Here is a 115,343-nt window from a genome sequence, read left to right on the forward strand (position 1 = left end):
GATGGGAGAATAAACTTGCAAAACACAAGGGATATTAGAACAGATTTTAATAGGCACATCAGTGGTAGGCAATAATCTGCCTTAGCCGCTCTTACATATCTTGAATGGGCAGAGGATATTTTGTCTGCTCATGGTAAATGCAGTTGTAGAGCAATAGAAAAGAGTAATTAAAAGGCTTTAATCAAAATTGATACTTGTGTTTTCAATCAAAGGTAGTAGTTGTGCAAGCCATTTATCCGTAATCTTCATATTCTGCAACATTGCAAGTTGCTGTAAATTGTGAACATCAGAGGCTACGAAATCAATTAATCCATCGTTCATTAACCTAACGGCCATTTTTTGTACATCCTTGCCGTAATAATCACTTAAAGACAACAGATTCATTTGGAATAGGATGCCCTGTTTTTTATATTTTTTATATTTTGAAAAGTTATTGTGCAAGTACACATAACGTTCTGGATGCGCCAATATGGGAAAAAAACTATGCTCCGCAATTTTTTGTATGGCATCCTTGAAATTTATCGAGGGCTGTAGGTAAGACATTTCTACTAACAAATAATTTTTGTTTATTGGCATTACGGAATCCTTTTCTAGGAGTGGCTCAAAATTAGCATCTATCATATGTTCCGCTGCTACATTCAGAGAGATATCTTTCATGCCTTCACTCAAAAGCTTGTTAAGTACTTTTCCATGTGCAGCATGGATGGTGTCATGATCATTGGGGTAATAATTATGCATGATATGAGGTGTGGCAATAAACTTTTTTACACCAATATCCGAGAACCCTTTTATGAGTTCAATGGATTCTTCTACAGTTTTGGCACCATCATCAATTCCTGGTAGAATGTGATTATGAATGTCTATAAAATTTTCAAGGGAGTCAACTAAGAATTTTTTCTTCTGAAAAAAATAAAACATGAATTTTAATTTCCGGCAAAGGTAGGATAATATTAATTATCATTAATGAATATCCATCATAGCAATTGTGTTTTTAACTACAAAACAGAAGCGATGCCTAGATTATTTTGGACGGTTTTCTTCATGAAATTTAATAGAAGGTTTCCACGTTCCTATTTAGGATAGGAACTAGCCTATTTAAGGTACTATTGCTAAGTTTTATATTTTTGAGTAATTCCAATTGTTGTACATTGTGTATATCCGTACCAGCAAAGTCTATATAATTGTCCAACAGAAGCTTTTCTGCAATTTTGGATACTTGCTTTCCATAATAGTTACTAAGTGAAAGTAAGTTCAATTGTAGAGATATCCCTTTGGATTTAAAGTCTTGATATTTTTTGTAGTTGCTATGTAGAAAAAAGTAGCGCTCTGGATGGGCCAATATTGGATAATAGCCCTTGGTTGCTATTTTAAAAGTGGCTTGGTCAAAGTTGATAGGGGTTTGTACAAAGGGCATTTCTATCAGCAAATATTTATTGCGAATCGGGGCCATAAGTTTTTGGTCCAATAAATTCTCGAAATTTGAATCTATCATATATTCTGAGGATGATTCCAAGGCAATATGCTTTAAACCTAAGTGCAATAATTGATTTTGTACCTTGTTGTGTGCGGTATGTATGCTTTCGGCTGTATTAGGATAGTAATTTTGATTTACATGGGGAGTGGTTATCATATGTGTAATGCCAATTTCATTAAAGCCCTTTATTATATCCATAGAGTCCGAAATATCTTTAGCCCCATCATCTATTCCAGGTAGAATATGACTATGGATATCTACGAATTGTCCTAGATAGTCTACCAGAAAGTTTTTCTTATTTAATATTTGGAACATCTATATTATTTGATATTTATGAAGTATATCAATAAGCTAAAGACAGGTGTTGGTCAAAACCAACTTATGGTCTTTGTACGACACATATGGGTTTAAAGTTGACTATAATTTTCTGCCCTTTATTTTTATTAGATATTTAATTTTCACATATATTTGTTTCAAATTTATTCACTATTGGGTACTAGCTTGGTATATTGAAACCTACACTCCAAATCGGGCATACCATGGTTATGCTATACGGTCCTAAACATTGGACGCCGAATTACATTAACGAATATTTATTAAAATTGTTTTGTTTTAGAAGGGAAATAGCTGGTTTTCAGTCTATTTTGCATTTAAAAACTTTACTTTGTGCAAAGTAGTCTCAAATAAATTTGGTAACTAATTCTTAAAAAAATAATATATCTCAATAAATTGAAAAAAGAGAAATTAAAAAATCAAATAGAAATTAAGCGAAATTTCTTGATTGTTTCCCGTTGGGGAGAAACCTTGGATATGGCGGTAGCCATACAAAGCGAAGGCCATGAGGTTAAAATGTACATTGAGGATAAACCCTCCAGGGAAATTGGATACGGCTTTGTTCAAAAGGTAAAAGATTGGAAAAGCCAGATCGATTGGGCCGATGTTCTAATTTTTGACTACACTGGATATGGTAAAATATGTTCAGAATTAAGGGCACAGGGTAAATTGGTAGTGGGAGGTACGGAATATTCCGATCTTTTGGAATTGGACCGTAATTTTGGACAGGCAGAATTAAAGAAACACGGTATAAAAATATTGCCATCCAAGGAGTTTTTTAACTTTCAGGATGCCATCGACTATGTTAAAGCCAACCCCAATGCCTATGTAATAAAACCATCTGGCGAAACCCAAGAATACAAACAATTGTTATTTGTGGGTAGTGATGATGAAGGGTTGGATGTAATTCGGGTTTTAAAGGCTTATGAGAAATCGTGGGGCAATGATTTTGGCAATTTTCAATTGCAGCGCAAGGTAAAAGGGGTGGAGGTCTCCGCTTCTGCCTATTTTAACGGGAAGGAATTTATATATCCTATAAATATTACTTTTGAGCATAAGAAACTTTTTCCAAAAGAATTGGGCGTGTCCACAGGGGAGATGGGATCCAGTATGTTCTGGACCAAGGATTCACCTATTTTTGAGGCGACCTTGAAAAAGTTTGAAAGTTCCTTGGCAAAGGGTGGTTTTATTGGTCAATTGGATATTAATTGTATTGTAAACGGCAATGGAATCTATCCTTTGGAATTCACTTCCAGATTTGGATACCCACAGATATTCATTCAACGTGCCGGAATTTTGGAACTTCTGGGAAACATGTTTTATAAGTTGGCCTCTGGAGAGAATTTTAGGATCAATGTTAGAAAAGGATTTCAGGTTGGGGCTTATATGGTTGTGCCCCCTTTTCCCTTCGAGGATAAAAAGACCTTTGAACTATTCTCCAAAGATTCTGTCATCGTATTCAAAAAGGATATGAAAGATGGGATACATCCCATGCATCTCAAGAAAATTAATGATGAATGGCTGATTACCGGAAATACAGGTATTGCTTTATTGGTCACCGGAACCGGACTCACTATGAAAGATGCTCAAAAAATGATGCAGAATAGGATAAGTAATATTATTATTAATAATGTTTACTACAGAACCGATATTGGTGATAGGTGGTCAGATGATTTTGACCGCTTGTGGTCTTGGGGATTGTTATAGGAACAGCCGGCAGTAGTACGAGTATAGAGCTAAATATGGAATTCATTAATTTAGGACTGGAAGGGCGTAATTTTTTTAAAATTCTTCCAGTAGATTGGCAAAATGTAATTGAATCTGTTTGGGACGATTACAAGAATAATGCAACTGTCTATGTATTTAAGGATGCCCTGGACATAACCGCAGGTGGAATTGTATTTAGGACCGCACCTCCAAATATGACCGATTTTGAAATAGAGGAGTGGCAAAAGTATGTGACCGCCAATTTTCATTATATTGGTTTTTTATTTGTTGACCCCAGATATCGTGATCAATCGTTGGGTTCAAAATGGCTTTCTGCCCTAAAGGAGCAATTTCCCGATCAATCTTATTGGCTTACGATAGAGGAGGAGGGATTAAGGTCCTTCTATGAGAAAAATGGATTTAAATGTGTTTCTAAAAGTAGGGATAATGATAATCCGGAATGGATTTTAATATATCAACCTGAAAATGACAATTAGTATTACTTCCTTTTAGAGAAAAATCATTCTGGGAGAATAGTTGTAAGTTTTATTAAACATCCCTTTCGTGTTCTTCCAAATCTTTCCTGAGATCCAGTTTTCTAAAAGTAGGGGAGATGGCACCAGTGAATATTACCGTAATTAAGGTCATACAACCGCCAAAAACGACTGCGGTGACCGTTCCCATCAACTTGGCCGTTAGTCCACTTTCAAATGCTCCAAGCTCATTGGAGGATCCAACGAACATGGAATTTACTGAAGCTACCCTACCGCGCATATGATCTGGCGTCCTTAATTGTAGGATAGTTTGTCTAATGATCATAGAAATTCCATCGGTAACACCACTAAAAAAAAGTACGATTACGGAAATCCAAAACGAAGTGGAAAGTCCAAAGACAATTATACAAAGGCCAAAACCAAAAATAGATCCTAGAAGTTTTAAACCTGCGTGTTTATTTAAAGGAAAATAGGCGGAGGTAAACATGATTATCAATGCTCCAACGGCTGGGGCAGCGCGTAAAATTCCAAATCCTTCCGGACCCACTTTAAGTATATCCTGGGCATATATGGGCAATAGGGCTATTGCTCCACCAAAAAGTACGGCAACCATATCCAGGGTAATAGCTCCCAAAATAATTTTGGTCCCAAATACAAATTTCACGCCTTCTTTTAAACTTTGTATTACAGGTTCCCCAATATTAGGGTTTAAAATGGGTTTCTTTTTAATTTTGGTTAAGATAAGGAGAGCCATTAAAGAAAAGGCAAAAATCAGGCACATGGACCAATGTACCCCGATTAAATTTATGCTAAATCCGGCCAAGGCAGGGCCCAGAACAGCTGCCATCTGCCAAACGGAACTACTCCATGTGGCGGCATTGGGATATACTTTTTTTGGGACGATCAATGCAAATAGGGAAAATATAGTCGGCCCTAAAAATGCCCTTACAATTCCACCTAGAAATACTAAAAAATAAATGGAATACAAAATGGTGTTTTTAGACCAATCCAGTACTATTTTGGGCCAAGTGAGCAAAAACAGTCCCAAGCTTATTACAGAAAAACCTAAAATGCATTTTAAGAGCAGTCCCTTTTTTTCTTTTTGATCAACAATATGACCTGCAAACAAAGCCAATGATACCGCTGGCATGACCTCCATAAGTCCGATCATCCCCAAAGAAAGTGGATTTTTGGTTAAAGAATATACTTCCCATTCTATAACCACAAATTGCATGGACCATGCAAAAACCATGGCAAAACGGACCAACAAAAAAACGTTGAATTCCTTATATCTTAGTGCAGCATAGGGGTCTCTATTTGCCATGGACTATTTATATTAGCCTAGATCTTAAAGTATATTCCTACGTTCTACTCGAAGGGATAATATTGCGATCTAGGATTCACAATTCATCTACAGGTAAACAGGAACTATATTTTCTTAACAAATTTTGTTAGGATAACAATTTGTTGGCCATCTACTTTACCTTCTATGTATTCCGCATTATCATGATCAAGTGAAACACGCCTTACAGCGGTACCTCTTTTAGCTACCATACTGGATCCTTTTACCGGTAGGTCCTTGATAAGGACAACACTATCGCCTGCTTCAATAACGGCACCATTACTGTCGCGATGTATTATTTGATTCTCTGCAGGGGCACCTTCACCAGTAGCTTTTGCCCATTCCAATGCGTCATCCTCCAAATAAAACATATCCAATAAATCCTGTGGCCATCCTTCCTTTCTTAACCTGCTCAACATACGCCAGGCCATTACCTTTACTGGTGTATGCTCACTCCACATACTATCATTTAAACAGCGCCAATGATTTGGATCTGTGTTATCAGGATTTTCAATTTGATCCCTACAGATTTCACAAATCAATAGATTGGCTTCCAAACCTCCATTTTTTGGCGGTTGAACTTCAAAAACACTTAATTTTTCCGTACTGGTACATAACTCACATTGGTGATTGCTTCTTTTGCCCAATTCCCTTTCAATATTCATTATAATAGATTTTATAGGGACAAATGTAAACGAATTGAATAAATGGTCGCTATGGAAATGTAAAAAATGGACTGAAGGATTTAGGTAAAAGCCAAATTAAGGAACTATTTCCAATCATTGTTTTTATTGGACATTGTTTATAAGTTATGGTAGCTATAGTTTATTTAAGAGGGATAGACCCTTATTTTTGTTTCCTTTTTAAAATGGAAGACTTAAAAGTAGGGGATAAATTATATAACGTAGGCCAAAACGGATTTGGCGATTTTTACAGGTATTCTTTTTCAGAAGTGGTTCGTCTTACCAAGACTTTGGCAGTCTTGGAAAATGGCGTAAGATTAAGAAATAAACCCGTAAGGTCTTTGATCAACGACGAGATTGGTTATGCGCTTGCCAAAAACAGATGGGTATATTGGCATATAGTATCCGATGAGATTTTGCGTAAAGCAAAAAAGGAGAATGAAATGATTGCCATACACGACTGGTTTAGGGATCGTTCCTTTAATTTTTTAGAAAAAACAATGATCTATAATATATTTAAGGAAAAGGGAATACTTTAGTCAATCTTAAATTTTAATTATTTGGTGGCTCCGTATAAAGGTAACACCCCTATAGGTTGTGAGGAATCATATTGCAATAATCCACTGTTGATAGAAGGGTAAACAAATCCTGATTTTGATAAGAAGTTATAACTAAAAGATGGGGTACTTTCAAGAAGCTGAACTCCTTGAACAGGGAATTCTTAACAGATTTAAGAATAGACTCCTAATCCCATAATTAAAATTCAATTATTTTCAATAATACCAGTTTATTGATTCGAAGATTAGACCTAATCCAATTTTCTTATCCCACCACCTGTTTTTCGGTCATAAAAGGCTGATTATAATACCGCTGGCCAGTTGCTTTGTAGAGGGCATTGGCCAAGGCTCCAATAGCAGGTGGTAGACCAGGTTCTCCTAATCCAGTTGGGTCTATTTCATTTTCAACAAAGAAAACCTCTATTTCCTTTGGCGCTTGTGAATGTCGGATCAACTGATATTTGTCGAAATTCATTTGGTTGGGAGCACCATTTTCAAAGGTCAGCTGGCTGTACATGGAATGACCAACACCATCGATTACACCACCTTGAATCATATTCTCTGCGGCATCCCTATTGACTACAATACCACAATCAACTGCACACCAGACTTTTTGGACTATAAGCTGCCCTTTATCCATAACTATATCAAACACTTCAGCAACATAGGTAGAATGACAAAAATAGGCAGCTACCCCACGATGAACATTGGGTTTTGTTGTTCCCCAATTCGCTTTTTCCTTAACCAGTTTCAATACTCCGGCATACCGCTCTGCTTCGTATTCATGTTTCTCACCAACAGGGTCTTTTATGGCGCGATCAAACAATTCCAAACGGAAATCAATCGGGTCTTTTCCCGCTGCTTCTGCAACCTCGTCAAGAAATGCTTGCTCGGCACCTGCTGTGAAATTAGATCTTGGTGCACGCCATGCACCTGTGGTAACATTGGTTGGCGCTTTAATTTTTTCAGCCAAATAATTTTCAACGGCGCCGGCCGGGAATCGATTTGGAAAAACAGGACCTTCGGGCAGTCCGGCTCCTTTTACGCTGAAAGAAATCAGATTATTATTCTCGTCGAGTCCCGCTTTATACACAGAACGATAGGTAGGGCGATAGGTTCCTTGGGTCATATCATCCTCACGGGAATATATAAGTTTGACGGGACCTCCGATTTTTTTTGAAATGGCGGCTGCTTCCACACCAAAATGTACATAGAGCCTTCTTCCAAAACCACCTCCGATTCTAGTCATATTTACAGTCACTTTTTCCAATGGTAGGTTTAATAATTTGGAAACCGAGCCTTCCAGTGCTTCGGGTGTTTGAGTGGGCCCAATAAGTTCTGCCGAATCCTCTGTGACATTGGCAAAGAAGTTCATAGGCTCCAATGTGTTATGGGCTATGAAAGGGGCGCTATAAGTTCTTTCGATGATTTTGGCTGCTTTTTTAAAGGCAGCCTCAGGGTTGCCATCCCTTCTACTTTCCTGTACCTCCCCGGACGCCAACGCTTTTTCCAGTCTTTTCACATGTAATTCGGAACTCTCTAATTCCCCGGTAGTTTCCCAGTTGGCTTTTAGTGCCTTTTTGGCTTGCATTAATTGCCAAGTAGATTCGCCAACGATGGCAATTAATTGTTTAAAACCTTTTTCGTCGAACCCACCGGGTTCTTCAACAGTAGTATCAACAATAAATGCATCCTTCACTCCAGGCATACTTTTTATCTCCGCTTCGTTAAAATCCTTTACCGTCATGCCAAAAGCAGGTGGATGTTGTATCATGGCCAGTTGCATGCCATCCCTATGGAAATCCAAACCAAATAAGGGTTTACCGGTAACTATTTTCTCGCCGTCTACATTCTTGACACTTGTACCTATCAATTTGAAATCCTTAATACTTTTCAGTTCAACTTCTTTAGGTACTTCGATTCCCACTGCCTTAGAAGCCACTTCACCATAAGTAATTGTTCGCTCGCCATTAATTTCCTTGATCACTCCTTCACTGGCTGTTAGATCCGACACCTTTAAACCCCATTCCTTCGCGGCCGCTTCCATTAGCATTCTTCTACCGGTAGCACCGGCCATCCGCAAGGCATTCCAGCTTAAACGAATGGATAGACTTCCACCTGCAAATTGGTTTTGGTACCAACCAGTATTTAGGGGCGCCTGTTCCACTAAAACGTTTTCCCAAGGTACATCCAGCTCCTCTGCCACAATCATGGGCATTGAGGTACGAACGTTTTGTCCAATTTCCGGATTGGGAGAGTATATGGTAACCATGCCCGTATCCCCAATTTTGATATAGCCGTTGATTTCGAACCATTCTTTTGGCACTGCTACTCCCGCTTCTGGTTCAGGTGTATTTGACTTACATCCGTTAAGCCAGCTAAACCCGATTAGCATGCCACCACCTGCAGCAGCTGAAACCTTTATAAATGAACGACGATTATAATGTGTAACTATCTTTGTCATGATGTTTCTTTTTTTGATGTACCTATCAATGTTTAAACGGTTTTGGTATTTGCTGCGGTTTTGATAGCCTTTTTGATTCGTATGTACGTACCACAGCGACAAATATTGCCGTTCATAGCTCCTTCGATTTCTTCATCGGTCGGATTGGGATTCTTTTTGAGAAATGCACTCGCGTTCATAATCTGGCCGGCCTGACAATATCCACACTGATACACATCTTCCTCCAACCATGCTTTCTGCACGGGATGATCTCCGTTTTCAGATAGCCCTTCGATGGTCGTAATATCCTGATTACCAACAGCTGATACAGGTAATTGGCAGGAACGTACGGCATTATCGCCAAGGTGTATGGTACAGGCACCGCATTGCGAAATACCACAACCGTATTTTGTGCCCACCAATTTTAGATGGTCCCTTAAGACCCAAAGAATGGGGGTAGTGGGATCTACATCCAATTGCTGAGTTTTTCCGTTGATTTTTAGATTGAAGTTTGCCATGATTCTAGTGTAAGTAAATGAACTTGATTAAGTTACAAAATTATTTGGATGTTAAATAGCCCAGGAACAAACTATTTATTAATAATGTCCCGTAGATTATCAGTGTATCCCAGATGCAGAATAATGAAAATCTTATGTTAATTGGGTTTTGTTGGAATTGAGATACGATATGGTAGGGAAAGTACACGGAAACTAATAATAGGGCAGAATGATAGTAGGTACGGTGGAATTTAATTAAACCATTCTATTAGTTTCGCTTCCTAACACAAGAAACATTATCATCTCATATTTTTTACCCAATTTTTCCCTAAGAATTCCAAAAGCCTTGGTGATTTGTCTCTCAACCGTCTTTTTAGAAACGTTAAGGTATTCCGATATTTCAATAATTACTTTAATTCCTTAGTTGTCATTGGACTATAAATTATAGCAACTTCCCCTTTTACTAGTCTATTCTCGTTGTCAATGCCGCTGAATACTCCATCATGGGTTTCACTGTCCTCTTTGAGGTAATAGGTTTTAAAATAAATATCTACGTGGTCAAAGGCAATAATGCCGGCAAAATCAAATCCAAAATGTACTACGGAACCTTTATTTAATAGGTCTAGACTATCTTTCTCGAAATAGACGTTTTCTGTCAATGGAACAATTTTGTAATTAGTCGCTAATATTTTAAATCTCAGTTTTTCCACAAATCCATCAGGGAATTTGAAGGAAAGTTCATAGGTGCCGGCCATACTTTCATAAATTGAAGAGTAGGGGCTGGCATCTGAAATTTCAAGATGGTGTTTGGGAACTATACTTCTGTTGACAATTCGTTTGTTCCTTATTTCCATTGCGATATATGGTGGAATATTAGGGCTTTTGGACCTGGTTTCCATATCTTCTTTGGATTCACATTTTTCTAAAATGGTCTGCCCGGCAACAGTGTTTGTATAGATGTCAAAAGTACAATAAGTTCCAATGAGGTAGTTGACATTTGAAGGGTCACTGTGTCCAATGTAGTATATTTCGCTTGCACCATCCACCAATTTTCCATCCAAAAGTGTTTTAGTAACGATATGGATGGTATCTTCTCTTCGACTAATGTTTCCAAAATTAAAATGCTCCTTGTAAGTACCATCTTCTTGTGGATAATAATAGGTATGCTTAATTTTCTTCCAATTATTTGAAATTACGCTTTCGCCTTTTAAAATAACATTGTCTTCGCCAAAGTAATAATTAAGATAGTAGTGGGTCTTATTGGCAATTTCATTGTACAATAAGGCCACCTGCCTTTTTTCCTTAAGCCCTTCAAGCCTGTTTTCATCTAGGAATGCCTCAACGTTTTCATATCCTAAATATAGCAGGACAACTGATTTATAATAGTTGTTGAGTTTAATAATAGGTTTGCCCTTTTGATAATCCCTGACCTTGTCGTAAAGATATTTCCCATTTATAAAATCGCTGCCGATACGTTCCAAATCACTTTTAAGGTTTGGTTTTTCAGGGTCATAGTTGCCATACCCATAGAATTGCATCGATTTTGGCAGTTGGCTTAGCGCATGCTTATTTTTGAAGGCATCCTGTAGTTCTTCCACCAAAAGTCCAAAATACTCCGTAGTCAATGGCAAAGAATCAATTTCCTGTTTTTTCATAAATTATGAATTTGTATTTAAAATTATTAAATAATTAATTAGTAATTATAATTAATCGAAAAAAATACGGGTCGACTAGATTTACCACATTAGAAATGGAATAGAAAGCATATCAAAATTAACGACCGATGAAAAAATTACTATTTATTTTAATGTTGATGCCAATAATAAGTTGGGGTCAGGAAAGAACAATAAGCGGTATTGTAGACTTTAACGGTGAACCTTTACCTGGAGTAAACATTATTGAGAAAGGAACTTCAAATGGAGTAACAACGGATTTTAATGGAAATTATGAAATTGCAGTTAAGGTCCAAGCGACATTAGTGTTTTCATATTTAGGGTTCAAGACCCAAGAAATTCTCGTAAGGGAAAGTAATACTCTAAATATTACACTTGAAGAGGACGCCCAGCAACTGGAAGGTGTTGAGGTACAAGGCTTCGCCGGTGTTATCGGTAGGGCACGTAAGCGAACTGAATCCGTACAGTCCATACCCGAATCGGTTACTGCCTTAAATGCCGAAGGCATTGAAAATAACGGAATTAGTAATGTCACAGATTTTGCCAAATTGGTACCTAATCTAAAATTGAACAGTTCCCAATCTGCGGGTATTAACTTCTTAACAGTTAGGGGTATTCCGCAGATTCGGAATGCGGATGCACCAGTGGCTTTCGTTATAGATGGTGTTACTATTCCGGACCCTAGTTTATTGAATCAAGAATTGTTTGATTTGGCCCTGATAGAAGTTGTAAAAGGTCCTCAAGGAGCACTTTATGGAAAGAATGCAATTGGCGGAGCCATTAATATTTACTCCAAAGAGCCTGTAAATACAACCAAAAATAATCTAACCTTGGGATATGGAAATGCCAACGCTTTATTGACCCAATTTGTCTCCTCTGGAGCAATAAAAAAGGACAAAGTCTTCTACCGTTTATCTACACAATTCAAAAATTTTGATGGTTTGTTGACCAATGAATTCAATGGGGAGAAAGTCGATTTTGAACGTAATTTCAATATCCGTGGACAATTAATAGCACGGATTACCGATAATTTTAAGGCTAGTGCAGCAATACAGTTTATTGATGTTGCCGCAGGAGCTGCACGTTATTCCGTAAACCCCAACGGCAATGTTTTTGTTGATGGATTTCCCGGGGGGCCACTTAGCCCTAACCCTAAGGAAGGCAATAATGTAATTAATCATGATGAAACCGGAAAATCGGATGTAAGTAATGCATTTGCCAACCTTAATTTAGAATACACTCCAGGGAAGATAAAAATTCAAAGTATTACTTCATACAATTATGTGGATAGGTCGCTGAGCGGAGATTTGGATTTTACTCCTTTTGATGATTTTACCCAAGGGGAAACCGCGGAGACCAAAACTTTCAACCAAGAATTACGCTTGAACAATGTTACTTCAGAAGGAAAGTTAAATTGGAGTGCAGGTGGTTTTTACCAAGACATTGAAAAACCTTTTTTTCAAGATGGCCTGAGTCGGGATTTTGACCTAAACCAATTGTTCTATGGCGTGGCTGCAGATGTAATAAATACCACTACAACCTACGCATTTTTTGGATTTATCGATTTTAAGCTAACTGATAAACTTACGGCCTCTGCAGGATTCCGTTACGACAATGATACGTTCAAACAACAAGATAATTTGTTCAATGAAACTTCGGAAAGATCAAATAATATATGGCAGCCAAAAGCTTCATTATCATACCAAGCATCCGAGAACGCTTTAATTTACGCCAATTATGGAAGAGGATATCGTACCGGTGGTTTTAACCCTGCAGTAACCGACCGCTTTAATAGGGACTTTGAAGATGAATTGACCGATAATTATGAACTCGGATTTAAAACCTCAATGTGGAACAACCGTTTTATATTGAACGGTTCGGTGTTTTACACAGACTTTACTAACCAGCAGCAGTATATCTTTGATTTGAACACCTTCTACGCAGGTAATTACAATTACAATAAAAGCAAAATCATCGGGTTTGAACTTGATGCGAAAGTAAGATTGTCAAAATTTCTTGATTTATTAGCAAACTATGGTTTCGTGGATTCTGAGATTACGGAAGGCGGAACCACTGGTGGTCCAAATAGAACGACTACGGATTTAAATATTTTTAATGGCAAGAAGACTCCATTTGTACCAATGGACAACTTTAATATTGGATTAGAATCGAATTTCGCACTTTCGGAAACCGTTGATTTTAATGGAAATATCAATTTAAACAACACTGGAAAAACCTATTGGGACGAGAACAACTCCGATGCTTTTACAACAAGTGCATATCAGCTGTTGGACGCTCGTGCTTCCTTGTCTTTTGACAATATAAAACTTACCATTTGGGGCAATAATATTCTAGATACCCAATACTATACCGAATACGTGCCTAGCTCTTTATTTGGTGCTTTTGATGACTTGGGATGGAGAGGAAGACCGGCTACCTATGGAGCTTCTATCGCAATCAGTTTTTAAAACGCAGTTTTATTAATAAAATAAAAAAAGGGAGCGGGTTAATCTAGTTCTCCCTTTTTAAAACACATAGAATTCTTGAATTTTAAAGATTATGAAAACTACAAATTATCATTTGGAGCGTACTAAGGTTGCCAAGGTAATCATGCAAGACATGTTTAAAGTGCAACCAGGAGAATCTGTTGCCATAACTGCAGATTCCGGCAATGACCCAGAACTTATGAATGCATTTGCCGCTGCAGTATATGCTGTAGGAGGCAAGCCTTTATTAATTTGGACGCCAAAAGCAGAACAAGACGGACAAGCAGGTATGAAAGATTGGCCTGTGGCCGCTTTAACTGGAGCATTGAGCAATGTTGATGTTTGGTTGGAATGCAATTCTACCATCCTTTTATATTCCGATATTTGGGAGAATGCCTTTAGAAATAACAAAAAGTTACGTTATTTGATTATAGCCGATTCTAGTGTACAATCACTTTTAAGAACTTTTACGGGTTATAATGTACCCGATTTAAGTAGGATGCTCAACAAAGTACGGGATATGGTTCTTAATTGTAAAACGGTTCGTATTACCAGTGCAAACGGCACAGATGTTTCCTATGATATTAACCTGGACTATGCTTTTGATTTGGACGATGGTGATTTTTCAATGCCAAAATTTGGCACAGCCCCTGGTTATGTAAATATTGTTCCCAAAACGGGAAGTATGAACGGAACTATTGTTTTTGATTTATTAATGAATGCCAATGTATATGGTAATGATAATACCATAGCATTTATAATGAAAGATGGTGTAATAGAAGATGTTACAGGTACGCCTAAAGAAGTGGAAAATTTTATAGACTATCTTGCCTCCTTTGATGACCCTAATATGTATAAAATATCACACAACATGTTTGGACTTAATCCTAGTATTAGAAAAATGATGGGTGAAGTTGTTGAGGACGAACGTGTTTGGGGTGGGGTGGATTTTGGTTTTGGACATACCAGTCCCATGGATATGCCGCCGTTAGGGCAGGTTGCCAAATCCCATTTTGATGGTATCGTAGATAAAGTAAGTATCTTTTTGGATAATGTTCAGATTGTTAAGGAAGGAGTTTACATACATCCCGAACTTAAACCATTGGCCGTAAAATTAATTGGAAATTATTAATGTTAAAGGAGGAAGCACAGATTGCCGATGATTATTCTAGGACCAAGGTCCCTGAAGATAAAACTGTCAACGGCTTAAGAATTGCTTCCATAATCATCGGCATAGGTGTAACGCTTCCCGTTTTCTTTGTGGGATCAGAGGTTACGTTGGCATTAGGACTTCAGAAGGCCTTTTGGGTTTTTATGGGTGTTTGTCTTATACTGAGTGTATTATGCAGTATCACGGCCATCATCGGTAATAGAACGCGATTGTCTACCTATATGCTTCTCCATTTTTCTTTTGGAAAAAAAGGAACATTACTTATTAATTTTCTGGTTGCCGTTACACTTTTGGGTTGGTATGCCGTTACTGTTGAAATATTTGGACAGGCACTTACCGATGCATTTTCACAGCTGTTAAACATTCGCCTTCCAATCTGGATAGGCATCACCTTGGGAAGTATTTTAATGACATTGACCTCAATTTATGGGTTTCGAATCATAGAACGTTTTTCATCTATTGCAGTTCCTTTTATGCTGTTGTTTGTAGTTTATGTGCTTTATGTAACTACTTCTGAAAACAATATGAACTTGTTATGGCAAATGGAAGGTAATGGTGCTATGACCAGTTCACAGGCAATTTCAGCTGTGGTAGGCATGATTATTTTAACCCCTGTATTGATGCCCGATTATTCCCGTTTTGCGAGAACGGATAAAGATAGTATCATCTCGGTTTTAGGTTTAACCGTTGGGTTTCCGCTCATATTATTGGCAGGAGGTATTCCAACTCTAATAACGGGTGAGGTAGATATCATGAAAATAATGATTAGCCTGAGTCTAACTCTGCCAGCGCTTTTTATTCTAATTTTCTCTACTTGGACCACCAATACAGCAAACCTCTATTCAACGCAACTTACCTTATCTACCGTTTTTGTTAGAACAAAAGATGCTAAACTGGGTATCTGGGCTAGTATTGTAGGAACCCTTTTGGCCTTATTGGGAGTGGCCACCTATTTTATAGATTTTCTCAATATTTCAAGCATATTTATTCCCCCCGTTTCGGCAATATTTATTGCTGACTTTTTCTTTGTACAAAAACAGAATTATGATTTGGCGCAATTTAGTCAACTGCCTGCTTTTGATGCTGCAGCATTAATAAGCTGGAGCGTTGCATGTATAGTGGCCTATTTAGGTGTTTATGATTTTATCACTTTTACTTCAATTTCATTTTTTGATTCGTTTATTATTGCATTTGCCTTATACCTAACTCTAAAGAAAATATTTAAATAAATGGCCATTACAGATTTAGAACCTAAAGTTATTTGGCAACATTTCGAGGCCATAAACGCCATACCTAGGGCGTCTACAAAAGAAGAAGAAATCATTGAATTTATGATAGCCTTCGGAAAGTCATTAGACCTTGAGACCTCGGTGGATGCAATCGGAAATGTAATCATCAAAAAACCGGCTACCAAAAGGAAAGAAAACTGTAGAACGGTTGTGCTACAAGGGCATTTGGATATGGTTCATCAAAAAGAGGCAACCTCAAATTTTGATTTCGCAACTCAGGGAATACAAATGTTTATTGATGGAGATTGGGTAAAAGCAAAAGAGACCACACTAGGAGCGGATAACGGTATTGGGGTCGCGGCTATTATGGCTATTCTGTCTTCCAGTGGATTGGAGCATCCTCCAATTGAAGCTTTGTTTACCGTTGATGAAGAAAAGGGGATGACCGGTGCAATGGGCTTGACCGAAAATCAATTACAAGGAGAAATATTATTGAATCTGGACTCTGAGGAAGACGACGAAATTACTATTGGCTGTGCTGGAGGAGTGGATGTGGAAATAGATGGAAGTTTTGACACTAAAATCTTGGATGGTACTGAATTTAAACTTTATGAAATTTCTGTAAGGGGATTAACAGGCGGTCATTCAGGGGTCGATATTCATTTGAACCGGGCAAATGCGATACTTGTACTAGTAGAATGCCTGAATGAGTTGATTACAAAATTAGATGCCAGATTGCATTCTGTTGGTGTAGGTGCCCTTACTAATGTAATTCCAAGAAACGGTACAGCGGTGATTGCTATTCGAGAGGATAATTTATTCGCTTTGCCTAGCGAATTGGAAAGTCTGCAGAGTAAACTTAAAAGGAAATATCTAACTACCGATCCGCACTTAAATATTACGTCTACACCAATCGGGAATTCAACAGGTGTATTGGATGTGGGGACCCAGAATGCATTACTTACCGGCCTGTCACAAATTCCAAATGGAGTAATTTCCATGACCGAGGGCATAGAAGGTTTGGTGCAGACCTCTAATAATATTGCGATAGCAAACATAGGAGAAGGCAAGTATCATTTGGCATGTCATACACGGAGTTCTGTAGATATAGAGCGCAATGAACTTGCAAATAAAATAAAATCCTGTTTTCCTTTTGCCAATGTATCGGAAATAGGTCCTTATCCGGGTTGGGAGCCAAGACCAGATAGTGAGCTATTGGCATTGGCCACAAATTGTTATAAAGAAATAAACGGAAATTTACCGGCCATAAAATCGATTCACGCAGGATTGGAATGCGGTATACTATCGGGTATTTTTCCACAGATGCAAATGATTTCTTTTGGCCCCAATATTCTTGGCGCCCATTCTACAGAAGAACGATTGCAGGTAAGCTCTGTTCAAAAATTCTGGAAATTTCTAACAACATTATTGCGAAAATTGAATTGAGAACAATTACCAATGGCCGAAAACAACCAATATACTAACAGCAAAGTACAACCTAAGGATTTCACCTCGGGTTGGCTCATAGCTATTATTATCGCAGGTACTGGCCTTACCCTTCCTATTCTCTTTCTAGGCTCCGAGGTTGCATTGGGTGTTGGGTTCAAAAATGCGCTTTGGGCCTTCGGTATATCTACCCTTGTATTGACGCTAATGTGCATGGCGACCACCAAAATCGGTAATCGGTCCCGCCTTTCTACCTATATGATCCTTCATTTTAGTTTCGGTAGACAAGGAGCTAAGATCATGAATTTTATTTTTGGGGTTACCCTTTTGGGTTGGTTTTCTGTAGCCTTGGAGTTACTCTCCATTGCCGTGGTCGACACCGCTTTCGACACTTTTTCAGTTTCCCTGCCCCAATGGCCTATTATAGTCGTCATGGGTGCCTTAATAACCGCTACGACAATTTTTGGAATCAAAAGTTTAGAAAAACTCGCCAATATTGCCGTACCCATATTAACCCTCTTTTTATGCTACGTTATTTATGTTTCTTTTGATGAGGGAATGTCCTTTCGGGCTATCTTGGATTATGTGCCTGAAAATCTGAGTATGACGCTATTTGAGGCTACTTCAATTTTAGTAGGCTCTTCCATTCTATTTCCAGTTATGATGGCCGATTTTTCAAGGTTCATTTATAATGACAAACAAAGTATGATCGCAGTACTGGGAATCGCTGTAGGATTTCCAGTGGCCCTATTATTCAGTGCCATACCCTCAATTCAGACCGGTGAAGTCGATATTATTAAAGTCATGCAGGAATTAGGTTTGGTTTTGCCGGCATTCGTTCTTTTGTTGGTGTCAACTTGGGTGGGCAATGCGAGTAACTTATACTCTACCGCCTTGACATTTTCGACCATAAAAACCAATTGGTCCTTTAAAAGAATAGTACTCCTTGCAAGTGTATTTGGAATTTCTTTGGCATTATTGGAATTTTCTCAATACCTCTTTGATTTTTTAAATTTTCTTGGCGTATTGGCACCTTCGATTTCCGCAATTTATATCATCCATTTTTACTGGGTTAAAAGACAACGCTATGAGTTGGATGAAATTCCGGAGTGGGAGCCAAAGGCATTAATCAGTTGGGTGGTAAGTTCCATCATTACGGTTTTCACCTATTTGGAAGTATTTCAATTGACCCATGCCTATTTTATAGATTCTTTTTTGCTGGGTGGAATCATATATATAGTTCTACAATGGAAGACATTAAACAAAACAAACTATGAAAACTTTAGCTAAAACAAATAATTTTATTGAAAGGGAAGAAAAGTATGGCGCTCATAATTACCATCCCTTACCCGTTGTACTGAACAGGGGAAAGGGGGTTTTTGTCTGGGATGTAGAAGGTAAGAAGTACTACGATTTCCTGTCTGCCTATTCCGCTGTAAATCAAGGGCATTGTCACCCTAAAATTATTGAGGCGATGATTGAGCAGGCGCAGACCCTTACCTTGACCTCAAGGGCGTTTCATAATGATAAGCTTGGCGAATTTGAGCAGTATGCCTCGGAAACATTCAATTTTGATAAATTGTTGCCCATGAATACGGGCGCGGAAGCCGTTGAAACCGCTATCAAAATATGTAGGAAATGGGGTTATGAGAAAAAGGGAATCCCTGAAAACGAAGCGCAGATAGTTGTTTGCAAGAACAATTTTCACGGACGTACCAGTACGATCATTTCATTTTCCAATGACCCAGTTGCACGTAAAAACTTTGGGCCTTATGCCCAGGGCTTCCTAAAAATTGAATACAATAATTCTGAAGCTCTTAGGGAGGTTTTGGAGAGAAATAAAAATATAGCCGGATTTTTAGTAGAACCTATACAGGGAGAGGCCGGGGTTTATGTTCCAAACGATGGATACCTTAAAGAATGTAAAGACTTATGTGAAAAACATAATGTGCTTTTCATTGCCGATGAAGTGCAAACTGGTATTGCAAGGACCGGTAGAATGCTCGCGGTAGACCATGAAAATGTAAAACCAGATATTTTAATATTGGGAAAAGCTATTTCTGGTGGGGTATATCCCGTTTCCGCAGTATTAGCAGATAATGATATAATGGAGGTCATTAAACCAGGAAGTCATGGCAGCACTTTTGGTGGTAACCCTATTGCAGCAGCAGTTGGAATGGCAGCGTTGAAGGTGGTACAGGACGAAAAATTGGCAGAGAACGCCATGGTGATGGGAGGGCTTTTCCGTGCCGAATTGAACAAGTTTATTCCCAATTGTAATTTGGTTGGTAGCGTCCGTGGCAAAGGACTATTGAATGCAATCTTAATTAATGATACTGAAGAAAGCTCTACCGCTTGGGACATTTGTATCAGATTAATGGAGAATGGATTGTTGGCAAAGCCAACGCATGGTAATATTATTCGTTTTGCGCCACCATTGACAATAACAAAAGATCAGTTATTGGAATGTGTTGCTATTATTCGAGAAACCATAAAATCAATGGCACAATGAAAAAGAACTTAAGAATAATTAAAAACCGGTCCGACATTGGTGCCGGTACAAGAGGGGCAGATATGGGTATAGATGCCATGGAAATTGCCGCCATAAATGCTGAAAACGATTTCTTTAATAGAGCTTCTCTTGTTGAGGTCAAAACCCACAATGAATCTATTTATAATATGGTTAAAAATTCTTTTGCAAAAAGAATATCGTTTGTGGTAGAGCAATGCAACAGAGTATCCAATACGGTAAAGGAAACACTGTTAAAAGATGAATTTCCATTGGTGCTTTCAGGCGATCACTCTTCTGCCTTGGGAACTATTTCAGGGATAAAGGCAGTTAATCCAGAGGGTAGGCTAGGTGTTGTTTGGATAGATGCACATGCCGATCTAAATACTCCCTATACTTCTCCTTCAGGAAATATACACGGTATGCCTTTGGCAGCTGCAATGCAAGAGGATAACACGGTTATGCAATCCAATGACCCGGATGAGGAAACAATTAAATCATGGGCGGAACTAAAAAATATAGGCACTAATATGCCAAAATTTTTTCCGGAGGATTTGATTTATTTTGGTGTTCGGGATACTGAAGAAGCGGAAGACAATTTGATTTTACGTAAAGGAATTAAAAATTATACCGTACCGGAGGTAAGGTTTAGAGGCCTTGAAAATTGCATGGAAGAGGCCATAGATAAACTGGGCCATTGTGACATTATTTATATAACATTTGATGTAGATAGCTTGGATTGTGATTTTGTTTCACGTGGTACGGGTACTCCTGTTCCATTTGGGTTTAGTCCGGAGGAGGCAAAAAGTTTGATTTCCGGATTTTTAAAGACGGACAAAGTAATCTGTATTGAATTTACGGAGGTTAACCCCTTATTGGACAATAAAGGTAACAGAATGGCTGAAACGGCTTTTGATATTCTAAGTTATTGTTTTGGTTGACCTATAAATTATGAAGTGCTAAGCGTATTTAATTACTGATATAATTTCGAATAATTTAATGAGATTGGGCTAAAGAAAAACAAGGTTTATATACGCCATGTTAGTAATAGAAAACCCTGTAATTTTTGGGTTAACCGATAATTGAGATACGATATGGTAGGGAAAGTACACGGAAACTAATAATAGGGCAGAATGATAGTAGGTACGGTGGAATTTAATTAAATCGATCTATTAGTTTCGCTTCCAAACACAAGAAACATTATCATCTCATATTTTTTACCCAATTTTTCCCTAAGAATTCCAAAAGCCTTGGTGATTTGACCCTCTACCGTCTTTTTGGATACGTTAAGGTATTCCGATATTTCCATATTGGTCAGGCCTTCTTTTTTACTCATTAGAAAAATCTGCTTGCATTTGGGAGGTAATTCCTGAATGGCATCGAAAAGTATGTTCAATATTTTCTGCTCCTGAATTTCATCCTTTTCTTCAACGGCCAATTCCAAAGCTGCAATATATTTTTTCTCCAAGGCCATTACGGCTTTGCCTTTGCGGTATTGGTCAATAAATTTATTATGAACTGATTTATACAAATAATTTTCCAAGGAAAAGTCATGTTTCAGTTTGTGTCGCTTTTCCCAAACTTGAACAAAGACATTTTGTACAATATCCTCGGCCATAAGATCATCCCTAATAAGACTGTTGGCATAAATGCATAGTCTATTATGGTAATGTTCCACCAAAAATCCATAAGCACCTTCATTGCCCTTTTTTAAGCCTTCAATAAGCCCATCTTGGTCTCTATAGTTCCATTTCATCTTGCGGTTAGGATGTGATTTGGTTCAAAATAATGGTAAATATGAAAAAAAAATGTGAAAAAAGTAAGGGTTTCTTAATATGGCTTCGTATAAATGTGAATTATATAACGAATGAAGCCCAAAAAACTACATAAACTAATTGTAAAATATATTACAGCTTCAATTTCAGCGAAGGAGTTGGACGAGTTGGAAGTTAGTCTGAAAGAGTCTTCCAATACTCAACTTTTTAATGATTACGTGAAAACTAATTATAGAATTGACCGTAAAATGAAAACCTACGATACAGAAAAATCAAAACGCCTTTTGCTGGATAAAATTAAAAAGGACAAAGGCAATCTTAATAAATTCCAGTACAGAAGTATTCTCAAATATGCAGCCATAATTATTTTTTCCATGACTCTGGGGTACTTTGTCAATGATAAGCTAACTAATGAGACCCCTGCAAAAGAATTCGCCCCAAAAGAGAATTTTATAACTCTAGAACGTGAGGATGGTAACATCCAAGTTATTTCGGAAGATGGCACTTCGGAAGTAATTGACTCGGAAGGAAATGTAGTTGGCTCCCAAGTGGGGAATCAACTTGTTTATACGAATGGGAAAATGACCGGTTCGGAAGAACCTATCTACAATACACTTCACGTACCATATGGGAAACATTTCGAATTGAAATTATCCGATGGTTCCTTAGCTTACTTGAACGCTGGTTCTTCCATTAAGTATCCGGTAGAATTTATAGAAGGAAAAGATCGTACTGTTTTCCTAACGGGGGAGGCATTTTTGGAAGTAGCCAAAGACGCGAAACATCCGTTTATTGTAAAGGCGGCTAATTTGGATATTAAGGTTTTCGGAACAAAGTTCAATGTATCGGCCTATCCAGAGGATATAGTTAAAGAAGTTGTGTTGGTAGAGGGATCTGTTGGGTTGTATTCAGAAACCGATATGAGCATAGGCAATGAAGGAACGGTGCTTACACCTGGCCTCAAGGGTAGCTTTGACAATACTAAAGGAAATATTACTACGGAACCGGTTGTTACAAGTGTTTACACTTCTTGGGTTAAGGGCGTATTAGTATTTAGAAATATGACGTTCGAAAACATTCTTAAAAAACTGGAACGGCATTACAATGTCAAGATCGTCAATAAAAATTCGAAACTGGCTACGGCCAAATTCAACGCCAGTTTTGGTGACATGCCGATCGCTAAAATTTTGGAATATTTTAAAGGGGAATACAATATTGATTACTCTATAATTAATGACAATGAAATAATTGTAAACTAAATAACTAAAACCTAAATAATATCTGCCAATGAAAAACTAAAAACAACCAAAAACTCACTTTGTATTTCCCTCAGAAGGGATTAAAAAAAATCGGAAAATGCGTCACCATTTCCCGATCGGTAGAAGTGATTAACTAAGTATAACCACAATCAAACATTATAAAAGTATGAAAAAAATTCTTGACCAAAAGAGAAGGTCGTACCCATTGCTTAAACTCAGTTTAAAGATGAAGATCAGTATGTTATTCATGTTTTTGGTACTGTTTACCATGCAGGCCAATTCATCCTATGCACAGCGTACAAAGATTACATTGGACCTTAACAACGTAACGGTAGAAAGGCTTATTGATGAAATTGAAAGTCAAACCGATTTTCATTTTGTATACCAAATAAAGGAAGTTGATCTAAACCGTGTAGTAAGTGTAAAAGCCAATAAAGAGCTCGTAACCAGTATTCTGAAAAGGATATTTGGAAACACGAGGACTACGCACAATGTGGTGGATAAACAAATATTCCTTAAAGAACGTGAAACTCAAAGTAAGACCCATAATCCAAAAGTTCAGCCCGGTCCAATTAAACTTCAGAGCTTAGTTTCCGGACTTATTACAGATAGCGACGGTATTCCTTTGGCAGGTGCCAATGTGGTAGAAAAAGGTACTACCAATGGGGTTACTGCCGATTTTGATGGTAATTTTTCCATTCAGGTCGCCAATGAAAGTGCCACTTTAGTGGTTTCCTATATAGGGTACTCTACCAAGGAAGTCCCTCTTAATGGACAGGCCAGTGTTAATATTGTTTTGGAAGAAAGCGCTGCGGGACTTGATGAAGTAGTTGTAGTAGGGTATGGTGTGCAAAAAAAGTCGGATATCACAGGAGCTGTGTCCAACATTTCCGAAGAAAAATTACAGAGCAGACCTACAGCAAATTTTTCAGATGCCTTACAAGGGCGCAGCAGTGGGGTTCAAATTAGACAATCCGGAGGAGATTTGGACGGAAAGTTTCAAATAGCTATCCGTGGTGTAGGATCCGTGACCGGTAGTAATGAGCCATTGATCGTTGTAGATGGTGTTCCATTGGTCAGCGCAAGTTTTTCTACAATAAACCCTAAGGATATTTCTTCCATAGATATTTTGAAAGATGCTTCTGCAACTGCTATTTATGGGGCAAGGGCCGCCAACGGTGTTGTAATTGTCACAACTAAAAAAGGAACGGTTGGCAAACCCCAATTAACATATAGTTCAGACTTGAGTATAGAACATATTTCTGAACGTTATGATGTTATGTCTACGGAGCAGCAGAGATTACTTTTTGTTGAAGCCTTTAAAAATTCAAATAGAAGTACTGCTGTCTACGACGATCCAAGTAACCCTATTTGGCAGGTAGATAACGATTGGCAAGATTTAGGTACGCGTGCCGGTATTCGTCAAATACATAATTTGAATTATTCAGGAGGTACCGAAAACACACAATATTCGGCCTCTGCCTCGTATCAGAACCGTACAGGTATTTTGTTGAATACAGATATTAAAACATATTCTTTACGAACCAATTTAAGCTCACAAGTTAACGATTGGCTTAAAATTAGTACTAATATTACCGGGAGCTTCCAGCCTCAAAACTATTCTGATGGTGATGACTGGGGAGCTACAGGTTATAGAGGTTTTGTTTACCATCATAGTTACACTCCAGCTTATGATGAGAATGGTGAACTTGCCAATATAGATACCGCATCGGCTCCTTATTTTGGGGCAAATTCCAATCCATTGGTCCCACTTTTATTACCTACCAAAGAATTGAATACTACAAGGTTACTGGGTAATTTCCAAGCGAATATCAGACTTATGGATGGCCTTTTCTTTAATACCAATTTAGGTGGCGATTTAGTCCGAGTTGAGGGTTACACCTATAATCCTATTTATTCTATTGGTAGAATGATCAACACCCAAGGTTCAGTAACAGTATCCAATAATAGTGATACCAACTGGGTGGCAGATGCCACTTTGGATTATACCAAGGAGTTTGATAAGCATGATTTAAAGTTATTGGTAGGGGTGTCTGCTCAGCAGTTTCTTTTGCGAAGAACTTCAGCATTTGGAACAGGGACAATTGATAATGCTTTGAATCAGTTATCAAATCAGACCAGTTTCAATAGCACTGGAAGTAATGTAGAAGGGGGACTGGCCTCTACCTTTGCAAGATTAAACTACGGGTTTGATGACCGATATTTATTAACCGCTACGGTTAGGAGAGATGGATCTTCACGTTTTGGACCGGATAAAAGATATGGTGTATTTCCTTCGGCCTCACTTGCCTGGAGGGTTTCGCAGGAAAACTTTTTGAAGAACAGCACTACTTTGAATGACTTGAAGTTTAGGGTGAGTTATGGTCTTACAGGAAATCAGAATATTGGTAATTTTGAGTTTATAACTAGAGCCGCCTCTACACCCTATGTATTTGGCAATTCTGTGGTGGTCGGTAACTCGGCATCCAATATAGGTAACCCTTCCTTACAGTGGGAAGCAAATAAGCAATTGGATATTGGAGTGGATTTTGCCCTATTCAAGAGCAGAATTAGCGGTACCATAGATTATTACGATAAGAAATCGGAAGACCTATTGATTCAGAATCCTATTCCTTTGACAGCGGGTGTACCCAATCCTCCTATTGTTAATATAGGTTCGGTACGAAATTCGGGAGTCGAATTTGCCATTTTCACAAGAAACCTGACAGGAAAATTTAAATGGTCTACAGATTTCAATATTTCTTACAATGAAAATGAAGTGTTGGACATAGGGAGCAATTCAGCGGGTGAGCCATTGGAAATACCAGGCCAGAATATACCGTTATCCAATGTTCCAACAAATTTAACTGTAGCTGGGCGACCAGTGGGCGCTTTTAATATGTACATATTTGATGGTATGTGGCAGTTGGGCGAAGAGGCAGAAGCAGCTACATGGTTTAATGCGGTTCCGGGAGATCCAAAATACAAAGATCTTAACAATAATGGACTTTTAGATGCTGGGGATAGAGCTTTTGTAGGTAACCCGCACCCAAAGTTTATAGGGGGAATGGACAATACCTTTTCTTATAAGAATCTTTCCTTATCTGTTTTTATGAATTTTGCAACAGGAAATAAGCTTTATAACACCGCTAGAAACCTATTCTCAAGAGGAGTTCCTTTTGTACAGAATTTTGCGGAAGCTGCAGATTTTTGGACACCTGATAATCCATCAGCTACCTCCCCAAGACCTTCCCAAGGAGGTACTACTACCACCTTGGCCACTTTAGCCTCTACCCGATTTTTGGAAGATGCAAGTTTTTTAAGGGTTAAGAACGTTGCCTTAACATATGACCTTCCTGGTAAAATATTTGAGACCTCTTTTATTAGTAGCGCTCAATTTACAATATCGGCTACAAATCTACTGACTTTTACAAAGTACACAGGTTTGGACCCTGAGGCATCAAGTAGGGAAAGCCTTTTGTCTGCTGGTATAGACTATACTCCTTATCCAAATACCAAGCAGTATAACTTAGGAGTGAAAATTGGTTTTTAACGTAAAAATGATAACATGAATAATTATATAAAATATATAGGCCTAATATTAATCGGAATATTATTCTACAATTGTAGTAAAATTTTGGAACCAGAACCTGAAGGGCAAGTTGCTCTTGATGCCCTTTTGGCCACAGAAGAAGGGCTAATTACAGGTGTCAATGGTATTTTTCAACCCTTGCATAACATTTATGCAGGTGGTACCATGGTGCAGATGGCAGGTAGGTCAAGTGACGATACTTGGACATGGCGAAAAGAAACGGAATCCGATATTTTTAATATTGACGAAGCATTCGGTCTTATAGAGACTACCTGGGAGAATCATTATCGTGGAATTACCCGGGCCAATACAGTGCTGGAGAGATTGCCGTTGGTTGAATCCTTTTCAAGTGAAGAAATGAGGCTCCTAATAGAGGGACAAAGCAAGTTTATGCGTGCTTATTACTATTTTAATTTAGTCAGGTTCTATGGAGGAGTTCCATTATTGGTAAACGAAATAAAAACACCTGCTGACGCTGAATTGCCGAGGTCTTCCATACAGGAGATTTATACCCAAATAAAATTGGATCTGGGAGATGCAATATCCCTTCTGCCTACGACCTATACTGGTGGCAGCGGAAAAGAAGTTGGTAGGCCGACAAAATATGCGGCCCTGGCGCTATTGGCTACTGTAAATCTTGAATTGGAAGAATGGGAAGGGGTAGTGTCAAATACCAACGAAATCATTGGAAAGGGGCGTCTATTGGACAATTATGCGGATAATTTTAACGGGTCCCAAGAAAATGGTCCAGGTTCCATTTTTGAAGTACAATATGGAGGTGAGACAGGGGCTACAACAATTAATACCCGTGATATTTTTGCGCCTCCCGCTTTGCAAGGTGGTTCAGCTAATTTACCCACCGATGATACTTGGAACGGTGAAGGGGGTAGTTTGTCATCCGGTAATGGTATTGTTCAAGAATATGAACCAGGCGATAAACGAAAAGATGTTACCCTGGCAAGCTATGACTTGGATAATTTCTTGTTTCCCGACCAACCAATAGGTAGCCTTTTATATATAAACAAGTATTTCAATGAGGTTGATCAGCCTATAAACCAAAGTACGTGGAACTTTCCTATTATAAGATATGCGGATGTGCTATTAATGCGGGCAGAAGCATTGAATGAAATTGGTTATGTGCCTAATGGGGAAGCCTTTGTGCTTTTGAATGAAATCAGGGTCAAGGCAGGTCTGGGAGCACATGATGCATTATCATTGACCACTCAACAAGAATTTAGGGAAGCCCTAAGAAAGGAGAGAAGAGTAGAACTGGCTTTTGAGAGCAAACGCTATTTTGATTTGAATAGATGGGGCATCTTAAAGGACAGAATCCAATTTCAAATGGATATTAAAGGGGAATTAACATTTCCAAGCAATAGATTAATTTCGCACCCTATTACAGGGAAGTCATATTTTCTATATCCAATTCCATTGGTGGAGTTTTCCAACAATGCCAACCTGCAAGAGCAGAATCCTGGGTATTAATTTAATATATCAGGTCTTTACATTACTAAATTTCAATGCCGACGAGGGTTTCTAGACATTCATAGAAACCCTTTAAAGGCATATTTTGTATGCACAAGCCAAGTTTTATAATGTCTTGAACGCAAAGGCGAAAATTTAGTATGTTAGAACAATCTATATGTAAATTTAAACAATAGAATTATGACATTAGATAATAAAAAATACGATTTTTTACGTCAATGGCCAGTTGTGGTGGCGTGCCTATCTATGGTAATTGTTTCTTGTGGTTCAAACACTTCCAAGAAATCATTGGAAGAGGAAAAGACGGAGGATAATCGTCCAAATATCGTCTATATCTTGGCCGATGACATGGGATATGGTGATTTGTCTTCCCTAAATCCGAATTCTGGAATTAAAACGCCATTTATGGATGGGATTGTGGAACAGGGCATGTACTTTACGGATGCACATTCCAATTCAGCAGTTTGTACACCTACCCGATATGGAATTCTTACAGGTCGCTATGCCTGGAGAAGCAGATTAAAGGAAGGGGTTTTGTGGGGCTATGACCAACCATTGATTGAAGCCGACCGAACTACGGTGGCCTCATTTTTACAAGATAATGGTTACAATACAGCATGTATTGGCAAATGGCATTTGGGGCTGGGTTGGCAGGCTAAGAATTCGGAAAAGCCCATTGCAAAATACGAATGGGACAAGGTCTTTGAAGAAGGAGCTGACAGCAATGTAGATTTTAGTAAAAAGGTTAGCGGCCCAAATACATTAGGCTTTAATTATTCTTATATCATTCCTTCTTCCTTGGATATGACACCATACCTATATTTGGAAAATGAAAAGGCAACCGAACTTCCTACAGCTTACACAAAAGGCAAAAGTCAGGCCAAGGATGGAAGAGGAGTATTTTGGAGACCAGGAGAAGTTGCTCCCAACTTCGACTTTAATCAGGTTATGGATCATCTAACTTTTAAGGCTACAAATTATATAACTGAACAAAAGAAGTCAAAGGAACCATTTTTCCTTTATTTCCCATTAACTGCACCACACACACCTTGGTTACCAACTGAAGAGGTGAATGGAAAATCGAATGCAGGACGTTATGGTGATTTTGTAACCCTGGTAGATAATACTGTTGGCGCTGTCTTAAAGGCTTTGGAAGAATCTGGCAAGGCCGAAAATACCTTAATTATTGTTACCTCGGACAACGGTTCTAATTGGACGGAGGAAGACAAAGCACAATATGAACATCGTGCAAATTATATTTATCGTGGTCAGAAAGCAGATATTTACGAAGGTGGACACCGTATCCCTTTTATTGCGCGGTGGCCGGGAAAAATTAAACCGGGAAGTGTTTCTGATCAAGTTCTTTGTACCACCGATCTATTGGCTACTCTATCGGGTATAGTCGGTAAAGATTTGCCCAAGGGTGCGGGGGAAGATAGTTATGATATGTTACCTGCCTTTACAGGAAAAGCACAAAAGCAGATTAGAGATTTTACTGTTCATCATTCCCTAAATGGATTTTTTGCGATTCGAAAAGATCAATGGAAACTTACCACATCTCTCGGTTCTGGAGGTTTTACCAAACCCGACGAAATAAAGCCGGAAAAAGGAAATCCAAACGCAACTTTGTATAATTTGAAGGAGGATCCAAAGGAAACCAAAAATGTTTATGGGGAACACCCTGATGTTGTAGAGGCACTTTTAACGCTTTTGGATGATGCCAAAAAAATGTAATCGACCTAAACATACAATTATAGAATCAAATGAATAAAATCCTTATACGTTCGGTGGCATGTTTTTTTATGGTTCTCATTACCTCTTGTGGAGATAATCAACAATCCAAGAAAGAGGGGGCAATTCAAAAAGAAAACTTGCCCAATATTGTTATAATTTATGCGGACGATATGGGCTACGGAGATCTTCATTATCAGAATCCGGACTCTAAAATACCTACACCTAATCTTGATCAACTGGCTTCGGAAGGTATGCGTTTTACGGATGCCCACAGTTCTTCTGGAATCTGTTCTCCTAGTCGTTTTGCTTTGTTAACTGGGACATACCATTGGCGAAATCAACATGGAATAGTAAATTCATTTGGCATACCCTTCTTCAAGGAATCCGATGTTACACTTCCACAGGTTTTACAAAAATCAGGCTACACTACGGCTTGTATTGGTAAGTGGCATTTGGGATGGGATTGGAAGTTTAAGAATGAGCCATCAGGAAAAACGGTGCAGGGGGAAAGAGAGGTAAACTACTACCTTCCCCAGGATATAGATTGGAGTGCTCCAATTTCAGGTGGACCTTTAGATCGGGGTTTTGATTACTATTTTGGTGATGGTACCATAAATTTCCCGCCCTATGCATGGATTGAAAACGATAAATTTGTAGAACTGCCGACAAAAGATCAAGACATTGTTAAGAGAGGTTTTGAGACCAAAGAAGGGAATTGGGAATTTCGTCCAGGACCAATGGTAGAAGGATGGGACCCTTATAAAGTATTACCTACCCTTACCCAAAAAGCAGTTGAATACGTAAATGGACAAGAGAAGGACAAACCCTTTTTTCTATATTTTGCACTTCCCTCGCCGCATGCACCTATAATTCCTAACGATGAGTTTATTGGAACGTCTGAAGCAGGGGGTTATGGAGATTTTATGGTACAGACGGACTGGGTTGCCGGACAGGTGTTAAAAGCCTTGAAAGAGAAAGGTTTAGATAAGAATACCATTGTTATATTCAGTGCCGATAATGGTCCCGAAAAATATGCGTTCGAACGGGCAGAAAAATATGGCCACTTTAGTATGGGTGATTTTCGGGGTTTAAAACGCGATGTATGGGAAGGAGGCCACCACGTACCATTTATTGTAAAATGGCCTGGAAAGGTCAGTGCCGGTTCTGTTTCCAAGGAGGTAATATCCCAGGTGGATATCATGGCCACACTGGCGGCTGCCACCAATACTCCCTTGGCAGAAGGAGCAGCTCCTGATAGCTATAATTTACTACCGATTTTTAAGGGGGAAAAATATACTTCACCCTTACGCGAAGCTACAGTTCACAACACTTTTGAAAAGGCATGGGGGTTGAGGCAGGGTAAGTGGCTTTATATCAATGCTCCTTCTGGCGAACATACCAAAATGCCGGACTCCTTTAAAAAGCTAAGGAATTACACTGACTTTGAAGGAGATGGTCTTTTGTTCGATATGGAGAAAGACCCCGAGCAACGCATCAATTTATTTGCTCAACATCCAGAGAAAATAGATACGATGGACCAGCTTTTACAAAAATATCGGGAACAAGGATATTCCGTAGAACGGACCCCTGTGGCTGCCAAATAAAAACTACACCGTAATGCATGGAATCAAAATTATCTTAGGAATGATGATCAATAAAACACTTAATACAGTATGTTTCTTTCTTGTCACTTTAATAACATTGAATTCGGTTTTCTCGCAGGAATTTAAAAGTGAAGAGAACCATAGGGAAGTCCTTAAACCTAATTTTATTCTTATCATGGCCGATGATTTGGGTTATGGTGACATCTCCTGTTATGGCAATACTTATATCAACACTCCAAATATTGATAGGTTGGCGACGGAAGGAATACGGTTTACGGACTTTCATTCCAATGGGGCAGTTTGCAGTCCCACACGGGCAGCTCTATTAACAGGTAAATATCAGCAGCGTACAGGGGTAGGGGGAGTTATTACGGCTGCCAGTCATCGGGAAGTAGGATTGTCAATCAATGAAATAACCATAGCAGATGAACTTAAGAAATATGGTTATAACACTGGTATTTTTGGTAAATGGCATTTAGGATATGACTCCAAATTCAATCCTTCCCTTCAAGGATTTGATCAATTTAGGGGTTTTGTGAGTGGGAATGTAGATTACCACGCACATATAGACCAGGAAGGATATTTTGATTGGTGGGACAACACGGAAATTAAGGATGATAAAGGCTATACGACCGACTTGATAACAGAATATGGTTTGGATTTTATAGATAGGAATAATCCTAAAAAAACTGAAAAACCGTTTTACTTATATCTCCCACATGAGTCCCCCCATTACCCATATCAGGGAAGAACTGATAAGGCGCTTCGCAGAGTTGGGGAAAGAGGCACCGATCCTGTACCGGAAGATAGTATAGCAGGTATTTACAAGGAAATGGTTGAGGTTTTGGATGAGGGTGTGGGCAAGATCATGCAAAAACTTAAAGAAACAGGGTTGGATAAAAATACAATTGTAATATTCTGCTCTGATAATGGAGCATCAAATAATGGTAACAACGGCAACTTAAGAGGATTTAAGGCCGGTTTGTATGAGGGTGGTCATCGTGTTCCAGCTATTGCTTGGTTTCCTTCAAAATTCGCAGCAGGGGCAGTAAGTGAACAGCCTGTACTCACTATGGATTTTCTTCCCACTTTTTTAGATTTTATTGGGGAAGAGCCAGAAAGTTCTGTGATAGATGGACTCAGTATTAAGAATCATCTCTTATCCAATGAAGCATTGCCAAAGCGGGATTTGTTTTGGAATTTTGGAAATAAAAATGCAGTCAGAAGTGATATTTGGAAACTAGTGACCATTAAATTGGACGACCAGGAAACCGTTGAGTTATTTGATTTGTCAAAAGATATTTCTGAAAAAAACAATGTTGCTGAATATTATCCTAGAATAGTAAAGCGGTTACGTAAAAAACTGAAAAATTGGGAAAAGGATGTTTTTAAAGGGGTAACGTTGGTGTCAGAATAATACATTATTGAGGTAAGTAGTTTTTAGAATATTAAGTTTTGAGTTAGTTTAGTTGCAAAAGGAACAATGGGAAACTGTTGTTCCTTTTTTTTTTGTAACCGTAAAGAAATATGAAAATCTTATGTTAATTGGGTAAGGTGGTAATTGAGATAGAAAAATGGAAGTAATGGTGGAGATCCATGGTTGAGATACCGTAACAATAAATCCTATCCGTTAAAAATCAATTTGAAATAAAAAGTATTCCGAGCAAATAAAGAAGGTTAGTATCCAAACTATTAAATTTTAATATTGGGACTAGGCTAAATTGTAGGAAGGAACCAATTGAACCCTTACTAAGGACTCAAATTTTAACTGGGGTAAAATTACTCAATCGGGGTAAAATTACCCAATATAATGTATTGACTTCATTCTTCGCAGGTAATGTTATTGATTGTATTTCAGGTGTTTATAATCTAGATTTTTAATGTGCCATTGTCCATGGCACAACCTTTGCGCTGGGCAGATAATTAGGCAATAAGCTTTTCACAATATTCTAAAAAAAACAAACGGATATTAGTGGAATTCCGCCGACCGTATACAAAAACAGAAAAATTGACAAACCCCCTTAAAAACACAGTTATGAAAAAAATAATTTTTGCAGTCTTATTCACGGTGGGAATCTTAAGCATTAACGCGCAAAGTGGCGGGCCCGAAGTTCTTAAAGAGGTAAAGGCAGGAGATATGCTTCAGATTGGGCGCCCGGACTCCCCTAGTTTTAAGCATATTGATTTTCCTAGGGCTAATACTATTATTAAAAATGGAGGTATTGCCAACTATAAAAAAATGGAAGGGGTCAAGGTGGTTGTTACAGCTGTAAAGGAAAAAAAGGACGGTACCTTACAGGTCAAGATCAAAAGGACTGATGGTGGGCGATTTTTTGGTATCCATAGTGTTGTATCCGCAGATTTAAAGGATGCACTTGTATCAGGTGAACTTAGAGGAATTTAATTTTTAAATGGTTGGTTTTATCCGTCCAGTTCTGTTGTTTTAGTTGCTAAAGTTGGTTATATACGGGCTGGACGGAATTTTCTATTCTATTGTATAAATAGACACGTTTTTAATAATTTGATGTAAACCCTAATAAAACAAAAAAATGGATAAAAAATTGACTCTAAAACAGCGTCTTAATACCGGTTTTATCTTGGCAATAGCATTTTTATTGGTGCTTACATCGAATGAATTGAACAGAAGAAACTTCTCTACCGCAGACCATACCGTGAACTCTGTTTTTGAAGATCGGGTGGTCGCCCTTGAATATATCTATAGACTTAACAACCTTTTTCACCAGAAAGAGTTGGAGTGGTCCTCTGCAAAGGGAATCATGGACCATAATGCCAATGGCGAAAGCATTAAAGAACTACTGGAGAATTTCTCTAAAACTAAATTAACACCTAATGAATCGGTCCATTTTACACTGTTGAAAGAGAACTATAGGGAATTACAAACCTTGGAAAATAGTTTTTCTAGAACACCAGCATCTACGGAAATCGGAAATACAAAAGAATTCAGTGCCCTATTTGAAAAAATCGGCGACAATCTGGATAAACTTTCCAAAGTGCAGCTTTCTGAAGGGCGTCAGTTGACCTATTTATCCAATAAGGCATTAAGTATGAACCTATTGCTATCTAAGCTTCAAGTTGCGTTTTTGATTATCATTGGTCTTCTTATGGTACTCATTATTTTTCACGGAGAAAAACCGTTTATAAGGATGATTGGGAAAGATGCTTAAATTATTCCAGTATCTCAATTCTTTCTAATATTCATTCTATCTATTTCAGTAGACCCTTTGCTGTTTGGTAAATTCTAATCCCTCAAAAGTTTTTTAAGCTTTGTTTGATACCCTTGAAGGTAATTTATTTTTGTCTTTTCATCAAGATATGAAAGTTCGATTAGGGATAGTACTTTAGCTTGGTTTGTCGTTAAACTTTTGAATGCCTTTTCATATTGTCTTTTAGAAATGCCAGCAAGTTCCGCTAGTTGAAAAAACTGCTCTGTAACCTTACCTCTTGATTTGTCTAGAGGTATAAGTCCATCTTCTAAGGCAAAATCCCTATCTTCAATATGAATTCTACTGTTTAATAGGTCATAAGCAGGACTCAATTTAAAATCTCCCAAAGCAGTTTCCATTAAAGAGAAATTTTTGAAATGGGCATCACCGTTAGATATTAAATAATTGAAAAGAAGTAACTTAAATAGTTTGATGGCCTCGATTGGATAGGCAGGAACATACTTTTTTAAAAGTTCAAAAAGTTGTAAATAATTTCCCGAATATTTAAAATCTGTTCCATGGGTTTGTGGTGTTCTGCCGGCTAGAGTAGCAAAGTCTTCAATTGCCAATTTAGTACCGTCTTCTTGCACATCAAAACGTTTGGTAATATATGCGGGGTCTCCGTTTTTAAAGAATACGAGGCCGTTTTCCGCAGTTTCGATTCCGAATACTTGACGTGCCAACTGCATGCTCAAATGTTCGTTGGCCGGCATTTGATCTTTACGGGTTCCCACATTGGGAATAGGTTTTAAAATATACTGCCCTTGTTCTCCTTCATTTATCAAACGTAGTTTGTTCTTCTCCAATAATACTGAGAACTTTTCTTGTACACCAGAAATGGATAAACGTATTTTGTTTTCTTTAAAGAGTTCTTCTGTAACTACATTAGTAACGGGCGATTCGTAGGGTAGGATAGGGCTTACCTTCCTACCATTGAATAAACGGTTTAATGCTGTTGTACTATAGGTATTTAATCCTTTCTTTAAAGTACCTGGACAGTTATTTATGTTTATCGGATTACTCATGCTTTTATTTCCTTAACCTGAATGGCTCCAATGGTATCATATTTCGCTGTGGTTAATAACAGACCAAAATAGTCATTGGGATCTATACGTAACTCAAAACAAATATTTTGTTTGTTCGATCCCTCAGGAAGCATATTATAAAAAAAAGGGAATAGATAATCCGAATGATACTCTTGTTGGTTTTTTGGTAATGTAAGGCTGATAGCAGGGGTGTCCTTTGATTCAAACCATTTGTCATGATAACGAAAGGTGAAACTTCCATCATCCGATTGGGTCAATATACCCGCTTCTTCCTTTTTGTACAAAATGACTGCTTGCCTCATTCTTCAGCTGTTGTCGTTTTTACTTGGAAAGTGAGTTCCAAACCTAGTGCATTGCCCAGTTTGTTTAATGTTTCTGCAGTAGGGTTGCCTTTACCACTTTCAAATTGTTTAAGGGTACGAAGTCCTACGCCTGATAGGTCTGCCAATGTTTCTTGGGTAACCTGTAGCATTTCTCTTCGCTCCTTTATACTACGTATTAAACTTTTAAAGTGCATTATATGGCTCTTTTGTAGGCTAAAGTAAATATTTATCATGAATAAACATAGCAAAAGTGCGTTTTATTGCACTAATCGACTTTTTTTTAATACATTTAACTCTATTTGATAAAATAGTGCGTTATAGTGCACTATTTAAATCAAATTTTTCTTCGGGTTAAATACATCTATGATTTTCCTTATTCCACTGGTGTATTTGTAAACACTGATTTTTTGAGTTTTTTTCCTCCATCCCCCAAATCCTTTAGATTAGCTTAATTAGATATATAAGCTAAAAAGGATAATGATGATGTTGAAAAGAGGAGGGATGACAGCAAAAAATATATATCCATCGCCAAAACTTCCAAGGCTACGGCCACCCGTGATTTACAGGATATGGTTGAAAAACAATGCTTACATCCTGTAGGTACTGGACGGGGTGTACATTATAATTTGAATTTAATATTTTGAACAGGAGATTTACTTACCGATTTATAAGTAAAAAATTGTGATAGTTGGTTATTTTGCCAATCCTTTAATTTCGCCACCGAAGATGAGGAACATTATCATCTCATATTTCTTTCCTAGTTTTTCTCTAAGGATTCCAAAAGCCTTGGTAATTTGGGCTTCTACTGTTTTTATAGAGACGTTTAGATGTTCCGATATTTCAATGTTGGTTAGGCCTTCTTTTTTACTTAGGATAAATATTCTCTGGCATTTTGGGGGAAGATTTTGGATTTCCTTGTTTACGATCGTAATCATTCTTTCTATAATGTTCTCGTCTATTTCCTCTACGACCTCACCTAGCGACTCTATATATTTTTGTTGTAATAACATCATCGCTTTATTTTTTTGATAATTGTTTATAAACTCATTGTAAACAGCTTTGTACAGAAAACTTTGAATGGAAAATTGTTTTTTTAATTTTTTTCTAGATTTCCAAGTTTTCAAGAATACGTTTTGCACTATGTCCTGAGCTTGGGCCTGATCGTGGACCAAGGTTAAGGCATAGGCATTTAATCTTCTATGATAGGTGTCCAAAAGAAACATATACGCTTTCTCATTCCCAATTATGAGGTTTTCTACCAGAGCATCATTATCGTTAAAATTCATAAAAAGATGTTTTTATCTCAATATTAGGCTAATTATAATGTGAATATATAAAAATATTTAATGAAAAAGTTAGGGTATAGTAATTCTGTCTTGTATTATATAAAAGAATGGTTTAAAAATGATTTCCAAAGAAATAGAAAATCTAATTGTTAAGTATTTATCCCAAGCTGCAAGCGCCGAGGATTTGGATGTTCTTAATAATTGGATTGCAGATGACAAAAATCATCAGGTCTATAAGGACTTTATTAAAACTCATTTTGCAATTACTTTGGCAATGAATGATTCAGATATAAATAAAATTAAGGAAGAACTTAGGAAGGAGATAAGGAAAGGAAAGAAGCAATACTATAGTCGAAGATTACTATCTGTAATGAAATATGCGGCTATTGCTATTTTTTTTATTGGAGTTGGAATCATTTGGCAACAGGGTGTTTTTGATAAAACCCAGAATGCAGTAATTGTTCCAAGAACTGATGCAATTACACTTGAATTGGAAAATGGGGATATTGAAATTATAACAGAAGCTGGAACTGCCCAGGTTCAGGATTCCAATGGAAAGGTGGTTGGAGTGCGGCAAGGTAATAAACTTGTTTACGACCAGAGTGAAGAATTGAAATTGGTTTATAATACATTGACAGTTCCAAATGGCAAACAATTTAATATTGTCCTTTCAGATGGTAGTAATGTGCACTTAAATTCAGGAAGTTCAATTAAGTACCCAATTAATTTTTTAAAAGGGCAAAGGCGTCAAGTGTTTTTAACAGGTGAAGCATTCTTTGAAGTTGCCCATGACCAGGAAAATGCTTTCATTGTTAATGCTCAAGATTTGGATATACAGGTATATGGGACAAAATTTAATGTTTCCAACTATCCAGAAGACAGGGATACTGAAGTGGTTTTGGTGGAGGGTTCTGTTGGCCTTAGGGAATCCAGTTTGGAAAACGGCAACAAGGCTGAGGTTTATCTTAAGCCTGGTTACATGGGTGTCTATAATAAGTCCGACAATAATATTTCTCAAGAAGAGGTGAACACCTCAATATACACTTCTTGGATGAATGGAAATTTAGTTTTTAGAAATAGTTCCTTTGAAAATATTATTCAAAAATTACAAAGACATTATAATGTGGTAATAATAAATAACAATGAAAAATTGGCAAACGAGACTTTTAATGCCACTATTGAAACGCAGCATGAGACCATTGAACAGGTATTTAATTATTTTAATAAAGTCTATCAAATCGAGTATAAAATAATAGAGAATAAAATCATCATCCATTAAACCAAAACAGAATATGCCTATGAAATAAATTAAGTAAGTAAATTCAATCACTTGACATATTCTGATTTTATATAAAATCAGAAAAAAAATCGGAAAATGCTGTAACATTTCCCGATTTCGTAAAGTGATTACAATTTTTAAAAAGTATAACCACCAGTAAACATTCAAAATTATGAAAAAACCACCAAAGTCTGGGGTAATTATCCCATGGCGTTTAAAATTTGATTTAAAAATGAAGTTGTCACTTCTTTTTTTAATAACCGTCTCCTTTGTAATGCAGGCCAATTCCTCCTATTCCCAGAAAACCAAAATATCCTTGGATTTTGGGAATGCCACTATGGAAGAGGTCATTGATGAAATAGAGGCCAATACCGAATTCAAGTTTATTTTTAGTACAAAGACAGTGGACTTAAAGCGCAAGGTGTCCATTAGGGTAAAAAAGGTTCCTATTAAACGGGTTTTAGATATCCTTTTTAGCAAGGAGGGTATTGGTTATGAAGTTGATGATCGTAAAATATTACTTACTAGGTCTAAAATGAAAGCTTCGGTAATGGAGGTTGAAAGTGCAGTGATTTCTGACTTACCTCAAATTTTAGTATCTGGTACAATCAGTGATCAAAATGGTGCTCCACTACCAGGGGCCAATATATTGGAAAAAGGTACTACAAATGGTACCCAGGCAGATTTTGATGGAAATTTTTCTATTTCTGTAGAAGACGAGAATACTGTTTTAGAAGTTTCCTATATTGGTTTTGCGGCCAAAGAGATAATTGTAAATGGTGAAACTTCACTGAACATAGTTTTGCAGGAAAGCGCCGAAGGTCTAGATGAAGTGGTCATTACTTCCTTTGGTATTCGCAAATCTAAGAAATCTGTAGTTTACGCTACTCAGGAAGTGGGCGGTGACGATCTTGCACAAGTTGGAAATCCCAATGTTTTGAATGGGCTTCAGGGTAAAGTTGCTGGAGTTTCGGTAAACCTTAGTAGCGGTATGCCAGGAAGGTCACCATCAATAAAAATAAGGGGGAGTAGATCACTTACAGGGAACAATCAGCCACTTTTTGTGATAGATGGAGCTCCAATAACTGGAAATATACAAGATATTAATCCAAGTAATATTGAATCTATTAACGTACTTAAGGGGCCTGCTGCATCCGCATTATACGGTCTTAGGGCATCAAACGGTGTAGTATTAATTTCCACTAAAAGTGGAAAATCACTGGATGGCAAGCCTACAGTAAATTTGGAAACCTATTATAGTGTAGATGATGTTGCATTTTTACCAGATTTACAGACAGAGTTTGGCCAAGGTGCAAATGGTGTTCTTAATGTCAATGGTCCATTCGCTTGGGGACCTAGAATTACTGAAATTGGAACCTACACGAATAATAGGGGAGAACAAGAGGAGGCAAGGTCTTATGATAATGACAAGGCTTTCTATAAATCTGGAAGTACTTCCAATACTAATTTGTCAATATCTAATGTTGGGACTATTGGGAGTTATTCATTAGGGTTAGGTCATAATTCTCAGGAAGGAATTATACCTGGAACAGATCTGGGTAGAACAAACTTAAACTTCAATGGGAAACTTAATATATCCGAAGCCTTAAGTGCTACAGTTTCCTTCAATTATTCCGATTTACAGTATAGTGATTTTCCTGATTTAACGGGTAATAACAACTATTTCAGAAGCTTAACTGATACTCCACCCTCCTATAATTTGGCAGGAAGTCCCATCGCCCTTGAAAATGACCCATACTTTCAACAATATTTCAGAAGTGGTCAAAATAATCCTTATTGGGTGGTTAAGAATAATTATAGAAATACGGAAAGGCCTAGAACTCTTGGGAATATATTGTTTGACTATAAAATTTCGGAAAACCTCTCTATTAATTATCGATTTGGAGTTGATAATTTTTCCTCACGAACAGAAGATTTTAGGGAATTGGGAACCGGTCAGGCCGGCCGTACAAATCCACCAAGTGGAGGGGCAATATCCATTTTAAATCAAAAGGAAAATCAAATTAATTCAAATTTATTTCTGACCTATAATAAGGAATTAGGTAAAGATTTCTTACTGGACTTGGTGGTTGGTAATGAAGTTTTTGATGAGAAAAGGAACTATGAAACATCAGGTGGGTCAAATTTTGTTACTGGCGGATGGGCAAATTTAGCCAATGCTACTATAATTACAGGCTCGAATTTTGAAAGCAGACAAAGGATAGTTGGTTTCTATGGCAATATGAATTTGGGATGGCAGGATATGATATTTCTTAATGCTTCTGGTAGGAATGATTATGTATCAAACATGCCAGTAGACAATAGATCTTTCTTTTATCCTTCTGTTGGAACTAGTTTTATATTAACAAATATAATTCCAAATCTGGAAGAGGTTATTTCCTTTGCTAAAATTAGAGCTACCTGGGCCGAGGTTGGGCAAGCAGGACCGTTGTTTGTAAACGGAACAGGTTTTGTTGCAAATAATCCAGGAGGATTCAATTTTCCGTACAATGGGATTGCATCGTTTTCACAACAAACCACTCGAATAAATCCAAATTTGGGGCCTGAGAATACGAAGTCCTATGAATTAGGATTTGATTTCCGTTTTTTCAATGATAGGCTCTCTATTGATTATACTTATTTTAACAGTATTTCAGAAGGACAGATTTTTGCGGTTCCCTTGCCTTTGTCCACCGGAGCACAAAATGAAATTAGAAATGCTGGAGAAATTTCTTCAAAAGGCCATGAAGTGATATTGAGTTTGATCCCTATAAGATCACCTTCTTTTTCCTGGAATTTGACTACAAACTTCAACGCATTTAGCAATAAGGTGGTTAGTTTGGCCGAAGGGGTTGAAAGGATTGATATAAATAGCGGGATAATTGTTGCCGAAGAGGGTTTTGATTACCCGTCCATTGCCGGCCTTTCTTATGCTAAGGACCCTGCTTCTGGGCAACCAGTAATACAGAGCGATTCCAATTCAGCTGGATATGGTTTTCCAATTATGGATAACGAAAGAAAAATCATAGGATCGGCCTTGCCGGATTTTGAAATGAACTTCATTAATAATTTTACCTATAAAGATTTGTCCTTGTCGTTTCAGATCGATTGGCGATCTGGTGGGCAGATATTTTCTCAATCCTTCGTAGAAACTAGATGGAGGGGTCTTGCAGGTGTTACAATGGATAGAGAGAAGGATGATATAATTCCAGGAGTAAAGGGTACACTTGTTAATGGCAGTCCTGAGGTCAATGGCGTAAATGACATTATTATAAAAAAGGATTATTCATATTACAATAGTATAGGTGCATTTAATCCTACTGAGCAGTCCTTGCAAGATGCATCATTTGTTCGGTTACGAGAAATAACTTTAAACTATGACCTTCCTGAAAAAGTATTGGGTAATTCGTTTGTTAAATCGGCATCTGTCTATGTTTCAGGAAGAAATCTTTTTCTCCTAACCGACTCATTTACCGACCCTGAAGTTAATTTTACCGATGGTAGAAGTGGAAATACGGCAGGTTTGGAATGGTCTCAGATACCACAGACAAAGAGTATAGGAGTTGGAGCAAGAATTAAGTTTTAATTTAAGAAATCATGAAAAAAATAATATATATCACTTTAGCAGTATTTTTGGTGGGAGTGTCTTTCTCTTGTAGTGAAGATACACTTACCGAGATCGATACCAATCCGAATATCGTTAATGACGCACCTTTAAATTCCTTGTTGCCACAATTAATCATTGCCTATAGCAATGAAATTGTTGGTGCCGCAGCAGCTGTTCAGGCTGGTTCCATTTCCGAGCAAACTAGCGGGGTATTGGGGTTTAATTCGTACACTGATTTGGAAGGAGCAAGTGCTCAAGCATGGGAAAATGGCTATTTAATGTTAAATGACCTTGAATTTATGAGAAACAAGGCGATGCAAAGCGAAGCCTGGACATATGCTGGGATAGCAGAAGTATTGAAAGCCTTTACTTTAACAACTCTGATCGATTTATATGGAGATATTCCTTATTACGAGGCGCTGCAATCGGAAATAAGAAATCCCAAATTTGATGCCCATGAAACACTTTATGCTGAGATACATTCAATTCTTGACAATGCAATCAGTAATCTTGGGAAAGTTGATACTGCCATGCCTTCACAAGATGATTTAGTTTTTAATGGTGATCAACAATTGTGGATGAAAACAGCTTATGGCCTCAAGGCTAGATTATATAATAAATTGAGCAAACTTGATAGTCCAGGATCTGCCCAAAATGCACTTACTGCCATCACTAATTCCCTTACCAATAGCGAGGAAAATTTTTCAATAAAAATTTATAATAGTTCGTTGGAAAATGGAAATCCTTATTCTGTGGCGCAGAATGGTCAGCCTCGATCAGCAGTAGGCAAAATTTTTGATGTAATGTTATCGTTTACCCCAAATACTGTTATTGAAGAAGATCCAAGGGCGGTTCCTTGGTTCTCCACTATCAATGGCAATCGCATTCCCGCACCTAGTGGAACGGCTGAGGCCGATTTTGGTGAACCCCGTTTAGACGGTGCTATTTATTCCAAACCTTTGTTTTTGAAATATATGGCAGCACCATTGCCAATCCTTACCTATAATGAGCTATTGTTTATTCAAGCCGAAGCTAATTTCCGATTGGGTAATACTTTGGAAGCTTATAATGCATATCAGGATGCTGTTCAATTGGCATTAGAGGAATCGGCGGATTTTAGTCCTGATGTTCAAATTGATCCTGCCGATATTGCGAACTATCTAAGTTTTCCTGGGGTTTCTCCTGGGGAAGGTAGCCTGACATTGGAAAATATAATATCTCAGAAGTATATATACTTGTTCAAGTTTCAATGGATAGAGGCATACAATGAAACTAGAAAATTCGATTTCTTCATGGCAACTAACCCAGAAGGCAGGGCAAATAGGATGTTATATCCGGTTTCAGAAGTTACTCGAAATCTCAATACGCCGTCCGATGTTAACTTTTCTACAATTTTTGACAGTAGTACAAAGTTGATTTGGGCCAATTAAGATTGTCTACTAGTCCGGTTAATGAAAGGGGGTTAAAAACTTTATATCCCCCCTTTTATTACCTCTAACGTAGATGAAAACTAAGGCAAGTGTTTGAAATAGCATTGCCGCTTATAAAATTTATAATTATTTATAAATGAATCCACTTTTTAGAAATATTGGGCAGATGGTTATTCTCGTACTTTTCTTGATTTGTTTTAATCCCGTTCAAGCCAGTCAAAAAGTAGATCTTAAGAATCAGTATGATCTAGTAATAATGGGAGCCACATTTTCTGGCATTTCGGCGGCACTCAATGCGGCAAAATATGGTCATTCTGTTGTGGTTGTTGAAGAATACTCCATGATTGGCGGTCTTATGACCGGGGGGTTGTCCTTTACCGATTTTATATCATATGAGGCACTAGGGGGTACTTTTAAAGATTATATGGGCCGTGTTGAAAAATACTATCTGGATAAATATGGAAAAGAGTCAGAACAATTGAAAGATTGTCATGGGGGCATTCATGCAGAACCACATGTTACCCTGCAAATTTTTAATGATATGCTTAGTGAATTTCCAAATATTCATATCCTAGTAAACCATCGACTAGAAAGTGTTTTAATGGATAAACCCGATAATACATTATTGACAATCAAAGGAGCAATATTTAAGGATAAAGAATCTGATATCTCAGTTACGCTAAATGGTAAAATGTTCATCGATGCGACTTATGAAGGGGATTTAGCGGCATATGCAGGTGCAGAATATCGTATAGGAAGGGAATCTCGCCAGGAATATGGGGAACCCCTGGCAGGTAAACTTTTTTATAGCAATAAACAAATTTTGGTAGGCAGTACTGGGGAAGGGGACCATAGGGTTCAGGCCTATAATTTTAGGTTGATTATGACCAATGATGCCAAGAACATATCCAAAATAGAGAGGCCTGAAAACTATCTTCGGGAAAATTATTTGTCAATAGCAGATGTTCTAAAGGAAGGTAAGGTATCACAGGTTTTTGTGGAAAAAAGTCGTGACGGTATTTTTAGATCACAGATGTTACCTAATAATAAGGCTGATGTAAATGATATCAAAAATGCACCGGTAAGGATGACAATGTTGGGAGAAAACTATGAATATCCAGATGGTGACTGGAAAACAAGGCATAGAATAATTGCTAAACATAAGGAACACCTTTTGGGTATGGTCTATTTTATCCAGAACGATCCTGCAATTCCTGCGAAATTCAGAAAAGAAGCGCAACAATGGGGCTTGGCTAAAGACGAGTTCACTGATAATGGTAATTTTCCGCCACGATTGTACATTAGGGAGGCAAGAAGGATTATGGGAGACTATGTGTTTACTCAAAACGATTTCAATACCATCGGAAATTCATTGATCGTCGAACTAAAGAAAGATGCCATTGCTATTGGAGACTATGCCCTTAACTGTCACGGGGTATCCCCAGCAACCTTATATCCATTTGTTGCTGAGGGGGATTTTAATTTTATCCCCCCCCCTTTTCAAATTCCATTTGGCGTAATTAAGCCTATTGGATTTTCTAATTTATTGGTATCGGTTGCAGTGTCGGCTAGTCATGTAGGTTTTAGCAGCCTACGACTGGAACCTGTATGGACAGCTTTGGGGCAAGCGTCAGGAATAGCGGCACATATAGCGCTCAGTGAAGAAGTCCCAATTTCAAAAGTGGCAGTTAAGGAAGTACAAAAGTTATTACATGAAAACAATGCCAAAACTGCTTATATCTCTGATATCGACGTCTATTCACCATATTTTGTTGCCGCGCAATATTTTGGGGTCCGTGGATTTCTTCATGACGCATACCTTATGGAGGAATCAAAAATGTCCGGTACCGATACTTATAAAAGTATAAGGGGGTCTCAATATGCATTTGCCTATCCTTTTCATGCATTAAGACCAAATGAACCTTTGGATAAAAAGTTGGCCGAGAAGTGGTTGGAACGCCTTGAATCTAAACGACTGAAAATCGAAGCTGAACACTATTATATGAATAATCGGGTATCCAAAGGAGAATTTTTGTTGAAATTATATGAACTATTAGGGGAAGAGAAATGACATTCCACTTTATATCATTCTATTGAATTTAATTACGTAAGCTTTAAAACATGGAAAATAACAGAAGAAAGTTTATTAAAACTGGTTTGCTGGCAGCTAGTGCCCTGCCTGTTCATGCATCCTTCGGTAATAGACAAAATATGATTTCGTACGACACAACTGGTTTTATGGAGCCTGCAAGGCAATTGCCAATTGTAAAAGAAACCGATGTTATTGTTTGCGGAGGAGGTCCGGCTGGGATTGCCGCGGCAATTGCGTCCGCCCGGAATGGTGCTAAAACAACCTTAATCGAAATGTATGGGTGTCTTGGGGGAATTTGGACTACTGGCTTGTTGAGCTATATTATCGATTATGAAAAGAAACCGGGTATTATGAAGGAACTGGTGCACAATCTCGAAAAAAGTGATGCACAACATTTTGCGAAAGTTTACGATGCGGAATTAATGAAATGGACATTGGATAAGATGTGTTTGGATGCCGGGGTAGATATCAGACTTCATACTAAAGTTACCGCAGCTTATAAAAATTCCAAAAATAATCTGGAATATATAACCACTGAGAGCTTTTCGGGCAGGGAAGCATGGAAAGCAAAAGTCTTTATTGATACCACAGGGAATGGCCAATTGGCTTCCCTAGCGGGATGTAATTTTGCTATAGGACACCCTGTATCAGGAAAGACTCAACCAATGTCTTTAATGGCCATGTTGACAGGGCTCAAAGAAAGCGAACTGAATAATGGCGGTTTAACGGGAAAAATTGGATATCCCACTAAAGAGGAAAAGAATTTTTTATATAGTGAAATTGAACGTGCTGGATTAAAGGCCAGCTACACAAAACCTACTTTATTTAATGTTAGGGAAGGTTTAGTAGCAATGATGGCCAATCATCAATATGGGGTTTCAATTTTGGATGCCAACCAGGTTAGCAAGGCTACTATTGAGGCGCGTGCAGAAATCAATAATATGGTAAATGGACTCCGGTCGTTGGGAGGAGTGTGGTCGAACGTGAGACTTGTTTCAACAGGTGCGCAAATCGGAGTTAGGGAAGGTAGGAGAATAGTTGGGTTATATACTATTACAAAGGAGGACCTTATTAACGGGGCACAGTTTGATGATGGAGTTTGTAAAGTTGATTTTGGTGTAGATGTTCATTCACTGGAAAGAGATTCAGGAGGAGGGTATAGTAATCACGGGGTGCCATCTAAGCCTTATGAAATTCCATTAAGAGCATTAATAGCCAAAGATGTAAACGGATTAATGATGGCCGGAAGGTGTATCAGTGGAGATTTTTTTGCACATGCCAGCTATAGAGTAACGGGAAATGCTGTTGCTATGGGAGAGGCGGCAGGTCAGGTTGCAGCCCAGGCCTCCTTGGAGAATAAACTACCACAAGAAATCAAGTATAGGAAAGCGTAATGATAAAAGAGTTATAAAAAATTAAGGATGATTTCATTTATAGTTTCTATAGCAGTTTTAATCTTAGGCTATTTCACTTATGGAAAATTCGTGGAGAAAATATTTGGTGTGGATAAGGATCGTCCTACTCCGGCCATAAGATTACAGGACGATGTGGATTTTATGCCCTTGCCTGCATGGCGAATTTTTCTCATTCAATTCCTGAACATTGCGGGGCTTGGCCCGATTTTTGGAGCAATAGCCGGTGCCATGTTCGGACCTTCCGCCTTTCTATGGATCGTACTGGGAAGCATATTTGCGGGGGCTGTCCACGACTATTTTTCAGGCATGCTTTCTATACGCCACGACGGACTTAGTATTAGTGAGGTAGTCGGTATATACCTTGGCCCAAAGATGAAGCATTTTATGCGCTACTTCACTATTATACTTTTGATTTTTGTGGGCACCGTATTTTTGATGGGGCCGGCCAAGATCATTGACGGCATGACCGGGAATATATGGAACCTATGGGTTTGGGTGGCCATTATTTTGGTCTATTATATTCTTTCCACCTTATTGCCCATAGATAAAATGATAAGTAAGCTCTATCCCGTTTTTGGTATGGCCATGCTTTTGATGGCCATTGGGCTACTTTTTGCACTATTATTTGGGGCCTACCACATCCCGGAAATTGTGCCGGCCAATTTGAGGAATATGACCACGAGTCCAACAGAAACACCATTATTCCCAATACTGTTCGTAACCATTGCATGCGGAGCCATATCAGGATTCCATGCCACACAATCCCCCTTGATGGCACGTTGTATGAAAAATGAAACCTTGGGACGAAAGATTTTTTATGGAACGATGATCACCGAAGGAATTGTGGCCTTGATCTGGGCCGCAGCGGCGATGACCTTTTTCGGCAATGTGGAATCGCTCAACGGTGCAATGTTGGCCAATAACAATAATGCAGCTTGGGCTGCCAATGAAATATCGCTAAACATGTTGGGTAGCGTAGGAGGGGTGTTGGCCTTGTTGGGTATCGTAGCGGCACCTATTACTTCTGGAGATACTGCTTTTAGATCGGCGAGATTGATTCTCGCAGACGTATTTAAAACAGATCAAAAGAAGATCAAAAACAGGCTTTACCTGAGCTTACCGTTGTTTGTTATTGCCTTTGCGCTTACACAGATCGATTTCGGCATTATATGGCGTTATTTCGCTTGGAGCAACCAGACCTTGGCCACTGTGGTGCTTTGGACCATTACAGCCTATCTTATGTATAACAATAAGGCCATTTGGGTAACCCTGTTGCCTGCAATTTTTATGACCATGGTCTGTAGTACCTACATTTTAATTGCTCCTGAAGGGTTTGAATTGGCCAATACTATTGCGTATATAGGGGGTGCATTCATTACTCTTAGTGTAACAATTCTATTTTGGGTCTATACAGCTAAACGACAAAAATATTTAAGGGCATTGCCAAACATATAAAATTTGAGTTGAGTTAGATTAGTTGAAAGGGAACAATGGGAAACCGTTGTTCCTTTTTTTTTAAACCATTAATTGAACAAGTGTATTTAAATACCACACATGCACCACACCCACACCATCAATTTAAATAATCTTATAATCGTGTAGTTATTTGTTAATGATTATGTTACTATGATTTTGCTATTTTGGAATATTAGATTAACCACAACTAGTTCAGTGAAATTCACCACAGTTGCAACACACCATCACCATTGAAGAACCTTCTAATGGCGTGTGACTTTATATTTATAATCTGATATGAATATTATTTCACTCTGTGGTGTATTACGGTACACCCTATGGTGTTTTACGGTTCTATATATGGTGAAGGTATGGTGAAGTATTACGGATGAACTGGGGATTATATTTTCATATTGCATTTTTGACTTTTAATGTAGTTAGTTAAATAAAAAGGTTTAATAATTTCTTTTACTGCTAATTCCTACTTTTACAAAAACATTGACCCATGCTCCATTTAAAATTAGCAACAGACCCACGTTGGGTTAATATTGTTGAAAAAAACATAGAAGAAATACTAACAGACCATGCATGGTGTGAACAAAAGGCAGCTACTAATGCGATTACCATTATTACACTTAATTCTGAATACCCCGATCTGGTTACCGATTTACTCCTTTTGGCCCAAGAAGAATTAGAACATTTTCAAATGGTACATGATATCATTAAAAAGCGCGGTTACACCTTAGGGAGAGAGCGTAAAGACAGCTATGTAAACGAGCTTTATAAGTTTATGAACAAAGGTGGCAGTAGACTTGAATCTATGGTAGATCGACTCTTATTTTCCGCTATGATCGAAGCGCGAAGCTGCGAACGTTTTAAACTACTTTCTAGAGAAATAAAAGACCCGGAACTTTCTAAATTCTACCATGATTTAATGATTAGCGAAGCAGGCCATTACACTACTTTTATTGGTTTTGCTCGTAAATACGGCCAAAATATAGATGTAGACAAACGCTGGCAAGAGCTTGTGGAATTTGAAGCTGAAGTGATAAAAAACTACGGAAAAGAAGAAACGATACACGGGTAAAAATATGCTGTGCTGCGAAGTTTTCAACTCCATAGCGTGTGGTCTATTGTTGTGGGTCACTCGTCAGAGCCGTTAACTAGATGGAGGGACTATTGTTCCTTTTTTTATTTCCCAATACAAAAATTAGCAAATATATTTCCCAACAACTCATCATTGGTTACTTGTCCAGTAATTTCCCCTAAATGATAGAGTGCTTCGCGGACATCTATGGCCAAGAGATCGCTGGGGGTATCCTCATCCATTCCAAATTGCACTTTTTCTATCTCTTCCAAGGCCTTTAACAGGGAACTGTAATGTCTGGTGTTGGTTACTATGGTCTCGCTATTGCGCAGGGCTCCCGTATTTACAAAATCCAATAAGCGCGACTTCAGTGTTTCCACCCCTTGTCCGGTTTTGGCGGACAGCAAATGCAGTCCTGAAATTTGGGATTGTAGATCTTTGATTTGTTCCTTATCCAACCTATCCACCTTATTGGCAATTACCAATAAAGGTTTTTGAGGATATTTAGTTTTTATTTTTTCCAGTTCCTTTATGCTGTTCTTTAACTTATCTGCATGGGTAGCCATTTGCCAAGCATCTACCAATAGTACAACCACCTGGGCCTGTTCTATTTTCTCAAAAGTCTTTTTTATGCCAATACTTTCCACCACATCCTTGGTATCCCTAATTCCAGCGGTGTCTATAAACCGAAAACCTATACCTTCTATTACGATCTCATCCTCTATGGTATCCCTAGTGGTTCCCGCGATGTCGCTTACAATGGCCCGCTCCTCATTTAATAGGGCATTTAATAGTGTAGATTTGCCTACATTGGGCTCCCCAACAATGGCAATGGGAATCCCGTTCTTGATCACATTTCCTACGGCAAAGGAATCTATTAATCGCTTTAAGATCCTTTGTATCTTGGTAAGTAGTATTTTAAACTGGGTTCGGTCCGCAAACTCTACATCCTCCTCTGCAAAGTCGAGCTCCAGTTCCATAAGGGAAGCGAAGTTCAGAAGCTGGTCCCTCAATTTTTTTATTTCGTTACTAAATCCACCCCGCATTTGCTGTATGGCTATCTGGTGGCTGGCCTCATTATCGGATGCTATAAGATCGGCCACAGCTTCGGCCTGACTCAAGTCCATTTTGCCATTTAAAAAGGCACGAAGGGTAAATTCCCCCGCAGTAGCCATTCGGCAGCCGTTTCGCAGAAACAACTGAATTATTTGTTGTTGTATATAAGGCGAACCGTGGCAGGAAATTTCCACAACATCTTCACCAGTATAGGAATGTGGACCTTTAAAAAGAGATAATAAGACTTCATCCAACACCTTATCGTTCTCCGTAATATGTCCCAAATGAATGGTATGGCTCTTCTGTTTATTTAAATCCTTTCCTCTTATCGATGTAAAGAAAGGATTGGCCAGGGCAATGGCATCTTTCCCGGAAATACGGATTACAGCTATGGCACCGGCCCCTGAGGGCGTAGCTAAGGCAATGATGTTGTCGTTGGTAATCATTAGTATTATAATTGACCGTAAAAATACGATATAAAATTTTCAAAATGGTTTCACCATTCAATTGACAAATACAATAATCTAATTATTTGAAACAATGTACGTTAACCTTTAACACTTTGTAAAACGATTGAAAAGCGCTGTTACAATAATGATTTGGAACTTTTATTTGGGAATTGCAAAGTTTAACACAATGATTTTAGTCATAATTAATGCAGGATATATTGTGTAATTTTGATAGTGTTCCAATATAACATAAAAGAGTTCAATTAAGCTTTGGAATCTAGGTGTATCGGAACATTCAATTTAAAATTACTATATGAAAATGATTAGAATTATTACTTTATTGGCAGTGGGTTTATTCTGCCAAATCACTTTGGCTCAGGAAACTCCGGATCCAGTTACTCCTGTGGAAAATACCGAACAAATGGAGCAGGAGAGAATTTTGCAGGAAGAAAAGGAAGCCAAGGAAATTCAAAAAAGGATAGACAAAGCGGAAAGGGATACCAAGAAGGCTGAAAAAGCGCAAAAGAAGGCTGAGAAGGAATTGAAAAAGCGCGAAAAACTTTCGTCCGAAATAGATTCCAAAAGAAGGTCTATAGCCAAAGACACAAGAAAAGTAGAAAAGCTACAGGAGAAAATGATCAAGGATCAAAAAAAGGGAAAATTATCCCCTATGGCAATAGAGAAACTGAACCAGAAAATTGACAAACTGGAGAAGGGTATTGAAAAAGATAAGGACAAATTGGAAAAATTGGAACGCAAACAGTAGTGGGCCCGGCAGAATTTCGAAATAAGGTAAACTAATGCATGTAACAAATGGTGAATTTATTCGTCCTATAATTATTACAACTAATTTATAGGACTTAGATCAAGTGTCGGAGCTATACTTTTTCAGCCTATAACAACTTAATAAAAGCAACCGATGAAGGCAGAAAACAGACAACTATTGGTGTTGACCCATTTGAGTCAATTATTGGATATAGTTACAGGGTTTGGAGGATTTATAGTTCCTTTGGTCTTGTGGCTAACCCAAAGGGATACCATAATGAATATGGATGAAAATGGAAAATCGATTATTAACTTCCAGATCAGTATGTTCTTATATATACTAATTTGCATCCCGTTGATCTTACTTCTTGGTGTTGGAATATTAGGGATTATTGCGATAGCAGTGCTCTGTTTCGTATTTCCTATTGTCAATGCCATAAAGGTGTCCAATGGCGAAAAACCTCATTATCCCCTGAGCATAAAGTTTGTGTAGTTAGTAAACATTTTTGTTTAGGACAAAAAAGCCGTATTTCAAATGAGATACGGCTTTTTTTATAATGAAAGAGTGGGGTGTATTTTGAATTCAACCCTTGGGTTGAATTTGTATTTCTAACTGTTCAACATTACCGGCATTACCAACATGGTGACATTTTCGCCTTCGTCCAAACCGTCAATTGGGGTAAGGATACCGGCCCTATTGGGAAGGCTCATTTCCAATTGCACGTCATCCGAAGTAAGGTTGTTCAACATTTCCACCAGGAACCTTGAGTTAAACCCTATCTGCATATCGTCACCTTGGTAAGAACAGGTCAATCTTTCTTCCGCCTTATTGCTGTAATCTATGTCCTCAGCGGATATATTAAGTTCCGCACCTGCAATTTTTAATCGAATTTGGTGGGTGGTCTTATTGGAAAATATGGAAACCCTTCTTACCGAACTTAAAAGTTGTGTTCTGGCAATGGAAAGTTTATTTGGGTTTTCCTTAGGAATTACCGCTTCGTAATTCGGGTATTTACCATCTATCAATCTACAGATCAGGATAGTGTTTTCAAAACTGAATTTGGCGTTGCTTTCATTGTATTCAATGAGTACTTCCGTTTCGCTGCCCGATAAAATCCCCTTTAATAAATTAAGAGGTTTTTTAGGCATTATAAATTCGGCCACCTTGGAAGCAGTAACATCGGTACGTTGATATTTTACCAATTTATGGGCATCAGTAGCTACGAAGGTTAAACTTTCTGGGGAAAATTGAAAGAAGACACCGCTCATTACAGGTCTCAGATCATCATTTCCGGCAGCAAAAATAGTTTTATTGATGGCTGTTGCCAAAATATCCCCGAGTACTGTGGTAGAGGATGGATTTGACAATTCAACCGATTTTGGAAATTCAGCTCCATCTGCATAGGCCAAAGCATATTTACCGTGGTTAGAGCTGATTTCTACCGTATTGTTATCCTCTACAACAAAAGTTAATGGCTGTTCAGGAAAGGTTTTTAAAATTTCCAATAACAGTTTTGCAGGAACGGCAATGGTACCCTCATTGTCAGAATCGACCTCTAATACAGAACTCATTGTGGTTTCCAAATCGGAAGCGGAAACAGTGAGTTCCTTTTGATTTAAATCGAAGAGAAAATTGTCTAGAATAGGTAGGGTATTGCTGTTATTGATAACCCCACCTAAAACTTGGAGTTGTTTTAGTAAATAAGTGCTAGATACTATAAATTTCATTGGTTTATTTTTTTTTAAGGAATCTACATTATTGTACAACCAAAAACAGTGTTTAAATATCTGTTTGAATCCGCAATATTCCTTCAATCACGGCCAAAACAAAGATATTTTAAATGTCCTTTTTAAGGAAACAAACTTATCAACACTTATACCCCATATTTTTTCTTTCGAACGGCGTGAATTAGGAATCCAAAAATAAAGGTCAAACACAGGGGTAGGCCAATATTAATCAACTGCCATTTGGTTTTCTGGTCATTAATTTTTTCAGCATCCAAGAAAGGGATAGTTACTTTCTTGTTCCGAATGTTTATAAGTCCGGTATCGTCCAATAGGTAATTAAGGCAATTTATGAGGAATTCCTTGTTGCCAAAAAAGTTGTTTGTCCATTTATCATAACCTAATTCCAAAGGTCTGCCATTTCGGACCTGGTTTCTTATTAGATCCCCGTCCGAAAGCACTATCATTTTGTTTTCAGGGCCTTGATCCACTATTTTGTCCAGCTTAAGTGGTTTTACCCGGTTTAGGAAGGATGATTTGAAGGCACCTTCGACCAATACCCCTAAAATCTTATTTCCGTCGTTATATAGGTCTTTATCCGGTGGTGTATTAATAATGTCCAGCTGAATTGGCTTGGGCACTCCCTCGGTTTTTGATAAGGGCGAGCTACTGAGTAGGATCTGCTTTTTATAATCACTGCCAAGGGTATCCAAACTACCTGTAAACTGGAACCTGACGGCTTCCAAGTTGTTGTTTATGGGATGGTCGTTCTTGGAAAAGACCATAGGGTTGTAGTACCAGGGAACAGGGTTGTATTGGGAACTGTTGCCCTCTCCTGTCGCCAAAACTATTTGTGTAAAATAAAGGTCGTTCACCAAATCCGTATTTAAACGAACCCCATATTTAAAGAAAAAATCGTTTAGGTTAAGATTGCGTGGCAGGGCCATGGCGGTACCTTCTTCGTTGAAGAGGCTATCCAGTTCCATAGCCACCTGATCTATGAGCCAGAGCGACTTGCCTCCTCCGGTAATATATTGGTCTAAAATAAATTTCTCTTCATCGGTAAAGGCCTCTGTAGGTTTTGCAATGAGGGCAAGATCAAATCCTTTTAATTGTTCCAGGACCTTTTTTGGATTGGTTGACACCGAGTCCAAGGTAATGGCACCAATGTTGTAATAATCTTTTATGGTGGTCAAATAATCTGCCATATAAATATCGCCCAACTCTCCATTGCCCTTAATGATGGCTATTTTTTTCTTTTCCTTGATGTTCAATTTTGTAAAGGCATCTGCAAAGGCATATTCCAAATGTTGAACGGAATTATTTACCCGCTCTTCCGTGGTGGCACCTAGTTTATTTTTTAATAGGGGTACCTTTACCGTACTGTTGTTATAATTTACCATGGCCCATGGAAAAATAATCTCTTGGGAAACTTTTCCATTCTGTTCAACCGTAACGTTGGTGGGCGTAAGGCCCAAGGCCTGTAGATCTGTGATAACGCCTTCAATTTGAGAAGCTCCCTCAAGTGGATTTACGAAATTGAACTTTATATTATTGTTTTCCGATGCAAATTCCTCTAATAGCTGCCTAGTTTCCACCCTCAATTTTATAAATTCGGGAGGAAGATTTCCATCCAGTAGAATATCGATTATTACCGGTGCACTAAACACCCCAACAGAATTTAATGCCGCCTTGGAAAGTGTATATCTACCGTCTTCGGTAAGATCTATTCTTGCGTAGAAAAAACTGGCCAGAATATTTACGACCAGCAATAGTAGAACAGCCCTGATTATAGATAATAAACTTTTCTTCATTACCTATTTTGATTTTTTAGTTGATTAATGGTCAGGTAGAGAAAGAATAGGGTAAGACTTGTGAAATAAACAATATCCCTAGTATCCAAGATACCCCTGGCAATACTTTCAAAATGGGCCTTCATTCCTACTTGTTCCACAAAAAGTACCATGGGGCCAGTGGGCAATATTGTGGCCAGACTTTCAAATCCGTACAACATAATAAAGCATAGAACCATACCTATTATAAAGGCCACTATTTGGTTTTCGGATAGGGTCGAAGCAAATAGACCAATGGCGGTATAGCTTGCAATTAAAAAGAAAAGCCCAAAATAAGAGCCTAGCACCATGCCCATATCCAGATTACCTATGGTTACACCCAATTGGGAAATGGTATATACATAAAGTATTGTAGGCAATATGGCGATCAAGGCCAGACAAAAGGTACCCAAAAACTTTCCCATAACCGTTTCCCATAAGGAGATGGGCTTTATAAAAAGAAGCTCCAAAGTGCCTAGTTTTTTTTCCTCAGAAAAACTTTTCATGGTAATGGCAGGAATCAGAAAAAGAAACACCCAAGGTGCAAGAAGAAAGAAATTGCCCAGATCGGCAAAGCCGTATTCAAAAATATTAAATGGTCCCTTAAATACCCACAGAAACAATCCGTTGAGTACTAAAAATAATCCTATGACCAGATAACCTATAGGTGAGGTAAAAAATGATTGTATTTCTCTTTTAAATATGGCAATCATGTATGTTAGTTAATCGTTTCCTTCTTTGTTAGGCTCCAAGCTTCTGGTTTGTCCTCGAATAATAGTTTGGTCTTCTGCCAGACGCTCTTGAAAAATTCCGAATTTTTATAGTTGTCCAAATCGGTAGCGCTATTCCAATAACTGTAGGTGAAAAATATATTTTTATCTTCCTCGCTCTGTAACAGTTCTAAAAAGGTGCAGCCGTCAGCTTGTCGAATTTTCTTTTTATTGTTTTCAAAGATGGCTTCAAAACTAGCAATATTTTCCTTTTTGAAGGTTAATTTTACAATTCTTACCAACATTTGTTCATTGTCTTTAAGTAAAATTAATAATTACAGTGTCCCTATAATCAAGACCCAATAGGGTAGAGGCTCCCCCTACGGTATTTAGATCGCTTTTATAAATGGCGATTTCTACATAGCCTGAGGAGTTAAATAGGGCCAGTAATTCTCCTGGGGATTTACGCTGACTTTTGTCTAGGTCGTAATTTATGATGTCGCTGTATTTTTTATGTATCTCCCTTATTTTTTTGTTTCGGGCATGTAGTTCAAAAGGTCTGCCCTTGCCAATGGATTTGAAGGTATTTTGTTGAATGTTGGTTACCACATTCCCGTAGTTGTCTATATAAATGACACTTCCGGATATGGTCTTGCCGTCATCGGAAATTCTTGGGTTGAACTCCCGAAGGTCCTTAAGGTCTTTAAAGGGCCTGCCTATTACTTCCAATTTTCCACCTCTTGCAATATGGCTTGCGGCCTTAACAAAAACATCCATTTCCGGAAACGAGCTGTCTATGGTATTGGGTAATTGAATTTCTACCACTTTTTCAGGAACTATTTCAGAAATTATGAGCCCTATCACCCCGTTGTTGGCCATTATAAAATAGTGGTTGTCCACCAAGACCGCAATATGTTGGTTTTCCGGTGTTAATTCAGAATCCACGCCTACGATATGGATACTGCCATCAGGAAAATTTTTGTATGAATTTTTGAGGATGTAGGCGCATTCCTGAATATTAAAAGGTGCTATGGAATGAGAAATATCAACAATTTTTGCATCTGACAATTCCTTGTAAATTGTCCCTTTTATGGCGCCTACAAAATGGTCCTTGTGTCCAAAATCAGTAGTTAAAGTAATTATAGCCATATAGGACTGTTGATATGTTTTTGGTTTGGTAAGTTGTTTTTTTACTTAAGTTTGTTAAACAAAATTACACAAAAAATTAGCGAAGCAAAATATATATTTCATATCTAATCCTTTATAACACCTCTCTTCTTTGAACGAACTTATAATAGAACTTACAGACATTAGCCCAAGGGAATTTTTTGGACAGAATAATGAGAACATAGATTTACTGAAAAAACATTTCCCCAAGCTTAAAATTGTTGCACGAGGCAACAAAATTAAGGTCTATGGTGATGAAGACCTATTGGACGAATTCGACAGAAGGTTCGACCTGCTTACCGCCCACTATGCCAAGTACAATAAGTTGGATGAAAACAGTATTGAGCGACTCTTGGCCAGCAATGGACAGGAAGTATTGGAGTCTTCGGAAATAAGTGGTGAAGTTTTGGTCCATGGTGTAAGTGGTAGGCTTATCAAGGCACAAACGGTAAATCAGCGAAGATTGGTCGATGCCGCTAGGAACAATGATATGGTATTTGCCGTAGGACCGGCGGGAACCGGAAAAACATATACGGGAGTGGCATTGGCTGTAAAAGCCTTAAAGGAGAAACAGGTTAAACGAATTATATTGACAAGACCAGCTGTTGAGGCCGGAGAGAATTTGGGCTTTTTGCCAGGAGATCTTAAGGAAAAGCTGGATCCTTATATGCAACCTTTGTACGATGCCTTACGGGACATGATTGCGCCGGAAAAATTGGCCCATTATATTGAGAATGGTACCATACAGATAGCCCCTATGGCTTTCATGCGCGGTAGGACATTGGACAATGCCTTTGTGATTTTGGACGAGGCCCAGAACACAACCCATGCCCAAATGAAAATGTTCCTGACCAGAATGGGGAAAAATGCCAAATTTTTAATCAACGGGGATCCTGGGCAAATTGATTTGCCAAGACGTTTGATTTCGGGATTAAAAGAAGCCTTATTGGTTCTTCAGAACATTGAGGGGATAGAAGTTATTTACTTGGACGATAAGGATGTGATAAGGCATAAATTGGTTAAAAAGGTTATAGAGGCCTACAAAGGAATAGAGCATAACAATTGATAGTTGCAGTATGGGTAATACGATAATTGATACGAATTTTCATTTTCCAGGGCAAAAGAGCCTTTATAAGGGAAAGGTTAGGGAGGTATATCATCTTGAAAATAATATATTGGTAATGGTTGCCACGGATAGGCTTTCAGCCTTTGATGTGGTTATGCCAAAAGGAATTCCGTACAAAGGACAAATACTGAATCAGATCGCCACTAAGATGATGGCGGATACGGCCGATATAGTTCCCAACTGGTTAATGGCCACTCCGGATCCCAATGTTGCCGTAGGGTTTGCCTGCGAGCCATTTAAGGTGGAAATGGTGATTAGGGGTTATTTATCCGGACATGCCGCAAGGGAATACAAGCTGGGAAAAAGAATGCTGTGCGGTGTCGCCATGCCCCAAGGGATGTCGGAAAACGATAAGTTTCCTACTCCCATTATAACCCCTGCTACCAAGGCCGAAATGGGAGACCATGATGAGGATATTTCAAGGGAAGCCATTTTAGAAAGGGGAATAGTAAGCGAGGAAGATTACCTAGTTCTGGAAAAGTATACCAAGGCACTCTTTCAAAGAGGTACCGAAATTGCCGCAAAAAGGGGATTGATCTTGGTAGATACCAAATACGAATTTGGGAAAACCAAGGATGGAAAGATTGTACTTATTGATGAAATCCATACACCTGATTCTTCCCGGTATTTTTATGCCGAAGGCTATGGGGAACGACAAAACAGGGGAGAGGCCCAGAAGCAATTGTCCAAGGAATTTGTTCGCCAATGGTTGATAAGCAATAACTTTCAGGGTCTAAAAGGACAGGTTGTACCAGAAATGACCGATGACTATATACAAACTGTCTCGGAACGATACATAGAGCTCTACGAAAATATTACCGGAGAAAAGTTTATTAAGGCCGACATTTCGGATATACAGTCCAGAATTGAGAAAAATGTTTTGGGGTATCTGTCATCCTTAAAATAGTTATCCCATTTTCAACAGGTCTTTTAACCGTAGTTGTCCCTTGCCCTTCAATCGACTCCTAATTTTAAGGAATGCTATGGCTGTAATATAGGCATCTCCCAATGCGGTGTGCCTATCTTTCTTGGAAATGTCGAACTTTTCGGCCAATTCGTCCAAGGAATAGTGCTCCTTCTTTTTAAAAACATTGGAGTTTAAAAGTGTCTTTTTGTAAAGATGTGAAGTGTCGAGTACTTTATTTTTTAACCTCGGAAGGCCGTTTCTTTCCAAGGCCCTGTTGATCATTGTAATGTCAAAAATGGCATGGTGTGCTACAATTACAGCATTCTTTAGGAACCCCAATAATTCTTCCATGGCGACACTTTCATTTATGCAGGAGGCCCCTCCATTTTTAAGGATTCCATGAATTTTTGCGGTTTCCGCATTGTAGTGATCCTGTTTTAAAAACAATTCCAGACTTTGGTTTAAGGCGATGTTCTTGTCGACCAAACTTAAGGCACCAATGCAGAGTATCCTGTCGTTTAAATAGTCGAAACCTGTAGTTTCGGTATCCAATACTACAAACCTTACCTGGCTGAGGTCCTCAATTGGTTTTTTATTGAAACTATTCTCGTATTCCAGCCAATAATCCGGATAGTTGTTTACTTTTTTTTTGAAGAAATCTATCATCGCAACAAGTTTGAAACCTTGAATCTAATACTTACCAACTCCTGTATTTCCTTTATGGTCTTAAATGTTCTTTTTAATTTAATTTTTTCCTCCTTGGTCAATTTGTCTATGGCAATATACCTGCCCGAATCATTGTGAAGCAGGCCATGTTTGGTCCTGAACTTTAAAAGGGCCCTGGTTGCAAAGGAACAGGCCATAAAGATTTCCTCGTTGTTGGGTTCCAGCTCCGCCAATTTTTCAAATCGCTCAGCGGTACTGTTGATGGACTTAACCGAATGCGATAAAATTAGTACTCTTGCTGCATCGGTCAGGGGCATTAATGCCCGTCTTTTTAGATCGAAGGAATCTTTATGTTCCCCGTCTTCCTCAACCAACAGCTGTCTGAAAAAGCCTGTTGGGGAAGGGTTTTGTAGTGCCCCACTCGCCAAGTGTAAATAGAAAATGGGATATTTTTTAGTGGTTTCAAAAATATGTTCCGATAATTCGTTTACCAAATTTACATCCCCATAGGTAATATTGTAATCGAAAAATATGGAGGAAAGCAATACTTCATCTGTTCCTGGATTTATAATCCAATGGGAAATGGTTTTTTTCCATTCATCCAGGCTTAAGCACCAATTGGGATTGGAAGCCATCATTTCTGCAGGGCAATAATCGTAACCAATATCAAACAATCCTTTGTTTATTAGTTTGGACAATTCCAAAAAATAGGCCGTTGTTTCTATTAGTTTGTCCTCAGGAACATTTTCAAAGACCATGGCGTTGTCCTGATCGGTCTGTAGGAGCTGTTCACTTCGTCCTTGGCTGCCAAGTGCCAGCCATGCAAATTTAACGGGAGGCCTTGTTGGCATTTCCGCCAAGGAAAGTTTAATAATTTGCTTTACACAGGCATCGTTAAGTTCGGATATTATTTTGGTAGTCAATTTAATGGGGATATTTTGATCCAAATAGTCCTGAAGAAGATGCGTAATACTCTTTCTTATTTGTTTTATCGATTTTATTTTCTTGGCCCTATTTATAGCCTTGATCAATACTGCCGGGTTATTCCCCAAAGCCACCATAACATCATGTTTGGATAGTATTCCGATAGCCTTGGAGTTGGGTGTGCCGTCCTTAGTAATACATAAATGGCTGATATTGCTTTTCATCATGGCCATCTGTGCCTGGGTTATCGTGAGGTGTTTGTTATAGGTGATTACCGGGGAAACCATTATTTCCTTAGCCTTGGTGGTAATGGGATATTTACCGGTTACAATATTGTTCCGCAGGTCTTTGTCCGTAATGATGCCGATGGGCATCTTATCCTTGACCACTAGCATAGCTCCAACTTTTTTTTCGGTCATTCTCTTGGCTATAGTTTTGGCCGAGGTGGTCGGGGTACAGGTCACTAATTTTTTGGAATACTGCACAGATTGTAAGTCCAATACATGGGTATCGGGCGCCACAGGATTTGTGTCGGGCACTTCGTCATACAATTTACCGCGATGACTTTTTGAATAAGGATTTCTAGTATTGGAGGCGAAACTTTCTATTAAGAAATTTCCAACCGCTATATTTTTTTGGGCGTAGGGTTTAAAAATGTTGATGGGAATGGCGTATAGAATACTTTCTTCATGTGCTTTTGCACTCATTTTATAATTCTCTTGGGCCATTAAGGGTCTAAGTCCAAAGATATCACCTTCATCACACATGTCCATGATACTCTTGTCCGATCCTTTTTTGAGGGCAACAGCACCCTTGTTCACTACATAGAAATAGGGATGCGGTTCGTCGTTTTCCGCAAAAATAACACTATCCTTTTCCTTGTAGACAATGGTAATTTCTTCGGCAAGGGTTTCAAGGTCGGTCTGGCCTAGGACATTGAAGGGTGGAAAATTTTTCAAAAAATCGGCTACTCTATGTGAAATGGTATTTTTCATTGAATATTATATGTTGTCCTTGGCTTTTAAAAAGTCCATTGTTCTCTTCCCATTTGTGGGTAATACGAACAATAGCTATTTCGATATCTACTTTGCTATAAATTAATATGGGTTAAAGTTAATTTATAAACTGCATCATTAAAAGAAAAGATGATACGATTTGTTTTGCTTGCCCAGATACTTTAATTACCAATAACGTTCACATAATATCCAATTGAGCTATTGGATTAATTTGGGTTGAATTAATTTTAGATGTAACCATAAATAGTAATGCTATGGAATCACCTTATTTGGATTGTATAGAAGCCTGTCGTAAATGTATAGCCGATTGTCAATATTGTCTACTTCATATGTCAGGAATGGAAAGTAAAAATGACTGCCCCCTGTGTTGTATCCTATGTATTGAATCTTGTTCGGCAGCACTGCAATTTTTAATGGCAGCTAGCCCATATGCCAAGGATTACTGTAACCTCTGCGCTAAAGTATGTCAATGGTGTGCAGAACAGTGCGCGCAACATGATCATAAACACTGTGAGGATTGTGCAAATTCTTGTGTTAAATGTATGGAGGAATGTCAAAAAGTAGTTATGACCTTATCCAATGAAATTTAAATTTCATCAATCTTACACCATCTTGGGAATATCTTTTTTGTAAGAGAACAGAGCTGTTATTTTAGGTATGTATTTATTGTTAAATGTTGTTTACAGTAAGGTTATGGGCATCTGCCAAAAAGAGATGGCAGAATATTTTGAAGTTATTTGCCATTAGATTTTAAGGGGTTCGAAATATAATAGTTGTAGGATGACATTGGAAATGGGATTGGTGTTTTTGGTTTTGTTCATTACAATAATTTTGTTTGCACTGGAGGTTTTTCCGGTAGATAAAATTGCCTTTTTTATCATTGTTTCATTAACCTTGTTGGGGCTTGTGAAACCGGAAGAGGCCGTTAGCGGTTTTTCCAATAGTGCCACTATAGCGGTTTTGGCTTTGATGATTCTAGCCATAGCTATGGAGGAAAATGGGGTTATTACATGGTTGACCTCCGGATTGGGTAAAATTAAAGCCCTCCCGTTGTTTGCAATAGCTCCTATTTTTATGATTGTAACCGCAAGTATTTCTGCTTTCATTAGTACTACGGCTGTAGTCATTGTTTTTATTAAAATTATCAACCAACTCTCAGATCGATTCAATATTTCCAAATCTAAATTATTGTTGCCTATTTCATTTGCAGGCATATTGGGGGGGTCTTGTACATTAATGGGTACCTCCACGAACCTTATTGTAAACTCTGTGGCACAAAATCTGGGGGCACCTGCCCTGAGTTTTTTCGAATTTACTACTATAGGATTAATTTTTCTAGCCGTGGCCATTGTCTACCTCACCATAATGTTAAAATGGCTGCCTTGGGGCGGGAAAAAGGAATTGGGGAACGATTATAGCGTTACGGATTATATTACAAGTGTCCGGATAAAATCCGGCTCGCAATTGGTAAATAAAAGATTGGAGGAAACATTTTTGTACAACAACCCGGAAATATCAATACTGAAATTGATAAGGGACAATAGGATTCACAATTCACCTGGAAAATATATCACCCTAAAGGAAAATGATCAGTTACTATTAATGTGTAACATATTAAACCTCACTAAATTGAACGATTCTCAAAATTTGGGCCTTAACGAACAAATTTATTGGATGGGGGCCGATCATCAATCCACTTGGGAAGACAAGGTTCCTAAATTGGAAGAACGGGTGTTTGTAGAACTATTGATGCTTCCCGGCGCAGCACTCTTGGGCAAGACTTTGGGGAATCTAAGAGGTTATATGCAACAGGATATTGTACCTGTTGCTATTAAGAAGCGCAAGACCTTGACAAATATTAAGGAACGATTGGTGAGGAGCAGTTCGGATAAATTAGTGCTGAAAGCAGGTGATCGTCTACTAGTAGATGTAAGTAGGCAAAACATAAGATCTTTGGAGGCTATTGAAAATATAGTGCTTTTACAGGAGTTTGATTCGCTTAAGACCCATTCGCGATTCGGAAGAATTTTATCCCTGGCTGTTCTTGGTTTAGTGGTCGTTCTAGCTGCTACAGGTGTTCTATCCATCATGGTTAGTGCTCTGGCCGGGGTTTCTGTATTATTACTCACCAATAACTTAAATTTGGACAGTGTATATAAAAAGGTAAATTGGCAAATTTTCTTTTTGTTGGCAGGGATGATACCTTTGGGTATAGCCATGCACAATACGGGAGCAGATATGTGGATTTCGGAAAAATTATTGGGTCTGTTGGTAGGCCAGTCAAAAATAATAATTATTGGGAGTCTATTTTTCGTCACCATGGTTATGAGCGGGGTGGTAAGTAATAATGCCACGGCAATTATTATGACCCCAATATCGATGGCATTGGCAAGCGGACTAAATATGGATTTTAAGCCATTTGTCCTAGCTGTAATGTTTGCGGCCAATTTTAGCTTTTTTACTCCGGTAGGCTATCAGACCAATACCTTGATTTATGGAATAGGCAACTACAAATTCAAACATTTTTTCATTATAGGGGGCATTTTAAGCCTTGTCCTATGGATTTTGGCAACCTTTCTTTTGGTGCGGATGGCGTAGTTATTATTATTGTACAATGAGTTTCCTTTTTTTAAATATGCTCTTTTAGTAATCATTGTAAATCGGTTATTTATGGCATACTTGAAAATTCGGCAGTATCTTCGTAGATTAGGCCCTATCAGGAGGAAATTTTTTATCGAATTCCTTTATTTATATAATATTGCATGAAGAATTTTTTTTCGCTGACCCTCCTTTTAGGATTGCTATTCTCCTGTTCCGGAAACAAAAAGGAATTGCAAGAGTCGGAATTCAAGGAAATACCCGCCACTAATCTCTCGGGAAACCAATTGGCAGAAATTCATTGTGCCAGTTGCCATCTCTTTGTTAAACCGGATCTGTTGCCGAAGTCCAGTTGGCAAAACGACGTACTTCCTGCAATGGGGCATCGATTGGGAATTTATAAAGGAAATGTACGACCAGATAGTCTCTTTGACAATGGAAGGAGCGGAGAAGTGGTTAAAAAAGCAAATATATTTCCGGAAAGACCTCTTATCGCCCAAGCGGACTGGAATAAAATAGTGGATTATTACCTTAACAATGCACCGGATACCATTTTGGCCCCCAAACGGGCCAATAAAATTAAAATGGGCCTTAAGCATTTTAAATACAGGGAGTCTGCTTTTTCCCAAACTCCGGCCCTAACTTCCATGGTTAAAATTCTTCCCGAAAATAGGGGAGTGGTATTTGCGGATAGTAAACGAAATATAAATAGCTTAACGTTCCTCACCAAAGATCTTGAAAAGGATTTTGTACTTGGTCTAAAAATGGCACCTGTCCATTATTACGAAAGGTACGATACTATTTATTTGACAACTGCAGGGAAAAATATTTTTCCCAATGACGTGTCGGATGGGGCTTTACAAAAAATATTTACCAAGGGAACAACGGATTCATACACTTCCAATGAGGTGATCCCCAATTTGCAAAGGCCGGTTAATATGGCTTATGGGGATTTAAATAACGATGGATTGGAAGATGTAGTTGCCTGTGAATATGGCAATGAAACCGGAAAATTGGTTTGGTATGAGAATAATGGGGGTGATAAATACACGATGAGGATGTTGGACAACAGGTCGGGTGCCATTACCGCGGTGATAAAGGATGCCAATGGGGATGGTCTCCAAGATATTTTTGTGCTTATGGCCCAAGGGGATGAAGGAGTTGTGTACTATCAAAACCAGGGAGATGGCACGTTTTCCTCCAAAAGATTGCTTTCTTTTCTTCCTCTTAATGGTTCCCAATATATAGAGTTGGTAGATTTTAATGGAGATGGCTTCGATGATATTTTATATGTCTGTGGGGATAACGCAGATAAAACCCCCATATTAAAGGACTATCACGGTATTTATGTATTTCTGAACGATGGGAATTTAAATTTTGAGCAATCTTTTTTCTACCATTTAAACGGGGCTTATAAAGCTATGCCAAGAGATTATGATTTGGATGGAGATCTGGATATTGCAGCAATTTCATTTTTTCCTGATTATATGGGTTCTCCGGAGGAGAGTTTTGTCTACCTGGAAAATAAAGGTGATATGAAGTTTGAGGATTACTCCTTTCCGGAGTCGTTCAGAGGACGTTGGATCGTAATGGATGCGGAGGATATGGATGCAGATGGGGATATTGACTTGGCTCTAGGATCTTTTGTGTATTTTCTTCCATTAGGGGATACGACCGGTCTGGGCCAAAAATGGCTATCCAACGGACCGTCAATAATAGTATTGGAAAATACCACGAAATAAATCAATTACCTCAGGACAGAATTGGAATATCCAATTCCATTTATTTTTTTGACTACTGACTACTGACTACTGACTACTGACTACTGACTACCCTTTCCTATATTTATCGTGCAGCCCCAAACCTTTTTCCAAAAGGGAAATACATTTCTCTAGGCGGGACTCCTTGGTCTTTTCCTGTTTGGCTTCAGAAATATACTCGCAATATTCCCTTTGTTTATATGGGGTTAGACTTTCATAATTAAGTTTTAAGGCCTGATTATTGTTAAGTGCTTTTTTTAACAAGGGAGGCATCAAAATTGGCTTGTTTTTTTCAGACGCAAGGGTAAGTCCCTTCTTTTGGTTGCTGATGGCTTCATGAAAATAGGATAAAACCGCGGCTTCATCAATATCCTCCTTAGTGCTGAATTTCCAGTGCCTCATGGCCTTTGTTTTGCCCTCTTGTGCATTTTCCAGCACTTTTTTTGGGTCTTTTAAAAAGACACCATTATAGAACCATATTCCGAAATGATGTTTAAAGGCCAAAATACCAAGAACATTCTTATTGTCTATAGTGTATACTGGGATACCCCATTTGTAAGTTTCAATAAATTCAGTTTTAAGGGCCAATTCCCGCAAAAGTCCAATACCATCCTTAAAGGGCTGTTCCTTTGCATAATAGGCTTCGATCTTTTTTTGTGGATTCATTTTTTCCTGCCAAATGAAATGTATATCGTTGCCCTTGAATGGGCTTATAACTTTTAGGGCTATCTTTTAGCTGTAAGTTCGCAAATTTTTACGATAACATCAACCGCTTTCTCCATGCTTTCTACAGGTACATACTCATATTTTCCATGAAAATTATGTCCGCCTGCAAAAATATTGGGACAAGGCAAGCCCATATAACTTAATTGCGAACCGTCGGTGCCGCCGCGTATGGGTTTAATTAATGGTTTAATATTTAAGCTCTCCATGGCCTCTTTGGCGATATCAACAATATGCATTACAGGTTCAATTTTTTCGCGCATATTAAAATATTGGTCTTTGATATCAAGCTTTACGAAATCCCCGTATTCCGCATTCAAATTCTCCGTGATATATTGTAAAAGCTCTTTGCGCTGTTCGAATTTTTTTAGGTCATGATCCCTTATGATCAGTTCAATTTCGGCAAGCTCAATTTCCCCTTTAATATGGTGCACGTGAAAGAAACCTTCCCGGCCCGTAGTTTTTTGCGGGACTTCATGTCCTGGTAATTGGGAAATAAAATCGTTGGCAATCAAAATGGCATTTACCATTTTACCTTTGGCATAACCGGGATGTACACTTTTTCCTTTTATCGTTATTTTGGCACCTGCCGCATTAAAGTTTTCATACTCCAATTCCCCAATTTGGCTGCCGTCCATAGTGTAGGCCCAATCAGCACCAAATGCAGCAACATCAAAATGGTGTGCCCCGCGGCCAATTTCTTCATCTGGGGTAAAACCTACCCTAATTTTACCATGTTTAATTTCCGGATGTTGTATTAAATACTCCATGGCCGTAATAATCTCTGTTATTCCGGCCTTATCATCTGCACCTAACAAAGTGGTGCCATCTGTAGTGATAAGGGTATTGCCCTTGTATTGCAATAGGTCATCAAAATAACTGGGAGAGAGAATAATATTTTCCGCTTTGTTCAGGACAATATCCCCACCATCATAATTTTTGATTATTTGGGGCTTTACCTCGGTGGCGGTAAAATCTGGAGAAGTATCAAAATGGGATATAAATCCAATAGTAGGCACTTGCTTTTCCAAATTACTGGGCAAAGTCGCCATAATGTAAGCTTTGTCATCGATAACTACATCCTGCATTCCTATTTGCTTAAGTTCCTCCACTAATTTATGGGCAAGTGTCCATTGCTTTTCAGTACTGGGGGTAGTGGCGGAGTTAGGATCGCTTTGGGTATCTACGGTAATATAACTTATAAACCGGTCTATTATGTGTTGCATAAAACTAAATTTTAATCAAAAATACAGTTTATTATTTTTTATTTGGGCCTGTTGTGTCAACTGTATTGTATAGTATTGGCAGCCGTGGCTCTGGAGGTAATGTGACGTAGCCCGAGAACCTAGTGTATAATGTGAATTTTAATATACTATTGATGGATTAATGTGGAAAGATAACTTTTGGTGAGAAGCAAGTGGTTATATTATTACTTTATATTTGTATTTTAAATTAGCACAAAAACCTATGTGTAAAAAAGTTTTTTCCACCTTGATCTTTATTGTCGGATTTGTGATATCCGTACAGGCACAACAAGAATGTAGTTTGGCCATTGGCGCAACGGAATCGGATACTATTATACAAATATTTCAGCTAAAAGAAGAGCAGATAACCAATTTGGAGGAGTTTAAGGCGGCACTGGAAATAGAAACCCGCTTGTTGGATGAAGAGCGGAAAAATCTATTTGAAAATCACCCGCAAAGTACCCCTGAGGATTTAACGGCATTGGGAGCGAAGTATAAGGTTCTGGAGGAGCGAATGAAGCAGGTTTTTAAAAAATACGACCTTAAACTTTTAGCACTTTTTAATGAAAAGCAATACCAAAGGTATGTTACACTTTGTCAGGAAGTATCGCGGCAACCTTTGGTGGTGGTAAGGGAATAAGTTGTAGTAAATGTTAATAAAAAGAGCGTGTTTAGGATAGTTTAGCACGGGTAGTTTGTATTTTTGCGGAAAATAGTTTAAATGTATAAGCAGCTAATCCGCCCCATCCTTTTTCAATTCGATCCAGAAAGAGTTCACCATTTTACTTTTAGAACAATTCGTTTTTTATCCAGTATAGGATTTGCTGGGATATTTAGGGCCATGTATTCGGTCAACGACCCTCGTTTGGAACGTGAATTGTTTGGGTTGAAATTTAAAAATCCGGTGGGATTGGCGGCAGGCTTTGACAAGGATGCCAAGTTGTACAATGAATTATCCGATTTTGGATTTGGATTTATTGAAATAGGAACCTTGACTCCCAAACCTCAGGATGGAAATCCGAAAAAGCGCTTGTTTCGCTTAAAGAAAGATCAGGCCATCGTCAATAGAATGGGGTTTAATAATAAGGGGGTGTTCGATGCTGTTGAAAATCTTAAAAAAAGTCATAGGGTATTGATTGGGGGCAATATAGGGAAGAACAAGGTGACGCCCAACGAACTTGCAGCAAAGGATTATTTAATATGTTTTGATGCGCTTTTCGATCATGTGGATTATTTTGTTGTAAATGTTAGCTCACCAAATACTCCCGGCCTAAGGGAACTTCAGGATAGGCAACCTTTGACGGCCTTGCTGAAGGAATTGAAAAAGGAAAATAGCAAATTGGCAAAAGAAAAGGCTGGGAAGGAAAAACCCATTCTTTTGAAAATTGCCCCAGATCTAACGGATGACCAGTTGCTGGACATTATAGGCATTGTCAAGGATACGAACATAGATGGGGTAATTGCGACCAACACGACTATTGCCCGCGATAATTTGAAATCCGATGTTTTGTTAAAAGAAGAAACAGGTGGTTTAAGCGGTAGACCTCTTACCAAAAGAAGTACGGAAGTAATCCGGTTTTTGGCACAAAAAAGCAATAAGGCGTTTCCTATTATCGGTGTCGGTGGAATCCATTCTGCCGAAGATGCCCTTGAAAAATTGGACGCCGGGGCCGATTTGGTCCAATTATATACCGGGTTTATCTATGAAGGCCCGTCACTTATAAAGAGAATCAACAAGGCTATTGTGAGTAGAATTAAGAACTGAAAGGGATAAACAGTTTTATTTTGCAAATAAAAAGCAGGCTTGTCCCAATGCTGGGTAAGCCTGCTTTTTCTTAGGCAAGGTTGATAATTCTTATCCCTTAAAACCTTTAATTATTTAGTCCAATAATCCACTACGGTAACATCTTCCAAATGTGGGGTCAATACCGCTCCAAAAGCCTTATGATCCGGATGTGGAAGATATATGGCCCTATCCTCTTCGCTATTGAAAGTGAGGAAAAAACAATGTGTTAATCCTTTGTTCAATCCTTCAGGACTGTTGTTAATTCCCCATTCGTAACCCACTATTTGTGGTATTTTGGAAGGTAAGGCGCTAAAAGCGGCCTCTACTTTTGCAATGTCCTCTTTGGAGGTATTGGCTTTAAACTTAAAAAGTACTACATGGCGCAATACGCTGTCCTGTTTTTTGGAATTTTCCATTGTTAAATCCTTGTTCAAATTATTAGTGTTTGGGATGTTGTAACTCATCAATAGTATTGCGGCCAAAAGGCTTACGGTATAAAAAACTGGTTTCATATATAAATTTTTGTGGAAGATATAAAAAAGATGGATAAGGGTTGTTCGTTGATATAATATTTATCAAGCTTTATTCGTCAAACCTATTTCAGAAGCCTTAGGCCAAATGCAATACAATAGCCCTACGAATGTGCCCTTGGTATCGGTGCCTAGAAGGGAGCTAAGACCTGCACTTTTGTTTAATGCCATTATTTATAGAAAAAGCGACAATTAATTGCTAATTTCCGACCTTTGTTCACCATACAAATTACCGGGATTTGAATTACGATATATTATTGACATTCGTATTGGCCACGGCCGCATTGGCCATTTCTCCAGGGCCGGACAATATTTTTGTGCTTATCCAGAGTATTACCAATGGAAAGAAATACGGCATAGCAACCGTTGCGGGATTAATGACCGGTTGTTTGGTACATGCAACCTTATTGGCATTTGGCGTTTCCGCTATAATTAAGCAAAACCCAAATTTGTTTTTTGTAATAAAATTGTTTGGAGCCATTTATCTTGTCTATTTGGCCTATAAGGTTTTCAAGAGTAGCGATCATCTGGAAGTATCGAATAGTGGGGTAAATAAGAAATCATTGGGTGCCCTATATAAGCAAGGATTTATAATGAATGTTCTTAATCCTAAGGTTACTATTTTTTTCTTGGCCTTCTTTCCCGGGTTTTTGTTTAGTAATTATATAAATATTGTTGTTCAATTCTATGTACTTGCAGGGATATTTATATTGGTCTCTTTTACTATTTTTAGTGCTATAGCCATCCTTTCTGGAACCATTTCGAAATATATAAATGAGCACGGGCAATTGGGAAAAGTCTTGAAATGGCTTCAGATTTTTGTTTTTGTTGGTATTGCTGTTTATCTGTTAATATCTGATAAATAATATTAATTTTGATAAAGCTTAAGCAGGGGAATGTCCAATACCATTAAAATAATAGAATGTCCAAGAGATGCCATGCAAGGTATCAAAACCTTTATTCCCACAGAAAATAAGGTAAGGTACATTCAATCCCTTTTGAATTGTGGTTTCGATACCATAGATTTTGGGAGTTTTGTTTCGCCCAGGGCTATTCCACAAATGGTGGATACGGCTGAGGTTCTTTCCCAATTGGACCTGTCCAAGACTACTAGTAAGTTATTGGCTATTGTTGCCAATGTCAGAGGGGCAATGGATGCCTCCCAACATGGTTCCATTGATTATTTGGGATATCCTTTTTCCATATCGGAGAATTTTCAAATGCGGAATACCCATAAAACAATTGCTGAATCAGTAGCTACTTTGGAAGAGATTTTGAGAATAGCGAATGACTCAGGCAAGGAAGTAGTGACCTATATCTCTATGGGGTTCGGTAACCCATATGGGGATCCTTGGAATGTTGAGATAGTAGGTGAATGGACAACAAGACTGGCAGGGATGGGAGTAAAAATATTGTCGCTTTCCGATACCGTGGGTTCTTCCACCCCGGAAGTAATCGACTACTTATTTTCTAACCTGATTCCAAAATTCCCTGAAATTGAATTTGGTGCCCATCTTCATACCACTCCATCTAAATGGCACGAAAAAGTTGATGCTGCCTATAAGGCTGGCTGTCGTAGGTTTGATGGTGCGGTGCAAGGTTTCGGGGGGTGTCCTATGGCAAAGGATGAGCTAACTGGAAATATGCCCACAGAAAAGATGCTATCCTATTTTACCGCTGTAAAGGCCGACACCAATGTTAATTGGATGGCTTTTGAAGCTGCATTCAATAAGGCATCGGATCTGTTTTCTTCATATCATTGAAATAATTAGGCTGGTCGATTTCAATATTACTTCGCGTTTTGTTAAATTTTTAAGTTTATTTAGATTTAGTTTAAATTAAGTTTGCCGGTTTGGTTCTTGATATTATATTTGCACCCGAAAATTATATTTATCCAATCTAAATAAGAACAATAAAATAATGAAAAGAATTTCGTTACTATTCGGTTTACTCGTTGCAACAGGAGTATTCGCGCAGACTGCCAATGATTCCATTACCTTGGATCCACAAAAACAATTGAATGCCGCCCAGCGTTTGCTTTCAGGTAATTATGCGTCCGCCGTTACTGTAGGTGCCTATGGGGAAATGCTTTACAATCAGCCAGAAGGTGACAATGGAGAGATAGACGTTCAAAGGTTGGTATTGCTTTTGGGATATAGATTCAATGATAGGGCCCAGTTTGTTACTGAAATTGAATTTGAGCATGTTGAGGAGGTATACATTGAGCAGGCTTTTGTTAACTACAACCTTGGAAATAGTGTTAATCTAAGAGGTGGATTAATGTTGGTGCCGATGGGAATCGTTAATGAATACCATGAACCCACAACTTTTAATGGAACAGAGCGTCCGGCCATGGACAATGTTATAGTGCCCACTACCTGGAGGGAACTTGGAGTTGGTGTCTTTGGTAGGGTGAATGATCTATCCTTAGGCTATCAAGCGTATTTATTCAACGGATTTAAATCTACGGAGGCCGATGGCGAAGGTGGAATCAATGGATTTTTGCAAGGTTCCAGTGGATTAAGGGGTGGAAGACAAAAAGGTATCAAATCTACTATTGATAGCCCAACCCTTTCAGCTAAATTGGATTATTACGGAGTCCCTGGTCTGCGTTTGGGACTTTCTGGGTATTTCGGAAAAACACAGGCAGCCGATGATGTAGAGGAGCTTACCGGAGCAAACATTGGAATTTCAATGGTTGGTTTGGATGCAAGATATGCTTATGGGAATTTTACCGCAAGAGGGCAATTTATATATGCTTCCCTTTCCGATACTGAGGATTACAACGCCTTAACCGGTAGTAATTTAGGTAGCGCGCTACAGGGATGGTATGTGGAAGGTGCCTATAATCTTTTGCCAGCTGGTAATGAGCAAAAATTGTTTGCCTTTGCCAGATACGAGAAATATGATACCCATGCCGATACAGCGGGTGCCTTGGTAAGGAACAATGCATACAACAAAACCGATGTAACAACAGGTCTTACCTATCATTTAGCTCCTGGGGTGGTATTGAAAGGGGATTATCAATTTAAGTCGGACGCAGTGGACAATAGTGATCTGCAAAATGTATTGAATTTTGGAATAGGGGTTTGGTTCTAATCCAGAAAAATGGAAATTACTAATTCATGGCCCTAAATATCTTAATTATTATTAAAAATGATTCTAAATTAGTATATTTGGGGCATGAATTTTAGAAAACGGATAACGGTTGTTTTAGTTATATTTTCTATGGTATTTTTTGGGTTTGGAATCCCGAAAAATGTTCAAAAGAAAATGGATAAGGAAGTAGAAAAGGTATTTGATACCACGAATTATTCCTTTGTGCCAATTACTGTTTCAAAAGCAGTAAACGAAAAGCTTCCAACCAAGATTACCACTGATAATTTCTTTCAAATAAAAGAGGGCAATAACCTGTTAGGGTACGCCTTTGTAGATCAGGCAGCCAGTAAAACGGCTCAGTTCGACTATTTGGTCATCTTTAATCCCAATCTGGAAATCATCCACTCCAAGGTCTTGATATATCGTGAGGAATATGGTGGAGAAATTGGAAGTAAAAGGTGGTTGGAACAGTTTATTGGAAAAACGGGAAAAGATAGGGTTAGCCATGAAACCAACATAGATGGTATTTCTGGGGCAACGATTTCGGTAAGATCCATGACTACCTCCATGGACAACCTATTGCAAACGGTTGGAATTCTTCAAGAAAAAAAGATGCTTTAATGGGGTATGATGGTCTATTATTGGCACTGCCCAAGGGAATAAAATGGTTTGTTGCCACCTTTGTTCTTGTATTGAGTATTGGCTTTTATACAGGTCTCTTGTTTGTTTCGGAAACCAGTACTTCCTCGCCCGAAGGAATTGTGGAAAATTATATGGGAAATGAGGACGATGAAGAGGCCGAGGTAATGAAGTTTAAAAAAGGGGAACGGGAGATGCTTACCATAATACATACCCATATACTTTCCATGTCGCTCATTTTTTTTCTACTTGGTGGTCTGGTATGGCTTGCCAAACTTCCTCACAAGCTTAAAATGTTCCTGACCATTGAACCTTTTTTATCCGTGATTTTAACTTTTGGGGGCATTTATTTAATGTGGTCGGGGCTACTTTGGATGAAATATGTGGTTATCCTTTCCGGAATTTTAATGACCTTGACCTATAGTATTGCTGCGCTCTTGGTGATTTATCAATTGTGTAAGAAAACGGTAACAGTCAATTAACACAATAACTATTCATCAGTTCCTTTAAATGTAGTATATTTGCACGCAATTAATCTTTAATTGCTATGCAAGCTCACCTAAATAAAATTGTTGGAGAAGGTCTTACGTACGATGACGTACTTTTGGTTCCAGCTTTTTCAGAAGTACTTCCTAGGGAAGTCAATATTCAAACAAAATTTACTAGAAACATTACGATCAATGTTCCCATCGTTTCTGCAGCTATGGATACCGTAACGGAATCCCGTATGGCCATTGCCATTGCCCAGGAAGGTGGAATAGGTGTTTTGCATAAGAACATGACCATAGAACAGCAAGCGCTGAAGGTACGCAAGGTAAAACGAGCCGAAAGTGGTATGATCATAGACCCTGTTACCCTGCCTTTAAATTCTAAGGTAAGGGATGCAAAAGCGAACATGAAGGAATTTAGCATTGGTGGAATACCCATTGTAGATGATGAAGGCAAATTGATAGGAATCGTGACCAATAGGGATCTTCGTTTTGAAAAAAATAATGATCGTCCCATTTCCGAGGTTATGACCTCCAAAAATCTAGTTACTGTAAGCGAGGGGACTTCCTTGGAGCAGGCGGAGGATATTTTGCAGGAGAATAAAATTGAAAAATTACCAGTTGTCGACAAGGACTACAAGCTTGTTGGGTTGATTACCTTTAGGGATATTACAAAACTAACCCAAAAGCCTATAGCCAATAAGGATCAGTACGGAAGATTACGGGTTGCCGCAGCTTTAGGGGTTACCGGTGATGCTGTGGATAGGGCAGAAGCTTTGGTCAATGCAGGGGTAGATGCTGTGGTAATCGATACTGCACATGGGCATACCAAAGGTGTAGTGACTGTTTTAAAGGAAGTTAAAAAGAGATTCCCAGATTTGGAAGTTATTGTAGGTAATATAGCTACTGCAGAAGCTGCGAAGTATTTGGTAGATGCGGGAGCCGATGCTGTGAAAGTCGGAATAGGTCCCGGTTCTATCTGTACCACCCGTGTGGTTGCAGGGGTTGGTTTTCCTCAATTTTCAGCGGTATTGGAAGTGGCTGCGGCTATTAAGGGCAGTGGGGTACCAGTTATCGCCGATGGTGGAATCCGTTATACGGGGGATATTCCCAAGGCCATTGCCGCAGGGGCCGATACGGTAATGTTGGGCTCTTTGTTAGCTGGAACAAAAGAATCACCAGGCGAAACGATTATCTACGAAGGACGTAAATTTAAATCCTATAGAGGGATGGGTTCTGTAGAGGCCATGAAACAAGGTAGTAAGGATAGATATTTCCAGGATGTGGAAGATGATATCAAAAAATTGGTACCGGAAGGAATCGTAGGTCGTGTACCCTATAAAGGCGATCTTTATGAGAGTATCCATCAGTTTATTGGTGGTCTTCGTGCCGGGATGGGATATTGCGGTGCCAAGGATATAGAAACGCTAAAAGAGACTGGGAAATTTGTTAAGATTACTGCAAGTGGAATCAATGAGAGCCATCCACATGACGTAACCATTACCAAGGAATCACCTAACTATAGTAGATAAGCAGGTATTGTAATGATACATTTAGATAAATAAAAAAGCCGGTTTACCGGCTTTTTTTATTCTTCATTATGTCTTATAAATATAATGTCAATTCTACTATTTGCTTTCGCTATCGTAGGTATTCCAATCTTTCTCCTTGTGAATATTGTCACCAAAATATTTGGCTATTTTCAGGAAAGGTTCCGGTTTTTGATACCCCGGAACGGGAGAAAGCATATTCATCTTTTCATCCAAGAATATTGTCGTGGGATAACTCATTTTACCCTGCATCAGTGCTGCCGCAAATTCGTGATAGCCATTTCTGCCTGAAGGAACAAATTTGAAGGTTTTGCCTTTGAAAACAATGGGTTCCTTGCCTTCTCCATCCAACTTCACCATATAATAGTTTTTGGACATGTATTCGGCAACTTCTTCATTCTGAAAGGTATCCTTGTCCATTTTTTTGCACCATCCACACCAATCGGTATAGACATCAATAAAAATTTTCTTTGGATTTTTCTCCGTTTCAGCCAATTTGGCCGCTTCATCCCAACTTAGCCATTTAACTTCCTGTGCCATGCTACCAAAGGGTAAAATGGCTAGACAAAAAAGAACAGCTATTTTGTAAAATGATTTGGAAACTAATTTCACGACCATATTTTAAGGGATTAGTCCTACAACAACATCAAAACTAACGAAAATTCAGCAATTTTATTTTGCTATTGCCTTTTCTTTAACAGTCGTGAATAAGTCCTGGACATCGATCTGGTTTTTGATAAGATCGTCAAAAGTTTCCCTTTCCCTTATTAGAATTGCTTTTCCTTTATGCCATAAAACCTCTGGAGGTCTAAATCTTGAGTTATAATTGCTGGCCATTGTGAAACAGTAGGCACCTGCATTTTTAAAGCATAGAATGTCGCCTTCTGAAATCTCGCTGATGCGCTTGTTGCTTGCAAAAGTATCGGTCTCACAAATATAACCTACCACGGAATAATAGCGTTCACGTCCTTCCGGATTGGAGATATTCTCAATGCTGTGGATGGCGCCATAAAACATGGGGCGTATAAGATGGTTGAATCCAGAATCGACACTGGCAAAAACGGTTGAAGTGGTTTGTTTTACCACATTAACTTTTGCTAGGAAGAAACCGGCTTCACTTACCAAAAATTTGCCTGGCTCAAAAGCCAAGGTCAATTCCCTGCCATATTCTTTGCAAAAAGAGTTGAAACGTTGTCCTAATTTTTTGCCCAATTCCTCAATATTGGTTTCAATGTCCCCTTCTTTGTAAGGAACTTTAAATCCACTTCCGAAGTCTATAAACTCAAGATCTTGGAAATTCTTGGCAGTTTCAAAAAGAATTTCGGAAGCGTAAAGGAATACATCTATATCCAAAATATCACTTCCCGTATGCATGTGTATCCCATTTACCTTCATGTTCGTAAGATTAACGATGCGCAGTAAATGAGGTATTTGGTGTATGCTGATGCCAAACTTTGAATCAATATGACCTACAGAGATTTTAGAATTTCCTCCGGCCATTACGTGTGGATTTATTCTAATACAAACAGGAATATCCGGATGCTTGCTGCCAAACTGTTCCAAAATGGATAGGTTGTCAATGTTGATTCGTACTCCTAATTTCGCTGCCTCTTCAATCTCTTCCAAGGACACCCCATTTGGAGTAAATATAATGGAGCTAGGTTCAAAACCAGCCATGAGCCCCAATTGAACTTCTTGTATGGAAACCGTATCCAGGCCGCTTCCCAAACTGTTCATCAATTTTAATATTGCAATATTTGAAAGTGCCTTTGTGGCGTAATTTAATTGTAATTTCTTTACGTCTTTAAATGCATTGGTCAATCTATGAAACTGGGATATTATTTTTTCAGAATCATATACATAGACTGGGTCACCATAAGTTTTTGCTATCTTTAATAAGTCAGTGTTTCGCATTGTTCAAAATTTTATGCAAATTTAGACTACTTATTGATTTTGAGCAAAAATATATAGCAATAGTTGAAAAATGTAACATATTGTTATTTATGTAACAATAGTAGGATTGTCCGGGTTTGAGTTTTAATGAGTCCGTTGTAATTTTAAACAAGAAATTTATGTTGCTACCCCTGTTTCCTTTACCGTCCGTTTTTTTTCCTGGCGAAATGGTTGCCCTTCATATTTTTGAAGAACGCTACAAACAATTGATAATGGATGTCAGGGAATCAGCTATTAATTTTGGGGTTCCTGCTTATGTTGATGGGGAAATAGCTTATGGAGCAGAATTGGAATTGAAGGAAATAATAAAAACTTATGACTCTGGAGAAATGGATATTGTTTGTGTTGGCCAGCGTACCTTTAAAATAAATACTTTCCAAAAAGTCATGGACGGCAAATTGTACGCGGCGGGCGAGGTGGAGTTTTTGCCCTATTACGATGACAGTGTTACAACCTTAAAAGAAAATGTCCTTAGCCTTATCGTTGAGCTTTATGGTCTAATGGATGTATCCATTCTGGGGCTTACGGCAGAGAATTTTGATATTTATCAACTGATACATAAAATAGGTCTTTCTCTTTCACAGGAATACAAACTCCTGAAAATGACCTATAAAAGTGAGCGCTTATTGTTTGTTAAAGCTCATTTAACAAATACTATACAAGTATTAAAACAGGTAAACCAATCTAAGGAAATGATAGGGATGAACGGACATTTTAAAAATTTCGACCCTATAGATTTTAAGGATTTCAAAATTTAGAATGAAACCGAAAGGTTTGGCTTACTATATGGTGTTATCTTCCAAAAAACCTAGTTTTGATAGTTTGTTGATTTTGATCTAAAAGCTTATCTAATTTCTTTGTCCATGGCACTAAGTATTTTTCTGTTTTATTTAATTAGGGTAAATCCGCTGTGTTTCCTATTTTTGCAACTGAACAAATAGAACCTTCAATTTATGAACCTTCACGAATATCAAGGAAAAGAGATTTTAGCGAGCTTTGGAGTACGCATTCAACGCGGTTTAGTGGCTTATAATGCCAAGGAAGCAGTAGATGCTGCCAAACAATTGACTCAGGAAACCGGGACCGGTTGGCATGTAATTAAAGCCCAGGTGCACGCAGGTGGACGAGGAAAAGGAGGAGGAGTTAAATTGGCGAAGAATTTGCGCGAGGTAGAAGATATTGCTGGATCTATCATTGGTATGAATTTAGTTACTCCGCAAACTTCGGCGGAAGGTAAAAAAGTGCATAAAGTTTTGGTTGCCGAGGATGTTTATTATCCTGGAGACAGTGAAACCAGCGAATTCTATATGTCCGTTTTATTGAACAGGGCAGCTGGAAGAAATATGATCATGTATTCTACCGAAGGTGGAATGGATATAGAGGAGGTTGCGGAGAAAACGCCTCACCTTATTTTTACCGAGGAAATAAACCCGGCCACTGGGCTATTGCCTTTTCAGGCAAGGAAAATAGCTTTTAACCTAGGGTTGTCGGGAACGGCTTTTAAGGAAATGACCAAGTTTGTCACTAGTTTATACAAGGCTTATGTGGAGAGCGATGCAAGTCTATTCGAAATAAATCCAGTTCTTAAGACTTCTGACGATAAGATTATGGCAGTGGATGCCAAGGTGTCCATTGATGACAATGCACTTTATAGAAGAAAGCAATATGCTGAAATGCGAGATTTGCTAGAGGAGAATCCAATAGAGGTAGAAGCAAGGGCAGTAGGTCTTAACTACGTTGATCTGGATGGAAATGTTGGTTGTATGGTGAACGGTGCTGGATTGGCAATGGCTACAATGGATCTTATTAAAATGGCCGGTGGTGAGCCAGCCAACTTTTTGGATGTAGGGGGAACTGCTGATGCCAAAAGGGTAGAAGAAGCCTTCAGGATTATATTGAAGGATCCTGCTGTTAAATGTATCCTTATAAATATTTTTGGTGGTATTGTTCGTTGCGATCGTGTAGCGCAAGGAGTAGTGGATGCCTATAAAAATATGGGAGATGCCATAAAGGTGCCTATTATTGTAAGGTTACAGGGTACCAATGCTGAATTGGCCAAGGAAATTATTGATAATTCTGGTTTGGCCGTACATTCCGCAGTTCAGTTTCAAGAAGCTGCAGATAAGGTGAAGGAAGTATTGGCATAGTACCAATTAAGTATAAAAAAGGAAAAGGCAGTGCTGTAATAGTACTGCCTTTTTTTGTTGTTGAAGGTGTTTTATATTGTAGGAAATTGAAACAAACCCGAAAGTTATCTTGAAAAGTTCTAAAGGATCAGGACTTTTTTTTGTTTTTGTATTTTACAGGACTAATGTCGTGGTCCATTTTCTTTTTTTGTTGCTCCTTGAATCCTGGTTTTTGATGTCCTTTGAAAATGGGTTCCTTTTTTGGTTTGGGCAACGATAGTTTTGGGTCTTTTGGATTCTCCCTTGTGCCACGATAATGGATTACCAAGCCATTTAAAAAATTACGTAAAATTTGGTCGCCACATTCCACATAGTTGGGGTGATCTTCCTTTCTGAAAAAAGCGCCCAACTCGCTTTTGGTAATTTTAAAATCGACTAATTTTAAAATATCTACAATTTCATCATCCCGCAATTTTAAGGCAACCCTTAATTTTTTAAGAACATCATTATTGGTCATATAATAAATTTTTTCACAAGATATTACAAAAAATAGGATGTGGAGCTAGTTTGGAATTACTTTCCTGCATCCGAAGACAAGAAATCAATGCTATTTAATGTAACTTAGTGTTAAACTGTAATTTATGAGTACGTATTTGGAGAAGTTGGGTATTCTTGCCCAAATGATTTCATTCGCAAAAGTAGATAATGAAATTAAGGATTCGGAGTATGATTTTTTGCTAGGTGTGGCAAAACAATTGGAGGTCGATAAAGAAACCTTCGATTCTCTTTTTCATAAGAAAGTCGAGAAGGTATTGCTTAAATCCGAGGCGGAGCGCATCCTTCAGTTTCATCGCCTGGTACTGCTTATGAATGTGGATCGGGAACAGCGCCTGGTTGAAATTGAACAGCTTCATAATATAGGGCTCGGATTTGGACTTCCCCAGGCGGCTATAGAGCAAGTTCTTACCATTATGCACAATTATCCTGACAAGGTAGTCCCTCCTGCCGTGCTGATAAATATATTTAAAGCTTATAATAATTAATTAAAAATGACATAATGGCTTGCTTTTAATCCAAATAAGCGACATAATGACATAGAAATACATTCGGTATAACATTTGCCTTTTAGCTCATGAGAATTTAAAGTATAACTTAAAATATAAAAGTCATGAGTCTAGTAAAAAGAAATAATGTTATGTTTCCATCATTAATGAATGAAATTTTAAGACCAGATTGGTTTGGTGGTGTAGATAACTTCAAGCAGAGTGTTCCGGCCGCCAATGTAAAGGAAACTGAAAGTGAATATGTATTGGAATTGGCAATACCTGGTAGGAAAAAAGAAGATTTCAATGTTGAAATCGATAATGATATCCTAACAATTTCCTCCGAAGTAAAAAATGAGGAAAACAAAGAGGATGAAGGATATACCAGAAGGGAATTTACTTTTTCTTCCTTTAAAAGAGTGTTTAGTCTGCCGGAAACAATTTCCTTGGATAAAATTAACGCTACCTACGAAGATGGAATCCTAAAGTTTGTTCTTCCCAAAAAAGAAGAGGCATTACCAAAGCCTAAAAGATTAATTGAAATAGCGTAAGCTTAAAAGTAGTTGTGTATCCTGTAGGATACATTATAGATTGGTTGGTTGATTGGAAAAGCGCTTCGGGAAATCGAAGCGCTTTTTTGTTTTGCTAAATCTCCCTGAAACCATTCTTAATAAAATGTAGCGGGTTTGTATTTTATTCCTGTTCCTGAAGCGATTTAATTTCGTCCCTTAACTTAGCGGCTTGCATAAAATCCAAGTCCTTGGCCGCTTTTTCCATAGCCTTTCTTTTATCCCTTATCATTTTTTCCTTTTGTTCGTTGGTGAGATACAATAGGTCGGGCTCTGCAGCTTTCATTTCTTCTTTCTCAAAATGATAGGTGGAAACAGAATTTTTGGCTAAAACACTGTCCAAACTTTTGTTAAGCGCGGTGGGGGTAATATTATTTTCAAGATTATAAGTGCTTTGTTTTTCGCGTCTATAGTTGGTCTCATCTATTGTTTTTTGCATGCTGTTGGTTATTTTATCCGCATACATAATGGCTTTTCCATTTAGATTCCTGGCTGCACGGCCCACTGTCTGGGTGAGTGACCTTGCACTTCTAAGAAAGCCCTCCTTGTCAGCATCCAGTATGGCCACAAGGGAAACTTCTGGTAGATCCAGACCTTCCCTTAATAAATTCACCCCTATAAGTACGTCAAAAACACCTTTGCGCAGATCCTGCATAATTTCAACGCGTTCCAAGGTATCCACATCACTATGTATATAGCGACAGCGAACATTTATCCTGGTCAAATATTTGGCCAATTCTTCCGCCATTCGTTTGGTTAAAGTAGTGACCAATGTCCGTTCATCCTTTTCCACCCTCACTTGGATTTCCTCGATGAGATCATCAATTTGGTTCAAGCTGGGACGGACTTCAATTATAGGGTCCAATAGCCCTGTTGGCCTGATTACCTGCTCTACATAAACGCCTTGGCTCAATTCCAATTCGTAGTCTGCAGGAGTGGCGCTTACATAAATAACTTGATTTTGAAGCGCTTCAAATTCCTCAAATTTTAACGGTCTGTTGTCCATCGCTGCAGGCAGCCTAAAGCCATATTCCACTAAATTTTCCTTTCTCGATCTATCGCCGCCATACATGGCGTGTACCTGTGGAATGGTAACATGGCTCTCATCAACAACCATTAAATAATCTTTTGGGAAATAGTCCAACAAACAGAATGGACGGGTTCCAGGTTCCCTACCGTCCAAATACCTGGAATAATTTTCGATTCCTGAGCAATATCCAAGTTCCCGTATCATCTCCAAATCAAAATTAGTACGTTCTTCCAAGCGTTTTGCTTCCAGGTGTTTCCCTATTTCCTTGAAATAATTTACCTGCAGCACCATATCCTCCTGAATAAGGTGAATGGCATTCTGCAGTACATCCGGTGAGGTCACGAACATATTGGCAGGGTAAATGTTGAGCTGTTGGTACTTTTCCAATATTTTATTCTTGTAGGGATCAAAGGCCTCTATTTCCTCAATTTCATCCCCAAAAAAATGAATTCTGAAGGCATGGTCGGCATAACTCGGAAAAACGTCCACTACATCGCCCTTTACCCTAAAATTTCCGTTTCTAAAATCGGCTGTCGTTCTCGAGTACAGGCTTTGTACCAATTGATGAAGGAATTTGGTCCTCGGAATAACTTGGTCTTTCTCTATCCCAATAACATTTTTCTGAAATTCCACTGGATTTCCAATACCGTATAAACAAGAAACCGATGCCACAACCAAAATGTCCCGTCTACCCGATAATAGGGAAGAAGTGGCGCTCAACCGCAGTTTTTCAATATCCTCATTAATGGAAAGGTCCTTTTCTATATAGGTGCCACTTGAAGGTATATAAGCTTCGGGTTGATAGTAATCGTAATAGGATACAAAATATTCTACCGCGTTCTCAGGAAAAAACTGCTTAAACTCCGAGTATAATTGTGCAGCAAGGGTTTTATTATGTGCCAATACCAAAGTTGGTCGCTGAACCTGCTCTATGACATTGGCAACGGTAAAGGTTTTTCCGGACCCTGTTACCCCTAAAAGGGTCTGGTAGCGTTCATCGGCCTCAAGGCCCTCTTTTAATTGTTTAATAGCTTGGGGCTGATCACCAGTAGGTTTAAATTCGGAAACAACTTTAAATTTCATGTGCAATGCATTGAGGAACTCCTATAATTTTGTCTAATCTTTTACTTTAGGACCTATGATAAAAAAAATCATATTCGTTTTATGACCTAAAATTAACAAATAGCGGGCAATACTGCGGTGCTTCGGCCACTATTTATGACCATTTTGGCACTCTACAGTGTATCGTATATGTTGCAGGTGCCAAGGGGTATAAGCTTTTGGAAATTAGCTTTACAAATCCCGTTTTTTCAAAAGGGCGTATGAAAGGTAAATGAAAATTGCAGTCCAACATCCCACTATCAAAATTTCATAAAAATGTACGGTATAGTCCTTATTGAATTGTTCCCCCACTTGTTCTACCATGCTTTGTACTGCTTTAAATCTGGAAGCCGGCTCTTTGATAAGGTTGCTCATAGACTCTAAGGGGAGGAATTTCATAACGTTGGCCGAAGCTTCCTTGCCGGCAAGCCACCATACCAAAAAGCGGATACCCAAATTTTCAATGGCAAACCATATAATTAAAAAGCCCAGGGCAAAGGCCGATCGCTTAACCAATATTCCAAGGAAAAGACAAAAGGAGAAGAAACCCAACAACTTAATGAAATAAGCCAATAAGTATTCCAAATCCGAAAATATGATGGATATCTCCGTGAAATCGGAATAAAAAAGCCCTAAAACCAATGAAACTGTAAAAACAAAAAGGGTAGAAATTACCGAAAATGCAAAAACGGTCAAGAATTTAGAGGCGATAAATTCCTTCTTGCTCAAGCCATCTATTAAATTTTGTTTCAGGGTCTTATTGCTGTATTCGTTTGCCATCATGGATACAATGACTATAGCAAAAAATAGCTTCAGGCCACTTGCAATCCAGGTATTCAAGTGCCATATGTAGGGAAAATTGAAAATACCCTGTTCGGCCACATGGAACTGAATGGGGCCAATATCAAATTTTATTGCGGCCAACAATGCCATGCAGAGGATAAGGACGAAATAGGAAATGATAAGGACCTTACTCGCATTATTGTTCCATAATTTAATAAATTCTATCTGTAATAAACGTAACATATTTTTATGCGTTTAAGGGTAGTATTGCGGTTAATCCTTATGGTTGGTCAAGCTAAGGAATTGTTCCTCAAGACTTTCTTTGCGTTTTACCAAATGCGATAGCACTATGCCATTGTTAAATAAGTCCTGATTTAGGGTGCTCGCCTCCATTTCTTCTTTTAAAATTGCGGTTATTAAACCATTTTCCTGCTTAATAGGGCCAAAACTGGCATGTTTGTTCAGGAACGTTAGCAGGGCCGCATCATCGATTGCCCTAAGTTCAAAGAAACCATAACTGGTCAACATTTCGTCAACTGGGCCCGAATAGAGCATTTCGCCTTTTCTTAGGATAATCACATGGCTACAGACTTTTTCTACCTCGTCCAATAAATGTGAGGCCAGTAGAATGGTGGTGCCCTGTGAGGCAATTTTTTTTATGATCTCCCTTATTTGATGAATTCCCTGAGGATCCAAACCATTGGTAGGTTCGTCCAAAATTAATATTTCTGGATCGTTGAGAAGTGCCGAGGCAATGGCCAATCGCTGTTTCATGCCCAAGGAGTAGGTGCTGAACTTACTGTTTTTTCGTTCCAGAAGTCCGACCATTTCCAATTTTTCTTCAATTTTATCTTGGGAAACTTCTTTGATTTTGCAGACCAATTTCAGATTTTGAATGGCCGTCATATAGGGGTAGAAATTGGGGCGTTCAATAATGGCGCCTACTTTTTTAAGGGCGGCGTGGGTGGAAATGGTTCCCCCGAACCATGAAAAATCACCAGCTGTTCTATTCACTACGTTCAATACAATTCCCAGGGTGGTCGATTTTCCGCTACCATTTGGCCCTAAGATGCCATAAACATTGCCTTTTTCAATACTAAAGGAAAGGTCTTTTACCGCAGTTAGATATCCAAATTTCTTGGTAAGGTGGTTTACGGTCAGTATAGTTTCCAAAATGGGATAGATTTTTTGATTCTTTGTACTTACTTGACGAAGAAATCGTTATTTTGTTACAAATTAAAGTTTTTTCCATGTCCGAAAGATTAATGTCCAAGAAAAAGCCTGCATTTCCAGTCAATAGTAAATTGGATGCTTATTTGGAGCACTATAGCAGAAAAATTGAAATTCCAATTTTTTATGAGGATCTGTTGCGTTTTTCTGGGTCTATTGTTGTCTATGACTCCAATGAGGAGGACACTCTTTGGGTGCGTGTGTATTACAGTGAGTTCGATAGGGTCGAAATCGATATTAGTTTAAAGAAAGTATATTCCATTTTGCATTCCGATGGTAGTGATAGCATATTTCCATTTTTAAATGTAGATGCGGTGGACTATTGTACTTTTGGCAACTCCAAGCCCTTTAGGATAAAGGTAAGGAATATACTGAATGACAATTTCACTTATTTCTATGTAAAAAGAACCGATGCCTCCAGAATTTACGGACTGGAACTTGAGCATATGTTATCGCCCTATAACCTTAACTTCTTAGTCTATGGGGATACTTTGATTGAGGAGCATATTGCCGGTATTCCGGGAGATGTGTTTATCAAGGATTTTTTGCCGAAATGTACGGAATCGGAAAAATCGCAGTTGGCCAAAGAATTTGTCAAGTTTAATGAACGTTGTATGATCCGCCTTTTGGGGGATATGCGATCCTATAACTACGTTATTGTTCCTACCCACGATTTTGATCACGTGGTATATAAAATAAGGGCAATAGATTTTGATCAACAGTGTTATGAGGGAAAATTAAAAGTGTACAGGCCCCAGTTTTTTAAGGAAAATTATAAAATGGTCATGTTGGTTAAGGAGAAGTTGCAGCGTAATTCTGTTGATCAATATAAAATAGAGGAACGCTCCATTGTGGCAAAAAGAATTCTGAGTTCTGGGAACCGTATTAAGCGACTCATTTCCATAGTCAAGACAGATGATATATCCAATGACGATAATATTGCGGCCCTTTCACAGCATATTTATGATCTTACAGGTGATATCGACTTTAAAAAATGTAAGACCATGGGGGAAGTGTTGGCGCTTGCGTTGGATTTTGTGAAAAGAAATTATGAGGATGTTAGTATGAAACAGATTATAGAGAACAGGATCAATTTATAAGGTTGTCATATTCGATATTCTGGCGTAAACCCTATAACAATATTAAAATAAACAAGGCCGAAGCATATAACTTCGGCCTTGTTTGTTTTATAACCCTAGGTACTTTTTTAATCTATGTTTCAGGGTAGCTTGTATATATTTCTAACTTTTCTGTTCCTTGTTAAAGTAGACCAGGTAGTAGTACATTTGGCGCTCTTCGTCCCAGCCTTTTTCTACAAATTTTTGGGCTGATTCCGGATTTATAAAATCGAGCTTTATCTGGATATTAGTGTCCAGGTTAATGACGTTTTTTATTTTTTTTCTGGCGTCGGAAACCGCCTTGTTGGCAATGTCGAAAGTAGAGACATCCTCGATACTGTATTTAGGACCTTTTTCTACTTTGTAGTGCTTAAATTCAGGTATCAATTCCGGATTTTCCATAACCTCGTTCAAGAAATTGGTCTCTTCAAAAGCGTCATTTTTGGCAAAATGATTCACCGCCCTGTTCATGAACAACACCTCTTGCTGTTTGTCCTCAGCAGGTAAAACCACATCTTTGGCGAAGTTCTGGCAGAATTTCAAGTAGTTTTTTGTCTTAAAATTGTCATCGGACAAGGCATCCACCCCTAGAAAATTTTCCAACCAGTATTTGGTATCGTAGCGATTGCTGTCAACTGAAAGTACTTTATAGCCTTCTTCCTTATCGGTATTGAAAATAAGGCAGCCCTTGTCCAATTTATTAATGTTGATCCCCTGTTGCACCAAAATATCCAAGCTATTTCCTTTTTCCTGAAATTGCAGGAAATCGTGTTTGAGTTCGCTTTTGAATATACCCACGGCATTCACTTTTACATTATCCAACATTAGATCTGTAAGATAGGCAACATAAACTTCACCGCTTTTGATATGAGGATGGTTCGACTGGTCGAATAATTGGGTCGCTATTCTTTTTGAATTGGCATGGAGGCTACTGGGCTCCTCAAAAATATCGGAAACAATTTTGTAGACTTCATTAAATTCAACGTCGGATTCATGGGAAAAATAATAGTAATTTTCCTCCTTTTCCCTAAAAGGTTTAAAGAAATATTCCTTTAACAGTCCGGTAGTTTCGTCGTTAAGTGAAAATGGTTCCTCAGAGAGAAAGATACCTTCACTCTTATTTTTGTTTCCCACACGGTGTATGGAAATAGTTTCAATTTGGGTAGGGTATAAGTTGATCATGGATAATGGAAAATATTTAAGGGTTATTTTGTGCTTAAAGCCCTTTTGAGGCTTTTTTTTTGGATCACTTTTTGTAATTAGTCGATCCTAATGTGCTACAGCATTAATCTACAGCTACAGGAATTATCAGTTCCAGTTTTCATCAAAATCCAAATCTTCGTAATTGTCAAGGGTATTGTCAAAATCGAATTCACTTTCATCCGCTTCAAACTTTTTTTCAGGTGGTGAGTCGGGCAATTCACCAAAACTGAAAAGAGTATTTGGATAGGTCTTTGCGTCTTCTTTTTCCACAATGTCGGCCAATTCAACGAAGAAGGTCCACATACTTAAAAAGTCATATACGTAGATTAGCTTTGGAGAATGTTCCGTAAGAATGTCCTCTAACAGAATCTCATTCATTAAACGAACATCGGAGCCATTTTCACTCATGTCAAATAAGGCAATTTCCTCATCTTGTCTCCACTCTTCGTCACAGGTATAAAAAGAGGCCATTTCATTTCCCAAAAAGCCAAAAGCCTGGGTAATGGCATTGTGAAGGTCTTCCATAGAATTGCTTTCCTCTATTTCAATATCCCTAAAAATATCTTCCTCTGCATCTAGAATAATCCTTATTTTGTAAATCATCAGGTCCTTTTTTTGTGGTGGCAAAGTTACAAAGTTTTCATGGTTTTAAAAGCATTTATAGCTTCCAATACCAAATAGAATTGAAAACCGAATAAAACTGATGCAAGCACAAGATGTAATGGCTGGGAAGCAAAAGGAAAATCCAGATAGTACATGGCCATTCCGGAAATAACCTCTAGAAGTAAAAGCGCCAATACCCAGTTTATTTTAGAATAACCTAGGTTTAATTTATAGATTCTAATGGCTAGGGCCAAGTTCAAAAGGACTACGATTATGGAAAAGGAACGGTGGATGTAAAATGATATGGTTGCACTATTCAGCCATAAGTTAGGGGCGTCTTCACCATAAAGGTCGGTTTGCACATCTACAAACTGTCTTACTTGGGTCCCCAATACTACTTGTACCAAGGTGGTGAAAAGAACAAAGATTATTAGGTTTCTTGTTATTTTATCTGGTTGTAAAGACTTAATCTTATTGTTGGTGGCATGAATCAAGTATAGGATAAGAGCTACTATGAACAGGGCCATGACCATATGGATGGTTATTTTGGCCGGAGCTAAAACGGAATACACTACCGTGGCACCAAGCCATGCTTGGATACCCATGGCGAATACTACGACCCAAGAAAGTATAGTGATGGATTTCTGTTTTTTCCAGTAAGTAAAAGAAGCTATGGCCATTATTAAGGTTCCCAGCCCGGCGAGGGCACCGAATAGCCTGTTAATAAACTCGGTCCATGTATGGAAGGGATTAAAAATAGCGTAGTCATGCTTTGTGTAAGGTGCCCAATTATTGGCATTATATGTAGAGGAGGTACTAAAACTTTCCTTGGCTACCCATAGGGCTTCGTCTACAATAATGACCTGGCCTTTTTTGAATTCCCTTTCCGGTTGCCATTGTAATTCCGCAATATCCGTAGGGGGAATATAATAACCGAAACATTTGGGCCAATCCGGGCATCCCATGCCGCTACCCGTCATTCTTACCACTGCACCGGCCACAATTACCAAGTAGACCAAAACTAGACTGATCTTGGCGATTTTTGTAAAATTTTTTTGCATTTGGATGTTTGAAAGAGTCCTGCAAAATTACCATTCTTTTCTTAAAAAAAGGGCTAAGGTTAAGGGGAATTTATTAGTAGGACCCGTATTCCAAAAGCTGCAGGGGCATTAATTTACAATGCTAGAACGAACCCCTCATTATTTTCGGGATCTCTAGTGGAATACCCCGACCCTTGGTTGGGGAATCTAGGACTTGTCCTGACGTTTATATCCGTATACTTAGGGGAATAGGATTCTTGTTATCGTACCAAAAGCAGAGTAGGTTTATTCCAATTTGAGCCCCATTTCCTTTCCTTTTTGTAACATTAGGGTGTAGGCGGCATTGTATTCGTTGGGAATATCACCTTCCAGAATAGCTTCCTTAATGGCTTCTTTGATCATGCCTATTTCCTTGGATGGTTTTAGGTTGAAAGTTTTCATGATTTCTTCCCCACTAATTGGCGGTTGAAAATTTCTTATATGGTCCCTTTCTTCGACCTCTTCAATTTTTTGACGGACAATTTTAAAATTGTTCCTATACCTTTTTTGTTTTTTAGGATTCTTGGTAGTAATATCCGCCTCACATAGGGTCATTAAATCTTCTACATGTTCACCCGAATCAAAAATGAGCCTTCGAACGGCCGAGTCGGTTACAAAATCCTCGGAAAGGACAATGGGCCTAGAGCTCATAAGTACCATTTTTTGTACGAATTTCATTTTTTCGTTCAAAGGAAGCCTAAGTCGCTTAAATAGTTTGTAGACCATTTTGGATCCTACAAATTCGTGTGCATGGAACGTCCACCCAATTTTTTTATCGAATTTTTTGGTAGGGGCCTTGCCAATATCATGCAATAGGGCGGCCCAACGCAGCCATACATTATCCGTATTTTTGGAAATGTTGTCAACTACTTCCAGAGTATGCCAAAAATTGTCCTTGTGCCTTTGTCCTTCTATTTCTTCAATGCCCTCCAGGGCAACCAGTTCCGGCATTATAAAGGGTAAAAGTCCTGTTTCGTGCAGCAAGGAGAATCCGATCGAGGGTTTGCTACTGGCCAAAATTTTATGTAATTCGTCCACGATGCGCTCATTGGAAATAATTTTAATTCTTTCCTTGTTGTCCACAATGGCCTGTAATGATTCAGGATGAATAATAAAGTTCAACTGTGTTGCAAACCTTATGGCTCGCATCATTCGCAAAGGATCATCGGAATAAGTAATATCAGGGTCTAAAGGGGTTCTGATCAATTGTCTGTTTAAATCCCCAATGCCGTCAAAGGGGTCTAGAAGTTGTCCGTAGTCCTTAGGATTAAGTGAAATGGCCAAGGCATTTATGGTGAAATCCCGCCTTTTTTGGTCATCTTCCAAACTCCCATTTTCAACAACAGGTTTTCTACTGTCCCTATGGTAACTTTCTTTTCTTGCTCCTACAAATTCAATTTCAATGTCTTGAAATTTGATCATTGCGGTTCCAAAATTTTTAAAGATACTAACCTCTGAACTCCCCGGTAATTTCTTGGCGACCAATTTGGCCAATTCTATTCCGCTGCCAATAGCAACAATGTCTATGTCTTTTGGGGTCCCCCTTTGTAACAAATAGTCCCTTACAAAGCCTCCAATTACGTAAGAATCTAATGAAAGTTCTTTGGCTGCATCGGAAATGGTAGAAAATACTGGATTGTTTAGGGCCTCTTCGTGCTGTCTATTCGTCATTCTTACTCTCGGATCACTTTTACGGTACCATCATTACCGAGCATAATAATGGAAGATGGGGTACTGTTAATTTTATCGCGGTCCAAATTTACTATATAGTCCACACCTTTTAAAATCTCATCGGATATTTCTTTGAAAGAATTGGGGGTCGGTTGTCCTGCTATATTTGCAGAGGTGGATACGATTGGTTTTTTAAATTTCTTTATCAGGTATTGGCAAAATTGATCAGTAGCTACCCTAATAGCCAAAGTGTTGTCATTGGCGATTAAATTTGCGGCCACCCCTTTTGGGGATTCATATACAATGGTGGTTGGTTTGGTAGCAAGATCTATAATATCATAGGCCAGCTCCGGTACTTTTTCAACATGCTGTTCCAGCATAAAATCGTTGGCCACCAAACAGATCATAGTCTTGGAATTGGATCTTTGCTTTAGGGTGTAGATTTTTTCTACGGCAGCCGCATTTGTGGCATCACAGCCAATACCCCAAACGGTATCCGTAGGGTACAATATTAGACCTCCTTTAGTAAGGATATCATAGCATTGGTTTACCTCGGAAAGCAAATCTTTCATAATTGTTTATGATCTTAAATTTCTTAATCTTTTTAATTCCTTGTATCGGGAATATACTCCCAATGCGTTGAGATAGCATATGATTGCCCCCTTTTTTCCGTCCAGTATTCCAAATCTTAGAATATAATGATTGAAAAATTTGTAAAATGGGCGGAATACAAAGTGGTAAAAGTTGGGGTCGTAATCCTTTTTAAGTTCCTCTACCGCCTTCATTTGTCCATACTTTATCATTTTACCCTTGTAGTCTTCATAATTCTTGTAAGAGTAATGAACAAGCCTGTTTTTGAGCACTTCAGACTGTCCGTCCACTACCAATGTTTCGTGTACTATCCTATCCTGAGTAAAGTGTACTTTACTTTTTTTGAAGAGACGGTAATTTTTATCCCTTTGCCAGCCACTAAAGCGTAAAACCTTATTTTTGAACATAAATGTTCGGTAAAAGTAATAGGCATCTGCAGTTGGTTTGGAGGAATTAACGGTTTCCAAGATTTCATTTCTAAGTTGATCCGGAACCCGTTCATCTGCATCCAGGAAAAGTACCCAATCATTGGTTGCCTGCTCCAAGGCATAGGATTTTTGGTCTGTATAGTTTACAAATGGCCGCTGGATCAATTTTACCTCAGGATGCTCCTTTATTTTTTCAATGGTGCCATCCGTACTAAAGGAATCCACAACGATAATCTCGTCGGCGAACTTTACATTTTCCAAAACAGCATTGATATGGATATCCTCGTTATAGGTAATGAGAATGGCAGAAATTTTATTTGTTTTTTTACCAACAAAGGGGTTCTTTATTGGTTTTCCAAACATGGAATTAATTTTAAACCTTCTTGCTAAGGATAGTTTCCTTTCTACAGGTACTCCATGGATTTCTATATATTCTTTGACCGCCTCTACCATTCGAAGTGCCGACTTTCCATCCTGATAAGGGTGAAATTGCATGTTTATGTATGCTCTTTCAGCAGCGTGGGGGTCCAAGTGAAAATTATCCAAAACTTTCTCTGTTAGACCAGTGTAAGATTTTGAATTGTCCCACAACACCTTCTCGGCAATATTCTTGTAGGATATTACCGGTTTGTTCAAGAGAATGAATTCATAAATTACAGATGAGGTGTCGCTAACCAATATATCTGCCTGTATAAGTGATTTTATAATGTTTTTGTCCTCTTTGAAAAGTACATTGTGTATTTCATTGGACATTCTTTTGTATTCCTTGATCCATTTTTGGTCCATAAGGTCATGGAACTTTATGAGGATCACATATCCAGTGGTCTCGGCAAGGTTTCTTATTTCCTTTAATAGATATGGGGCAGAGGTAAGGCTAGGGGAGAAGGTAGGGGCATAGAGCACAATTTTATCCGTGTTAAATTGTTGCAATATGGCCTTCTTTTCAAAATCGTATTTGTTTTTTTCCGTGCTGTAAACATCCAATTTTGGCCAGCCTGTCTCAATGACATCGAAATTTTTGTGTCGTTTTTTTAACTCATTGAATTTATCCGTGAAATACGGGCCTTGGGTAAGATAAAGATCAAAGTAGTGCCGTATCCTGAAATGTCCTTTTTTTTCACCAGCAAGTCCATGAAAAACTTGGACTTTTAGACCCCTGATATAATAAGGTACTTCATTACCGGGCACGAAAATGGCATCACTTTTATAGAGTTGTAAATCTAAAGTGCTAACCGTATAATTTTCATTTTTATACGGAAAATTGTCCAGAAGTTTCCCAGAAATATACCAAAGAAAGTCGTGTCCCTGTTCCTGAAGTACATCACGAATGGGGGCAAGGATGCCAAAGGCATATGCGTTTTGGCAAAATAAAATTACTTTCATTTTCGAAATAGGGTATTGGCATTTTCCAAATCTTCCTTAAAATCAACTTCCATACAATTGTAATCGGAAATGTCCACGGCACTAATTTTAAGGTCGTCTTTTTCTATGGCCAGCTCCAGACCTCTTTCAAAATAATCATTGTCATCACATTCCTCAAGTCTGGTAATAAAACTTTTTATGTCCTTGGCAGCAATGAAATTAATGCCTACAGCTTCACCAAGTCCATTTTTCACCGTCTTGGACAATTTATCAATAAAATTATCCTTTAATGTGTACTTAACCTCTTCATCTGCTACTTTGCTGGTGTTTACGGCTACAAATGATTGATTTTTATTAATATAGGGTATTAGGACGGATAGGAGTTTTACGTCAAAAACTACATCGCCATTAAGCCAAAGCACGGATTTGTCCCTGTTTTTTCTTAGGGCTTTTAAAAGGCTTTTGGAGGTATTGGTCTGATCAAAAAATGGGTTGTATATATAGGTGAGTTCCGGAAAGCGTTCCATTATTAGATCTTTTTTAAAACCAACCACAACGTTAATGTCGTCTATGTCGAAGGTTTCTTCCAAATTGTTGACCTGCATCTCCATGATACATTTTCCATTTTTTAAAGGTGTTAGAGGTTTAGGAAATGGGTTTCCAAGTCTTGATCCAATACCCGCTGCTAAAATGACAATTTTCATGTGTTTTGTAATTTATTTAGTGACCAGCCCAGAACTGGACAGGTCCTATATTTTTTTTCCTAACCTAATGCAAAGTTAAGGGAGCGGGCAAAGATATGTAAATAATGGTTTATAATTTTTTAGGAGGAAGAGCAGGAAGTCTTCATTAGCTTTAATACTTGGTACCTATTCTTTGCAAGAATGATAGATTTAGGTACTATCATGATTTCGATAATCCAAACATTTAATATGGAACTAAGGCCTTAACAGGTAATGTATACTAGTGAGTAATGTGAATGTGGACCTAGGGAAAGATTAAAAGGAGGAAAATCAAATACAATTATGATTTGACCAAATAATAAGCCATTTTTTCTTTCTTACCCAAACGCTGTAGTTCCTTGTACCTTTCAAAATCGCCCAAGGCATTCAAATAGCAAATGGTAATCCCTTTTTTGCCATCAAGTATTCCCAATCTAATTATATAGTGGTTAAAAAATTTCCAAAATGGCTTGAATATTAAAAGAAGGTAATTGAACTTCTTTTCTTTTTTATGGGCTTCCTTGGCCTTTAGTCGCCCGTATTTTAGCATTTTGAATTTATAATCCTCATAGTTCTTATAGCAAAAGTGCACTAATTTTTGCTGTAAAATCCCAGAGGTGCCATCGACTATAAGGGTTTCATGAACTATTTTCTCTTTGGCAAATTGAGCTTTACTTTTTCTGAAAAGCCGGTAGTTTTTATCGGTTTGCCATCCACTAAAGCGTAGAGGTCTATTTTGGAACATGAATTTTCTGTAAAACCAGTAAGCACAATGTTCAGACTCCTTCTTTGCCTTACAAATGATCTCTTTCCTTAATTTGTCGGTAACCACTTCATCCGCATCCAAGAATAGGACCCAATCATGTGAAGCCTGTTTTAGGGCAAAGGATTTTTGGGCCGTATAATTTTCAAACTCGTGCTGGATAACCTTAACCTTAGGGTGATTGTTTAGATACTCGAATGTGCCATCCGTGCTATACGAATCCACCACTATAATTTCATCTGTAAACGCTATGGAATCGATACATTTCTCAATATATCCCATTTCATTATAAGTGATTATTAGGGCCGATATTTTTTCTTTTTGATCTAGCATGCAATCGAGATTTTTACCGCTTATTAGATAGTATTAATAGAAATAGTTGCGTCGAAATCACTAAAATCTATATTGATGTTACGTAATACATAACAATTAAAAAACAATAATAGTATATCAAATTACAAGTAGTTTATGCAAGAAGGTACCACAAAAGGTTGATTAAGATTGTATATTTCTTGAGGTTATATGGCTTTTCAAGAAGGGTTTGGGAAAATAAATGGCTGAATGGGTCTAGTGGGGTCAATAATTTATTAAGGCTATTTTTAAGATAACCTCATAAATAAGGGGGCTGGTTAAGGCGATATGTAATAATTGGGTTATAATAAATTTTGTCTGTTACCGTTTACTACCTTTACACATTATATACTCACAATAGGATTATTTACATATGACTGAGGCTTATCTGTATCTTTTATCTTCAAAATATCCAAATTGGAATTTTAACAGCTATCCGGATGAAAACGTAAAATTGTCTATAAGCTGCAAGTCTGAATTTGAGGGTGCTTTGATAGAGATGTTGGAGATCGTTAAAAACATCAGTGTTTTTTACGATAATAAAGATCATGTCATTAAACTAAAAAAAGGAAGTACTCTTGGTATAAAAGTGAAACGTAGTAAAAGTGCCAAAAAGTATAAAAAAATGTATACTTCGGGTTGTTTTGATATATTTCATTACGGGCATCTCAACATTCTGAAAAAGTCTAAAGGCATGTGCGACCATTTGATCGTGGGTGTTTCCACAGATGAACTAATATTAAAGGAAAAAGGCAGGCTACCTGTAATACCATTCGAAGAAAGAATAAAATTGGTAAAGGCTATTAGTTATGTTGATGAGGTTATTCCTCAGGTAGATAAAAATAAGCAGCGTATTGTGGACGAATATAATATAGATGCCATTTCCGTTGGAGACGATTGGAAAGGTAGATTCCCAAAAACGACTTGCCCTGTAGAGTATGTTGCCTATACTGCCAATGTTAGCAGTACTATTTTAAAAGAAACATTGCAATTGCAGGCTGTAGAGTCTTAGGCTATCGCATTATCGTCCTTGGAGGTGTTCCAATCTTTCACCGGGGTTTGCCAATCTCCATACCTATAGGTAAGATACTCATCAGTTAGTGCAGGAATTTTGTACACAAAACCTTTAAATTCAATATTTCCAAAAGTTTGGTAGAACTTGCTGGGTACAAATTTAGTTTTGTTGTCAATTTCCCAATAACTGTTCTCCCCATGTTGATATTTTATAAAAACATCCAGGCAAACGGCCCCTTTGATCAATCCAAAAAATCGTTTTTCCCTTATTTTTATCATTCTAATGGCATCCTTCGCGAAAAACTCATTGGTGCTATCAAAGTGTCTCGTTCTTACTCTATATCCCGCTTTCTTCAATTCGGAATAAAAATCGTCCAACTTTTCCAATTGGTCGTGATTCATAGAAACATCAATGTCGTTATCCCAAGGCAACAGTCGGTTCTCCCTTCTAATACCCAGTAAAGTGCCTCCTTCTATCCAATAATCAATATTACAATGGTCAAATATGGTCGCCACATTTTTGAGCATTCTTTCGGCTATAACTTTATTTTTTCCTTCGAGGGTTATGTTATACGCCATGATGCACGAATGTTTAATCCAAATTATTTTTCAGGAAAATACCGAGTCCATCCAGACCGTCTTCCATTTTGTAAGGAAAGGTTTTTATACCAACGGAGGAGGCAGAATTTACGGCTTCTGCATTATGTTCAAAATAAACAACCTCAGTAGGTTTTAAATTAAAACGGCTCAACATTTTTAGGTAATATGCCTTATTGGTCTTGTTGGGATTATGTTCCAAACTAAAGACCTCATAAGGCATATTTACAATTCCATAGGTAATACATTCTTGTTTACTGGCATTTGTTAGGATGATTTTGGGATTGGGAAAAGTGTCCAATAATTTTTTTAGATCGTAATCCGTTCCCTTTTCAGTAACAAAGGTGTTCCAAGCATCTACAAGAATAGTTTTCATTTTTTAGCTTTTAAACCGCTACGTCGTATTCCCTTAGGGCATCATTTAGGGAAGTTTTTTTGTTGGTACTCTCCTTTCGGGTACCAATGATCAAGGCACAGGGAACCTGATAATCGCCAGCTGGGAATTTTTTGGTATAACTTCCTGGTATAACTACCGATCTTGCAGGTACCAATCCTTTACGCTCTATAGGTTTGTCGCCAGTAACATCTATAATTTTAGTTGAGCCGGTAAGCACCACATTTGCTCCCAAAACAGCCTCTTTTTCAACGCGTACGCCTTCAACAACAATACATCTAGATCCAATAAAGGCATTGTCCTCTATTATAACCGGAGCGGCTTGTAATGGTTCCAACACCCCACCGATTCCAACACCACCACTAAGATGGACATTTTTGCCAATTTGGGCACAACTACCAACGGTGGCCCAGGTATCTACCATTGTCCCTTCGTCAACGTAGGCACCAATATTTACATAACTTGGCATTAAAATAGTACCTGCGGAAATATAAGCTCCATGTCTGGCAACCGCATTGGGAACAACGCGTATTCCTTTTTCGGCATAGCCTCTTTTTAGGGGCATTTTATCGTGATATTCAAAGATACCGGCTTCCAAGGTTTCCATTTTTTGTATCGGAAAATATAGTACCACAGCCTTTTTAACCCATTCATTTATTTGCCATCCATCTGTGGTAGGTTCTGCACAGCGCAATTTACCGTTATCCAAAAGATCAATGACTTCCCTTATTGCGGTTTGAGTTGGAATTTCTTTAAGTAGGTCTCTATTTTCCCAGGCTGTTTCTATTGTTTTTCTTAGTTCTTTCATCTTTAATAGTTCAAATTTTAGCAAATATAAGGGCTAGTAGGTAATTAACCTTTTGTTTTTGCACATATAACAATTTATCCCTTATTTTTGCAAAAAATTTGTGTGGGAAGGATTGTAGCATTGGATTATGGAAAGGTTCGAACGGGAATTGCCGTTACGGACGAGTTGCAAATAATAGCTTCTGGCCTAACTACCGTTGATACAAAAGAACTTTTGAATTTTCTAAGGAAGTATGTTCAGGAGGAGAAGGTAGAAAAATTTGTGATCGGTGAACCAAAGCAAATGAACAACCTTCCATCCGAATCCGAGGAATTGATCAAACCTTTTTTGAGAACTTTGGAAGGTGTTTTTCCAAAGATACCTGTAGAGCGCCAAGATGAGCGTTTTACTTCTAAAATGGCATTTCAGACCATGATAGATAGTGGCCTTAATAAAAAACAAAGAAGGGATAAGGCCTTAGTCGATGAAATTAGCGCCACTATAATCCTTCAGGCGTATTTAAATAGAAAACAGTAGTATGATATTACCTATAGTTGCTTATGGAGACCCGGTACTTAGAAAAGTAGCGGATGATATAGACAAGGATTTTCCAAGATTTGAAGAATTGGTGGCCAATATGTGGGACACTATGTATAATGCCAGTGGAGTTGGTTTGGCCGCACCCCAAATTGGGCTGCCCATTAGGCTGTTCCTTGTGGATACCACGCCATTTGCGGATGACGAAGAGCTTACGGAAGAAGAGCAAAACGCATTAAAAGGGTTTAGGAAAGTTTTTATCAATGCACGTATAGAGGAGGAAACTGGCACGGAATGGGCATTTAATGAAGGGTGTCTTAGTATTCCCGATGTTCGGGAAGACGTTTCCAGAAAAGATACCATCACTATATCCTATATGGATGAGAATTTTAAATCCAATAAGGAAACCTATGATGGTCTTTTGGCCAGGGTAATTCAACATGAATATGACCATATAGAGGGAATTTTGTTTACCGATAAATTATCGTCCTTAAAAAAACGCCTTTTAAAGGGGAGGTTGACCAATATTTCCAAGGGGAAGGTAAAGGTAGAATATAGAATGCGCTTTCCCAACATTAAAAAAGCACGTTAAAACTATTTCTATTATAAACAAAAAGTAGCATATTTGCCGCTGAAACTAAAATAACAGATGGGTTTAAATAAAATATTATCGATTGCAGGTAAGCCGGGACTTTTTAAATTATTGACGCAAACGCGTTCAGGTTTTGTGGCCGAATCCTTGTTGGATGGCAAAAAAGTTACCGTAAGTTTTAAGAACAATGTAAGTGTCTTGTCTGAGATTGCAATCTATACTTTGGAAGAGGAAGTGCCGTTAAAAGTGGTGTTTGAAAAGATCAAGGAAAAGGAAGATGGTGGAAAAACAGCGGTGAGCCACAAAGAGGACAAGATAAAATTGGAGGAATATTTGTTTGAAGTGCTTCCCAATTATGATGAAGATAGGGTTTATGCCAGTGATATTAAAAAGATAATTCAATGGTATAATTTATTACATGAACACGGTATTACAGAGTTTGCGGACGAGGAGGAAAAAGAAGAGGCTTCCAAGGAAACAGAATAGATTTTATGTATTTACAATATTAGAACCTTCGTTTGCGAAGGTTTTTTTTTGTCCCATACTTTGGTTTCTTCCACTAATAAATTGGTGTGGTAATCGCTGCTAGGATAAAATAATTATTCATTTAGCTTCGGGCTTCTGTTATTGGTCTAAATTGTTGGGCAGCGGGCTGCTAATTATGGAAATTAATATTTTAATTCCTTACTCAGTTTTATCATGGCTAAATTTAATAAGAAAAGTGCTGCTATTTTCGTAATGCTACTGGTCCTCCCTTTTGTTCTTATAGGGCAACAACGTACGGGGAATATAGTGGAATATTTTGGCAAGGAAAAGGTGGAGGATATTCATGAAGGAAAAGTGATTCATGTGTTTAACAAAGCACTGGCCTTGACCATTTCAAGTTTCGGATTTGAATCTTCATCCTTTCCAGTAGATCCAGTTTTTGATAAGTTTATAATGGAACCCGGTACCCAGGTCAGGGAAGGTGAAGTTTTTGATATCGATTTCTTTGGAAGGGAATTAAAATGGAATGCCATAAAGGTTGATAGTACCAATAGTTTTTCAGGGAGGGAACTTAGGTCGGGATATGTATATCTTACCTATAAATCAGGATCGAAAAAAACGGTTTTGTTCGAAGCTTCCGGCCATTCTTTGGTTTCCATCAACGGTTATCCTTATGAAGGTGACCATTATGATTTTGGTTGGAACCTTATCCCATTGAAATTAAAAAAAGGGAATAATATTTTTGTTTTAAAGGTAGGCCGTTTTCCAAGGATTCGTGCGCGCTTATTGGAGCCTAAAGCCGAGGTTCAATTTACTACCCGAGATGTAACGGTTCCCGATCTTTTATTGGAAGAGAACATGGAATATAAGGCTGCTATAAGGGTTATAAATGCTTCAGATAAGTGGGTCAGAAAATACGCTATTGTGGCCAAGGTCAACGGAAAGGAGCTTACCACAAAAATAAGCGATATCCCACCTTTTACGGTCTATAAAATTCCTTTTTCCATTCCCTCCTCCACCTTGGATACCTCTATGGCAAAGGTGAATGTTGACCTAGGGTTGATACATAGTAACGGTCAGCAGGTTTCTACCGAAACCTTATCTTTAAATGTGAAATCGAAAAATAAACATCATAAGAGAACTTTTATAAGCGATATAGATGAAAGTGTACAGTATTATAGCGTAGCACCGGACAAAAATGGGTATACCGAGGGTGCCGCACTTTTCCTTTCGGTACATGGTGCTTCAGTTGAGGCGGTTAATCAGGCAAATGCCTATAAACAAAAAGATTGGGGAAATCTTGTTGCTCCGACAAATAGGAGACCGTACGGGTTTGCATGGGAAGATTGGGGAAGATTGGATGCCTTGGAAGTGTTGGCGGACAGCAAAAGACTTTTTAAACCGGACAATAGCAAGATTTACCTAACCGGACATTCCATGGGTGGTCATGGAACATGGTATTTAGGTGCTACCTATCCCGATCGTTTTGCAGCAATTGCACCATGTGCCGGATATCCAGATTTGTTGTTGTACCGTGGAAGTAGGTCTGAGAGGCTTCTGGAAATGAGTGAGGAACAGAGGGCAAACTATGGTATTACTCCTAAAATGTTCGAACGTATGACGGCGGAGTATGTCCCTACTGCGGTCGAAAACATTGTAGAAAGAGCGGGAACACCTAGCAGAACCTTAAAATTGATTCGAAATTATCTACATCATGGGGTATATGTGTTGCACGGCGAAAAGGACAATGTGGTTCCTACTTCTATTGCCCGTGACATGAGAGAGCGGTTGGGGCAGTTTCATCCAGATTTCACCTATTACGAATATCCAGGTGGCACGCATTGGTATGGGGACCATAGTGTAGATTGGGAACCAATTTTTAACCTATTTAAACAACGTACTATTCCTGAGGCCAAGGATATTAAAAAATTGGAGTTCAGTACGGGGTCTCCAGGAGTTTCTGCATCCTCGCATTTTATTGGTATCCATCAGCAACAAATACCATTTGAGGTTAGTTCCTTTGATTTTTCATGGGATACCATTTTTAAAGTACAGACCAAAAATGTGTCTTTGTTGGAAATAGATTTTACACAATTGCCCGGGGATATTAATAACATTGAGCTTAATGGAAAGGAGATTGCTATTCCATCAAAGGACAATACCTTTTTTAAGGAAATGGACGGGGTATGGAAAATTGTGGCCAAATCGTCCTTGGAGGAAAAAGGCCCTCATAGGAATGGTGGCTTTAAGGATGCCTTTAGAAACAACGTGGTATTTGTTTATGCCACCAAAGGGTCACAAGCTGAGAATGATTGGTATTACAATAAAGCGAGGTTTGATGCGGATACTTTCTGGTATAAGGCCAATGGCAATATAGAATTGGTTGCGGATACCGACTTTTCCTTAAGAGATTATCCCAACCAAAATGTTGTTGTTTACGGTAATAAAAACAATAATGCTGCCTGGGATAAATTATTAAAAGATAGCCCCGTCCAAGTATTCAATAATAAATTAAATTTTGGCAGTAGAAGTATCAGCGGCAACAATTGGGGCATGTATTTTATAGTTCCGAGAGCGGATAGCGATGTGGCCAGTGTTGGGGTGGTAACTGCTACGGGGCTTCTGGGAATGAAAGCCGCCTATGCCAACCATTATTTGGTGAACGGAACTACTTTTCCGGATTTGATGCTTTTTGATGAAACTGTATTGGCTCAAGGAACTTCTGCAGTAAAATGTGCTGGATTTTTTGGTAATGATTGGTCCATTGAAAATGGTGATTTTGAATGGAAATAGGATATGGCCGTCCAAATGAATAAAACCACAGTCAATTTAGAATCTAATGGGCTTATTATTTGGACGACCTTTTGCCTTTTATTTTGATGCGTTTAGAATAAACTGGGAGACGTCTTTCTTGAATTTTTCCATGGAAGGTTTGTGAGTGTACATCATATGTCCGGCCTCATAATATTCCATAATAATATTATCCTTGATCTCCTTTTTAAGGCCCAAATGATTGATGCTGTGTTCTACTCCATAAAAAACAGTGGCAAGGTCATAGATGCCATTCAAGATCAAGACCTTCATGTTTGGATCTCTAGATAATGCCGTGGCCATGTCAATACCGGTGTTGATTGCTGCTGTAGCACCCCATCTTTCATTCCCTTTGTGGGACCAATCCCATTTAAAGCCGTCCCTTCTGCCTGCGGTGAGGGAGTATAACAAGTTTTTATTTACTTTTAGGTCACCGTAAAAATAATCCAGAAACCCGCTAATGTAGGCAGGGGAAATGGCCAGGCTTTGTGGATCATGACTTCCTTCCTGGGCAAGGAGATCTTCATTGATTCCGGTAAAGCGGGAATCCAGTCGGCCAACTATTTCACCTTTGTCCCTTAAGAATTCCGCAAAAAATTCTGATGCTGTTACCCTAAGATCGGCCTTTAGCCAATAGTTGGTGTCTGTGCCAGTGTAATAGGCAAGCTTTGATGCAATATTACTTTTTTCATTTTCAGAAAGTTGATCTCCTTTAAAGAGGGCAGGAGTGTACTCGTTTTCGGTAAAGGATCTAACTGTCTCAAGGAATTCGTATACATTTTCTGGTTTATCCGTTATTTTATTATGATACCATGCTGTTGCCGCATAGGTAGGAAAATGAACTATATACGGTAAGTCGTCATTTGGCGGGAATAGTAGGGTCCGAAGGTCAAATACCGCAGATACCATTATAACGCCGTTCATGGCAATTCCTTGGTTCAATAGGGTGTTCATTAAGCCTGCATTCCTAAAGGTCCCGTAACTTTCTCCCAATAAGAATTTGGGACTGTTCATGCGGTCATTGTGTATCAGAAACTGGGTAATGAACAAAGAAAGGCTGCGGATATCCTGGTCTACCCCCCAAAAGTCCTTAAACTTGGCCTTTCCTATAGGTATGCTTAGACCGGTACCTACGGGATCTATCATTACCAGATCGGCTATATCCAGAATAGAGTAGTTGTTGTTGACAATTTTGTAGGGTGCCGCCGGTGTTGATTTCGGGTCGTCCACTACAATTCTTTTTGGCCCCAAAATACCCATGTGCAACCAAAAAGAGGAAGATCCGGGTCCTCCGTTAAAGGCAAAAACTATTGGTCGTCTTTGTGTTGACAATCCTCTTTTGGAATCCCTTGTGTAGTAAGTAAAGCCCATTAATGCAATTGGCTTGTTGGATTCGTCCTTTACCTCAAAAGTTCCCGCTTTTGCCGTTAAATAAATGGTGTTGCCATTAATGGTAACACTTTGCATAGTGGTAGCTACTTCGGCTTTGGGTATAGAATCGTTTTCCTTATTGGGATAGCACAATTGTCCCAACAGCAGGGTAATAACTAGAATAAGGGCTTTCATTTGTTCAGTATTTAAATTGGGTTAAATAGCCAAACAGGTAAAGTCTGATAATTAGGGGCTTACAATATATTAAATATATAGATTATAGCCGATAGTATTGCTTAATGAATAATTAGTCCTTATCAATAGTTTTGTAGGTATACTTGCTTTTTTTCCAGTCTATGAGTTCCGAAGGGTAGTATTTTACATTCATTTTATCCAAATATGGAGCCTGATTGCCCAACCTTACTTTGTAATTTTCCCAATTTCTGTTTTCTTCGGTACTCCAACTAAGTTCGGAATAACCGATCATCCTGGGAAAGGCCAAATATTCCACTTCATCCATATTGCTAACGGTCTCTGACCATAAAGGTGCTTCAATTCCCAAAATATTTTCCTTATTGATTCCCTTGACATATCTTTCTGGTGTCCAAACATAGCCTGTATCCACGGGAATGTAGCCTGCCCAATGAAGTCCGTATTTGGAAAGGGTATCATATTGCATATCCAGATAGGCTTTTTTTCCTGGGGATAATATTATTTTCAATCCTTTTTTCACAGCCAGTTTAGCATTTTCTTCGTTGGCCCAAAACTGTGCAATGGCAGAGGTATCAATGTCAGCATGCACAATTTCATCCCATCCTATCATTTTTTTTCCGTATTTCTTTACAATTTTGTCCACTTTGGAAACAAAATGGATAAAATCCTTCTTCTTGGTAACATGACTTTCATCGCCGCCGGCATGAAAATACGGACCGGGAGTAATGGCCGATATTTCCCTTACGACATCATCTATAAATGCATAAACAGTATCCTTACGTGTGTCAAAGGTGCTAAACCCAACTTCGGTACCCGTATAAATTTTGGGCGTTTTTCCGTTTCCATTTAGAATGGGATAGGAAACCGATGCTGCATTCGTATGCCCAGGCATATCTATTTCAGGAATTATGGTTATAAAATGTTTAGCGGCATAGGCTACAATGTCCTTATATTCCTCTTGGGTGTAAAAGCCACCTGGACCGCCACCCACTTCAGAACTTCCACCTATTTCGGTAAGCTTGGGCCATGATTTAATTTCTATCCTCCAGCCTTGGTCATCTGCAAGGTGCAAATGCAAGGCGTTAATTTTATAATAGGCCAATATGTCGATATACTTTTTTACATCCTCCACCCCAAAGAAATGTCGAGCCACATCCAACATAGACCCCCTATATTCAAAATTCGGATTGTCTATGATCTTACCAGTGGGAATCAACCACATTTTATTTTCAGAAAGGGTGTCATTACTGGTCTCTGGAATAATTTGCCTTATGGTCTGTATTCCCCTAAAGGCACCTTCGGCCGTTTTTGCATTAAGGATTATAGAATCTTGGGTTATGTACAGGTCGTAACCTTCCTTGGATGAAAATTCAGTGCTATCGGACTGATTAATAAAAATAATCCGCTGGGAGGTGGTATTGGTTGAAGAATTTACCGCCAAGTCCAAATTGGTCTGCCATTTTATTTTTTCCGATAAGAACTCGCCAACCTCAGGAAAACCTGCAGCATTTTGAGATGTATAGATAATAGTGTTTTTATCCAACCCAAAGGCACTATTGGTGGGGATTATCCTAAGGGGTTTGGGAATTAAATTTTCCGCAGTCAGATCTGTCATTGGAAAGTTGATTACTTTCTTTTTTTCCTGTTGACAGGCTACAAAGGCAGTAAAAACTATCAGTACTACTAGCGATTTAAATAGAATTGATTTTTTCATTTAGAGAGATTGTATTAGTATTATTTGGTTGTTCCTGTCCTTAGGATCAATTCATATAAGGTTTGATGACAGAAAACCACAGGTCGTACCCCTTACTGTTCATATGAAGTCCGTCACCTATAAAGATATCCTGTTTCACTTGTTTTCCATCCATCATCACATCCCATACATTGGCGAACTGCAAGGTACTGTCCTCTTCACATAGCTTTTCGAACGCCCTGTTCAATCTCATGTATTTTCTTTTTAGGTTCCACCTTGCCAAACTTGGTTTTGCTGCTATGATCACCACCTGGGTTGCATTATTTCTTTCCCTAATCTTATTTATGATTTCACGGGTGGTATCTATAATATCTTTGGTCTTTTTCTTGGCAGCAATATCATTATCGCCTTCGTAGATAAAAACCTTCTTGGGATTATATTGTAATATGAGCTCGTTGTAATACCGGAAGAGATCGGAAGATTGGGATCCGCCAAAGCCCGAGTTGATTATTTGGTGGTCAGGAAACATGGATTCCAAGTTTTTCCACATTCTAATGCTGGAACTACCGGTAAATACTATGGTTTCTTTGGAGGAATCCCAGTGGGATTCATATTTTTTCTGAATGGCCTTTACCTCATTTTGAAAGGCCGGGGTTTTTTGGCCATAACCAAGGAACGCCAAAGAAAGGAATAAATAAGTGAGTTTTTTCAATGCATTTAAATTAAAGGTTTAAATTAAAATATTTATTGTTCTTGACAAATAATTTTCGACAGGGAACATTGGTTGTTCGCTAATGGTAAAATCCAGCATTGGTTGACATTAGATTAAGGTTGATGTCGAGGTACCACAGTCTTTAAGCTACTGGCCATTGGTAAAGCCCTGGTATCACGTTGTCAGTGAGCAAGTAGGTTAGGTGCCCAAAACGGTCATCCAGTAAAAGGTATAGGGTTTTTCATTGTTGTGTTGATTAGTATTTTGTGATGAGCGACTGGTAAACCATTTGCCCCTTGATCCAAATCCTGGGCAACCTTTAGATTCTTGAACTGGGGTAAATATTTGGAGACCGGATCCGCAAGATAGAAATATCCTTCCTCATATAACATCATAAACCCTGCGGTTACGATAGGCTTTGTCATGGACATGATATGGAACAATTGATCTTGTTCAATAGGGATCTTATCTGCCATACTACTATATCTAAAGGCTATTTCGTGAACAATTTCTCCCCTTCTCATAACATAGGAAGCGGCACCAAGAGCCCTTCTTTCGTTTATTTCTTTTTTAAGAAAATGATCATATCGGTTTAGCTTTTCCTTATCAATTCCCGATATGGTTACACTTGGCAGGGCATTGGAACCAGTTTGCCCATTGATAGGCATCACCAGGATTAATAGAAGGAACAGTAGCGTTATAAATGGGTTATTGTATTTCAAGGTTTTCTATGTATTTCAAGATTTTCATGAATTTAACTTTTAAAGATAAGATTTAAAAATTGTTCCATTAACTCCTTAATTGTTATTATATTAGAGTAATTGGCCATACCAATACCAACAAACCAAAAATACTATGCCCATCCAGAAATTTGTTTTTGTTCTTTTCGCCGTTTTATGTTTGTCTAAAATTGGATATTCCCAAAACCCCGATTTTGATAATGACAACCAAACACGACCAACCGCTATTGCAGTTCCCATTGAAACCGAACCTATGATCGACGGAAATATTCTAAAAGATGAGGTTTGGCAAAAGATAGAACCGTTTGGGGGCTTATTACAAAGTCAACCTAATTACGGGCAAATGGCCAGTGAACGCACGGAGATAAGAATTGCCTATACGGAACATACTTTTTATTTGGCAGTAGTCTGTTATGATTCGGACCCTGATGGCCTCGTAGTCTCCGATGCTAGGAGGGATGCTTTGTTGGACAACACCGATGCCTTTCTTTTTATAGTGGATACCTATAAGGATAATCAGAATGGTTTTATTTTTGGAACCAATTCCCTTGGAGTGGAATATGATGCCCAGGTAGATAATGAAGGCCAGGGTAACCAGAATACTAATAGGCAACAAGGCGGTACCATAGGTGGCTTTAATTTAAACTGGGATGGTTCGTGGAAGGTCAGGACTTCAGTGCACGACGAAGGTTGGAGTGCAGAATTTGCCATTCCTTTGCGTACCATAAGATTTCAGCCTGGCAAGGATTGGGGCATTAATTTTCGCAGAAATATAAGGAAGACCAATGAAATTGTTTATTGGTCGCCAATGCCTATAGGTTTTAACTTAAATAGACTTTCCTTGGCCGGCACCCTTACGGGCCTAAATCTTAAAACCCCAAGAAACTTAAAGGTTATTCCCTATGTGCTGGGGCAGTTGGCCAAAGATTTTGAAGCCGAGGACCCTAAGGCCAAATTTACGCCCGAGGTGGGTGGGGATATAAAATTTAGTATTACACCAAGTCTTACTTTGGATCTTACCTATAACACCGATTTTGCCCAGGTTGAGGTAGATGAACAACAGGTGAACCTGGATCGTTTTAATTTGTTTTTTCCAGAAAAACGTCCCTTCTTTTTAGAGAATGCAGGCTTGTTCAGTGTTGGGAGTCCAGGGGAAGTAGACCTGTTTTTTAGTAGACGTATTGGAATAGGGGATGATGGAAATATAGTTCCCATAATTGGAGGGGCCAGATTATCCGGAAAATTGGACCGGACCAATGTTGGACTTTTAACCATGTTTACGGATGAGGTTGAAGATGCAGGGATACAAAAGAATAATTTTACGGTAGCACGAGTAAACCATGAATTTAAAGGTCGTTCCGCCTTGGGTGCAGCATTTATTAATCGTTCAGGAATAGGTATCGAAGATGACTTTAATAGTACCATAGCCCTGGATGGAAAACTGGGTTTGGGGCGTAAGGCTAGAATGACCGGATTTTATGCCCGTACCAATGGACCAACAGATACCATAAATGAGCATTCTTTCCGGCTCAAAACCGACTACATTTGGAACAGTTGGGAAATAGGAGCAGGGTATACCGAGGTTGGAGAAGGCTTTAATCCTGAAGTTGGTTTTTTACAGCGTTCGGCCTTCAGGAAGCCGGAGGCCCGCATCTTATATCACTATAGACCAAAAAACGAAAACTCGGTAATACTGGAATTAAGGCCTCATATTTCCTACAACAGTTTTTGGAATTTTGAGGGCTTTCAGGAAACTAGTTATACCCATATTGACAACCATTGGGAGTTTAAAAGTGGAATGGAAATCCATACCGGTCTAAACCTTACCACAGAAGGGGTTTTAGATCCTTTTGAAATTTCAGACGGGGTTACCGTGCTGCCCGGTACCTATAGGCACTCGGAATCCCAATTGGTTTTCTTTACCAATAAGAGTAAGCCAGTCGCTATAAATATTCGTTCGGTGATCGGCGGTTCATTTGGGGGAAAACGTTATCAGCAAAGTGGCACCTTGAGCATACGATTGGGAGATAAATTCAATTCCGATTTTATTTATCTCTACAACAATTACCAATTACCTGTAGGTGATTTTACGGCTAATATTTTCCGAAGTCAAATGACCTATTCCTTTAGGCCAAATCTGTATGTTCAGAGTTTGGTACAGAACAATTCCGCAAATGAACTGTGGGCGGTAAATTTACGATTGGGCTGGTTGCAGCGTGCCAATACAGGTCTTTTTGTGGTGTACAATTACAACCTTAGAGAAGGTGACCCCACAAATAATAGTATTATCATTAAATATAGTCGAATGTTCGATTTGATCAATTAAGTTGGTAGACTATCCTAACTTTTTTAAATGATTACCTCACTAATTTGAACAACAGGTTCAATATTAGTAAAATTAGGAAGATCTCCCATAATTTTTTCTGCATTCGGACCGAAGGAATTTTGAAATGAATCCATAGATGCAAAATATAAATTTCCCATTGCTGCATAGGTAGCAGTTGAGCCAGGGGTGCCTCCTCCCAGACCTTTTTCAATGGTTGCAGCCTTCACTGAATCCCCTAATAATTCTCCAACCAAGGATATGTGTTGGTTGCTGTAATAATCCATATCAAATTTTTTGCCTGCTCCGTTAGGATACAAAACACTTACTTTAATCATTCCTTTTTTCATGATTGTCTGTATTAATTGTTTTTTTGTTCTTATCTCAGGACACCCTTTTTGTTTAGAGTTTCTGATTAAAAGTGTCTTTATTATCTTGGCTATAAGTTTACGGTAATCACTTATATTATCTAATTCCGTGTACGTTCATATCCAAGGTATACAATGAGGTCATGGCCGTTATAAATAATGTTTTTTGGTTTTTTCCTCCAAAGGTTACATTGGCCGTCCATTTCTGATCTATAGGAATATGTAGAATTTGTTCACCTTGGGGATTAAAAACCGTAACCCCATCCCCTGTAAGGTATACATTGCCTTGGTTGTCCATTGTCATGCCATCCGAGCCCATATTGGCAAACAGGGCTTTATTGCCTAAGCTGGCATCGGGATTTATGGTATAGGAATAGGTTTTTTTATCACCTATATCGGCAATATATAAACGGGTACCATCTTTACTGCCAATAATGCCATTTGGCCTTACGTAGTCCTCGGCCACAATAATAATATCCTTTTGATCGGGAGTAAGGTAGTAAACACGCTGTTCTTCTATCTCCTGTTCAGTTCTCGTCCAATACGGACGTTTATAAAAAGGGTCCGTAAAATATATGCCTCCTTTTGGGTCTATCCATAGATCATTGGGACCGTTTAATTTTTTGCCTTCAAAATCATCAATTAGGACCGTGACATTTTTTTGGGAATCTATTCGCCAAAGTTGATTTTTATCATCGGCACAGGACAAAAGATTTCCTTGGTGGTCAAAATAGAGTCCGTTGGATCTCCCGGAAGGCTCCATATATACGGATACGGCTTTATCCTTCGCAGACCACTTAATGATACGATCGTTGGGCTGGTCTGTGAAAAACACATCCCCGTTGGGAGCCACAGCAGGTCCTTCGGTAAAGGAGTATTCCGATGACACTAACTGTACTTTGGCATCCTTGGCGATGAGGGAGGTTTGTAACGATTTGCAGGATAGGGAAAACAGTATGGGTAATGCTAAAAATAGATTTATAACTTTTTTCATCTCGTTATTATATGCCGTAAAACTTAAGTTCTTATTTTCTGAAATCAGTGCTTGTGGTCTTTTTCATAGTGGGCCTTTAGTACATCTTCCCCGTAGTCATTGGTTAGATCACGAACTACAGTATGTACATGGTTGGCCTCGTTCTGGGTGTTATCGTATTCGATAAGTAGAGTGGGACCCTGAATTCGGAAGTAATGCCCTTTGCCAGGTTGCAGGCTTCCGGCCCAGGCAAAAGTTAAATTTTCTATTCCCGCCTTGTTTATTTTGTCCCTAAACCCGGTAGCAAATTCATGCTCGTAATTATTCATGTACAGATCCAGCAGTTCCATAAAAATCTTTTTTTGGGACTTGGACATGGCTTTATAAGAGATTCCTAATTGCTCCACATGTTTCACCTTTCTTTCGGTTGTAGTAACGATATCGTGGGGGGCAACATCTGTAAATACTACTGTTTTTAATTGTTTTTCGCTCATGGAGTGTAAAAGGGAAAAACCTAGTTCTGCCTCTTTTTTCAGTACTTCCTTGCCCTTGTATTCTGTGCTACGTACAATGCCAGGGTTGGTTCCAAAAAAGGTAGGGGTAGAGGAGCTAATGGCACCATCGGTGGAAGTGAAATTTAAGGAGAGATGGTGTCCTTCAAATCGCCATCCCCATGGTTTATCCTTGGATGGATTACCAAAAATGCAAAAGTGATAATTTAGCGGATCGCGTCTTGGTCTGCCATCGGGCATTTTATCGTTATCGTCATTTTCAATAATTCTCAATACTTTTTCCAGTTCCATAATTTCTTGTGACTTCCGAAAACCTTCCTCGCTCAAGGAAGCCCGTAGCAGATCGAGCGCTGCCTTTTTTTGTGTTTCGTCAAAATCATGGAAGGTGGCTCCAGCTCTGGGAATGGGGACATAATTCATATTAAAGCGTTCAGTGTCCTCTATAGTAAATAGTGTTTTGGCTTTTACTTCCTCGGATAAACTGTTAACAAAAATATTGGCCTTTTGCAACACGTTCTGAGCGGATAGCATTCCAAAAAGCAATAGTAAAAAAGTAGTTGATATTATTTTTTTTGGTGTCATTTTAGGTTTCATTTTTATTGGTTGGTTTATTATTATCCTGGGTTTAGTTAAATTTTATTTTAATCGATAACTGACGAATGCCAAACGGCTGCTGTCAGGTGACCAAGAGGGGACATTTATGGTGCCCTGACCACCGAACAATTTGGCGATCGTTTTAATTTCCTTGGTCTCAAGATTCATTAATCGAAGCATTACATCTTTGTTTGAGGGATGTAAATTTGCTGGAATATCCGGCTCAAAGGAAATATAGACCAACCATTTTCCATCCGGGGACGGATGGGCAAACCAATCATGGTACTCATCCGTGGTAAGTTGTTCCTGTTCACTTCCGTTAGGCTTCATACGCCATATCTGCATGGTTCCGCTACGGGCAGAATTAAAGTAGATATATTTTCCATCGGGGGAGTAATCCGGTCCGTCGTCAAGTCCTTCTGTAGTGGTCAATCTTGTTTCCTCACCTCCATTAACAGGAATGGTATAAATATCATAATTGCCATTTCGCTCTGCGCAATAGGCTAATGTTTGGCCATCTGGAGACCATCCATGCCAATAGGAAGGACCTTTAGGAGTTATTTTTTTCGGCACACCACCTTCAATAGGAAGTGTATAGATCAATGATTTTCCGGTTTCTGTCTGATCACTTATCACCAACATCTTACCATCTTGCGAAACGCCGTGGTCATTGTTGATTCTTTTTGCGAAATCTGTGGGGATTAGTTTGGGATCACCTCCTTCAATTGGAATTTGATATAGTAGTCCCATACTGTTATATATCAAATCCTTTCCATCCGGTGTCCAATTTGGTGCATCCAAGCGTTTATCGGATTGGAGAATAACTTTTCTGTCCCAAGTAGCTATCGGAATAATTTCCAAAGTGCTTTCCAATTTTTTAAGCGAGTCTGGCTTTGCTTCCAATTTTTCCAATACAACTTTGGAGAATTTTGCAGTTTCCACTACATCGTTGTTATGGGAACAAACGCCAAGTCCAATATAGAAAGGAGCTTTAAACTGGACTTTTATGGCACCTCCAGATGATTCCAATTCTCCATCCGCTTTGCCGAGGGACATATAGAGATAGTCGCCCACCTTTTCAATTCTGACACGTTTAGGAGATTTTATGTTGGACTGAAGTTCACGAGTGATATCTCCATCCACTTCTCTATATTGAATGGCGGTCATACCATCGCCATGAACGGCCACATCGGCATAGGCCGAGCCCGGCTCCAGGTTTTGGCGGATAATTAAACAAGCTTTTCTATGTGGGTCAACACCTTTGCCCAACAACTCAATATCGGCAGCCAGGGAAACGTCCCCCGACATTTTTTTCCAAACATAATGTAGCTGATCGTTATTGAACCACATATTGGTCCCACTAGCTGAAATGGTATAAGTACTATCCTTGCGATTAAATTCCAGTGACCCCTTATGTTTTACTTCGCCAATATCCCCATGGCCTTGGAATATACCCATATCAATCTGAATTGCCCAAGACATAAGTATAAAGCCAATAATGGCTAGTATTAAAATTATTTTTTTATGGGTCATATTGGTTTTGTCCGAAAGTAAGGAACTAAAGTTAGCTAAAAAACTCGGAACATACGATAGTTGGAACCATACAGACTTTGTATTTTTGTTTAAAAGTCAACCTTATGAATTCTCGGGAATCCCAATTAAAAGCTTTTGATCGTCTACTCACAATTATGGATGAATTGCGAGCTCAATGTCCGTGGGACAAAAAGCAAACCATGCAAACGCTACGTCATTTAACCATTGAAGAAACCTATGAATTGGGCGACGCCATTTTGGACAATGATTTGGAGGAAATAAAAAAGGAATTGGGCGATGTTCTCCTCCACATTGTATTTTATGCTAAAATTGGAAGTGAAACCAAACATTTTGATATAGCAGACGTAGCCAATGATATCTGTGACAAACTGATCAATAGGCATCCACATATTTATGGAGATGTTGTGGTGAAAGATGAAGAAGAAGTGAAGCAGAATTGGGAAAAAATCAAATTAAAAGAAGGCAAAAAAAGTGTTTTGGAAGGAGTTCCAAAAGGTCTTCCGTCCCTTGTCAAGGCCAACCGTATTCAGGATAAGGTGGCCGGAGTTGGATTCGATTGGGAAAAACCGGAACAGGTATGGGAAAAAGTTCAGGAAGAACTGGAAGAATTCCAAGATGAGGTTAAACAAGGAAATGCGGACGCCATGGAGTCCGAGTTTGGAGATGTGCTGTTTTCCATGGTAAATTATGCCCGATTTTTGAATATTAATCCAGAAAACGCCTTGGAGCGTACCAATAAGAAGTTTATTAAGCGCTTTCAATATTTGGAAAACAAGGCCAAGGAACAGGGAAAGGCCTTAAAGGATATGACCTTGACCGAAATGGATGTTTTTTGGGAGGAGGCCAAGA

General features: G+C 38.5%; 99 protein-coding genes (1 of these 99 cut by a window edge). 51 read left to right on the forward strand and 48 right to left on the reverse strand.

Annotation, left to right across the window (positions count from 1 at the left end; all coding sequences use genetic code 11):
* Positions 1-177 precede the first annotated feature (177 nt).
* Together KO529_RS05880 and KO529_RS05885 are read right to left on the reverse strand one after the other, a co-directional pair.
* Entirely contained in the window at positions 178-918 is a 741-nt protein-coding gene (locus KO529_RS05880) for a tyrosine-protein phosphatase (RefSeq protein ID WP_215946963.1), read from the reverse strand.
* A 130-nt stretch (positions 919-1,048) separates the two neighbouring features.
* Positions 1,049-1,789: a tyrosine-protein phosphatase gene (locus KO529_RS05885; protein ID WP_215946964.1), complete on the reverse strand. Its 741-nt coding sequence runs from the start codon at positions 1,787-1,789 to the stop codon at positions 1,049-1,051.
* 414 nt (positions 1,790-2,203) lie between these two features.
* Here KO529_RS05885 and KO529_RS05890 point away from each other — a divergent pair, with 414 nt between their 5' ends.
* Both KO529_RS05890 and KO529_RS05895 read left to right on the forward strand, forming a co-directional pair.
* The gene (locus tag KO529_RS05890) at positions 2,204-3,514 is read left to right on the forward strand and encodes a phosphoribosylamine--glycine ligase (RefSeq protein ID WP_252734312.1); all 1,311 of its coding nucleotides are present in this window, start codon (positions 2,204-2,206) and stop codon (positions 3,512-3,514) included.
* A gap of 35 nt (positions 3,515-3,549) precedes the next feature.
* Positions 3,550-4,011, forward strand: coding sequence for a GNAT family N-acetyltransferase (locus KO529_RS05895; RefSeq protein WP_215946965.1), 462 nt, complete (start codon positions 3,550-3,552; stop codon positions 4,009-4,011).
* 52 nt (positions 4,012-4,063) lie between these two features.
* Here the strand turns inward: KO529_RS05895 and KO529_RS05900 are convergent, their stop codons facing one another.
* Together KO529_RS05900 and KO529_RS05905 are read right to left on the reverse strand one after the other, a co-directional pair.
* On the reverse strand, positions 4,064-5,332 hold the full coding sequence (locus KO529_RS05900; protein ID WP_215946966.1) for an MFS transporter: 1,269 nt from the start codon (positions 5,330-5,332) through the stop codon (positions 4,064-4,066).
* Positions 5,333-5,436: 104 nt separating this feature from the next.
* A complete protein-coding gene (locus KO529_RS05905) occupies positions 5,437-6,015 on the reverse strand; it encodes a PhnA domain-containing protein (RefSeq protein ID WP_215946967.1) in 579 nt (192 codons plus the stop codon).
* 203 nt (positions 6,016-6,218) lie between these two features.
* Here KO529_RS05905 and KO529_RS05910 point away from each other — a divergent pair, with 203 nt between their 5' ends.
* Entirely contained in the window at positions 6,219-6,572 is a 354-nt protein-coding gene (locus KO529_RS05910; RefSeq protein ID WP_085497562.1) for a pyruvate kinase, read from the forward strand.
* Between the two features lie 283 nt (positions 6,573-6,855).
* On the opposite strand, the gene KO529_RS05915 is transcribed toward KO529_RS05910, so the two are convergent.
* From KO529_RS05915 to KO529_RS05925, 3 genes are all read right to left on the reverse strand, one after another.
* The gene (locus tag KO529_RS05915; RefSeq protein WP_215946968.1) at positions 6,856-9,054 is read right to left on the reverse strand and encodes a xanthine dehydrogenase family protein molybdopterin-binding subunit; all 2,199 of its coding nucleotides are present in this window, start codon (positions 9,052-9,054) and stop codon (positions 6,856-6,858) included.
* A gap of 32 nt (positions 9,055-9,086) precedes the next feature.
* Positions 9,087-9,551 (reverse strand): (2Fe-2S)-binding protein, encoded by a 465-nt coding sequence (locus KO529_RS05920; protein ID WP_215946969.1) that lies wholly within the window; start codon positions 9,549-9,551, stop codon positions 9,087-9,089.
* A gap of 386 nt (positions 9,552-9,937) precedes the next feature.
* Positions 9,938-11,185, reverse strand: coding sequence for a hypothetical protein (locus KO529_RS05925; RefSeq protein WP_215946970.1), 1,248 nt, complete (start codon positions 11,183-11,185; stop codon positions 9,938-9,940).
* 128 nt (positions 11,186-11,313) lie between these two features.
* Here KO529_RS05925 and KO529_RS05930 point away from each other — a divergent pair, with 128 nt between their 5' ends.
* The 7 genes from KO529_RS05930 to KO529_RS05960 all read left to right on the forward strand — a co-directional run bounded on the left by KO529_RS05930 (position 11,314) and on the right by KO529_RS05960 (position 20,985).
* On the forward strand, positions 11,314-13,671 hold the full coding sequence (locus tag KO529_RS05930; protein ID WP_215946971.1) for a TonB-dependent receptor: 2,358 nt from the start codon (positions 11,314-11,316) through the stop codon (positions 13,669-13,671).
* 91 nt (positions 13,672-13,762) lie between these two features.
* Complete coding sequence (locus tag KO529_RS05935) at positions 13,763-14,821, forward strand: hypothetical protein (protein ID WP_215946972.1); 1,059 nt, start codon at positions 13,763-13,765, stop codon at positions 14,819-14,821.
* Positions 14,821-16,089 (forward strand): purine-cytosine permease family protein, encoded by a 1,269-nt coding sequence (locus KO529_RS05940; protein WP_215946973.1) that lies wholly within the window; start codon positions 14,821-14,823, stop codon positions 16,087-16,089. The genes KO529_RS05935 and KO529_RS05940 overlap by 1 nt, the downstream gene beginning before the upstream one ends.
* Positions 16,090-17,535 (forward strand): aminoacyl-histidine dipeptidase, encoded by a 1,446-nt coding sequence (locus KO529_RS05945; RefSeq protein WP_215946974.1) that lies wholly within the window; start codon positions 16,090-16,092, stop codon positions 17,533-17,535.
* Between the two features lie 12 nt (positions 17,536-17,547).
* Positions 17,548-18,825: a purine-cytosine permease family protein gene (locus KO529_RS05950; protein WP_215946975.1), complete on the forward strand. Its 1,278-nt coding sequence runs from the start codon at positions 17,548-17,550 to the stop codon at positions 18,823-18,825.
* Positions 18,809-20,047 (forward strand): ornithine--oxo-acid transaminase, encoded by a 1,239-nt coding sequence (gene rocD / locus KO529_RS05955; RefSeq protein WP_215946976.1) that lies wholly within the window; start codon positions 18,809-18,811, stop codon positions 20,045-20,047. Before KO529_RS05950 ends, rocD begins: the two co-directional genes overlap by 17 nt.
* Positions 20,044-20,985 (forward strand): arginase, encoded by a 942-nt coding sequence (locus tag KO529_RS05960; RefSeq protein WP_215946977.1) that lies wholly within the window; start codon positions 20,044-20,046, stop codon positions 20,983-20,985. Before rocD ends, KO529_RS05960 begins: the two co-directional genes overlap by 4 nt.
* A 218-nt stretch (positions 20,986-21,203) precedes the next feature.
* Here the strand turns inward: KO529_RS05960 and KO529_RS05965 are convergent, their stop codons facing one another.
* A complete protein-coding gene (locus KO529_RS05965; protein WP_215946978.1) occupies positions 21,204-21,800 on the reverse strand; it encodes an RNA polymerase sigma factor in 597 nt (198 codons plus the stop codon).
* A 111-nt stretch (positions 21,801-21,911) separates the two neighbouring features.
* Between KO529_RS05965 and KO529_RS05970 the strand changes: the two genes are divergently transcribed.
* The 8 genes from KO529_RS05970 to KO529_RS06005 all read left to right on the forward strand — a co-directional run bounded on the left by KO529_RS05970 (position 21,912) and on the right by KO529_RS06005 (position 34,678).
* Positions 21,912-23,078: a FecR family protein gene (locus KO529_RS05970; RefSeq protein WP_215946979.1), complete on the forward strand. Its 1,167-nt coding sequence runs from the start codon at positions 21,912-21,914 to the stop codon at positions 23,076-23,078.
* A 166-nt stretch (positions 23,079-23,244) separates the two neighbouring features.
* Positions 23,245-26,631 (forward strand): SusC/RagA family TonB-linked outer membrane protein, encoded by a 3,387-nt coding sequence (locus KO529_RS05975; protein WP_215946980.1) that lies wholly within the window; start codon positions 23,245-23,247, stop codon positions 26,629-26,631.
* 15 nt (positions 26,632-26,646) lie between these two features.
* On the forward strand, positions 26,647-28,155 hold the full coding sequence (locus tag KO529_RS05980) for a RagB/SusD family nutrient uptake outer membrane protein (protein WP_215946981.1): 1,509 nt from the start codon (positions 26,647-26,649) through the stop codon (positions 28,153-28,155).
* A gap of 180 nt (positions 28,156-28,335) precedes the next feature.
* On the forward strand, positions 28,336-29,889 hold the full coding sequence (locus tag KO529_RS05985) for a sulfatase family protein (protein ID WP_215946982.1): 1,554 nt from the start codon (positions 28,336-28,338) through the stop codon (positions 29,887-29,889).
* A gap of 29 nt (positions 29,890-29,918) precedes the next feature.
* The gene (locus KO529_RS05990; protein ID WP_252734313.1) at positions 29,919-31,493 is read left to right on the forward strand and encodes a sulfatase family protein; all 1,575 of its coding nucleotides are present in this window, start codon (positions 29,919-29,921) and stop codon (positions 31,491-31,493) included.
* 13 nt (positions 31,494-31,506) lie between these two features.
* On the forward strand, positions 31,507-32,910 hold the full coding sequence (locus tag KO529_RS05995; RefSeq protein WP_215946983.1) for a sulfatase-like hydrolase/transferase: 1,404 nt from the start codon (positions 31,507-31,509) through the stop codon (positions 32,908-32,910).
* 618 nt (positions 32,911-33,528) lie between these two features.
* Positions 33,529-33,897, forward strand: a complete 369-nt coding sequence (locus KO529_RS06000) for a hypothetical protein (protein WP_215946984.1) — start codon at positions 33,529-33,531, stop codon at positions 33,895-33,897.
* A 145-nt stretch (positions 33,898-34,042) separates the two neighbouring features.
* Complete coding sequence (locus KO529_RS06005) at positions 34,043-34,678, forward strand: MCP four helix bundle domain-containing protein (protein ID WP_215946985.1); 636 nt, start codon at positions 34,043-34,045, stop codon at positions 34,676-34,678.
* 74 nt (positions 34,679-34,752) lie between these two features.
* On the opposite strand, the gene KO529_RS06010 is transcribed toward KO529_RS06005, so the two are convergent.
* From KO529_RS06010 to KO529_RS06025, 4 genes are all read right to left on the reverse strand, one after another.
* Positions 34,753-35,742, reverse strand: a complete 990-nt coding sequence (locus KO529_RS06010) for a type II toxin-antitoxin system HipA family toxin (RefSeq protein WP_215946986.1) — start codon at positions 35,740-35,742, stop codon at positions 34,753-34,755.
* A complete protein-coding gene (locus KO529_RS06015) occupies positions 35,739-36,065 on the reverse strand; it encodes a HipA N-terminal domain-containing protein (RefSeq protein WP_215946987.1) in 327 nt (108 codons plus the stop codon). Before KO529_RS06015 ends, KO529_RS06010 begins: the two co-directional genes overlap by 4 nt.
* Complete coding sequence (locus tag KO529_RS06020; protein WP_215946988.1) at positions 36,062-36,280, reverse strand: helix-turn-helix domain-containing protein; 219 nt, start codon at positions 36,278-36,280, stop codon at positions 36,062-36,064. The genes KO529_RS06015 and KO529_RS06020 overlap by 4 nt, the downstream gene beginning before the upstream one ends.
* A 498-nt stretch (positions 36,281-36,778) precedes the next feature.
* Positions 36,779-37,372 (reverse strand): RNA polymerase sigma factor, encoded by a 594-nt coding sequence (locus tag KO529_RS06025; RefSeq protein WP_215946989.1) that lies wholly within the window; start codon positions 37,370-37,372, stop codon positions 36,779-36,781.
* A gap of 118 nt (positions 37,373-37,490) precedes the next feature.
* Between KO529_RS06025 and KO529_RS06030 the strand changes: the two genes are divergently transcribed.
* The 7 genes from KO529_RS06030 (at position 37,491) to KO529_RS06060 (ending at position 49,737) form a co-directional block, all read left to right on the forward strand.
* Positions 37,491-38,651, forward strand: a complete 1,161-nt coding sequence (locus KO529_RS06030; protein WP_215946990.1) for a FecR family protein — start codon at positions 37,491-37,493, stop codon at positions 38,649-38,651.
* A gap of 172 nt (positions 38,652-38,823) precedes the next feature.
* A complete protein-coding gene (locus KO529_RS06035) occupies positions 38,824-42,237 on the forward strand; it encodes a SusC/RagA family TonB-linked outer membrane protein (protein WP_215946991.1) in 3,414 nt (1,137 codons plus the stop codon).
* An 11-nt stretch (positions 42,238-42,248) separates the two neighbouring features.
* Positions 42,249-43,688 (forward strand): SusD/RagB family nutrient-binding outer membrane lipoprotein, encoded by a 1,440-nt coding sequence (locus KO529_RS06040; RefSeq protein WP_215946992.1) that lies wholly within the window; start codon positions 42,249-42,251, stop codon positions 43,686-43,688.
* Between the two features lie 136 nt (positions 43,689-43,824).
* Entirely contained in the window at positions 43,825-45,759 is a 1,935-nt protein-coding gene (locus KO529_RS06045; RefSeq protein ID WP_215946993.1) for an FAD-dependent oxidoreductase, read from the forward strand.
* Between the two features lie 50 nt (positions 45,760-45,809).
* Positions 45,810-47,174, forward strand: coding sequence for an FAD-dependent oxidoreductase (locus KO529_RS06050; RefSeq protein ID WP_215946994.1), 1,365 nt, complete (start codon positions 45,810-45,812; stop codon positions 47,172-47,174).
* A gap of 27 nt (positions 47,175-47,201) precedes the next feature.
* Complete coding sequence (locus KO529_RS06055) at positions 47,202-48,650, forward strand: carbon starvation CstA family protein (protein WP_215946995.1); 1,449 nt, start codon at positions 47,202-47,204, stop codon at positions 48,648-48,650.
* A gap of 505 nt (positions 48,651-49,155) precedes the next feature.
* Positions 49,156-49,737, forward strand: coding sequence for a tRNA-(ms[2]io[6]A)-hydroxylase (locus KO529_RS06060; protein WP_215946996.1), 582 nt, complete (start codon positions 49,156-49,158; stop codon positions 49,735-49,737).
* Positions 49,738-49,841: 104 nt separating this feature from the next.
* On the opposite strand, the gene mnmE is transcribed toward KO529_RS06060, so the two are convergent.
* Positions 49,842-51,239, reverse strand: coding sequence for a tRNA uridine-5-carboxymethylaminomethyl(34) synthesis GTPase MnmE (mnmE, locus tag KO529_RS06065; RefSeq protein ID WP_215946997.1), 1,398 nt, complete (start codon positions 51,237-51,239; stop codon positions 49,842-49,844).
* 316 nt (positions 51,240-51,555) lie between these two features.
* On the opposite strand from mnmE, the gene KO529_RS06070 reads away from it, so the two are divergent.
* Together KO529_RS06070 and KO529_RS06075 are read left to right on the forward strand one after the other, a co-directional pair.
* Positions 51,556-52,008 carry a hypothetical protein gene (locus KO529_RS06070; protein ID WP_215946998.1) on the forward strand — a complete coding sequence of 151 codons (453 nt, stop codon included), beginning with the start codon at positions 51,556-51,558 and terminating at the stop codon, positions 52,006-52,008.
* Between the two features lie 153 nt (positions 52,009-52,161).
* A complete protein-coding gene (locus tag KO529_RS06075; protein WP_215946999.1) occupies positions 52,162-52,500 on the forward strand; it encodes a DUF4870 domain-containing protein in 339 nt (112 codons plus the stop codon).
* 116 nt (positions 52,501-52,616) lie between these two features.
* On the opposite strand, the gene dnaN is transcribed toward KO529_RS06075, so the two are convergent.
* The 5 genes from dnaN to KO529_RS06100 all read right to left on the reverse strand — a co-directional run bounded on the left by dnaN (position 52,617) and on the right by KO529_RS06100 (position 57,423).
* Positions 52,617-53,735, reverse strand: coding sequence for a DNA polymerase III subunit beta (gene dnaN / locus KO529_RS06080; protein WP_215947000.1), 1,119 nt, complete (start codon positions 53,733-53,735; stop codon positions 52,617-52,619).
* A gap of 146 nt (positions 53,736-53,881) precedes the next feature.
* Positions 53,882-55,546 (reverse strand): gliding motility-associated ABC transporter substrate-binding protein GldG, encoded by a 1,665-nt coding sequence (gene gldG / locus KO529_RS06085; RefSeq protein ID WP_215947001.1) that lies wholly within the window; start codon positions 55,544-55,546, stop codon positions 53,882-53,884.
* Positions 55,546-56,277, reverse strand: a complete 732-nt coding sequence (gene gldF, locus KO529_RS06090; RefSeq protein ID WP_215947002.1) for a gliding motility-associated ABC transporter permease subunit GldF — start codon at positions 56,275-56,277, stop codon at positions 55,546-55,548. The genes gldG and gldF overlap by 1 nt, the downstream gene beginning before the upstream one ends.
* Before the next feature lie 5 nt (positions 56,278-56,282).
* Complete coding sequence (locus KO529_RS06095; RefSeq protein ID WP_215947003.1) at positions 56,283-56,579, reverse strand: putative quinol monooxygenase; 297 nt, start codon at positions 56,577-56,579, stop codon at positions 56,283-56,285.
* 13 nt (positions 56,580-56,592) lie between these two features.
* Positions 56,593-57,423, reverse strand: a complete 831-nt coding sequence (locus KO529_RS06100) for an SAM hydrolase/SAM-dependent halogenase family protein (RefSeq protein WP_215947004.1) — start codon at positions 57,421-57,423, stop codon at positions 56,593-56,595.
* A 130-nt stretch (positions 57,424-57,553) separates the two neighbouring features.
* Here KO529_RS06100 and KO529_RS06105 point away from each other — a divergent pair, with 130 nt between their 5' ends.
* Both KO529_RS06105 and KO529_RS06110 read left to right on the forward strand, forming a co-directional pair.
* Positions 57,554-58,507 carry a PhoH family protein gene (locus KO529_RS06105; RefSeq protein WP_111624797.1) on the forward strand — a complete coding sequence of 318 codons (954 nt, stop codon included), beginning with the start codon at positions 57,554-57,556 and terminating at the stop codon, positions 58,505-58,507.
* 10 nt (positions 58,508-58,517) lie between these two features.
* Positions 58,518-59,474 carry a phosphoribosylaminoimidazolesuccinocarboxamide synthase gene (locus KO529_RS06110; protein ID WP_215947005.1) on the forward strand — a complete coding sequence of 319 codons (957 nt, stop codon included), beginning with the start codon at positions 58,518-58,520 and terminating at the stop codon, positions 59,472-59,474.
* Here the strand turns inward: KO529_RS06110 and KO529_RS06115 are convergent, their stop codons facing one another.
* A complete protein-coding gene (locus KO529_RS06115) occupies positions 59,475-60,140 on the reverse strand; it encodes a 3'-5' exonuclease (protein ID WP_215947006.1) in 666 nt (221 codons plus the stop codon). It abuts the gene before it with no gap.
* Positions 60,137-62,059 (reverse strand): DUF294 nucleotidyltransferase-like domain-containing protein, encoded by a 1,923-nt coding sequence (locus KO529_RS06120; RefSeq protein WP_215947007.1) that lies wholly within the window; start codon positions 62,057-62,059, stop codon positions 60,137-60,139. Before KO529_RS06120 ends, KO529_RS06115 begins: the two co-directional genes overlap by 4 nt.
* A gap of 801 nt (positions 62,060-62,860) precedes the next feature.
* Here KO529_RS06120 and KO529_RS06125 point away from each other — a divergent pair.
* Positions 62,861-64,678, forward strand: coding sequence for an SLC13 family permease (locus KO529_RS06125; RefSeq protein ID WP_215947008.1), 1,818 nt, complete (start codon positions 62,861-62,863; stop codon positions 64,676-64,678).
* 164 nt (positions 64,679-64,842) lie between these two features.
* Positions 64,843-66,420 carry an FG-GAP repeat domain-containing protein gene (locus KO529_RS06130; protein ID WP_215947009.1) on the forward strand — a complete coding sequence of 526 codons (1,578 nt, stop codon included), beginning with the start codon at positions 64,843-64,845 and terminating at the stop codon, positions 66,418-66,420.
* A gap of 87 nt (positions 66,421-66,507) precedes the next feature.
* On the opposite strand, the gene KO529_RS06135 is transcribed toward KO529_RS06130, so the two are convergent.
* Positions 66,508-67,104, reverse strand: coding sequence for a YdeI/OmpD-associated family protein (locus KO529_RS06135; RefSeq protein ID WP_215947010.1), 597 nt, complete (start codon positions 67,102-67,104; stop codon positions 66,508-66,510).
* 59 nt (positions 67,105-67,163) lie between these two features.
* Entirely contained in the window at positions 67,164-68,387 is a 1,224-nt protein-coding gene (gene pepT, locus KO529_RS06140; protein WP_215947011.1) for a peptidase T, read from the reverse strand.
* Positions 68,388-68,628: 241 nt separating this feature from the next.
* Here pepT and KO529_RS06145 point away from each other — a divergent pair, with 241 nt between their 5' ends.
* Together KO529_RS06145 and KO529_RS06150 are read left to right on the forward strand one after the other, a co-directional pair.
* On the forward strand, positions 68,629-69,045 hold the full coding sequence (locus KO529_RS06145) for a hypothetical protein (RefSeq protein ID WP_215947012.1): 417 nt from the start codon (positions 68,629-68,631) through the stop codon (positions 69,043-69,045).
* 81 nt (positions 69,046-69,126) lie between these two features.
* On the forward strand, positions 69,127-70,170 hold the full coding sequence (locus KO529_RS06150) for a quinone-dependent dihydroorotate dehydrogenase (RefSeq protein ID WP_215947013.1): 1,044 nt from the start codon (positions 69,127-69,129) through the stop codon (positions 70,168-70,170).
* Positions 70,171-70,280: 110 nt separating this feature from the next.
* Here KO529_RS06150 and KO529_RS06155 read toward each other — a convergent pair whose 3' ends face one another.
* Positions 70,281-70,703, reverse strand: coding sequence for a Dabb family protein (locus KO529_RS06155; protein ID WP_436835193.1), 423 nt, complete (start codon positions 70,701-70,703; stop codon positions 70,281-70,283).
* A 257-nt stretch (positions 70,704-70,960) separates the two neighbouring features.
* On the opposite strand from KO529_RS06155, the gene KO529_RS06160 reads away from it, so the two are divergent.
* The 6 genes from KO529_RS06160 to guaB all read left to right on the forward strand — a co-directional run bounded on the left by KO529_RS06160 (position 70,961) and on the right by guaB (position 76,479).
* Positions 70,961-71,587: a LysE family translocator gene (locus tag KO529_RS06160; protein ID WP_215947014.1), complete on the forward strand. Its 627-nt coding sequence runs from the start codon at positions 70,961-70,963 to the stop codon at positions 71,585-71,587.
* A gap of 30 nt (positions 71,588-71,617) precedes the next feature.
* Entirely contained in the window at positions 71,618-72,484 is an 867-nt protein-coding gene (locus KO529_RS06165; RefSeq protein ID WP_215947015.1) for a hydroxymethylglutaryl-CoA lyase, read from the forward strand.
* Positions 72,485-72,641: 157 nt separating this feature from the next.
* Positions 72,642-73,820, forward strand: a complete 1,179-nt coding sequence (locus tag KO529_RS06170) for a hypothetical protein (protein ID WP_215947016.1) — start codon at positions 72,642-72,644, stop codon at positions 73,818-73,820.
* An 84-nt stretch (positions 73,821-73,904) separates the two neighbouring features.
* Positions 73,905-74,441, forward strand: coding sequence for an FMN-binding protein (locus KO529_RS06175; RefSeq protein WP_215947017.1), 537 nt, complete (start codon positions 73,905-73,907; stop codon positions 74,439-74,441).
* Positions 74,441-74,941 (forward strand): hypothetical protein, encoded by a 501-nt coding sequence (locus KO529_RS06180; RefSeq protein ID WP_215947018.1) that lies wholly within the window; start codon positions 74,441-74,443, stop codon positions 74,939-74,941. Before KO529_RS06175 ends, KO529_RS06180 begins: the two co-directional genes overlap by 1 nt.
* A 65-nt stretch (positions 74,942-75,006) precedes the next feature.
* Positions 75,007-76,479, forward strand: a complete 1,473-nt coding sequence (gene guaB, locus KO529_RS06185) for an IMP dehydrogenase (RefSeq protein WP_215947019.1) — start codon at positions 75,007-75,009, stop codon at positions 76,477-76,479.
* A 96-nt stretch (positions 76,480-76,575) separates the two neighbouring features.
* Here the strand turns inward: guaB and KO529_RS06190 are convergent, their stop codons facing one another.
* Both KO529_RS06190 and lysA read right to left on the reverse strand, forming a co-directional pair.
* Positions 76,576-77,115 (reverse strand): DUF255 domain-containing protein, encoded by a 540-nt coding sequence (locus tag KO529_RS06190; RefSeq protein WP_215947020.1) that lies wholly within the window; start codon positions 77,113-77,115, stop codon positions 76,576-76,578.
* A gap of 54 nt (positions 77,116-77,169) precedes the next feature.
* Entirely contained in the window at positions 77,170-78,411 is a 1,242-nt protein-coding gene (lysA, locus tag KO529_RS06195; protein WP_215947021.1) for a diaminopimelate decarboxylase, read from the reverse strand.
* 158 nt (positions 78,412-78,569) lie between these two features.
* Here lysA and KO529_RS06200 point away from each other — a divergent pair, with 158 nt between their 5' ends.
* Together KO529_RS06200 and sucC are read left to right on the forward strand one after the other, a co-directional pair.
* A complete protein-coding gene (locus KO529_RS06200; RefSeq protein WP_215947022.1) occupies positions 78,570-79,208 on the forward strand; it encodes an LON peptidase substrate-binding domain-containing protein in 639 nt (212 codons plus the stop codon).
* A 195-nt stretch (positions 79,209-79,403) separates the two neighbouring features.
* Entirely contained in the window at positions 79,404-80,597 is a 1,194-nt protein-coding gene (gene sucC, locus KO529_RS06205) for an ADP-forming succinate--CoA ligase subunit beta (RefSeq protein ID WP_031443424.1), read from the forward strand.
* Positions 80,598-80,724: 127 nt separating this feature from the next.
* Here the strand turns inward: sucC and KO529_RS06210 are convergent, their stop codons facing one another.
* Complete coding sequence (locus KO529_RS06210) at positions 80,725-81,093, reverse strand: DUF1456 family protein (protein ID WP_215947023.1); 369 nt, start codon at positions 81,091-81,093, stop codon at positions 80,725-80,727.
* A gap of 124 nt (positions 81,094-81,217) precedes the next feature.
* Between KO529_RS06210 and KO529_RS06215 the strand changes: the two genes are divergently transcribed.
* Both KO529_RS06215 and KO529_RS06220 read left to right on the forward strand, forming a co-directional pair.
* Positions 81,218-81,619: a TerB family tellurite resistance protein gene (locus KO529_RS06215; protein ID WP_215947024.1), complete on the forward strand. Its 402-nt coding sequence runs from the start codon at positions 81,218-81,220 to the stop codon at positions 81,617-81,619.
* A 125-nt stretch (positions 81,620-81,744) separates the two neighbouring features.
* Positions 81,745-82,170 (forward strand): Hsp20/alpha crystallin family protein, encoded by a 426-nt coding sequence (locus KO529_RS06220; RefSeq protein WP_215947025.1) that lies wholly within the window; start codon positions 81,745-81,747, stop codon positions 82,168-82,170.
* Positions 82,171-82,312: 142 nt separating this feature from the next.
* Here KO529_RS06220 and uvrB read toward each other — a convergent pair whose 3' ends face one another.
* From uvrB to KO529_RS06235, 3 genes are all read right to left on the reverse strand, one after another.
* Positions 82,313-84,301, reverse strand: a complete 1,989-nt coding sequence (gene uvrB, locus KO529_RS06225; protein WP_215947026.1) for an excinuclease ABC subunit UvrB — start codon at positions 84,299-84,301, stop codon at positions 82,313-82,315.
* A 210-nt stretch (positions 84,302-84,511) separates the two neighbouring features.
* Positions 84,512-85,345: an ABC transporter permease gene (locus KO529_RS06230; protein WP_215947027.1), complete on the reverse strand. Its 834-nt coding sequence runs from the start codon at positions 85,343-85,345 to the stop codon at positions 84,512-84,514.
* 30 nt (positions 85,346-85,375) lie between these two features.
* On the reverse strand, positions 85,376-86,275 hold the full coding sequence (locus KO529_RS06235) for an ABC transporter ATP-binding protein (protein WP_215947028.1): 900 nt from the start codon (positions 86,273-86,275) through the stop codon (positions 85,376-85,378).
* A 77-nt stretch (positions 86,276-86,352) separates the two neighbouring features.
* Here KO529_RS06235 and KO529_RS06240 point away from each other — a divergent pair, with 77 nt between their 5' ends.
* Positions 86,353-87,432, forward strand: coding sequence for a hypothetical protein (locus KO529_RS06240; RefSeq protein ID WP_215947029.1), 1,080 nt, complete (start codon positions 86,353-86,355; stop codon positions 87,430-87,432).
* A 141-nt stretch (positions 87,433-87,573) separates the two neighbouring features.
* On the opposite strand, the gene KO529_RS06245 is transcribed toward KO529_RS06240, so the two are convergent.
* The 8 genes from KO529_RS06245 to KO529_RS06280 all read right to left on the reverse strand — a co-directional run bounded on the left by KO529_RS06245 (position 87,574) and on the right by KO529_RS06280 (position 96,205).
* A complete protein-coding gene (locus tag KO529_RS06245) occupies positions 87,574-88,632 on the reverse strand; it encodes a nucleoid-associated protein (RefSeq protein ID WP_215947030.1) in 1,059 nt (352 codons plus the stop codon).
* Positions 88,633-88,758: 126 nt separating this feature from the next.
* Positions 88,759-89,256 (reverse strand): plasmid pRiA4b ORF-3 family protein, encoded by a 498-nt coding sequence (locus tag KO529_RS06250; protein ID WP_215947031.1) that lies wholly within the window; start codon positions 89,254-89,256, stop codon positions 88,759-88,761.
* Between the two features lie 26 nt (positions 89,257-89,282).
* The gene (locus KO529_RS06255; protein ID WP_215947032.1) at positions 89,283-90,317 is read right to left on the reverse strand and encodes a COX15/CtaA family protein; all 1,035 of its coding nucleotides are present in this window, start codon (positions 90,315-90,317) and stop codon (positions 89,283-89,285) included.
* Between the two features lie 264 nt (positions 90,318-90,581).
* Positions 90,582-92,006: a CCA tRNA nucleotidyltransferase gene (locus KO529_RS06260; protein ID WP_215947033.1), complete on the reverse strand. Its 1,425-nt coding sequence runs from the start codon at positions 92,004-92,006 to the stop codon at positions 90,582-90,584.
* Between the two features lie 2 nt (positions 92,007-92,008).
* The gene (locus KO529_RS06265) at positions 92,009-92,578 is read right to left on the reverse strand and encodes an L-threonylcarbamoyladenylate synthase (RefSeq protein ID WP_215947034.1); all 570 of its coding nucleotides are present in this window, start codon (positions 92,576-92,578) and stop codon (positions 92,009-92,011) included.
* A 6-nt stretch (positions 92,579-92,584) separates the two neighbouring features.
* Positions 92,585-94,408, reverse strand: coding sequence for a CDP-glycerol glycerophosphotransferase family protein (locus KO529_RS23650; RefSeq protein WP_215947035.1), 1,824 nt, complete (start codon positions 94,406-94,408; stop codon positions 92,585-92,587).
* Complete coding sequence (locus KO529_RS06275; RefSeq protein ID WP_215947036.1) at positions 94,405-95,091, reverse strand: NTP transferase domain-containing protein; 687 nt, start codon at positions 95,089-95,091, stop codon at positions 94,405-94,407. The genes KO529_RS23650 and KO529_RS06275 overlap by 4 nt, the downstream gene beginning before the upstream one ends.
* Before the next feature lie 319 nt (positions 95,092-95,410).
* The gene (locus KO529_RS06280; RefSeq protein ID WP_215947037.1) at positions 95,411-96,205 is read right to left on the reverse strand and encodes a glycosyltransferase family 2 protein; all 795 of its coding nucleotides are present in this window, start codon (positions 96,203-96,205) and stop codon (positions 95,411-95,413) included.
* A 391-nt stretch (positions 96,206-96,596) separates the two neighbouring features.
* Between KO529_RS06280 and KO529_RS06285 the strand changes: the two genes are divergently transcribed.
* Positions 96,597-97,235: an adenylyltransferase/cytidyltransferase family protein gene (locus tag KO529_RS06285; protein WP_215947038.1), complete on the forward strand. Its 639-nt coding sequence runs from the start codon at positions 96,597-96,599 to the stop codon at positions 97,233-97,235.
* On the opposite strand, the gene KO529_RS06290 is transcribed toward KO529_RS06285, so the two are convergent.
* From KO529_RS06290 to KO529_RS06300, 3 genes are read right to left on the reverse strand one after another with little or no spacing between them, the layout of a single operon-like run.
* Entirely contained in the window at positions 97,232-97,816 is a 585-nt protein-coding gene (locus tag KO529_RS06290; protein WP_215947039.1) for a LicD family protein, read from the reverse strand. The two genes, KO529_RS06285 and KO529_RS06290, sit on opposite strands and share 4 nt — an antisense overlap.
* Positions 97,817-97,829: 13 nt before the next feature.
* A complete protein-coding gene (locus KO529_RS06295; protein ID WP_215947040.1) occupies positions 97,830-98,210 on the reverse strand; it encodes a hypothetical protein in 381 nt (126 codons plus the stop codon).
* Positions 98,211-98,220: 10 nt separating this feature from the next.
* Positions 98,221-99,036: a 2,3,4,5-tetrahydropyridine-2,6-dicarboxylate N-succinyltransferase gene (locus tag KO529_RS06300; protein ID WP_215947041.1), complete on the reverse strand. Its 816-nt coding sequence runs from the start codon at positions 99,034-99,036 to the stop codon at positions 98,221-98,223.
* Between the two features lie 102 nt (positions 99,037-99,138).
* On the opposite strand from KO529_RS06300, the gene ruvX reads away from it, so the two are divergent.
* The 4 genes from ruvX (at position 99,139) to KO529_RS06320 (ending at position 103,423) form a co-directional block, all read left to right on the forward strand.
* Complete coding sequence (gene ruvX / locus KO529_RS06305; protein ID WP_215947042.1) at positions 99,139-99,552, forward strand: Holliday junction resolvase RuvX; 414 nt, start codon at positions 99,139-99,141, stop codon at positions 99,550-99,552.
* 1 nt (position 99,553) lies between these two features.
* Positions 99,554-100,144 (forward strand): peptide deformylase, encoded by a 591-nt coding sequence (def, locus tag KO529_RS06310; protein ID WP_215947043.1) that lies wholly within the window; start codon positions 99,554-99,556, stop codon positions 100,142-100,144.
* Between the two features lie 57 nt (positions 100,145-100,201).
* Positions 100,202-100,630: a DUF5606 family protein gene (locus KO529_RS06315; RefSeq protein WP_215947044.1), complete on the forward strand. Its 429-nt coding sequence runs from the start codon at positions 100,202-100,204 to the stop codon at positions 100,628-100,630.
* A 213-nt stretch (positions 100,631-100,843) separates the two neighbouring features.
* Positions 100,844-103,423 (forward strand): prolyl oligopeptidase family serine peptidase, encoded by a 2,580-nt coding sequence (locus KO529_RS06320; protein WP_252734314.1) that lies wholly within the window; start codon positions 100,844-100,846, stop codon positions 103,421-103,423.
* A 78-nt stretch (positions 103,424-103,501) separates the two neighbouring features.
* Here KO529_RS06320 and KO529_RS06325 read toward each other — a convergent pair whose 3' ends face one another.
* From KO529_RS06325 to KO529_RS06340, 4 genes are all read right to left on the reverse strand, one after another.
* Positions 103,502-105,007, reverse strand: a complete 1,506-nt coding sequence (locus KO529_RS06325) for a S10 family peptidase (RefSeq protein WP_215947045.1) — start codon at positions 105,005-105,007, stop codon at positions 103,502-103,504.
* Positions 105,008-105,119: 112 nt separating this feature from the next.
* Positions 105,120-106,739: a family 20 glycosylhydrolase gene (locus KO529_RS06330; RefSeq protein WP_215947046.1), complete on the reverse strand. Its 1,620-nt coding sequence runs from the start codon at positions 106,737-106,739 to the stop codon at positions 105,120-105,122.
* A gap of 46 nt (positions 106,740-106,785) precedes the next feature.
* A complete protein-coding gene (locus KO529_RS06335; protein ID WP_215947047.1) occupies positions 106,786-107,430 on the reverse strand; it encodes a GDSL-type esterase/lipase family protein in 645 nt (214 codons plus the stop codon).
* 215 nt (positions 107,431-107,645) lie between these two features.
* On the reverse strand, positions 107,646-108,152 hold the full coding sequence (locus KO529_RS06340) for a serine hydrolase domain-containing protein (protein WP_215947048.1): 507 nt from the start codon (positions 108,150-108,152) through the stop codon (positions 107,646-107,648).
* A gap of 133 nt (positions 108,153-108,285) precedes the next feature.
* Between KO529_RS06340 and KO529_RS06345 the strand changes: the two genes are divergently transcribed.
* On the forward strand, positions 108,286-110,496 hold the full coding sequence (locus KO529_RS06345) for a DUF5916 domain-containing protein (protein ID WP_252734315.1): 2,211 nt from the start codon (positions 108,286-108,288) through the stop codon (positions 110,494-110,496).
* 23 nt (positions 110,497-110,519) lie between these two features.
* Here the strand turns inward: KO529_RS06345 and KO529_RS06350 are convergent, their stop codons facing one another.
* The 4 genes from KO529_RS06350 to KO529_RS06365 all read right to left on the reverse strand — a co-directional run bounded on the left by KO529_RS06350 (position 110,520) and on the right by KO529_RS06365 (position 114,398).
* Positions 110,520-110,843: an EthD family reductase gene (locus KO529_RS06350; RefSeq protein ID WP_247097490.1), complete on the reverse strand. Its 324-nt coding sequence runs from the start codon at positions 110,841-110,843 to the stop codon at positions 110,520-110,522.
* 115 nt (positions 110,844-110,958) lie between these two features.
* The gene (locus KO529_RS06355; protein WP_215947049.1) at positions 110,959-111,855 is read right to left on the reverse strand and encodes an SMP-30/gluconolactonase/LRE family protein; all 897 of its coding nucleotides are present in this window, start codon (positions 111,853-111,855) and stop codon (positions 110,959-110,961) included.
* Between the two features lie 44 nt (positions 111,856-111,899).
* Entirely contained in the window at positions 111,900-112,928 is a 1,029-nt protein-coding gene (locus tag KO529_RS06360; RefSeq protein WP_215947050.1) for a DUF3500 domain-containing protein, read from the reverse strand.
* Between the two features lie 54 nt (positions 112,929-112,982).
* Positions 112,983-114,398 (reverse strand): TolB family protein, encoded by a 1,416-nt coding sequence (locus KO529_RS06365; protein WP_215947051.1) that lies wholly within the window; start codon positions 114,396-114,398, stop codon positions 112,983-112,985.
* 179 nt (positions 114,399-114,577) lie between these two features.
* On the opposite strand from KO529_RS06365, the gene mazG reads away from it, so the two are divergent.
* A protein-coding gene (gene mazG / locus KO529_RS06370; RefSeq protein ID WP_215947052.1) for a nucleoside triphosphate pyrophosphohydrolase crosses the window boundary here: on the forward strand, positions 114,578-115,343 show its 5' portion. Its footprint extends 8 nt past the window's final position; the window shows 766 of its 774 coding nt (coding positions 1-766); it begins with the start codon at positions 114,578-114,580; the stop codon falls past the right edge of the window.

This window comes from Arenibacter algicola, from assembly GCF_018860365.1.
Lineage (GTDB): Bacteria > Bacteroidota > Bacteroidia > Flavobacteriales > Flavobacteriaceae > Arenibacter > Arenibacter algicola_B.

What these genes read in the sequence shown, in the direction of transcription:
- KO529_RS06265 (WP_215947034.1), bottom strand. Translation starts at nt 92,578, where the DNA reads ATGAAAGATTTGCTTTCCGAGGTAAACCAATGCTATGATATCCTTACT.
- KO529_RS05905 (WP_215946967.1), bottom strand. Translation starts at nt 6,015, where the DNA reads ATGAATATTGAAAGGGAATTGGGCAAAAGAAGCAATCACCAATGTGAG.
- KO529_RS06115 (WP_215947006.1), bottom strand. Translation starts at nt 60,140, where the DNA reads ATGATAGATTTCTTCAAAAAAAAAGTAAACAACTATCCGGATTATTGG.
- KO529_RS06215 (WP_215947024.1), top strand. Translation starts at nt 81,218, where the DNA reads ATGAGTACGTATTTGGAGAAGTTGGGTATTCTTGCCCAAATGATTTCA.
- rocD (WP_215946976.1), top strand. Translation starts at nt 18,809, where the DNA reads ATGAAAACTTTAGCTAAAACAAATAATTTTATTGAAAGGGAAGAAAAG.
- KO529_RS05910 (WP_085497562.1), top strand. Translation starts at nt 6,219, where the DNA reads ATGGAAGACTTAAAAGTAGGGGATAAATTATATAACGTAGGCCAAAAC.
- KO529_RS06075 (WP_215946999.1), top strand. Translation starts at nt 52,162, where the DNA reads ATGAAGGCAGAAAACAGACAACTATTGGTGTTGACCCATTTGAGTCAA.
- KO529_RS06035 (WP_215946991.1), top strand. Translation starts at nt 38,824, where the DNA reads ATGAAAAAACCACCAAAGTCTGGGGTAATTATCCCATGGCGTTTAAAA.
- KO529_RS06010 (WP_215946986.1), bottom strand. Translation starts at nt 35,742, where the DNA reads ATGAGTAATCCGATAAACATAAATAACTGTCCAGGTACTTTAAAGAAA.
- KO529_RS05990 (WP_252734313.1), top strand. Translation starts at nt 29,919, where the DNA reads ATGAATAAAATCCTTATACGTTCGGTGGCATGTTTTTTTATGGTTCTC.
- lysA (WP_215947021.1), bottom strand. Translation starts at nt 78,411, where the DNA reads ATGCGAAACACTGACTTATTAAAGATAGCAAAAACTTATGGTGACCCA.
- KO529_RS06300 (WP_215947041.1), bottom strand. Translation starts at nt 99,036, where the DNA reads ATGAAAGAACTAAGAAAAACAATAGAAACAGCCTGGGAAAATAGAGAC.
- KO529_RS06060 (WP_215946996.1), top strand. Translation starts at nt 49,156, where the DNA reads ATGCTCCATTTAAAATTAGCAACAGACCCACGTTGGGTTAATATTGTT.
- KO529_RS05980 (WP_215946981.1), top strand. Translation starts at nt 26,647, where the DNA reads ATGAATAATTATATAAAATATATAGGCCTAATATTAATCGGAATATTA.
- KO529_RS05950 (WP_215946975.1), top strand. Translation starts at nt 17,548, where the DNA reads ATGGCCGAAAACAACCAATATACTAACAGCAAAGTACAACCTAAGGAT.
- KO529_RS06045 (WP_215946993.1), top strand. Translation starts at nt 43,825, where the DNA reads ATGAATCCACTTTTTAGAAATATTGGGCAGATGGTTATTCTCGTACTT.
- KO529_RS06030 (WP_215946990.1), top strand. Translation starts at nt 37,491, where the DNA reads ATGATTTCCAAAGAAATAGAAAATCTAATTGTTAAGTATTTATCCCAA.
- KO529_RS06280 (WP_215947037.1), bottom strand. Translation starts at nt 96,205, where the DNA reads ATGCTAGATCAAAAAGAAAAAATATCGGCCCTAATAATCACTTATAAT.
- KO529_RS06220 (WP_215947025.1), top strand. Translation starts at nt 81,745, where the DNA reads ATGAGTCTAGTAAAAAGAAATAATGTTATGTTTCCATCATTAATGAAT.
- KO529_RS06020 (WP_215946988.1), bottom strand. Translation starts at nt 36,280, where the DNA reads ATGCACTTTAAAAGTTTAATACGTAGTATAAAGGAGCGAAGAGAAATG.
- KO529_RS06255 (WP_215947032.1), bottom strand. Translation starts at nt 90,317, where the DNA reads ATGCAAAAAAATTTTACAAAAATCGCCAAGATCAGTCTAGTTTTGGTC.
- def (WP_215947043.1), top strand. Translation starts at nt 99,554, where the DNA reads ATGATATTACCTATAGTTGCTTATGGAGACCCGGTACTTAGAAAAGTA.
- guaB (WP_215947019.1), top strand. Translation starts at nt 75,007, where the DNA reads ATGCAAGCTCACCTAAATAAAATTGTTGGAGAAGGTCTTACGTACGAT.
- KO529_RS06180 (WP_215947018.1), top strand. Translation starts at nt 74,441, where the DNA reads ATGGGGTATGATGGTCTATTATTGGCACTGCCCAAGGGAATAAAATGG.
- dnaN (WP_215947000.1), bottom strand. Translation starts at nt 53,735, where the DNA reads ATGAAATTTATAGTATCTAGCACTTATTTACTAAAACAACTCCAAGTT.
- KO529_RS05935 (WP_215946972.1), top strand. Translation starts at nt 13,763, where the DNA reads ATGAAAACTACAAATTATCATTTGGAGCGTACTAAGGTTGCCAAGGTA.
- KO529_RS05945 (WP_215946974.1), top strand. Translation starts at nt 16,090, where the DNA reads ATGGCCATTACAGATTTAGAACCTAAAGTTATTTGGCAACATTTCGAG.
- KO529_RS23650 (WP_215947035.1), bottom strand. Translation starts at nt 94,408, where the DNA reads ATGAAAGTAATTTTATTTTGCCAAAACGCATATGCCTTTGGCATCCTT.
- KO529_RS06095 (WP_215947003.1), bottom strand. Translation starts at nt 56,579, where the DNA reads ATGTTGGTAAGAATTGTAAAATTAACCTTCAAAAAGGAAAATATTGCT.
- KO529_RS06040 (WP_215946992.1), top strand. Translation starts at nt 42,249, where the DNA reads ATGAAAAAAATAATATATATCACTTTAGCAGTATTTTTGGTGGGAGTG.
- KO529_RS06125 (WP_215947008.1), top strand. Translation starts at nt 62,861, where the DNA reads ATGACATTGGAAATGGGATTGGTGTTTTTGGTTTTGTTCATTACAATA.
- KO529_RS05900 (WP_215946966.1), bottom strand. Translation starts at nt 5,332, where the DNA reads ATGGCAAATAGAGACCCCTATGCTGCACTAAGATATAAGGAATTCAAC.
- KO529_RS06285 (WP_215947038.1), top strand. Translation starts at nt 96,597, where the DNA reads ATGACTGAGGCTTATCTGTATCTTTTATCTTCAAAATATCCAAATTGG.
- uvrB (WP_215947026.1), bottom strand. Translation starts at nt 84,301, where the DNA reads ATGAAATTTAAAGTTGTTTCCGAATTTAAACCTACTGGTGATCAGCCC.
- KO529_RS05880 (WP_215946963.1), bottom strand. Translation starts at nt 918, where the DNA reads ATGTTTTATTTTTTTCAGAAGAAAAAATTCTTAGTTGACTCCCTTGAA.
- KO529_RS06170 (WP_215947016.1), top strand. Translation starts at nt 72,642, where the DNA reads ATGAAAAGAATTTCGTTACTATTCGGTTTACTCGTTGCAACAGGAGTA.
- KO529_RS05885 (WP_215946964.1), bottom strand. Translation starts at nt 1,789, where the DNA reads ATGTTCCAAATATTAAATAAGAAAAACTTTCTGGTAGACTATCTAGGA.
- KO529_RS05915 (WP_215946968.1), bottom strand. Translation starts at nt 9,054, where the DNA reads ATGACAAAGATAGTTACACATTATAATCGTCGTTCATTTATAAAGGTT.
- KO529_RS06325 (WP_215947045.1), bottom strand. Translation starts at nt 105,007, where the DNA reads ATGAAAGCCCTTATTCTAGTTATTACCCTGCTGTTGGGACAATTGTGC.
- KO529_RS06025 (WP_215946989.1), bottom strand. Translation starts at nt 37,372, where the DNA reads ATGAATTTTAACGATAATGATGCTCTGGTAGAAAACCTCATAATTGGG.
- KO529_RS06200 (WP_215947022.1), top strand. Translation starts at nt 78,570, where the DNA reads ATGTTGCTACCCCTGTTTCCTTTACCGTCCGTTTTTTTTCCTGGCGAA.
- KO529_RS06245 (WP_215947030.1), bottom strand. Translation starts at nt 88,632, where the DNA reads ATGATCAACTTATACCCTACCCAAATTGAAACTATTTCCATACACCGT.
- KO529_RS06315 (WP_215947044.1), top strand. Translation starts at nt 100,202, where the DNA reads ATGGGTTTAAATAAAATATTATCGATTGCAGGTAAGCCGGGACTTTTT.
- KO529_RS05925 (WP_215946970.1), bottom strand. Translation starts at nt 11,185, where the DNA reads ATGAAAAAACAGGAAATTGATTCTTTGCCATTGACTACGGAGTATTTT.
- KO529_RS06055 (WP_215946995.1), top strand. Translation starts at nt 47,202, where the DNA reads ATGATTTCATTTATAGTTTCTATAGCAGTTTTAATCTTAGGCTATTTC.
- KO529_RS05975 (WP_215946980.1), top strand. Translation starts at nt 23,245, where the DNA reads ATGAAAAAAATTCTTGACCAAAAGAGAAGGTCGTACCCATTGCTTAAA.
- KO529_RS06135 (WP_215947010.1), bottom strand. Translation starts at nt 67,104, where the DNA reads ATGAATCCACAAAAAAAGATCGAAGCCTATTATGCAAAGGAACAGCCC.
- KO529_RS05930 (WP_215946971.1), top strand. Translation starts at nt 11,314, where the DNA reads ATGAAAAAATTACTATTTATTTTAATGTTGATGCCAATAATAAGTTGG.
- KO529_RS05970 (WP_215946979.1), top strand. Translation starts at nt 21,912, where the DNA reads ATGAAGCCCAAAAAACTACATAAACTAATTGTAAAATATATTACAGCT.
- sucC (WP_031443424.1), top strand. Translation starts at nt 79,404, where the DNA reads ATGAACCTTCACGAATATCAAGGAAAAGAGATTTTAGCGAGCTTTGGA.
- KO529_RS06070 (WP_215946998.1), top strand. Translation starts at nt 51,556, where the DNA reads ATGAAAATGATTAGAATTATTACTTTATTGGCAGTGGGTTTATTCTGC.
- KO529_RS05965 (WP_215946978.1), bottom strand. Translation starts at nt 21,800, where the DNA reads ATGAAATGGAACTATAGAGACCAAGATGGGCTTATTGAAGGCTTAAAA.
- KO529_RS06240 (WP_215947029.1), top strand. Translation starts at nt 86,353, where the DNA reads ATGTCCGAAAGATTAATGTCCAAGAAAAAGCCTGCATTTCCAGTCAAT.
- KO529_RS06365 (WP_215947051.1), bottom strand. Translation starts at nt 114,398, where the DNA reads ATGGGTATATTCCAAGGCCATGGGGATATTGGCGAAGTAAAACATAAG.
- KO529_RS06110 (WP_215947005.1), top strand. Translation starts at nt 58,518, where the DNA reads ATGGGTAATACGATAATTGATACGAATTTTCATTTTCCAGGGCAAAAG.
- KO529_RS06015 (WP_215946987.1), bottom strand. Translation starts at nt 36,065, where the DNA reads ATGAGGCAAGCAGTCATTTTGTACAAAAAGGAAGAAGCGGGTATATTG.
- KO529_RS06350 (WP_247097490.1), bottom strand. Translation starts at nt 110,843, where the DNA reads ATGAAAAAAGGAATGATTAAAGTAAGTGTTTTGTATCCTAACGGAGCA.
- KO529_RS05920 (WP_215946969.1), bottom strand. Translation starts at nt 9,551, where the DNA reads ATGGCAAACTTCAATCTAAAAATCAACGGAAAAACTCAGCAATTGGAT.
- KO529_RS06275 (WP_215947036.1), bottom strand. Translation starts at nt 95,091, where the DNA reads ATGAAAATTGTCATTTTAGCAGCGGGTATTGGATCAAGACTTGGAAAC.
- KO529_RS06130 (WP_215947009.1), top strand. Translation starts at nt 64,843, where the DNA reads ATGAAGAATTTTTTTTCGCTGACCCTCCTTTTAGGATTGCTATTCTCC.
- KO529_RS06050 (WP_215946994.1), top strand. Translation starts at nt 45,810, where the DNA reads ATGGAAAATAACAGAAGAAAGTTTATTAAAACTGGTTTGCTGGCAGCT.
- KO529_RS06295 (WP_215947040.1), bottom strand. Translation starts at nt 98,210, where the DNA reads ATGAAAACTATTCTTGTAGATGCTTGGAACACCTTTGTTACTGAAAAG.
- KO529_RS06345 (WP_252734315.1), top strand. Translation starts at nt 108,286, where the DNA reads ATGCCCATCCAGAAATTTGTTTTTGTTCTTTTCGCCGTTTTATGTTTG.
- KO529_RS06165 (WP_215947015.1), top strand. Translation starts at nt 71,618, where the DNA reads ATGTCCAATACCATTAAAATAATAGAATGTCCAAGAGATGCCATGCAA.
- KO529_RS06330 (WP_215947046.1), bottom strand. Translation starts at nt 106,739, where the DNA reads ATGAAAAAATCAATTCTATTTAAATCGCTAGTAGTACTGATAGTTTTT.
- KO529_RS06210 (WP_215947023.1), bottom strand. Translation starts at nt 81,093, where the DNA reads ATGACCAATAATGATGTTCTTAAAAAATTAAGGGTTGCCTTAAAATTG.
- gldG (WP_215947001.1), bottom strand. Translation starts at nt 55,546, where the DNA reads ATGAAGAAAAGTTTATTATCTATAATCAGGGCTGTTCTACTATTGCTG.
- KO529_RS06230 (WP_215947027.1), bottom strand. Translation starts at nt 85,345, where the DNA reads ATGTTACGTTTATTACAGATAGAATTTATTAAATTATGGAACAATAAT.
- KO529_RS06360 (WP_215947050.1), bottom strand. Translation starts at nt 112,928, where the DNA reads ATGACACCAAAAAAAATAATATCAACTACTTTTTTACTATTGCTTTTT.
- pepT (WP_215947011.1), bottom strand. Translation starts at nt 68,387, where the DNA reads ATGCAACACATAATAGACCGGTTTATAAGTTATATTACCGTAGATACC.
- KO529_RS06150 (WP_215947013.1), top strand. Translation starts at nt 69,127, where the DNA reads ATGTATAAGCAGCTAATCCGCCCCATCCTTTTTCAATTCGATCCAGAA.
- KO529_RS06100 (WP_215947004.1), bottom strand. Translation starts at nt 57,423, where the DNA reads ATGGCTATAATTACTTTAACTACTGATTTTGGACACAAGGACCATTTT.
- KO529_RS06175 (WP_215947017.1), top strand. Translation starts at nt 73,905, where the DNA reads ATGAATTTTAGAAAACGGATAACGGTTGTTTTAGTTATATTTTCTATG.
- mnmE (WP_215946997.1), bottom strand. Translation starts at nt 51,239, where the DNA reads ATGATTACCAACGACAACATCATTGCCTTAGCTACGCCCTCAGGGGCC.
- KO529_RS06155 (WP_436835193.1), bottom strand. Translation starts at nt 70,703, where the DNA reads ATGAAACCAGTTTTTTATACCGTAAGCCTTTTGGCCGCAATACTATTG.
- KO529_RS05985 (WP_215946982.1), top strand. Translation starts at nt 28,336, where the DNA reads ATGACATTAGATAATAAAAAATACGATTTTTTACGTCAATGGCCAGTT.
- KO529_RS05895 (WP_215946965.1), top strand. Translation starts at nt 3,550, where the DNA reads ATGGAATTCATTAATTTAGGACTGGAAGGGCGTAATTTTTTTAAAATT.
- KO529_RS06145 (WP_215947012.1), top strand. Translation starts at nt 68,629, where the DNA reads ATGTGTAAAAAAGTTTTTTCCACCTTGATCTTTATTGTCGGATTTGTG.
- KO529_RS06190 (WP_215947020.1), bottom strand. Translation starts at nt 77,115, where the DNA reads ATGGTCGTGAAATTAGTTTCCAAATCATTTTACAAAATAGCTGTTCTT.
- KO529_RS05940 (WP_215946973.1), top strand. Translation starts at nt 14,821, where the DNA reads ATGTTAAAGGAGGAAGCACAGATTGCCGATGATTATTCTAGGACCAAG.
- KO529_RS05995 (WP_215946983.1), top strand. Translation starts at nt 31,507, where the DNA reads ATGCATGGAATCAAAATTATCTTAGGAATGATGATCAATAAAACACTT.
- KO529_RS06355 (WP_215947049.1), bottom strand. Translation starts at nt 111,855, where the DNA reads ATGAAAAAAGTTATAAATCTATTTTTAGCATTACCCATACTGTTTTCC.
- KO529_RS05960 (WP_215946977.1), top strand. Translation starts at nt 20,044, where the DNA reads ATGAAAAAGAACTTAAGAATAATTAAAAACCGGTCCGACATTGGTGCC.
- KO529_RS06290 (WP_215947039.1), bottom strand. Translation starts at nt 97,816, where the DNA reads ATGGCGTATAACATAACCCTCGAAGGAAAAAATAAAGTTATAGCCGAA.
- KO529_RS06005 (WP_215946985.1), top strand. Translation starts at nt 34,043, where the DNA reads ATGGATAAAAAATTGACTCTAAAACAGCGTCTTAATACCGGTTTTATC.
- KO529_RS06250 (WP_215947031.1), bottom strand. Translation starts at nt 89,256, where the DNA reads ATGATTTACAAAATAAGGATTATTCTAGATGCAGAGGAAGATATTTTT.
- KO529_RS06120 (WP_215947007.1), bottom strand. Translation starts at nt 62,059, where the DNA reads ATGAAAAATACCATTTCACATAGAGTAGCCGATTTTTTGAAAAATTTT.
- KO529_RS06320 (WP_252734314.1), top strand. Translation starts at nt 100,844, where the DNA reads ATGGCTAAATTTAATAAGAAAAGTGCTGCTATTTTCGTAATGCTACTG.
- KO529_RS06260 (WP_215947033.1), bottom strand. Translation starts at nt 92,006, where the DNA reads ATGACGAATAGACAGCACGAAGAGGCCCTAAACAATCCAGTATTTTCT.
- gldF (WP_215947002.1), bottom strand. Translation starts at nt 56,277, where the DNA reads ATGATTGCCATATTTAAAAGAGAAATACAATCATTTTTTACCTCACCT.
- KO529_RS06000 (WP_215946984.1), top strand. Translation starts at nt 33,529, where the DNA reads ATGAAAAAAATAATTTTTGCAGTCTTATTCACGGTGGGAATCTTAAGC.